Annotated in this window: 93 protein-coding genes, 11 tRNA genes and 4 pseudogenes (2 of these 108 cut by a window edge); 35 read left to right on the top strand and 73 right to left on the bottom strand. The window is 58.6% G+C overall.

The genetic code is table 11. From position 1 onward, the window contains the following. From ACZ889_RS24005 to ACZ889_RS24015, 3 genes are all read right to left on the bottom strand, one after another. Positions 1–116, bottom strand: the 5' end (the start) of a protein-coding gene (locus ACZ889_RS24005; RefSeq protein ID WP_476257874.1) for a lactonase family protein. Its footprint begins 937 nt before the window's first position; the window shows 116 of its 1,053 coding nt (coding positions 1–116); its start codon is at positions 114–116; the stop codon falls past the left edge of the window. Positions 117–237: 121 nt separating this feature from the next. Continuing rightward, on the bottom strand, positions 238–2,910 hold the full coding sequence (gene acnA / locus ACZ889_RS24010) for an aconitate hydratase AcnA (protein ID WP_476258032.1): 2,673 nt from the start codon (positions 2,908–2,910) through the stop codon (positions 238–240). 189 nt (positions 2,911–3,099) lie between these two features. Further along, a complete protein-coding gene (locus tag ACZ889_RS24015; protein ID WP_476257875.1) occupies positions 3,100–3,990 on the bottom strand; it encodes a LysR substrate-binding domain-containing protein in 891 nt (296 codons plus the stop codon). Between the two features lie 223 nt (positions 3,991–4,213). On the opposite strand from ACZ889_RS24015, the gene ACZ889_RS24020 reads away from it, so the two are divergent. Further along, positions 4,214–5,452 carry a lactonase family protein gene (locus ACZ889_RS24020; protein WP_476257876.1) on the top strand — a complete coding sequence of 413 codons (1,239 nt, stop codon included), beginning with the start codon at positions 4,214–4,216 and terminating at the stop codon, positions 5,450–5,452. Between the two features lie 37 nt (positions 5,453–5,489). Here ACZ889_RS24020 and ACZ889_RS24025 read toward each other — a convergent pair whose 3' ends face one another. The 4 genes from ACZ889_RS24025 to ACZ889_RS24040 form a co-directional block, all read right to left on the bottom strand. Next, a complete protein-coding gene (locus tag ACZ889_RS24025) occupies positions 5,490–6,713 on the bottom strand; it encodes a c-type cytochrome (protein WP_476257877.1) in 1,224 nt (407 codons plus the stop codon). Further along, positions 6,710–8,473, bottom strand: a complete 1,764-nt coding sequence (locus ACZ889_RS24030) for a GMC family oxidoreductase (protein WP_259139479.1) — start codon at positions 8,471–8,473, stop codon at positions 6,710–6,712. Before ACZ889_RS24030 ends, ACZ889_RS24025 begins: the two co-directional genes overlap by 4 nt. Before the next feature lie 7 nt (positions 8,474–8,480). Further along, positions 8,481–9,224 carry a gluconate 2-dehydrogenase subunit 3 family protein gene (locus tag ACZ889_RS24035; protein WP_476257878.1) on the bottom strand — a complete coding sequence of 248 codons (744 nt, stop codon included), beginning with the start codon at positions 9,222–9,224 and terminating at the stop codon, positions 8,481–8,483. Positions 9,225–9,367: 143 nt separating this feature from the next. After that, a complete protein-coding gene (locus tag ACZ889_RS24040; RefSeq protein WP_476258033.1) occupies positions 9,368–10,756 on the bottom strand; it encodes an MFS transporter in 1,389 nt (462 codons plus the stop codon). Between the two features lie 112 nt (positions 10,757–10,868). On the opposite strand from ACZ889_RS24040, the pseudogene ACZ889_RS24045 reads away from it, so the two are divergent. Then, positions 10,869–11,039 (top strand): annotated as a pseudogene (locus ACZ889_RS24045) (LysR family transcriptional regulator); the annotation flags it as partial. A gap of 39 nt (positions 11,040–11,078) precedes the next feature. Next, positions 11,079–11,759, top strand: coding sequence for a LysR family transcriptional regulator substrate-binding protein (locus ACZ889_RS24050; RefSeq protein ID WP_476258034.1), 681 nt, complete (start codon positions 11,079–11,081; stop codon positions 11,757–11,759). Here ACZ889_RS24050 and ACZ889_RS24055 read toward each other — a convergent pair. The 5 genes from ACZ889_RS24055 to rraA all read right to left on the bottom strand — a co-directional run bounded on the left by ACZ889_RS24055 (position 11,756) and on the right by rraA (position 16,355). Beyond that, positions 11,756–12,811 (bottom strand): lactonase family protein, encoded by a 1,056-nt coding sequence (locus ACZ889_RS24055; RefSeq protein ID WP_476257879.1) that lies wholly within the window; start codon positions 12,809–12,811, stop codon positions 11,756–11,758. The two genes, ACZ889_RS24050 and ACZ889_RS24055, sit on opposite strands and share 4 nt — an antisense overlap. Before the next feature lie 70 nt (positions 12,812–12,881). After that, positions 12,882–14,213, bottom strand: coding sequence for a CitMHS family transporter (locus ACZ889_RS24060; protein ID WP_476257880.1), 1,332 nt, complete (start codon positions 14,211–14,213; stop codon positions 12,882–12,884). Between the two features lie 116 nt (positions 14,214–14,329). Further along, complete coding sequence (phbB, locus tag ACZ889_RS24065) at positions 14,330–15,073, bottom strand: acetoacetyl-CoA reductase (protein WP_110744477.1); 744 nt, start codon at positions 15,071–15,073, stop codon at positions 14,330–14,332. 131 nt (positions 15,074–15,204) lie between these two features. Further along, positions 15,205–15,864 carry an aspartate/glutamate racemase family protein gene (locus ACZ889_RS24070; RefSeq protein ID WP_476257881.1) on the bottom strand — a complete coding sequence of 220 codons (660 nt, stop codon included), beginning with the start codon at positions 15,862–15,864 and terminating at the stop codon, positions 15,205–15,207. Next, positions 15,864–16,355 (bottom strand): ribonuclease E activity regulator RraA, encoded by a 492-nt coding sequence (gene rraA, locus ACZ889_RS24075; protein ID WP_401082714.1) that lies wholly within the window; start codon positions 16,353–16,355, stop codon positions 15,864–15,866. The genes ACZ889_RS24070 and rraA overlap by 1 nt, the downstream gene beginning before the upstream one ends. A 223-nt stretch (positions 16,356–16,578) precedes the next feature. On the opposite strand from rraA, the gene ACZ889_RS24080 reads away from it, so the two are divergent. From ACZ889_RS24080 to ACZ889_RS24095, 4 genes are all read left to right on the top strand, one after another. Continuing rightward, a complete protein-coding gene (locus ACZ889_RS24080) occupies positions 16,579–17,649 on the top strand; it encodes an isocitrate/isopropylmalate dehydrogenase family protein (RefSeq protein ID WP_110744480.1) in 1,071 nt (356 codons plus the stop codon). Positions 17,650–17,778: 129 nt separating this feature from the next. Continuing rightward, on the top strand, positions 17,779–19,050 hold the full coding sequence (gene otnK, locus ACZ889_RS24085; protein ID WP_476257882.1) for a 3-oxo-tetronate kinase: 1,272 nt from the start codon (positions 17,779–17,781) through the stop codon (positions 19,048–19,050). Continuing rightward, positions 19,047–19,682, top strand: coding sequence for a 3-oxo-tetronate 4-phosphate decarboxylase (otnC, locus tag ACZ889_RS24090; protein ID WP_110744482.1), 636 nt, complete (start codon positions 19,047–19,049; stop codon positions 19,680–19,682). The genes otnK and otnC overlap by 4 nt, the downstream gene beginning before the upstream one ends. Before the next feature lie 7 nt (positions 19,683–19,689). Next, on the top strand, positions 19,690–20,751 hold the full coding sequence (locus ACZ889_RS24095; protein WP_476257883.1) for an AbrB family transcriptional regulator: 1,062 nt from the start codon (positions 19,690–19,692) through the stop codon (positions 20,749–20,751). A gap of 5 nt (positions 20,752–20,756) precedes the next feature. Here ACZ889_RS24095 and ACZ889_RS24100 read toward each other — a convergent pair whose 3' ends face one another. From ACZ889_RS24100 to ACZ889_RS24115, 4 genes and pseudogenes are all read right to left on the bottom strand, one after another. Next, positions 20,757–21,695, bottom strand: a complete 939-nt coding sequence (locus ACZ889_RS24100) for a GntR family transcriptional regulator (protein WP_476257884.1) — start codon at positions 21,693–21,695, stop codon at positions 20,757–20,759. A 111-nt stretch (positions 21,696–21,806) separates the two neighbouring features. Continuing rightward, positions 21,807–22,697, bottom strand: a complete 891-nt coding sequence (locus ACZ889_RS24105; protein WP_476258035.1) for a methyl-accepting chemotaxis protein — start codon at positions 22,695–22,697, stop codon at positions 21,807–21,809. Then, positions 22,674–23,438, bottom strand: a pseudogene (locus ACZ889_RS24110) (MCP four helix bundle domain-containing protein); the annotation flags it as partial. The pseudogene ACZ889_RS24110 and the gene ACZ889_RS24105, both read right to left, overlap by 24 nt. A 106-nt stretch (positions 23,439–23,544) precedes the next feature. After that, the gene (locus ACZ889_RS24115; RefSeq protein ID WP_259139467.1) at positions 23,545–24,843 is read right to left on the bottom strand and encodes an OprD family porin; all 1,299 of its coding nucleotides are present in this window, start codon (positions 24,841–24,843) and stop codon (positions 23,545–23,547) included. Positions 24,844–25,228: 385 nt separating this feature from the next. Between ACZ889_RS24115 and pyk the strand changes: the two genes are divergently transcribed. The 6 genes from pyk to ACZ889_RS24145 all read left to right on the top strand — a co-directional run bounded on the left by pyk (position 25,229) and on the right by ACZ889_RS24145 (position 33,066). Further along, entirely contained in the window at positions 25,229–26,677 is a 1,449-nt protein-coding gene (pyk, locus tag ACZ889_RS24120) for a pyruvate kinase (RefSeq protein WP_110744487.1), read from the top strand. A gap of 155 nt (positions 26,678–26,832) precedes the next feature. After that, positions 26,833–28,134 (top strand): phosphopyruvate hydratase, encoded by a 1,302-nt coding sequence (gene eno / locus ACZ889_RS24125; RefSeq protein ID WP_476258036.1) that lies wholly within the window; start codon positions 26,833–26,835, stop codon positions 28,132–28,134. 15 nt (positions 28,135–28,149) lie between these two features. Continuing rightward, complete coding sequence (gene tpiA / locus ACZ889_RS24130) at positions 28,150–28,905, top strand: triose-phosphate isomerase (RefSeq protein WP_476257885.1); 756 nt, start codon at positions 28,150–28,152, stop codon at positions 28,903–28,905. 53 nt (positions 28,906–28,958) lie between these two features. Further along, positions 28,959–30,584 carry an NADP-dependent glyceraldehyde-3-phosphate dehydrogenase gene (locus ACZ889_RS24135; RefSeq protein ID WP_476257886.1) on the top strand — a complete coding sequence of 542 codons (1,626 nt, stop codon included), beginning with the start codon at positions 28,959–28,961 and terminating at the stop codon, positions 30,582–30,584. A 10-nt stretch (positions 30,585–30,594) separates the two neighbouring features. After that, entirely contained in the window at positions 30,595–32,118 is a 1,524-nt protein-coding gene (gene gpmI / locus ACZ889_RS24140) for a 2,3-bisphosphoglycerate-independent phosphoglycerate mutase (protein WP_476257887.1), read from the top strand. Between the two features lie 189 nt (positions 32,119–32,307). Next, positions 32,308–33,066 carry a TerC family protein gene (locus tag ACZ889_RS24145; protein WP_110744491.1) on the top strand — a complete coding sequence of 253 codons (759 nt, stop codon included), beginning with the start codon at positions 32,308–32,310 and terminating at the stop codon, positions 33,064–33,066. 409 nt (positions 33,067–33,475) lie between these two features. Here ACZ889_RS24145 and ACZ889_RS24150 read toward each other — a convergent pair whose 3' ends face one another. After that, complete coding sequence (locus tag ACZ889_RS24150) at positions 33,476–34,807, bottom strand: CitMHS family transporter (protein ID WP_476257888.1); 1,332 nt, start codon at positions 34,805–34,807, stop codon at positions 33,476–33,478. Positions 34,808–34,888: 81 nt separating this feature from the next. Beyond that, positions 34,889–35,632 (bottom strand): acetoacetyl-CoA reductase, encoded by a 744-nt coding sequence (gene phbB, locus ACZ889_RS24155; protein WP_476257889.1) that lies wholly within the window; start codon positions 35,630–35,632, stop codon positions 34,889–34,891. 315 nt (positions 35,633–35,947) lie between these two features. Here phbB (ACZ889_RS24155) and ACZ889_RS24160 point away from each other — a divergent pair, with 315 nt between their 5' ends. After that, complete coding sequence (locus ACZ889_RS24160; protein WP_476258037.1) at positions 35,948–36,850, top strand: GntR family transcriptional regulator; 903 nt, start codon at positions 35,948–35,950, stop codon at positions 36,848–36,850. Positions 36,851–36,904: 54 nt separating this feature from the next. Here the strand turns inward: ACZ889_RS24160 and ACZ889_RS24165 are convergent, their stop codons facing one another. Then, positions 36,905–37,363, bottom strand: coding sequence for an Lrp/AsnC family transcriptional regulator (locus ACZ889_RS24165; protein WP_476257890.1), 459 nt, complete (start codon positions 37,361–37,363; stop codon positions 36,905–36,907). Between the two features lie 134 nt (positions 37,364–37,497). Here ACZ889_RS24165 and ACZ889_RS24170 point away from each other — a divergent pair, with 134 nt between their 5' ends. From ACZ889_RS24170 to ACZ889_RS24180, 3 genes are read left to right on the top strand one after another with little or no spacing between them, the layout of a single operon-like run. Continuing rightward, complete coding sequence (locus ACZ889_RS24170) at positions 37,498–38,121, top strand: LysE family translocator (protein WP_476257891.1); 624 nt, start codon at positions 37,498–37,500, stop codon at positions 38,119–38,121. Positions 38,122–38,129: 8 nt separating this feature from the next. Beyond that, positions 38,130–38,963, top strand: coding sequence for a 3-methyl-2-oxobutanoate hydroxymethyltransferase (gene panB, locus ACZ889_RS24175; protein ID WP_476257892.1), 834 nt, complete (start codon positions 38,130–38,132; stop codon positions 38,961–38,963). A gap of 14 nt (positions 38,964–38,977) precedes the next feature. Next, positions 38,978–39,472 (top strand): MaoC family dehydratase, encoded by a 495-nt coding sequence (locus ACZ889_RS24180; protein WP_476257893.1) that lies wholly within the window; start codon positions 38,978–38,980, stop codon positions 39,470–39,472. Positions 39,473–39,686: 214 nt separating this feature from the next. On the opposite strand, the gene ACZ889_RS24185 is transcribed toward ACZ889_RS24180, so the two are convergent. The 16 genes from ACZ889_RS24185 to ACZ889_RS24260 form a co-directional block, all read right to left on the bottom strand. Further along, positions 39,687–40,511: a DUF2242 domain-containing protein gene (locus ACZ889_RS24185; protein WP_004574902.1), complete on the bottom strand. Its 825-nt coding sequence runs from the start codon at positions 40,509–40,511 to the stop codon at positions 39,687–39,689. 200 nt (positions 40,512–40,711) lie between these two features. Next, positions 40,712–40,788 (bottom strand) — tRNA-Asp (locus tag ACZ889_RS24190). Positions 40,789–40,929: 141 nt separating this feature from the next. Next, a tRNA-Asp gene (locus tag ACZ889_RS24195) sits at positions 40,930–41,006 on the bottom strand. A gap of 99 nt (positions 41,007–41,105) precedes the next feature. Next, positions 41,106–41,182, bottom strand: a tRNA-Asp gene (locus tag ACZ889_RS24200). Between the two features lie 65 nt (positions 41,183–41,247). Further along, positions 41,248–41,323: transfer RNA gene (locus tag ACZ889_RS24205), tRNA-Val, on the bottom strand. Positions 41,324–41,542: 219 nt separating this feature from the next. Further along, positions 41,543–42,316, bottom strand: a complete 774-nt coding sequence (locus tag ACZ889_RS24210) for an SDR family oxidoreductase (RefSeq protein WP_180689476.1) — start codon at positions 42,314–42,316, stop codon at positions 41,543–41,545. Further along, positions 42,313–43,524, bottom strand: coding sequence for an O-succinylhomoserine sulfhydrylase (locus ACZ889_RS24215; RefSeq protein ID WP_003247208.1), 1,212 nt, complete (start codon positions 43,522–43,524; stop codon positions 42,313–42,315). The genes ACZ889_RS24210 and ACZ889_RS24215 overlap by 4 nt, the downstream gene beginning before the upstream one ends. A 16-nt stretch (positions 43,525–43,540) precedes the next feature. Beyond that, positions 43,541–45,046 (bottom strand): amidophosphoribosyltransferase, encoded by a 1,506-nt coding sequence (gene purF / locus ACZ889_RS24220; protein WP_004574897.1) that lies wholly within the window; start codon positions 45,044–45,046, stop codon positions 43,541–43,543. A 42-nt stretch (positions 45,047–45,088) separates the two neighbouring features. Next, complete coding sequence (locus tag ACZ889_RS24225) at positions 45,089–45,646, bottom strand: CvpA family protein (RefSeq protein WP_047604527.1); 558 nt, start codon at positions 45,644–45,646, stop codon at positions 45,089–45,091. Between the two features lie 197 nt (positions 45,647–45,843). Further along, a complete protein-coding gene (locus ACZ889_RS24230) occupies positions 45,844–46,488 on the bottom strand; it encodes an SPOR domain-containing protein (protein WP_003247204.1) in 645 nt (214 codons plus the stop codon). Beyond that, positions 46,472–47,779: a bifunctional tetrahydrofolate synthase/dihydrofolate synthase gene (gene folC, locus ACZ889_RS24235; RefSeq protein WP_476257894.1), complete on the bottom strand. Its 1,308-nt coding sequence runs from the start codon at positions 47,777–47,779 to the stop codon at positions 46,472–46,474. The genes ACZ889_RS24230 and folC overlap by 17 nt, the downstream gene beginning before the upstream one ends. Then, positions 47,779–48,672: an acetyl-CoA carboxylase, carboxyltransferase subunit beta gene (gene accD, locus ACZ889_RS24240; protein ID WP_003247202.1), complete on the bottom strand. Its 894-nt coding sequence runs from the start codon at positions 48,670–48,672 to the stop codon at positions 47,779–47,781. Before accD ends, folC begins: the two co-directional genes overlap by 1 nt. A gap of 220 nt (positions 48,673–48,892) precedes the next feature. Beyond that, positions 48,893–49,513 (bottom strand): phosphoribosylanthranilate isomerase, encoded by a 621-nt coding sequence (locus tag ACZ889_RS24245; RefSeq protein WP_003247201.1) that lies wholly within the window; start codon positions 49,511–49,513, stop codon positions 48,893–48,895. 61 nt (positions 49,514–49,574) lie between these two features. Next, on the bottom strand, positions 49,575–50,435 hold the full coding sequence (truA, locus tag ACZ889_RS24250; protein ID WP_121783853.1) for a tRNA pseudouridine(38-40) synthase TruA: 861 nt from the start codon (positions 50,433–50,435) through the stop codon (positions 49,575–49,577). 193 nt (positions 50,436–50,628) lie between these two features. After that, on the bottom strand, positions 50,629–53,358 hold the full coding sequence (locus ACZ889_RS24255) for a motility hub landmark protein FimV (RefSeq protein ID WP_476257895.1): 2,730 nt from the start codon (positions 53,356–53,358) through the stop codon (positions 50,629–50,631). A 71-nt stretch (positions 53,359–53,429) separates the two neighbouring features. After that, positions 53,430–54,434: an aspartate-semialdehyde dehydrogenase gene (locus tag ACZ889_RS24260; protein WP_010953006.1), complete on the bottom strand. Its 1,005-nt coding sequence runs from the start codon at positions 54,432–54,434 to the stop codon at positions 53,430–53,432. A 456-nt stretch (positions 54,435–54,890) separates the two neighbouring features. Here ACZ889_RS24260 and ACZ889_RS24265 point away from each other — a divergent pair. Next, a pseudogene (locus ACZ889_RS24265) lies at positions 54,891–54,996 on the top strand (3-deoxy-7-phosphoheptulonate synthase); the annotation flags it as partial. An 847-nt stretch (positions 54,997–55,843) separates the two neighbouring features. Here ACZ889_RS24265 and asd read toward each other — a convergent pair. The 5 genes from asd to leuC all read right to left on the bottom strand — a co-directional run bounded on the left by asd (position 55,844) and on the right by leuC (position 61,112). After that, entirely contained in the window at positions 55,844–56,956 is a 1,113-nt protein-coding gene (asd, locus tag ACZ889_RS24270) for an aspartate-semialdehyde dehydrogenase (RefSeq protein WP_003247195.1), read from the bottom strand. A gap of 63 nt (positions 56,957–57,019) precedes the next feature. Further along, entirely contained in the window at positions 57,020–58,102 is a 1,083-nt protein-coding gene (gene leuB, locus ACZ889_RS24275; protein WP_003247194.1) for a 3-isopropylmalate dehydrogenase, read from the bottom strand. A gap of 54 nt (positions 58,103–58,156) precedes the next feature. Continuing rightward, positions 58,157–58,921, bottom strand: a complete 765-nt coding sequence (locus tag ACZ889_RS24280) for a class I SAM-dependent methyltransferase (RefSeq protein ID WP_476257896.1) — start codon at positions 58,919–58,921, stop codon at positions 58,157–58,159. Positions 58,922–59,037: 116 nt separating this feature from the next. Further along, positions 59,038–59,682: a 3-isopropylmalate dehydratase small subunit gene (gene leuD / locus ACZ889_RS24285; RefSeq protein ID WP_004576935.1), complete on the bottom strand. Its 645-nt coding sequence runs from the start codon at positions 59,680–59,682 to the stop codon at positions 59,038–59,040. Beyond that, entirely contained in the window at positions 59,679–61,112 is a 1,434-nt protein-coding gene (gene leuC, locus ACZ889_RS24290; protein ID WP_003247191.1) for a 3-isopropylmalate dehydratase large subunit, read from the bottom strand. The genes leuD and leuC overlap by 4 nt, the downstream gene beginning before the upstream one ends. A gap of 131 nt (positions 61,113–61,243) precedes the next feature. On the opposite strand from leuC, the gene ACZ889_RS24295 reads away from it, so the two are divergent. Beyond that, on the top strand, positions 61,244–62,122 hold the full coding sequence (locus ACZ889_RS24295) for a LysR family transcriptional regulator (RefSeq protein ID WP_017147833.1): 879 nt from the start codon (positions 61,244–61,246) through the stop codon (positions 62,120–62,122). Positions 62,123–62,183: 61 nt separating this feature from the next. Then, positions 62,184–65,480, top strand: a complete 3,297-nt coding sequence (locus tag ACZ889_RS24300; protein ID WP_060539031.1) for a bifunctional diguanylate cyclase/phosphodiesterase — start codon at positions 62,184–62,186, stop codon at positions 65,478–65,480. Positions 65,481–65,568: 88 nt separating this feature from the next. On the opposite strand, the gene ACZ889_RS24305 is transcribed toward ACZ889_RS24300, so the two are convergent. From ACZ889_RS24305 to ACZ889_RS24315, 3 genes are all read right to left on the bottom strand, one after another. Continuing rightward, positions 65,569–66,012 carry an Hsp20 family protein gene (locus ACZ889_RS24305; protein WP_019437397.1) on the bottom strand — a complete coding sequence of 148 codons (444 nt, stop codon included), beginning with the start codon at positions 66,010–66,012 and terminating at the stop codon, positions 65,569–65,571. 470 nt (positions 66,013–66,482) lie between these two features. Then, the gene (locus ACZ889_RS24310) at positions 66,483–67,454 is read right to left on the bottom strand and encodes a tRNA dihydrouridine synthase (RefSeq protein WP_003247187.1); all 972 of its coding nucleotides are present in this window, start codon (positions 67,452–67,454) and stop codon (positions 66,483–66,485) included. A 51-nt stretch (positions 67,455–67,505) separates the two neighbouring features. Beyond that, positions 67,506–67,940 carry an acyl-CoA thioesterase gene (locus tag ACZ889_RS24315; RefSeq protein ID WP_003247186.1) on the bottom strand — a complete coding sequence of 145 codons (435 nt, stop codon included), beginning with the start codon at positions 67,938–67,940 and terminating at the stop codon, positions 67,506–67,508. A 126-nt stretch (positions 67,941–68,066) separates the two neighbouring features. Here ACZ889_RS24315 and ACZ889_RS24320 point away from each other — a divergent pair. Then, positions 68,067–69,436 (top strand): IS3 family transposase gene (locus tag ACZ889_RS24320; protein WP_372340364.1). Its coding sequence is split into 2 segments (ribosomal slippage): positions 68,067–68,564 and positions 68,567–69,436, totalling 1,368 coding nucleotides; the frame shifts between segments, so codons are not numbered across the junction. Between the two features lie 62 nt (positions 69,437–69,498). Here the strand turns inward: ACZ889_RS24320 and ACZ889_RS24325 are convergent. The 9 genes from ACZ889_RS24325 to gltX all read right to left on the bottom strand — a co-directional run bounded on the left by ACZ889_RS24325 (position 69,499) and on the right by gltX (position 73,653). Beyond that, complete coding sequence (locus ACZ889_RS24325) at positions 69,499–70,377, bottom strand: alpha/beta fold hydrolase (protein ID WP_004577677.1); 879 nt, start codon at positions 70,375–70,377, stop codon at positions 69,499–69,501. A 15-nt stretch (positions 70,378–70,392) separates the two neighbouring features. After that, entirely contained in the window at positions 70,393–70,932 is a 540-nt protein-coding gene (locus tag ACZ889_RS24330) for a TetR/AcrR family transcriptional regulator (RefSeq protein ID WP_180689473.1), read from the bottom strand. A 170-nt stretch (positions 70,933–71,102) separates the two neighbouring features. Then, positions 71,103–71,178, bottom strand: a tRNA-Glu gene (locus tag ACZ889_RS24335). A 42-nt stretch (positions 71,179–71,220) separates the two neighbouring features. Further along, positions 71,221–71,296, bottom strand: a tRNA-Ala gene (locus ACZ889_RS24340). Positions 71,297–71,357: 61 nt separating this feature from the next. Then, a tRNA-Glu gene (locus ACZ889_RS24345) sits at positions 71,358–71,433 on the bottom strand. 42 nt (positions 71,434–71,475) lie between these two features. Next, positions 71,476–71,551: transfer RNA gene (locus ACZ889_RS24350), tRNA-Ala, on the bottom strand. Between the two features lie 51 nt (positions 71,552–71,602). Continuing rightward, a tRNA-Glu gene (locus tag ACZ889_RS24355) sits at positions 71,603–71,678 on the bottom strand. A gap of 72 nt (positions 71,679–71,750) precedes the next feature. Next, a tRNA-Ala gene (locus tag ACZ889_RS24360) sits at positions 71,751–71,826 on the bottom strand. 345 nt (positions 71,827–72,171) lie between these two features. Beyond that, positions 72,172–73,653 carry a glutamate--tRNA ligase gene (gene gltX, locus ACZ889_RS24365; RefSeq protein WP_161775407.1) on the bottom strand — a complete coding sequence of 494 codons (1,482 nt, stop codon included), beginning with the start codon at positions 73,651–73,653 and terminating at the stop codon, positions 72,172–72,174. Positions 73,654–73,796: 143 nt separating this feature from the next. On the opposite strand from gltX, the gene ACZ889_RS24370 reads away from it, so the two are divergent. Both ACZ889_RS24370 and ACZ889_RS24375 read left to right on the top strand, forming a co-directional pair. Next, on the top strand, positions 73,797–74,852 hold the full coding sequence (locus ACZ889_RS24370; RefSeq protein ID WP_180689472.1) for an HlyD family secretion protein: 1,056 nt from the start codon (positions 73,797–73,799) through the stop codon (positions 74,850–74,852). Next, complete coding sequence (locus tag ACZ889_RS24375; RefSeq protein WP_010952993.1) at positions 74,842–76,392, top strand: MDR family MFS transporter; 1,551 nt, start codon at positions 74,842–74,844, stop codon at positions 76,390–76,392. Before ACZ889_RS24370 ends, ACZ889_RS24375 begins: the two co-directional genes overlap by 11 nt. 94 nt (positions 76,393–76,486) lie before the next feature. Here ACZ889_RS24375 and uvrB read toward each other — a convergent pair whose 3' ends face one another. Continuing rightward, positions 76,487–78,502: an excinuclease ABC subunit UvrB gene (gene uvrB / locus ACZ889_RS24380; protein WP_180689471.1), complete on the bottom strand. Its 2,016-nt coding sequence runs from the start codon at positions 78,500–78,502 to the stop codon at positions 76,487–76,489. Positions 78,503–78,786: 284 nt separating this feature from the next. On the opposite strand from uvrB, the gene ACZ889_RS24385 reads away from it, so the two are divergent. Then, positions 78,787–79,983 carry an amino acid aminotransferase gene (locus ACZ889_RS24385; RefSeq protein WP_003247178.1) on the top strand — a complete coding sequence of 399 codons (1,197 nt, stop codon included), beginning with the start codon at positions 78,787–78,789 and terminating at the stop codon, positions 79,981–79,983. Between the two features lie 62 nt (positions 79,984–80,045). Then, positions 80,046–80,121 (top strand) — tRNA-Asn (locus tag ACZ889_RS24390). Between the two features lie 364 nt (positions 80,122–80,485). Here the strand turns inward: ACZ889_RS24390 and ACZ889_RS24395 are convergent. From ACZ889_RS24395 to ACZ889_RS24425, 7 genes and pseudogenes are all read right to left on the bottom strand, one after another. Next, on the bottom strand, positions 80,486–81,046 hold the full coding sequence (locus tag ACZ889_RS24395; protein WP_180689470.1) for a DUF1285 domain-containing protein: 561 nt from the start codon (positions 81,044–81,046) through the stop codon (positions 80,486–80,488). Positions 81,047–81,056: 10 nt separating this feature from the next. Beyond that, complete coding sequence (locus tag ACZ889_RS24400) at positions 81,057–81,662, bottom strand: DUF4823 domain-containing protein (protein WP_010952988.1); 606 nt, start codon at positions 81,660–81,662, stop codon at positions 81,057–81,059. Between the two features lie 66 nt (positions 81,663–81,728). Beyond that, entirely contained in the window at positions 81,729–82,697 is a 969-nt protein-coding gene (locus tag ACZ889_RS24405; protein WP_180689469.1) for a GTP 3',8-cyclase MoaA, read from the bottom strand. 156 nt (positions 82,698–82,853) lie between these two features. Beyond that, positions 82,854–83,489 (bottom strand): TetR/AcrR family transcriptional regulator, encoded by a 636-nt coding sequence (locus ACZ889_RS24410; RefSeq protein ID WP_003247170.1) that lies wholly within the window; start codon positions 83,487–83,489, stop codon positions 82,854–82,856. Between the two features lie 1,147 nt (positions 83,490–84,636). Continuing rightward, on the bottom strand, positions 84,637–85,419 hold the full coding sequence (locus ACZ889_RS24415) for a TatD family hydrolase (protein ID WP_064491346.1): 783 nt from the start codon (positions 85,417–85,419) through the stop codon (positions 84,637–84,639). Positions 85,420–85,449: 30 nt separating this feature from the next. Next, positions 85,450–86,436 carry a DNA polymerase III subunit delta' gene (locus ACZ889_RS24420; RefSeq protein WP_003247167.1) on the bottom strand — a complete coding sequence of 329 codons (987 nt, stop codon included), beginning with the start codon at positions 86,434–86,436 and terminating at the stop codon, positions 85,450–85,452. Then, a pseudogene (locus ACZ889_RS24425) lies at positions 86,429–86,779 on the bottom strand (dTMP kinase); the annotation flags it as partial. The pseudogene ACZ889_RS24425 and the gene ACZ889_RS24420, both read right to left, overlap by 8 nt. A 104-nt stretch (positions 86,780–86,883) precedes the next feature. On the opposite strand from ACZ889_RS24425, the gene ACZ889_RS24430 reads away from it, so the two are divergent. From ACZ889_RS24430 to ACZ889_RS24455, 6 genes are all read left to right on the top strand, one after another. Then, positions 86,884–87,729, top strand: coding sequence for a deoxynucleotide monophosphate kinase family protein (locus ACZ889_RS24430; RefSeq protein ID WP_338443855.1), 846 nt, complete (start codon positions 86,884–86,886; stop codon positions 87,727–87,729). An 18-nt stretch (positions 87,730–87,747) separates the two neighbouring features. Further along, positions 87,748–90,021: a hypothetical protein gene (locus tag ACZ889_RS24435; protein ID WP_338443857.1), complete on the top strand. Its 2,274-nt coding sequence runs from the start codon at positions 87,748–87,750 to the stop codon at positions 90,019–90,021. Further along, on the top strand, positions 90,014–92,227 hold the full coding sequence (locus tag ACZ889_RS24440) for a tyrosine-type recombinase/integrase (protein ID WP_338443861.1): 2,214 nt from the start codon (positions 90,014–90,016) through the stop codon (positions 92,225–92,227). The genes ACZ889_RS24435 and ACZ889_RS24440 overlap by 8 nt, the downstream gene beginning before the upstream one ends. Next, positions 92,220–93,275, top strand: a complete 1,056-nt coding sequence (locus ACZ889_RS24445; RefSeq protein ID WP_338443863.1) for a hypothetical protein — start codon at positions 92,220–92,222, stop codon at positions 93,273–93,275. Before ACZ889_RS24440 ends, ACZ889_RS24445 begins: the two co-directional genes overlap by 8 nt. A 27-nt stretch (positions 93,276–93,302) precedes the next feature. Continuing rightward, positions 93,303–94,640, top strand: a complete 1,338-nt coding sequence (locus ACZ889_RS24450) for a site-specific integrase (RefSeq protein ID WP_338443864.1) — start codon at positions 93,303–93,305, stop codon at positions 94,638–94,640. 841 nt (positions 94,641–95,481) lie between these two features. Beyond that, positions 95,482–99,558 carry a KAP family P-loop NTPase fold protein gene (locus ACZ889_RS24455; RefSeq protein WP_476257897.1) on the top strand — a complete coding sequence of 1,359 codons (4,077 nt, stop codon included), beginning with the start codon at positions 95,482–95,484 and terminating at the stop codon, positions 99,556–99,558. 69 nt (positions 99,559–99,627) lie between these two features. Here the strand turns inward: ACZ889_RS24455 and ACZ889_RS24460 are convergent, their stop codons facing one another. The 4 genes from ACZ889_RS24460 to ACZ889_RS24475 form a co-directional block, all read right to left on the bottom strand. Continuing rightward, positions 99,628–100,887 carry an RES family NAD+ phosphorylase gene (locus ACZ889_RS24460; RefSeq protein ID WP_338443870.1) on the bottom strand — a complete coding sequence of 420 codons (1,260 nt, stop codon included), beginning with the start codon at positions 100,885–100,887 and terminating at the stop codon, positions 99,628–99,630. A 645-nt stretch (positions 100,888–101,532) separates the two neighbouring features. Further along, positions 101,533–102,162, bottom strand: coding sequence for a hypothetical protein (locus ACZ889_RS24465; protein ID WP_338443872.1), 630 nt, complete (start codon positions 102,160–102,162; stop codon positions 101,533–101,535). Positions 102,163–102,202: 40 nt separating this feature from the next. After that, entirely contained in the window at positions 102,203–103,534 is a 1,332-nt protein-coding gene (locus tag ACZ889_RS24470; protein ID WP_338443874.1) for a class III lanthionine synthetase LanKC N-terminal domain-containing protein, read from the bottom strand. A 14-nt stretch (positions 103,535–103,548) separates the two neighbouring features. Continuing rightward, entirely contained in the window at positions 103,549–103,830 is a 282-nt protein-coding gene (locus ACZ889_RS24475; RefSeq protein WP_338443876.1) for a hypothetical protein, read from the bottom strand. A gap of 684 nt (positions 103,831–104,514) precedes the next feature. Between ACZ889_RS24475 and ACZ889_RS24480 the strand changes: the two genes are divergently transcribed. Then, a complete protein-coding gene (locus tag ACZ889_RS24480; protein ID WP_338443878.1) occupies positions 104,515–104,838 on the top strand; it encodes a helix-turn-helix domain-containing protein in 324 nt (107 codons plus the stop codon). A 291-nt stretch (positions 104,839–105,129) separates the two neighbouring features. Here the strand turns inward: ACZ889_RS24480 and ACZ889_RS24485 are convergent, their stop codons facing one another. The 3 genes from ACZ889_RS24485 to ACZ889_RS24495 all read right to left on the bottom strand — a co-directional run bounded on the left by ACZ889_RS24485 (position 105,130) and on the right by ACZ889_RS24495 (position 107,077). Continuing rightward, a complete protein-coding gene (locus tag ACZ889_RS24485; protein WP_338443880.1) occupies positions 105,130–105,858 on the bottom strand; it encodes a metallophosphoesterase family protein in 729 nt (242 codons plus the stop codon). 14 nt (positions 105,859–105,872) lie between these two features. Beyond that, complete coding sequence (locus ACZ889_RS24490) at positions 105,873–106,310, bottom strand: DUF6957 family protein (protein ID WP_338443881.1); 438 nt, start codon at positions 106,308–106,310, stop codon at positions 105,873–105,875. Between the two features lie 431 nt (positions 106,311–106,741). Beyond that, positions 106,742–107,077 (bottom strand): hypothetical protein, encoded by a 336-nt coding sequence (locus tag ACZ889_RS24495; RefSeq protein ID WP_338443883.1) that lies wholly within the window; start codon positions 107,075–107,077, stop codon positions 106,742–106,744. 303 nt (positions 107,078–107,380) lie between these two features. Between ACZ889_RS24495 and ACZ889_RS24500 the strand changes: the two genes are divergently transcribed. Continuing rightward, positions 107,381–107,830, top strand: coding sequence for a hypothetical protein (locus ACZ889_RS24500; protein WP_338443885.1), 450 nt, complete (start codon positions 107,381–107,383; stop codon positions 107,828–107,830). A gap of 228 nt (positions 107,831–108,058) precedes the next feature. Here ACZ889_RS24500 and ACZ889_RS24505 read toward each other — a convergent pair whose 3' ends face one another. The 4 genes from ACZ889_RS24505 to ACZ889_RS24520 all read right to left on the bottom strand — a co-directional run bounded on the left by ACZ889_RS24505 (position 108,059) and on the right by ACZ889_RS24520 (position 111,471). Then, positions 108,059–109,201: a hypothetical protein gene (locus ACZ889_RS24505; protein WP_476257898.1), complete on the bottom strand. Its 1,143-nt coding sequence runs from the start codon at positions 109,199–109,201 to the stop codon at positions 108,059–108,061. A 118-nt stretch (positions 109,202–109,319) separates the two neighbouring features. After that, positions 109,320–110,420, bottom strand: coding sequence for an XRE family transcriptional regulator (locus tag ACZ889_RS24510; RefSeq protein WP_338443888.1), 1,101 nt, complete (start codon positions 110,418–110,420; stop codon positions 109,320–109,322). Beyond that, on the bottom strand, positions 110,413–111,030 hold the full coding sequence (locus ACZ889_RS24515; RefSeq protein WP_338443889.1) for a hypothetical protein: 618 nt from the start codon (positions 111,028–111,030) through the stop codon (positions 110,413–110,415). The genes ACZ889_RS24510 and ACZ889_RS24515 overlap by 8 nt, the downstream gene beginning before the upstream one ends. Before the next feature lie 105 nt (positions 111,031–111,135). After that, positions 111,136–111,471, bottom strand: a complete 336-nt coding sequence (locus ACZ889_RS24520; RefSeq protein ID WP_338443890.1) for a hypothetical protein — start codon at positions 111,469–111,471, stop codon at positions 111,136–111,138. A 72-nt stretch (positions 111,472–111,543) separates the two neighbouring features. On the opposite strand from ACZ889_RS24520, the gene ACZ889_RS24525 reads away from it, so the two are divergent. Together ACZ889_RS24525 and ACZ889_RS24530 are read left to right on the top strand one after the other, a co-directional pair. Continuing rightward, a complete protein-coding gene (locus ACZ889_RS24525; protein ID WP_338443891.1) occupies positions 111,544–112,464 on the top strand; it encodes a hypothetical protein in 921 nt (306 codons plus the stop codon). Then, positions 112,454–113,086 carry a hypothetical protein gene (locus ACZ889_RS24530; protein ID WP_338443892.1) on the top strand — a complete coding sequence of 211 codons (633 nt, stop codon included), beginning with the start codon at positions 112,454–112,456 and terminating at the stop codon, positions 113,084–113,086. The genes ACZ889_RS24525 and ACZ889_RS24530 overlap by 11 nt, the downstream gene beginning before the upstream one ends. A 122-nt stretch (positions 113,087–113,208) precedes the next feature. Here ACZ889_RS24530 and ACZ889_RS24535 read toward each other — a convergent pair whose 3' ends face one another. Both ACZ889_RS24535 and ACZ889_RS24540 read right to left on the bottom strand, forming a co-directional pair. Continuing rightward, positions 113,209–114,561 (bottom strand): hypothetical protein, encoded by a 1,353-nt coding sequence (locus ACZ889_RS24535; protein ID WP_338443893.1) that lies wholly within the window; start codon positions 114,559–114,561, stop codon positions 113,209–113,211. An 11-nt stretch (positions 114,562–114,572) separates the two neighbouring features. Then, positions 114,573–115,343, bottom strand: the 3' portion of a protein-coding gene (locus tag ACZ889_RS24540; protein WP_338443895.1) for a hypothetical protein. The gene runs 222 nt beyond the window's last position; the window shows 771 of its 993 coding nt (coding positions 223–993); its start codon lies beyond the right edge, outside the window; the stop codon is at positions 114,573–114,575.

The raw sequence follows: 115,343 nt of genomic DNA on the forward strand, positions 1-115,343 counted from the left end.
GTGACGACCTGTACCTGCTCCAACGTACCGGCCTGCTGATCCAGGCGATAGACCGTGATGCCATCACCCCGGGCGTTACGCTCGCGGGTGGTCCGCGAGCCGACATAGGCGTACATAGGGTTGTTCTCCCGTTTGCAAATGCGTTTTCAAGCGGGCACCAGCCTTTTGGCAGGCAGCAGTACCCTGTGCGGCAGCATTGCTGCCGCCGCCGGAGTCGTTACACCAGTGCTTGGCGGGTTAGCCGCGAGTCCGTTTGACCACTTTTCGGATCACGTACGGCAGCACCCCGCCGTTAGTCAGGTAGCGCAGTTCCTGCAGCGAATCCAGGCGAGCAATCAGCTCGATCTGATCGCGAACGCCACCCTCACGGACTATCTCCAGGCGAACACGGTTATCGCCAACGACCAGCTCATCCAGACCCACCAAATCGAATTGCTCAGTGCCGATCAGTTGTAGATCGTCTGCGCCCTGCCCGTCCTGGAACAACAGGGGCAACACGCCCATGCCGATCAGATTACTGCGGTGGATGCGCTCGATACTGCGGGCTACCACAGCTTTCACCCCAAGCAGGGCCTGCGCCTTGGCTGCCCAGTCGCGGCTGGAACCGGCGCCGTAGTTGATGCCTGCGAAGACAATCATCGGCGTACCCGCGTAACTCTGGGCGGCTTCGTACAGGGGCAAGCACTTGCTGTGGTCCGCATTCCAGGCCCAAGCGCCGACGCCAGGCTGCTGCTCACCGACCAGACGGTTTTTCACCGACTTGTTGGTGAAAGCTCCACGCAGCATGACTTCGTGGTTACTGCGGCGAGTGGAATATTGGTTCAGGTCTTGTGGATCCTCACCGCGCTCCAGCAGCCACTGGCCTGCAAGGCTATCGGCAGGGATGGCACCGGCGGGCGAAATATGGTCGGTGGTAACGTTGTCCCCAAGCACCATGAGGGCACGAGCGCCCTGAATCGCCAGGCTAGAATTTGGTTCAGCCTGGATGTCAGCCAGGTATTGCGGACGGCGAAGATAAGTCGAGCGAGGGTCCCAAGGGAACTGGACACTGCCCTCTGCGGACAGCGCCTGCCAGTGATGAGTACCTTCCCACACCGTAGCCAGCCGCTGTTGGAAGAACTCCGGCTTCACCACTTTCGCGGCCAGCACAGCCACTTCTTCATCGCTGGGCAGCAAGTCGTGCAGATAGACCGGATTCTCTGCTGAGTCATAACCTAAAGGTTCACGCGTCAGGTCGATCTCGATGGTACCGGCGATCGCAAAGGCCACGCACAACGCGGGCGAGGCAAGGTAACCCGCGGGGACCTTAGGGTTCACCCGACCTTCGAAATTACGATTACCGGACAGTACGACCACGCCCTTCAGGCCTTGATCGGCGAACACCTCGACATGCTCTTCCAGCTTGCCCGAGTTGCCGATACAGGTCATGCAGCCAAAGCCGGCAAGATCGAAGCCTAGAGCAGAAAAATCCTGCAGCAGGTCAGCTTCAGCCAGATAGTCGGAGACGACCTGGGAGCCTGGCGACAAGGAAGTCTTGACCCAGGGCTTGCGTTGCAGGCCCAGGCGACGTGCCTTTCGGGCCAGTAAGCCGGCTTGGATCATCTGCGCCGGGTTGGCCGTATTGGTGCAACTGGTAATTGCCGAGATAACCACGGCGCCATGCGTGATCGGTTCTGCGAATGTGGGCTCGAAGTACTGCTCAGAGGATGGCCCGGCGATAAGGTTGCCGCCGCCCAGGACTTCCTTACGGAATGAGTCGCCCGAGCACGACAGCGGTTGACGCTGATGCGGCTGGTAAGGTCCTGCAACGCTTGGCTCGATGCTGGCCAGGTCCAGTTCGATCAGTTCATCGAACTCCGGCTCCGGCAGTTCATCACTGCGATACAGGTTTTGCGCACTCATGTATGTGGCCGCCTGCTGACAGAGCGCTGAAGAGCGGCCGGTAAGCTGCATGTAGTCGAGCGTCTGGGTGTCGAAGGGGAAGAACACTACCGTAGCGCCATACTCCGGGGCCATGTTCGACACCGTGCCACGCGCGGCCCACCCAACGTTCGACAGGCCTGGACCGGTGAATTCTACGAACTTGCCGACCACCGAACGCTTGCGCAGGATCTCAGCGACATGCAATGACAAATCCGTCGCGGTAACACCTGGGCGCAGCGCGTTGGTCACACGCAGGCCAATCACCTTGGGAAAGCTGATAGGTACCGGCTCACCAACCATCGCCGCCTGCCCTTCGAGGCCGCCAACACCCCACCCCAGAACACCGATGGCGTTGATCATAGGTGTATGGCTGTCCGTCGCGACCATGTCATCGGGGTGCAACAAGCGCTGGCCATCTTCGGTGCGGCTTTCCCACACGACCGTAGCCAAGGCTTCCATGTTCATCTGATGGATGATACCGGTGCCTGGGGGAATCACACCGAAGTTGTCCAGGCTCTTTTGCGCCCACTTGATGAAACGATAACGTTCACTGTTACGGCGGAAATCGATATCAAGGTTCTGCTCGACCGCATTGGCGTCGGCATAGCTTTCGACAATTACTGAGTGGTCAATGGTCAGCACGGCGGGAATCAGCGGGTTCATAGCGCTGGGGTCACCACCGAGCTCGGCAACTACATCGCGCATACCTGCAAAGTCAGCCAAAGCCGGCAGACAGGTGGTGTCATGGAACATCAGCCGGTTCGGCTGGAACGGCACTTCGCAATCTGGTCCCTGCCCCGTGGCTCTAGCCAGTACTGATGCGAGCGCTTCGGGCGTGCAACGGGCCACGTTCTCCAGAAGAATACGGATTGAGTAGGGCAGGCGCTGCAATTGGGCTGGGCTCAGCAACTTCTTCAAATCAACATAGGCGAATCGGGCCTGGTCGATCTCCAGGTTGCTCATCAGGTCGCGGGCAGTCTTGGTCATGCTCGTATCGCTCTGCGTCTTATCGTTGTGACAGCATCGGCTGACCGATGCTGGTGATGGGGCGATGCTAGTGGTTGGCCCACCGGATGAAAATTGATGAATTGCCATGGCAGCGTTCTCCATTGGAGAACGCTGCTCAAGTGGATTGATCGGGTGATGGGGTCAGCAGTACCAGGGTGCGGGCTAAAGCTAGCCTGCCTCACTGCGAATGTTGTCGACGAACGTGCGTAAGGTTGGCGCAGCGGCATCGTAACTCTGCAAGACCAGCAACAATGCGCGTACGGCCCAGGCTTCGTCCAGGCGCAGGACCTTCAGTTTGAGGCTTCGCTGATAGGGCTTCACTACGGACCGCGGCAGCACCGCGATGCCCATGCCAGCGGCCACCATTCGACAGATGCAATCAAAACTGCTGATTCGGATTCGCAGCTTGAGCGGCATATTCAAAGCCTCTGCCTGCTGAGTCAGCAGGCCATACATGGAACTTTCACGGTGCGGGCCGACCATCTCGTACTGCAAGACTTCAGCGAACCTTATGCTTGCAGAGGACGCCAGGGCATGCGCGCCCGGCACTACCACGACCAATTCATCGGTGCGATAAGGCACCGTTTGCAAACCTCTGGAAGCGGTTTGCGATGCGATAACCCCAATGTCAGCGCGGCCCTCCGCCACTGCGCTCACCACGTCGGCCCCCACTCGCTCCTGAATGTCGAAACGAATCAAAGGATAGAGCGCGGCGAATGCTGTGATATCCGTGGGTAGAAATTGAGATAACGCAGAAGTGATAGCGTGAATACGTATGTGCCCCTTGACCCCTTCGGAAAACTCCCCCAGCTCGGCATCAAGGTTTTGCAGCGTTTGCCGAACCTGTCGGGCGTAAAAAAGCAATGACTGCCCGGCCGGGGTCAGCTCTACGCCACGTGCATGACGGATAAGCAATGGCGCCCCGGTAAGGTCCTCCAGTTCGCTGATGCGCTTGCTGACCGCAGAAACAGCCAGGTGCCGAAGGTTCGCGGCATGAGTGAGGTTTTGCGTTTCTGCAACAGCAATAAAAACATCAAGGCTTGTCAAATCGTATCGCATTTCGTCTCCGAGCTGGCTGGGCGCTCCAATCGCCGATTTCGTATCACATCCTCCCCGAAATGGCGGACCTACGCACGAGAAACACTTCATGCTGCAGACCTGACGCCGGTCACGCGTCAGATGATTGCTCGAATCTTCATTATTGCTTTTTAATAACTTTAAATACAATGTTAAGCACCGTTCAATGGAACGGCCAATCACAATAACGAAAGCCGAGCAGACCATGAAAAAAACCCTTTTCGCACTGGTGCTGACAGCGTCACTGCCTGTGGTATCAACCGCCGCATCTTCTTCACAGCAACAATCAGAGCTGCTCTATGCAAGCCTAGGAGAGAGAGTGCTGGGATACCGTGTCGATCCCAGTGCGGGCGAGTTGCAGTTGATCAGTGAAACCAAGGTTCCGGCAAACCTGCAATTTGGCGTGAAGAATGCCAAAGGCAGCATGCTGTATGTGGTTTCCAGCAACGCCGGGAACGGCACCTTGGGCGCCAAGGGTGATACCCATGTCTTGCAGGCATTCAGCATCAACAAAGCATCCGGGGAACTGACAGCGGTCGGGGACGTCATCGCCCTACCGGAACGGCCGATCAACCTGGGACTGGATCGGCAAGACCGATTTGCGGTGGTTGCCTATAACCAATCCTCTACCCTCAGCGTGCATCCGATCAAAGCGGACGGCAGCGTCAGCCCAGCAGTCCCACAGGGGCAGGTGCCCCAGGCAGGCATTTTCACACATCAGGTGACCTTCACCCCCAATGACCGCTTCGTGATAGCCCTGGCTCGCGGCAATGACGCGGTCAAGCAGGTACCAGACCAGCCAGGCAGCGTGAACACATTTGCGCTGGATGAACAGGGTTTGCTGCACAAGGTTTCAGTTGCGGCGGTCGACCCAGGGATTGGCCCGAGGCACCTGGCCTACCACCCTAGCCAACCATGGGCTTACGTGGCCATGGAACGCGGCAGTAAACTCTATATGTACAAGCTCAAGGCTGACGGAGCGTTGCAGCAAGCGCCTAGCTTCAAAAAGGATACCCTTGAGCACCTGAGCAATCTCGAAACGCCTCGTCAAAGAGGCGGTGTGATCCAACTCTCGCCGAATGGACGCTTCCTTTACGTGAGCAACCGTGCGGATGCCGCCACCGAGCATGAGGGTAAACGAGTGAACAATGGCGGAGAGAACAACATCGCGGTGTTTGCCATCGACCAGCGCACGGGTGAACCTCATCGCATTCAGGTCATCGATGGTCAAGGCATCGAAGCACGCACCATGAAGGTCGATCCCTCTGGCAAATTGCTGATCGTGGCCAACCAGATGACGCAATGGGTGAAGGATCACGGCGAGCTACGCAAGCGCCGCTCGAACCTGGCGGTTTTCCGTATCGAGAATAGTGGCAAGCTCCAGTTCGTGCGCAAGTACGAAATGGATGATGAACGCAAATCGCTGCTGTGGATGGATATCTGAAAATGACCGAGCCCCGCTGCTGCGGGGCTCAGTTCATTCATCGCTCGTTAGCCAGCTGTTCGCGAACTGCCCGCGCCTGTTGAGTGGTAACAGCAGGGGCGGCGTTATCCCAGGTATTGCGGATGTAGGTCGCCACAGCAGCCACTTGGCTGTCATCAAGACGCCATGCGAACGACGGCATGGATGGGCCCGTCGGTGCCGCATCGGTAGCAACCGCCTGCGCCCCGTCCAGCACTACACGCAGCACTGTGGCCGGGTCCTGTGCGAGTACCGCGCCTGCATTACGTAAAGAGGGGAACAACTTCGGTACACCTTCACCATTGGCCATGTGACATGCCGAGCAGTTGTCGGCATAAAGCGCCTTGCCCACCACCATCGACGATGTCTTCTGATCCACTTGCTTGGGCGCCTCCAGCCCAGCATCCAGGCTCTTGATGTAGGTGGCGATCGCGGCCAGGTCTTCATGCCGCATGAACTGGGTGGAATGCATCACAACCTCCCCCATAGGTCCAGAAGCCGCCGAGTAACGATTGCGACCGGTCTTGAGGTACTCGACCAGCTCTGCGTTGGTCCAGGCGCCAACCCCGCGGTAGGCATCTCCGGTAATGGTCGGCGCGACCCAGCCCTGCAGCGTGTAACCCTGCAGGTGTCCACCCGAGGTATCACCGCCCAGCAGATTCTTGGAGTTGTGGCAGGTACCGCAGTGTGCAAGGCCCTCGGCCAGGTATGCGCCGCGGTTCCACTGTTCGCTCTTGTTCGGGTCAGGTTTGTACTCACCTTCCTTGAAGAACATCATGTTCCAACCGTAGAGGCTGGTCCTCACATTGAACGGGAACGGCAGCTGATTGGCCTCGACCTTGTTGCGCACCGGCGGCAAAGTTGCCAGGTAGGCACGAATGGCCAGCAGGTCTTCACGCTTGACCTTGGTGTACGCCGTGTAGGGGAACGCGCCGTACAACAATTCGCCTCTGTGCCCGATACCCTTCTGCAGAGCCTGTATGAACTGCTCATCGGTCCAGGCACCAATGCCTGTCTCACGATCAGGCGTAAGGTTGGGGGCGACCAGTTTGCCAAAAGGCGTTTCGATTGCTTTGCCTCCCGCCATCACAGCGCCGTGTTCGGCAGTATGGCAGGCGGTGCAGTCACCCACGGTTGTCAGGTAGCGGCCTTTCTCGATGGTCGGGAACAACGCGCTTTGGGCAGGGCCAGCAGGCACCCACATCAGGGACACAGCTAGCGCTGCAGTAGCTGACCTGTTCATGCGTGCACCAACGGGCCAGGGTTCTTCAGATACTGTGTCCGGATAGCATTCGCAGCCCAGTAAGCCAGCGCGCCAACCGTGGCGGTAGGGTTATAACCCGCATTTTGCGGGAAGGCTGATCCGCCGATCACGAACAGGTTTGGAACGTCCCAGCATTGCAAGTACTTGTTGACCACACTTTCGCGTGGGTTGTCGCCCATGATCGCGCCACCGGTATTGTGGGTGCTCTGGAACGGTACAATGTTGTAAGGCCCCTTGGCCGGCTTTGCGACTATCTGCCGAGCACCCATCGCACGCGCCACATCGGCGGCCTTGTCGGTGACGAAGCTCGACATTTTCAAGTCGTTGTCCGGGAAGTCGAACGTCAGTTGCATCATTGGCCGACCGTGGCGGTCCTTGTAGGTCGGGTCTATGCCGAGGTAGTTCGAGCGGGTCGGGTACGAACTGCCCTGGGTGCGAACCACGGTGGTGCTGAGGTAATGCTTCTGGGTCGCTACCTTCCACTTACTGCCCCAGCGGGGCGTGCCTGGAGGAGTCATCCGGTTGCTGATCGGCCAACCGCTTGTGACGTTGGACATGATGCAGGCACCACCAAAGAACCCCAACCCGGAGTGATCGAAGTTGTCGCCGTTGTATTCGTCGCATGCCTGACCTACTCCGCCTCCCGCGATGAAGGGATTGAAGTTTTTGTCATCGAAGAATGCCTGGACCGCAGAGTTGGTCTGGTAGGCGTAATTCTTTCCGATGAGGCCTCTCTCGCTGATAGGGTCATACGGCGTGCCAATGCCGGATGCGAAGAGCAGGCGCACGTTGGGTACCGAGAACGCCGTCAGAATGACCAGGTCCGCCGGTTGCTCATAATGCTGGCCACTGGCATCGACGTAGATGACCCCCACCGCGCGTTTGCCCGAGGCATCCAGCTTGATCTGCAACACCTCTGACTGAACCTGGGCGGTGAAATTGCGCCGACGCATCAGCGCGGGAATGATGTTGGTCTGCGGGGTGGATTTGGAATAGTTGGCGCAACCGCAACGCGAACAGTAGCCACAGTAAGTACATGGCGCCATGGTCACGCCATAGGGGTTGGTGTACACCTGCGATGCGTTGCCGCTGGGCGTCGGAAACGGACGCAGTCCCATCTTCGCAGCTGCTTCGGCGAACAGCGTCGGCGCGTAGGTCATTGCCATCGGCGGCAACGGAAACTCACTCGAGCGGTTGCCTTCGAACGGGTTGCCGCCGGGTTGATAGTGGCCGTTGAGCATACCGGCCTTGCCACCAATACCTGCCATTTTTTCGAACTTGTCATAGAACGGTTCAAGTTCGTCGTAAGTGATACCCCAGTCGCGGATCAGCAAGTCCTTGGGGATGGCTTTGGCACCATAGCGCTCGGTCAGATGCGAACGCAGCACAAAGTCGCTGGGGTTGTAGCGCCACGTCAGCCCGCTCCAGTGGGCGCCGGAGCCGCCCAGGCCGGTGCCCAGCAAGAACGAGCCATATTCGCGCATCGGCAAGGCAGTCTGGTCATACGCGTTACGGAAGGTATAGGTGTCTTCGGCAGCAGTGATCATCAACTCCTGCTGGATCACATAACGCAGTTCATCCTGTACATATCCCGGATTGAAGTCGGTACCGGTGTCGCGCCACGGGCCACGCTCGAAGGCAATGACTTCAAGGCCTGCTTCGGCCATCTCGATCGCCATGATCGAACCGCACCAGCCCAGACCAACGATTGCCACGTCTTTTTTGGGTAACTTGATCATTTGACTCTTACACCTTCCAGTCTGGGCGGCCGGAAATACTTACGGGAGGGTTCGGATACGTCTGGCCATGCTTGTCGATCCAGTCCAGGTAGTCGTAACGAGCACCGGGATAACCAATCATTTTCCAGCTGACCATGTCGCGGTTTCCGCCATAGATGGGATCGGCGAAAAAGCCTTCCATAGTGCGCGACAGCAGCACCTCGAAAAACGCCGCGCCTTGCACACCATCGGGCAGTTCCACATGGCCGCTTTCCAGGCCGCTGAGCAGCGCCTCTCGATCGTGCCCCGACAACTGGGCGAACGTCTTACCGAAGGCTCCCTGACAGTGTTTTTCGAGCGACGTCAACCCAGCCCGCATCTGCTCCGCAGGCGTCAACGGTGATTGCGGACCTTGGGTTGGCAGCCCTTTGGCAAAGGGCCCCTGCAAGTACATGCGCGCCCCTTGCCCCTGAGGGCCAGACATCTGGCGGTCAATGTAGATGGCACAGCCGGCCTCTTTACCGCTCATGCTCATTTCATCGGCCGGGATGAGTGTCTCAACAATGGCTTCAACCAACTGCTGTTCGTGCCCGGTGAAGAACGTCCAATTATGCGGATCGATGTCCGCAGGCGGGTCTGAAGCGTTTGGCGCCCAAGGCAATGGTTGACCACCGACGATGGTGGCGGCATGGGTGAAAGATGAGCTCACCGCAATCAGCGTGCCGGCCCCCAGGAGCTGACGGCGGGTGATACCAGGAGATGTAGGATTCATTCAGGCCTCTCAGGACGAATCACGAGCGGCCGGCATGGTAATGTTTTTTGTAACACCAAAATACAAAAATAAGATGAAAATTGCTTTTTACGATGAACCGCTTCGCAGTGGCGGTCATTACTGCTTCATCCCGCCATCCACTATCACCCCTGTATTACGGAAGCTCCAGCATCTCGACGAAGTGTCCAGCTGGCACCCGTTGCAACCGCTGCCAGCAGCGCAACCAACAGAAATGCAAACTGGAAGTCCGCAGCCGTTTCCACTCCGACGTTTTCATGGAGCAGCATGGCGAACCGCAAAATCAGCGCTCCAACCGCGATCCCCAGACCCATGCTGAGCTGGAAAGCCATACTGAAGAGTGTGGAAGCATCCCGCATCCCAGTCGTGGATATCTCGGAGAATCCAACATTGTTGTAGGCCGTAAACTGTAGCGAACGAGACAGGCCGCCGATGAAAAGCCATGCAACTACCAGCTCATGGCTGGTAGACGGCTCGAGCAGCGCACAACCACCGATACAGAGAACGCCCAGCCAACCATTCAATAGCAATACCTGCCGGAAACCCCATCGCTTGAGCACCGCAGTAGTGACAGCTTTCATTGCCAGGTTGCCAGCAAAGACCGCGATCATCAGGCTGCCGGCGGTTAGCGCCGACAGACCGAAGGCGAGCTGGAACATCAAGGGCAACAGGAACGGCAAACTGCTGATGCAGACCCGGTACAAAGAGCCGCTGAAAAAGGTCAGCCGAAAGGTCTGCACGCCCAGCGCATCGAGTTTAAGCAGCGGAAACGGGGCCTTGCGCAGATGCCACACACTCAGCGCCGCAAGCAGCATTGCAGCGACAATGATCCATGCGCCAGACCACGACAGTCCGGCCGCGTGACCTAACATTTCAAACCCTGCCAACAAGGCAACACAAGTGCCTGACAACAGAATGAAGCCAGTCCAGTCGAATGGCATGCGGCGCTCGGAGCGATGATTGTCGATCAGGTAGCATGCGAAGATGAACGCGATGATGCCGAAGGGAATATTCAAATAGAAGATCCAGGGCCAGGTGGCATGTGTGACCATCAAAGCGCCAACCGGGGGCCCCAGCACTGGCGCTACCAAGCCCGGTACGGTGATGTAGCCTATGGTTCTTACCAGGTCCTTCTTGTCAGTGGCGCGCAGCACGGCCAAACGGCCGACTGGAACCATCAACGCTCCACTAATACCCTGCATGACACGCGCAACAACAAATGTTTCTAGGCTGTAGCTCAGCCCGCACAACAACGACGCCAAGGTAAATGCGGCAATAGCGGCAGCGAAGGTCGTACGCGCCCCCAGTCGATCGGCAACCCACCCGCTAAGTGGAATGAACGCTGCCATCGCCAGGAGATAGCTGCTCATCCCGATGCTCAGGTCTACCGGGCGGATGGCAAAGCTACGAGCCATTTCCGGTAGCGCAGTGACGATCACCGTCGCATCCAGGTTCTCCATGAAGAACGTAGCGGCTACCAGAAAAGCGATTTGGGTTGATCGAGTCATGCTCAGGGCGTCCAGTACTCACGTCGAATTGACCGAGATTAGCCACCACTAATTGGAATGGAAAATTCTTTTATGTAAGGTTAGCCATCTATTTTTGTTGTGAACACCCGCTAATACAATGAACCTGAAAGCCCTCAAATACGCAGTCGAAGTCGCTCGCACCGGCAGTTTCACTCGTGCCGCACAGCATTCGCACGTTGCACAATCGGCCCTCAGCATGGCAGTCGCTCGGCTTGAGCATGAGCTAGGGGTGCCACTGTTTGACCGCAGTGTTCGCGGGGTGACAGCCACAGCAGAGGGCGCAAGGTTTCTCGAGCGGGTCGACCTCATGCTTCAGGAATTGGCAGCAGCCCGCCAGGAACTGACCTCACTGGCCAATTTGCAAAGCGGCGAGGTGAGACTGGGATTTGCGCCCATGTTCGGTATGGGCCGCCTGCCGATGTGGCTCGAGCAGTTTCACGCCCAGTATCCGGGCGTGCGTTTCAAGGCGTTTGAAGGAGGCGGCCAAGAGGTGGACTGGCGGCTTGAGTCACGCGACATCGACGTCGCGTTGATGAATGCCCGCAGGGTCAAGCCGCACTGGCAATCGGCCGTGGTCGATGCCGACGAGCTTGTGCTATGCGTACTGCCTGATCACCCACTGGCCAAGCTGGATGCTGTCTCTGCCGAACACTTGCAGGGCCTGCCCATGGCGGTGCTCGATGGACGTTTCGCGCAACGCCTGATGCTCGATGAATACTGCAAACAGCACAGGGTTGCGTTTTGCACCGTGTTGCAGAGCAATGACGCCCCATTGGTGCTACAGGCCGCACTGCGGGGTCTAGGTGCGACAACGGTGTTCAAATCCAACCTTCACGCCGTTGGCAACCTGATTAGCGTGCCGTTCGAAACGCCCCAGCATTTGCAGTTCAGTTTATGTTGGCGAGCAGATGAGCACCTTTCCTTGGCCAACAGGCGCTTCATCGAGTTCGTTACTGGCAAGCCTATGCCGGTCCAACCGCGCCGCTAGTCGCCGACGAACACCATACAAACGGGGCTACCGGTGTGGGTCACATGCCCGGTGGCGGACAGGCGGCCACTCTCTTGGCAGACCTCGAAAGCCTCGAGGGTGTCACTGTCCTCGTTAAGCGCGAACAGGAAACGACCATTCGGCGTCAACGAAAAGAACCGCGGAGTAGCACCGCCACTTGGGACCCAGTCGATAAGCTTCAGCCAGCCGGTAACCTGATCGATGGCGAACATCACAATGCTGTCATACCCACGGTTCGATGCATAAAGGAAACGGCCAGTACGGTCAACTTCGACCTCCGAGGCACGGCTGTTCCCAGTGAAGTATTCCGGCAACAGGCTGAGTATCTGCCTGGCCTGTAATCCGCCTGTTTGCGCATCGTAATCATAAGTGGTGACGCTGGAGTCGAGTTCATTTACGGCATATGCACAAGGCAGATTCGGATGCAGTGCAATATGCCGAGGGCCCGCATTTTCGCGAGTGATCACAAACGGCTGCTCGGCCGGGGTCAGGCGTCCTTGTTCGAATCGGAAGCTGAAGATTCGATCAAGCCCCTTGTCTGGCACCAGCACAAACTGGCCGGTGGGGTCGAAGAGATTGAAATGCGGCTTGGGAAAAGGTTGTTCCGTACGATGTGGGCCTGGGGGCCCGTCCAAGGCGACGAGTTGTACCACCGACCCAAGCGCGCCCTGATCGTCAACCTCCATCACAGCCAAAGTTCCTGTGATGTGGTTGGAAACCACCAGATGCCGCTCATCCGCAGACAGCGCGAGGTGGACGGGGTTCTTGCCTTCGCAACACTGGGAATTGAGCAGTTTCAGGTAACCGCTAGCATTGTCGATTTTGAAAGCGCTGACGTCACTACGGTCCCCATGCACGGTGTACAAACGGTCACCCGCTCGATTTACAGCCAGGAACGAGGGATTAACCAGATCCTCTACTTGCTGAATCAGCTCCAACACACCTCGCTCCTGATCCAGCCGGTAAACGCTGATACCGATGCCGCGCGCGTTGCGTTCTTCAGTGGTGCGGGATCCTACATAGGCAAACATAAGCGCCCCTGTTCAGTTAATCAGAGCCTAAAGAAACGGCGATCCAGGATCGCCGTTTGCTCGCCTGCTGTCAGGCAGCACGCCAAGGGAACAAGCCAAAGGCCATGCTGACCAGCATGATCACCAGGCACAGGGCAAAGGCCCACTTCAGGGTGTACTTCTGATGGTCACTGAACTCGACCCCGGCCAACCCACACAGCAGGTAAGTCGATGCCACCAACGGGCTGAGCAAGTGCACCGGTTGCCCGACCAACGAAGCCCGACCGATCTCGGCGTGGGTGATGCCATAGACCTCGGCGGCCTTGGCCAGCACGGGCAACACGCCGTAGTAGAAGGCATCGTTAGACATGAAGAACGTGCCTGGAATGCTCGCCAATGCAGTGATAGGTGCCATATAAGGGCCCCATTCCGCCGGCAGCATGCTCAGGAAGCTCTTGGACATTGCATCGACCATGCCGGTCCCCGACAGAATGCCCGCCAGGATACCGGCAGCCAGGAAGATCGCGATCTGGTTCAAGGCCGTAGGCGCATGCGCGGAGATACGCCGGCGCTGATCCTGCATGTGCGGGTAGTTGATTACCAGCGCAATCGAGAACGCCACCATGAACAGGATCGCCAGCGGCAACAGTTCCATGACCAGGCCAGCCATCAAGGCAATGGTCAGTGCAGCGTTGAGCCAAAATAGCTTGGGCCGACGCAGTTCGGCGTTTTCCTCCGACAATGCCGGGGTGCCATCACCGTCGCCATCATCAAAGGTAGTGGCCGCCGAGCCCAGCGATTGTGGGAGCCTGCCCAGCCGTTGCCGCTCACGGGTACCAATGAACCATGCAAGCAGCAGCACACCCAGGAAACTGATGATGAGTGTCGGAATCAACGGCAAGAACAGGTCTGCTGTATCGACTTGCAAGGAAGCAGCGGCACGAGCGAGCGGCCCACCCCATGGCAGCAGGTTGGTCACACTGGCAGCCAGAATTACCACGCAGGTCAGTGCCAGAGGGTCAAGCCTCATCCGCTTGAACAACGGCAGCATCGCAGTGACCGTGATCATGTAGGTGGTCGAGCCGTCACCGTCCAGCGACACCAGACCTGCCAGCAGCGCGGCGAACACCACCGCTTTCATCGGGTCCCCGCCAATCAGCTTGATGAACTTCTTGATGATTGGGTCGAACAGCCCAGTGTCGAACATCAGGCCGAAGTAGAGGATGGCGAACATCACCATGATCGCAGTCGGCGCGACCTTGCGCAGGCCCTCGATCATCATGTCGCCCATGTCCGGCCCGAAGCCGGCAATCAACGCGAAGACGATCGGTACGGTGGTCATGGCCACCAGGGGCGAAAGGCGCTTGGTCATGATCAGGGCCATGAAGGTCACGATCATGCCGTATCCGAGAAATGACAGCATTTGTATCACCTTGACTTAAAATACAATTATTGTTGTGAGTCAGCGCGGTGAGGCGCATCAAGGGCAGCAGCGATAGCGTGTGAACGGCAGCTGTAGATTAATCGCTGCAAAGTGGATCAGCTCATATGCAGGCCACCATTGATCGAGAAGTCCGCTCCATTGGCATAGGCCGATTCGTCAGATGCAAGCCAGGAGCAGATCGCGGCAATTTCTTCTGGAGCGCCCAGCCGGCGCGCTGGGATCTCATGGACGATGCGATCCATATGCGTCGTGCTGGTGATCGCTTTGAGCTTGGGAGTGGCAATGTAACCGGGAGAAACCGTGTTTACCGTGACGCCCCTCGCCCCGACCTCACGGGCAAGCGCCCGGGTAAATCCACGAATGGCGGACTTTGCCGTCGAGTAATTGACCTGGCCTACTTGGCCAATCTGGGCGTTGACTGAGGAGATATTGATCACCCGCCCCCATCCATTGGCAACCATGTCCTCAATCACCTGCTTGGTGACGTTGAACAGTGAGTTGAGGTTGGTGTCGATGACTGTCGCCCAATCCCCGGGCTGCATGTCACGAAAAACTACGTTACAAGCGGTGCCTGCATTATTGACCAGCACATCGACGGGCCCAATCTCGCGCTTGATGCGATCAAAGGCCGCCTCACATGACTGCCAGTCGGCCACATTGCCCTCCGAGGGAATGAAATCGAAGCCCCTTCGGTGCTGCTCCGCAAGCCAGTCTGCCTTGTGTGGGGAGTCCGGGCCACAGCCTACGATTACCGTAAAACCGTCGCGGTACAGCCGTTGGCAGATAGCGGTACCCAATCCGCCCATACCGGCTGTTACGTAAGCTACGCGTTTAGTCATGAATCACCCCTCTATTCTCATATCGCGGAGGGCCTGAGGGCATGCGCGCATGAACGCGCGGATGCCCCTGGCAAGCACGACCCACACTTTGCATCTGCATTTCAGTAAATACAAGTGCAATATGTCGCTATTTAGGATTGCAACAGCCGCTTGAGCTTCAAAACCGCACTGTCCGGAGTGGTCAACACAGGCGTCTCGGTTAAGGCCGCACAAGCCGAGGCGGCCGATGTCATGGAAAACTGAGCAAAACAGATCACATCGACGTCAGCGAGCGGCGGGACCATTTCACTGATCAACTGATCATGGCGCGCCGCATCTCCTTGATGAAGTGCTTCTATGGCCCGAGGCGAGACGGCGTGTTGCAAGGTCAATTTTTTGCCTCGTGCCGCGGCTGCCTCGTGCAGTTCCTCGGATATCGAGTCGATAGCCGGGGCGAAGGTCGCCAGCAGCGCCACCCGATCACCGTATTGCAAGGCGTCCTCGAGCATTGCCTCGTTGGGTTTCAGGACAGGAATATCCAAGCTGGCTTTGCACGCATTGATCGCTTCACCGAACGCCGAGCAGGTGAACAGGATCCCGTCCGCGCCCGCCTCGCGCGCATAGCGTGCAAGCGCCATAAAGCGCTGCTTCAGTGCATCCGTGACGGAACCTGCGCTTCGCAAATCGCGCGACAGCGAATCTTCGAGCAAATTGCACAGCTCGGCCTCAGGCCACAAACGTGCAAAAGCTTCGTTGATAGGCGCAACCGCCACTGGCGTGGCGTGAATAAGGAAAACACGCTTGGTCGCCATTATGCGGCTCCCTGGACGCGCGATGCATCAAGCACCAGCACGCCGTCGTCATCTGCAAAGAGCTGATCGCCATCGGCAATGGTTTGGCCGGCAATCGTCACGCTCAGCCCAACCTGGCCTTCATTGCGCTTGGTCGACTTGGCCGGGGTCACCCCCAGCGCCTTGATAGCGATCGGCAAAGTGCGCAGGACCGCCTTGTCGCGCACATAGCCGTACACCAGCACGCCCGCCCAGCCATTGCGTACCAGGTCCTCGGCGATGTGATCGCCAAACAGTGCACAACGGTCGCTACCGCCGCCATCCACTACCAACACCCTCCCCGCGCCGGCCTGGCAGCTCAGCTCCTTGATGCGCGAGTTGTCTTCGAAGCACTTGACCGTGACTGCCGGGCCCTGAAAGTCAGGTTTGCCGCCCAGGTCCTGGAAAATCGGCAGAAGCACTCTGGCACTCGCGCCAAACTCATCGCACAGATCGGTGGTCTTGATGCTCATTGCAGCCCCTTCGCTAGGTTTAGACAAAACAAATGTTGCATATATTGGTTTTACATGCAATAAAATGCAAAGGCCGGGGCGGCAGCGGGTTGCTCCAGTGGACAGCATCGATCGGGGCGGCAACGAATCGCTTCGATGATTGTACTTCGTCGCCGCAACGTACACCCTAACGAAGTAGCGACGAGCCGCTTTATCTACGAACAAAAATGCTTAGGAGAGTGTGATGCGTATTCTGGTTCTTCCCTGCGATGGTATCGGTCCTGAAATCGTCGAATCTTCGATGTCGGCCCTGCATGCTGCCAACAAGAAATTTGATCTTGGCCTGAGCTTTGACTACGACGATGTCGGCTTCGTCAGCCTGGAAAAGTACGGCACTACCCTGCGTGACGAGACTCTGGAAAAAGCCAAGACCTACGACGGCATCATCCTGGGCACGCAGTCCCATGCTGACTACCCAGCGCCGGAGAAAGGCGGCCGCAACGTTTCCGCTGGCTTCCGTATCGGTCTTGACCTGTACGCCAACGTGCGCCCGGCGCGCACCCGCTCGTTCCTCGAGTCGAACATGAAGCCTGGCAAGACCATGGACCTGGTGATCATGCGTGAAGCCACCGAAGGCTTCTATCCGGACCGCAACATGTCCCGCGGCTGGGGTGAAGTCATGCCATCGCCGGACATGGCTCTGTCGACTCGCAAAATCACTCGACACTGCAGCGAACGTATCGCCCGTCGCGCCTTCGAGCTGGCCATGAAGCGTAACCGCAAGGTCACAGCGATCCACAAGGCCAACAGCTTCCACATGACCGATGGTCTGTTCCTAGAGTGCGTGCGCAACGTGGCCAAAGACTTCCCGGAAGTCAAGGTCGACGACCTGCTGGTCGACGCCTCTACCGCTCACCTGGTGCGCAGCCCTGAGCGTTTCGACGTGCTGGTTGCAACCAACTTCTACGGCGACATCATCAGCGACCTGGCCAGCGAACTGTCCGGCAGCCTCGGCCTCGCCGGCTCGATGATGGCCAGCGACATTCACTGCTGCGCTCAGGCCCAGCACGGTTCGGCGCCTGACATCGCCGGCCAGGACAAGGCCAACCCTGTCTCGATGATTCTCTCGGTTGCGATGCTGCTGCAGTGGATGGGCGAGCAGCACGGCAAGCCTGCGCTGGGCGAAGCGGGCAAGGCCATGGAGCAGGCAGTGGACGTCGTACTGGAAGATCCAGCCAAGCGCACTGCCGACCTCGGCGGCAAGCTGGGTTGCGCCGCCTTCGGTGAAGCCGTTGCAGCAGTGATTGCCGGCTGATCGACCGCACGCCGTAAACCCTGCTGGAACCTACCAAGCTGGCGATGCGCTGTCGTCGCCGGCTTTTCCCGCTCCTGCGGGGTTGAACCCGTTTTACGCCGCCCAACAATTGCACAGGAGAAACTGCCCGTGACCCAACCCTTACTCGGCTGCATCGCCGACGACTTTACCGGCGGCACCGACCTCGCCAGCATGTTGGTGCGCGGAGGCATGCGCACGCTGCAGGTGATAGGCGTTCCCGACGGCCCGATCGACGCTGATGTCGATGCCGTAGTCATTGCGTTGAAGTCCCGCACCCTCCCCGCCGCCGAAGCCATTGAAGAATCAGTTGCAGCACTTGACTGGCTCAAACAGGCCGGCTGCCGTCAGTTCTTCTTCAAGTATTGCTCGACGTTCGATTCCACTGCGCAAGGCAATATCGGCCCAGTCGCAGACGCCCTGCTCGAAGCCCTCAACGCGCCATTTGCACTGGCATGCCCGGCATTCCCGGAAAACCAGCGCACGCTCTTCAACGGCTACCTCTTCGTTGGTAACGAACTGCTCAGTGAGTCCGGCATGCGCCATCACCCGTTGACGCCGATGACTGACGCCAATCTCGTGCGCGTCCTACAACAGCAAACCAAGCGCAAGGTCAGCCTGGTTCCCCACAACATCGTCAATCAAGGCGCTAGCGCGGTACGCCAAGCGTTCGCCGAGGCCCAGGCAGATGGCAGCGGATACGCTATCGTCGATGCTGTGAGCAACCTGGACCTCAAGGTTATCGGCGAAGCTGCCGCAGACCATGTTTTGATCACCGGCGGTTCTGGCGTCGCAATCGGCCTACCCGATAATTTCAAACGCGCAGGGCTGCTGCCTGGCGCTTCTTGTGCCGCCAAGCTACCCCATATCGAAGGTCATTCTGCGGTACTGTCCGGTAGCTGTTCGGTAGCGACCAACGGCCAGGTCGAATTCTGGCAGCAGAGTGGTCGTCCGAGCTTCGCGCTCGACCCGCTACGCCTCGCCGACGGGCATGACCAGGTTACTGAGGCGCTGAACTGGGCTAAACCACTGCTGGGCGAAGGACCGGTACTGATCTACGGCAGCGCTCGCCCCGAAGCAGTCAAAGCAGTTCAGGAGCGACTTGGCATTGCCGCTGCCGGCGAAATTGTCGAACGTGCGCTGTCGCAGATTGCTCTGGGTCTACGAAAATTGGGCGTAAACATCTTCGTTGTCGCGGGCGGCGAAACCTCCGGGGCAGTAGTGAAGGCGTTGGGTGTCGATGCACTGAGAATCGGTGCACCTATCGACCCGGGCGTGCCATGGACGCTTGGCCTGGGTGAGCACCCGACAGCGCTGGCACTTAAATCCGGTAATTTCGGTACCCGCAACTTCTTCATCAAAGCCCTGGAGCTGGCGCCATGAACGAGAACAAGGAACGGGAACAGATTGTCCTGCTCGGCAAGTCCATGTACGACCGTGGTCTGACCCATGGGGGCACAGGTAATATCAGCGTGCGTCTGGATGACGGCTGGCTGCTTACGCCAACCGGCTCTTCACTGGGCCGACTCGATCCTGCACGACTGACCAAGCTCGACTGGGAAGGCCGGCATATCAGCGGCGACAAGCCCTCCAAGGAATTGATGCTGCACCTTGCCATGTATCAAGAGCGCCCCACGAGTGGCGCCGTCGTTCACCTGCATTCCACTCACTCGGTAGCCGTCTCGGTACTGGATGGCTTGGACCCGGACGACCTGCTGCCGGCGATTACTGCCTACTACGCCATGCGCGTCGGCAAACTTCCGCTGGTGCCCTATTACGCCCCGGGGGATCCGGCCCTGGCAGAAGCAGTCCGCTCGTTTTCCAGCAAGCATCACGCCATGCTGTTGGCCCATCATGGCCCCGTGGTGGCGGGCAGTGACCTGAACGCCGCTGTAGATGCAACCGAGGAACTCGAGGCTACCGCCCAGTTGTTCCTGCTGATCTTCCAGCACAAGTTCAAGACCCTGACCCCCGAGCAAATTGCCGAACTGCGGCGCCTCTATCCTCTGAAGTGAATGGCACATGTTTGCGAGCCTGAAAACCTGGTGGGCAACACCTCTGGTAGGCATCATCGGCGCCCTTCTGGCCAGTGCGGCGCACTGGCCCCTGCCATGGATCATAGGCTCGATGCTAGCGGTGATTTTCGTCCGCTGCAGCGGCTGGTTGATTGCCGAGATTCCAAACGGACGTAAATCAGGCCAGTGGATGATTGCCACCTCCATCGGCCTGCATTTCACCCAACCTGTAGTCCATGAAATTGTCGGCCATTTCCCGATGATGCTGGCGGCAGCCTTTCTTACCCTGTTACTCGCCCTTGCCGGGATCGCCTTCATGCGGCGCCAGGGCATGGACCTGAAGACCGCTTACTTCGCCTTCATGCCGGCAAACTTTGCCGAAATGATCCAACTGGGGATGCGCCACCGCGCTGACGTCAGTCAGATCGCTGCGGCTCATAGCATCCGCCTGGTGCTGATCGTGCTCAGCGTGCCTGCCGCCATGTTCCTGTTGATGCAAGTTACCCCAGGCGTAACCGAACCGTTGCGCCCTGCAGCCCAGTGGCAGTGGCTCGGCCCCATGCTGGTAGGGGGTGCGTTGGTGGCAGTGTTGTGGCGACGGATGGGCCTGCCGAACCCGTGGATGTTCGGCCCGATGGCCCTGTGCGCTGGCCTGACGGCAACGTTCGACCTGCGAACAGCACTCCCGGTAGAGATGAGCCACTATGGCCAATTGATGATTGGTTGTGCCCTGGGCAGCTTCTTCGATCGAGGCTTCTTCCGTCGTTCGCCGCTATACCTGATGAAGGTGGTGATTTTTACCCTGTCGATGATCGTTGGCACTTTCCTGTTCGCCTGGGGCTTCGGCTGGCTGACAGGTATGCCAGTGCTGTCATTGGCGCTGGGCATGATGCCGGGCAGCAGCACTGAGATGTACCTTACCGCTGAAGCCCTTCACCTGGGAGCAGGGATGGTGACCGCTATGCAGATCATGCGCCTGGTGGTGGTCATGTTATGCGCAGAACCTGTGCTCAAGCTATGGCTGGCACGCCAGGGTGACGTCGTGAACGAGCAACAAGAGCAGGACTAGCGCCTTCACGAAACAGGAACGCCCGCCTCGACCGTATCCGCGGGCGTCTCCGTTGGCCTGCTGCGCTCCAGAATCGGCGACTTGCGGGCGAGCGACCCACTGAGATGGCGTTTCATCAGATGCGCTGCTTCCAGATTGTTTCCTTCCTCGACCAACTCGATCATCCGAAGGTGCTCGGCACACTGCGTGTAGAGGCGCTTGCGGTCGATCATGGAGCGGTACTCCAGCAAGCGACGCATGTTGTTCAGCTGCTTGAGGATCATGTGGTACAGCGGGTTGCCGGACAACTTGATCAAATCCTCGTGGAAGCGGATACCGGACTTCATCAGGACATCGGCCGGCAGTGTGTCGATGCCGCCGGACAGCAGGTCCTTCTGCTCCTTTTTAAGACGCCTGAGCACATCGAGGTCGTACGCAAAATCATTCTCGAGCAAAGCTGCGGGCTCGATCAGAGACCGGACCTTGTAAATCTGCTGGAGCGTCTCTGGGGTTTTCGCCACATCCAGGAACCGCCAGCCGTAACCTGGCTTGGGCTCGGCCCAGCCAACTTTCGCCGCTCGGTTTAGAATATCGATGACCTGAAACTTGGTCAGGTCGTAGCGCTCTCGCAGGTACTTCTCGGTGACTTCCGATGGAATTGCATCGTTGAGCCAATCCTCTGAAAGCTGATAGTACTCTGGGGGTTCTTCAGTCGCCGTGATCTCATCCAGTGCTTCAGTCAAGCCGTCAGCAATGCCAATTACAAAAAAGCCCCGGTTGGGAATCTGCTCCAGGACGCCCTGCTCGGCCAACAGCGTCAACGCCTCCCGAGCAGGTGAGCGCGACACATGAAAGTCATCAGCGACTTTCTGCGCACTCAAATGCGCTCCAGTGGTAATTTCGCCAAGCTGGATCTTGTGTTTTATGTCAAAAACAATGCGCTGGACTAGGGTGCTTGATGCCATATGCCTGAACCGATACGTTGTAAAACCGGAGAGATCAGCAGCCAATCCTTTGATTATCGGCGCCGGTAAATGCAAGTATACGCTAGAACCTGCTCAAGGCGGCAGACACCACTAGCGGGGCGCCATGCGGAATTGTCGCACCAGTTCATTGAGTTCCAACGCCAAGTGGGCCAGCGACTGGCTTGCCGCTGCGGTCTGAGCGGCACCCGCCGACGTCTGTATCGACAGCTCACGGATTGCCAGCAGGTTACGGTCCGTGCTCCTGGCCACCTGCGCCTGCTCGGTCGCCGCACAACTGATGACCTGATTACGCTCATTGATTTGCTCGCTGCTAGAAAGCAGCGCCTGCAGCGCGACGCTGGCTGCCTCGGCCAGGGCCAAGGTTTCCTGGGTTCGGCTGGTACTGTTGTGCATGGTCTGCACTGCGGCCCCGGTTTCCCGCTGCATCGCCGTGATCATGGCTTCGATCTCACGGGTAGATTCTGCCGTACGGTGAGCCAAGCCCCGCACTTCATCTGCGACCACTGCAAAACCCCGCCCCGCTTCGCCTGCACGGGCAGCCTCGATCGCGGCGTTGAGTGCGAGCAGGTTAGTCTGCTCGGCAATCGTACGGATAACATCCAGTACCCGGCCGATCCCCTGCGCTGCCCCTGAAAGCCCTTCAACCTGGCTGGCACTGGCCAGCACATCGCGTATCAGACCATTGAGCGAAGCCAGTGCCTCCTCCATCTTTTGCCTGCCTTGGAGCGCCGTTTCACGTGCCTCGTGTGCCAACTGCGAGGCCATGGCCGCACTCTGAGCGACTTCCTCGGTTGCGCTGGTCATCTGGGTGACCGCGGTAGCCGCCTGCTCGATCTCACTGTGCTGCATGTGACTGTCCCGTCGCCCCTCTTCGGTAACGGCATTAAGTTGCTCGGCGGCTGTTGCCAGCTGCGTAGACGAGCCATCGATCTGTCGCAGTGTCTGCAACAGGTTCGACTGCATACGCTTCAGGGCCTGCATCAACCGCGTCGCTTCATCGTTACCCGTTGGCGTGATCACCTGGCTCAGATCCGCTTCGGCAACCCGTTCGGCAATTTGTACTGCCGACCGCAAGGGTGCAGTGATGCTGGTGATAAGGAGCCACGCGATCAACCCGGTGCAGACGAAGACCAACAGTACCACCAGCACGACTCCCTTGATCGCATTGGAATACGCGGTTTCCGATCGCAGGTTGGCGCGCTGAGCGCCCTCATCAGCCTGTTCGATCAACGCGTCGAACTGGCGTGTCATCTCATCGTATGCATCACGCACCGACATGAGGTAAGCACGTGCCCCTGCCTTGTCGCCTGTACGCGAAACGGCCAGTAATGCCTGATGATGCTTTGCATAGGTTTCAAGGCTACGCACAAAGTCCTCGAGGCCGGTACGCTCTTGGTCGGTTTGCAACAGCCCGGCGTATCGCTGCATTTGTTCGCGCACTTGCTGAAGGCGACCTGCTGTACGTTCTTCGTACGTCTGCATCTGCTCTTGGCTAACTGAAAGGATGTGCTGCATCGACCCCATTCGATAGCGATTCAAGGCGGCATTGGCCGTACCCAGGGCGCGAACGCGCTGCAGCCAGTTATCCTTGATATCCAGAGCCTCAGCCTGTACCACACGGATTTGTTGGAGCGCAAACGCGCCCAACAGCACGCTCAACAGCGCCAGGCACGCGAAGCCGATAGCAGCTCGCGGTCCTACACCGATCATTCTGACGTTCATCTAATCAAGGTTTCCTTTGTTCCCGGACGGGAATCGCAACAATGACTTGCGCCGATACGAGGCCCGCGAACAGGCCCGGCATCGACGAACAAGTCGCAGTGACGGCTCAGAGCAGTTCGAGCGGGTACTCGACGATTACGCGCACTTCGTCCACGTCGCCTTCTGCCTGAGCTTCGTTGGCACGGTGAGTGGTGTGTCGCAAACGCAGGGAAAGGTCCTTGGCAGCGCCCGATTGCACGACGTAGCGCAGGTCCAGGTTACGCTCCCAGTGCTTGCCATCCTCACCTTGCAGCCCTGCGTATCCACCCAGGGGATCGGCCTTGGTGCCATCGATATGATCACCCTTGAGGTAGCGTGCAGAAAACTTCAGGCCCGGCACGCCGTAGCCTGCAAAGTCCAGGTCGTAGCGCACCTGATAGGAGCGCTCGTTTGCCCCGTTGAAGTCCGAGTAGTTGACGGAGTTGGCGAGAAAAATAGAGTCGCCGCCAACAAAATCGAAAGGCGTGTTGCCATCTACGTCCTGGTACGCAACGGTCAGCTTGTGATCGCCGAACGCATAGCCCAGCGCCAGGCTATAGGTGGTGTTATCGATCTCGCCCTGCAACGCCTTGCCGGCATCCCGGGTTTTGTAGAGGTTGGCGTCCATGTCCAGGGACTGGGTATCGGAGAGCGGCAACACATAGTTCAGGTTGCCGTAATACTGATGCCAGGTTTCATCGAAATCCGAGGCATAAAGGCTAGCACTGAGCTGCTTGCTCAAGGCATAGGTGCCGCCGACGAAATCGATCGACTTGCCAATGCGGTTTTCACCGTAATTGAGATAAAGATCGTCATCCTGGTTGCTGGAGTCCCGCAGCTTGTAGGCGGTGAAATGCCCCGCCTGCAGATCAAGGCCATCGATTTCTTTGCTTTGCAGCAACAGACCGGTTGCGGTCTCTGGCAACAGTCGCGAATCCCCGGTTGCGAACACTGGCGCCTCGGTGCGCATGTTGCCGTAGCGGAGCTCGGTGTTGGATAAACGCACTTTCACAGCGGCGCCGGCGCTGGAGTAGTCATCTTCCGGGCGATCATCACTATCGACCGGCAACAGGTCAGCGCCGGAACGCCCTCGCCCACTGTCAAGTTTCAAGCCAAGCAAACCAAAGGCATCCACACCAAAACCCAAGGTGCCTTGTGTGAAGCCAGACTCATAGAACGCCATGATCCCGTGCGCCCACTCCTCGCGGTAGCTCTGATCACCAGGCTCGGCATCACGATAATCGCGATTGAAGTAAAAATTGCGGTTGAGCAGACGAAGGCTGCTGCCTTCGATAAAACCCGCTGATTCCGACTGATCCGAAGCCTGCGCCGCAGCACAGGCGAGCGAAACGGCCAACGCGGTAAACCCCTGAGTCACTGCATGCATCGTCAAGTATTCCTGGTTTAGAAGTTAGTGCCCTGGCCTGCCATTGCCGGGCTTTCTTGTTGTGGATCTAAACAAGCTATGCGCACTGCGGCGCAGCAGCCCCCTGATGAGGTCCTGGCAGGCAATGCCAGAAACGAACGCCCACCAGCAGCGCTGCCCTCCAAAAATAACATTGCATTTGTAAGTGTCAATATGCGAATCTTCTTTCGCTCGCCAGGCAGTCCTCCCCATCCTCAAAAACCGCCTGATGAAGCCATGAATTTTGCTCAATGGCAGCCTTCAGATTGAGTTCAAGCCAAAACCTTATTTGGATGTATGGACCCAAATATCCAATTGATCTGACTGCCTTTTCTTACCAGACGTCCGCTTTGAAGGAAGCTGAGCCATGCAGCGAAGAACAAAAATAGTTGCCACACTGGGACCCGCCACTGAATCACCGGAGGCGATCGAGGGCCTCGTGCGCGCCGGCGTTGATGTGGTGCGCCTCAACTTTTCCCATGGCTCGGCCAACGAGCACATTGCTCGAGCAGCGCTGGTGCGTGAGATGGCCCGCAAGCACAATCGCTTTGTCGCTATCCTGGCCGACCTGCAGGGCCCGAAAATTCGGATTGCCCGGTTTGCAGAAGGCAAGGTGACGATCAACAAAGGGCAGCGCTTCATCCTCGACGCTAAAATGGATAAGCAGGCGGGTACTGCCGAAGCAGTGGGTATCGACTATGAGGCCCTGATCAGCGACAGCCGCGCAGGGGACATCCTGTTGCTCGACGATGGACGCGTCGAGCTGCAGGTACTCGAGGCTCATGCGCACCACCTGGTCTGCGAAGTGCTGGTCGGCGGTCCGCTCTCCAACAACAAGGGCATCAACCGCAAGGGCGGGGGCCTATCTGCCGCTGCTTTGACCGATAAGGACCGCGAGGACATTCGTACCGCAGCGAAGATGCAGGTGGATTACCTGGCTGTGTCGTTCCCGCGCGATGCCGAGGACATGCACCTGGCGCGTCGTTTGTTGCATGAAGCAGGCGCTGAAGCAGGCCTGATCGCCAAGATCGAACGTGCTGAGACAGTCGCTGATCGGCATATCCTCGATGCGATCATCGAAGCCTCCGAAGGGGTCATGGTCGCTCGTGGCGATCTGGGTGTGGAAATCGGCGATGCCGAATTGGTAGCGGTGCAGAAACTGATCATCGATCGTGCGCGCTCTTTGAATCGAGTGGTGATCACGGCAACCCAGATGATGGAGTCGATGATCACGCAGTCCATGCCAACCCGCGCCGAAGTGTTCGATGTCGCCAATGCCGTGCTCGATGGCACAGATGCCGTGATGCTGTCCGCCGAAACCGCTGCCGGTGCCTACCCAGTGCAGACAGTGGAAGCAATGGTACGCATCATTGCCGGCGCTGAACGTCATCCGCAGGCGCAACGTTCAAAACACCGCATGGATGAAGTCTTCCAGCGAATCGACGAAACCATCGCCCTCTCCGCCATGTACGCCGCCAATCACCTGCATGGCGTAAAGGCGATCATCAGCCTGACCGAAAGTGGCGATACACCCCGTCTGATGTCGCGCATCCGCTCGCACCTGCCGATTTACGCATGCTCGGACAACCCGCGTACACAAACGCGCGTGGCCTTGTTCCGTGGCGTCCAGACCCTGCCTTTGAACAGCGATGACATGCTCCCCGAGGAAGTCAATCACCGTGCAGTGCAAGCCCTGGTCCTGCGGGGTGTGGTCAGTGCCGGTGATCATGTGCTGATTACCCGAGGCGACCATGCCCACAACCAAGGCGGTACCAATACCCTGCGCGTAGTGCGCGTGGGCGATGAAATCCGCTGAGAAGCAGGAGGTTGCCAGTGAGCCAGTCCACACACAACGTCTCATCTGATCATCCGGCACCTGGCAGTTGGCCGCGTGACTTCGATTTCCGCCAGGAACATGCAGAGCAGCAGGAGCTGCTGGATCCGACCTTCGAAACAGGGGCACCAGACACCATGATCAACGCCACCCTCATCACCCAAATCACCGCACGTGAAATCCTCGACTCGCGTGGCAATCCCACGGTGGAAGCACAAGTCACTTTGGCGGGTGGCCAGCAAGGTATCGCCAGCGTACCGTCGGGAGCATCAACGGGCAGCCGCGAGGCCTTGGAGCTTCGAGATGGTGGCAACCGCTACCATGGCAAGGGCGTGCTGCGCGCGGTAGAACATGTCAATCAGGCAATTGCTGCCCACCTGAAAGGATTGGACGCACTTGATCAGCGGGCAATCGATCAAGCTCTGATTGAGCTGGACGGCACAGACAACAAGGGCACGCTTGGGGCCAATGCAATCCTGGCGGTTTCTCTGGCCACGGCTAAGGCTGCTGCCGAAGCCAAGGGCCTGGCATTGTACGAGTACTTCGCCGAGCTGCATGGCACACCCGGCCAGTTCAGCATGCCGGTACCCATGATGAACATCATCAATGGCGGCGAGCATGCCGACAACAACGTCGACATTCAGGAGTTCATGATCCAGCCGATCGGCGCGCAGAACTTCAGCGAAGCCCTGCGCATGGGGGCTGAAGTGTTTCATACCCTGAAGAAAGTGCTAGCAGAGCGCGGCCTGAGCACCGCTGTGGGTGACGAAGGCGGATTTGCCCCGTCCCTGGACTCCAACGAACAAGCATTGGTGGTGATTCAGGAAGCCATCGAACGTGCAGGCTACCGAGTCGGCGTCGATATCAGCATGGCGCTGGATTGCGCAGCCTCAGAGTTCTACCACGACGGTGAGTACGTGCTTGCTGGCGAGAACAAGCGATTTTCCAGCGCCGCATTCACCGACTACCTCGGTCAGCTGCGTCACCGCTATCCCATCCTGTCCATCGAAGATGGCATGGATGAAAGCGACTGGCACGGCTGGGCCCTGCTGACCCAGGCACTGGGCAAAGGCACCCAGCTGGTCGGTGACGATTTGTTTGTCACCAATCCGGCCATCTTGCGCGAGGGGATCAGCCAAGGCGTGGGCAATGCCATCCTGATCAAATACAACCAGATCGGAACCCTCAGCGAAACGCTCGACGCCATCCGCCTGGCTCAGCAATCGGGCTACAACGCCGTGATTTCCCACCGTTCAGGCGAAACCGAAGACACCACTATCGCAGATCTGGCGGTAGGCACACGTGCCGGGCAGATCAAGACCGGCTCACTGTGTCGCTCTGACCGGGTGGGCAAGTACAACCGCCTGCTGCGCATCGAAGAAGCCCTGTTGGAACAGGCGCCCTACTGCACTGATGCACTGCGCGCGCAACGCGGCTGATAGAGAGAACCGCACATGAACGAAAAGCTTGTAATCGCGAACTGGAAAATGCATGGCACTCGTGCTGCCAATGAGCAACTGATCAACAACCTGCTGCCGACACTCAGCGAATTGCAAGGCGTACGGATCGCCATCTGCCCGCCATTGCCATACCTGTCCCAAGTTGCTGATCTGCTGGGCAATTCCAGTGTATCGCTGGGCGCACAGAATTTCAGCGAACGCCCACAAGGAGCTTTCACTGGCGAGGTCAGCGGCGAAATGCTTGCCGACATAGGCTGCAATTACGTGCTCGTCGGCCATTCCGAGCGCCGTAGCCTGTATGGCGAAACTGACGCGCTGGTGGCGATGAAATTCGAGGCGGCATTACGCGCAAACCTGGTGCCAGTCCTGTGCCTTGGCGAAACCATCCATCAGCGCCGGGCGGACAACACCAATGCAGTGATCGGCGCACAACTGCGAGCGGTTCTGCAGCAAGTCGGGATAAAGCAACTTGCCCGTGGCGTCATTGCCTATGAACCGGTCTGGGCAATTGGCACTGGCGAGACAGCCTCGCCAGCCCAGGCCCAAGCAGTCCATCAGCACATTCGTGCGCTTCTGGCCGAGCAGGATCCGGATGCTGCCGCCAGCATTCCCCTGCTTTACGGCGGCAGTGTCAAAGCAGATAACGCAGCGCAGCTGTTCGAGCAGGCCGATATTGACGGTGGCCTGATCGGTGGCGCATCGCTGGACCCGGCAGCCTTTGGTGCGATCTGCAAAGCCGCTCGCGCCTGACTCAATCGCGCAACCGTGCGCCTTCAGACAAGAAACACAAGAAAGGTAAAAGCATGAATTCGATTGCCCCCCTCAGCACCCTCTTCCCCACCGCCGAGCAAGTCCCGGAGGCCTACCGTCTGGGCGACCCGATCGAACAGCGTGAGTACCTGGTAGACGGCCAGTTACGCCACTGGGACGGTCCAGTGGCCACAGTGCGCAGCCCGGTCTACCTGGCCAGCGCAACGGGCGAGCAGCAAGTCATCCTGGGCAGTGCGCCGCTGCTCGATGCCACCACCGCGCTGGTCGCCCTCGATGCAGCGGTCAAGGCTTATGACAATGGCCAAGGTACCTGGCCGACGATGCGCGTGGCTGAACGCATCCAGCATGTCGAAACTTTCCTGGCCAGCATGCGCAAGCAGCGCGAGGCCGTCGTCAAGTTGCTGATGTGGGAGATCGGCAAGAACCTGAAGGATTCTGAAAAAGAATTCGACCGCACCTGCGATTACATAGTCGACACCATCAACGCTCTGAAAGACCTCGATCGTCGCTCAAGCCGATTCGAGCTTGAACAAGGCACACTTGGCCAAATCCGCCGAGTACCGCTGGGCGTGACGCTGTGCATGGGCCCCTACAACTATCCGCTCAACGAGACTTTTACCACCCTGATCCCCGCGCTGATCATGGGTAACACTGTGGTATTCAAACCGGCCAAGTTCGGTGTGCTGCTGATTCGCCCTCTGCTCGAAGCCTTCCGCGACAGCTTCCCGGCTGGTGTCATCAACGTGATCTACGGCAGCGGCCGCGAGACCGTGAGCGCACTGATGGCCAGCGGCAAGATCGATGTGTTTGCCTTCATTGGCACCCACAAGGCTGCCAGCGATTTGAAGAAACTGCACCCACGCCCGCACCGCCTGCGCGCTGCGCTCGGCCTGGACGCCAAGAACCCTGGCATCGTGCTGCCCCAGGTAGATCTGGACAATGCCGTGGAAGAGGCGGTTACCGGCGCACTGTCCTTCAATGGCCAGCGCTGCACCGCACTGAAGATCCTCTTCGTACATGAGGATGTGGTAGAGGCATTCCTTGATAAATTCAATCGCAAGGTTGCCGCGCTCAAGCCGGGCATGCCTTGGGAGCCGGGTGTTTCGCTCACGCCACTGCCCGAACCGGGCAAGACCGACTACCTCGCCACCCTTGTCGCTGATGCTAAAGCCAAGGGCGCCCAAGTGGTCAACGAAGGGGGGGGCGATGTCCGCGGCTCGTTCTTCTTCCCGGCAGTACTCTTCCCAGTCAGCCGCGAGATGCGCGTCTATCACGAAGAGCAGTTTGGCCCCGTGGTGCCGGTAGTGCCGTATCGCGATCTGAAAACGGTTATCGACTATGTTCTGGACTCTGACTACGGCCAGCAATTGAGCATCTTCGGTAATGACAGTGCAGAGGTGGGTCGTCTGGTCGATGCCTTCGCCAACCAGGTGGGTCGCATCAACATCAATGCCCAGTGCCAGCGCGGCCCGGACAACTATCCATTCAACGGCCGTAAAAACAGCGCTGAAGGTACCTTGTCGGTTCACGATGCGCTGCGTGTGTTCTCCATCCGCACCCTGGTTGCCACCAAGTTCCAAGGCAGCAACAAAGAACTGATCAGCAAGATCATTCGTAATCGTGAGTCGAGCTTCCTCACGACCGACTATATCTTCTGAGGGCCCGGCGATGAGCACCCGTGCATTGATCATCCTGGACGGCATCGGCCTGCGTGAGGCCAGCGAGTCCAATGCCTTGGCAGCGGCCCGCACGCCGAACCTGGACTCACTACTGGCGCACTACCCAAATAGTCAGATCGCGACCTCGGGCTTGGCCGTTGGCCTGCCCGAAGGCCAGATGGGCAACTCTGAGGTGGGGCACATGAACCTGGGCGCCGGACGGGTCGTGTATCAAAGCCTTACCCGCATCGACAAGGCTATTGCCGACGGGGACTTCGCTCGCAATGCTGCCCTGAGGTCACTGGTCGACCAGGCGGTAGAGCGTGACGGCGCGGTCCATGTCATGGGGCTGCTGTCGCCCGGCGGTGTCCACAGCCACATCGAGCAGATCACTGCAGCCTGCAAGACTTTGGCGGAGTTGGGCGTCAAGCGGTTTTATGTGCATGCCTACCTCGATGGCCGAGATACGCCGCCGAAAAGCGCTAGTGAATCGATCGAGGCACTGGAGGCAGCGCTTGCACAGTCAGGCCGTGGGCGTATCGCTACGCTGGTCGGACGCTATTTTGCGCTGGACCGCGACAATCGTTGGCCGAGGATCGAGAGTGCCTACCGCGCTATGGTTCAGGGTCAGGCCGAGTTTCAGGCCAGCTCTGCCAGCGAGGCATTGTCACAGGCGTATGAACGTGGCGAAAGCGACGAGTTCGTTGCCGCAACGATCATCGGTGAGCCGGTTCCGCTGCAGCCGCAGGATGCACTTCTGTTCATGAACTTCCGCCCGGATCGTGCACGGCAATTGTGCCAGGCGCTGGTCATGCCAGATTTCGTTGGCTTCGAGCGGCCGTTTGTAGTGCCAGCGTCGCAGTTGTTGACACTGACCAGGTACGCCGAAGACCTGCCCTGCCCCTTCGCGTTTGGGCCAGAAAGCATCGTCAACAGCCTGGGCGAATACCTGGCGGGTCTGGGCAAGCGACAATTGCGTATCGCCGAGACGGAGAAGTATGCCCATGTAACATTCTTCTTCAATGGCGGGCGCGAACAGCCTTTTCCCGGCGAAGAGCGCATCCTGATCCCCTCGCCCGCCGTGGCCTCGTATGACCTCCAACCGCAGATGAGTGCGCCAGAACTGACCGAGCGCCTGGTCGAAGCGATCGAAAGCGAACGTTTTGACTTGGTAGTGTGCAATTACGCCAATGGCGACATGGTCGGACACACCGGATCATTCGACGCGGCAGTAAAGGCCGTCGAGGCCCTCGACAACTGCCTTGCTAACGTAGTCGAAGCGATTTTGAAGATCGATGGACAGTGCCTGATCACCGCCGACCACGGCAATGTTGAACAGATGACAGATCCCGACTCCGGGCAGTCCCACACATCTCACACATTGAACCCGGTGCCGCTAATTCTGGTGGGCCGTCACGTGGCTAATACAGGCTTGCGCGACGGCAGGCTGTGCGACATAGCCCCCACGCTTTTGCAATTGATGAATCTCCCACTGCCGGCACAGATGGAAGGTCATTCGTTGCTTACCAACTGATCGGTCTTCAGGGGACCATCAGGTCATGGATGGGCTGGGAGTGGTCTGGTCACCCTGCCTTGCCATCGATGACGTGCTCCACGGTGACGCTACTGCGCGTCTTTGAGGCGGTCCCCAACGGGACCGCCTCCTTTTTATTCCCGCCTGCGCATCCTGACTGCAGGGCTTAGACACTGATAGGTAATTGATATGGAATGGCTTACCAGCCCAGAAATCTGGGTCGCCTTCTTCACCCTGACCGCCCTGGAAATCGTCCTTGGCATTGACAATATCATCATGATCGCCATTCTCGTCGGCCGCATGCCGCCGCATATGCGTGCGCGCACCCGCTTTTTCGGGCTGGCGCTGGCGATGGTCACGCGCATCTTGCTGCTGCTTTCGATCACCTGGATCATGGGGCTCACCCGCGACCTGTTCGAAGTCTTTGGCCAAGGCATTTCCGGGCGAGACCTGATTCTGTTTTTCGGCGGGTTGTTCCTGCTGTACAAGAGCAGTACTGAAATGTTCCAAAGCCTGGAAGGTGAAGAAGAACAAGCCTCCGACGCCCCAGGTGTCGGACGCGGATTCATCGCCACGATCATTCAGATTGCCATCATCGATATCGTCTTCTCGCTCGACTCGGTCATCACTGCCGTGGGCATGGTTTCGAATGTGCCCGTGATGGTTGCCGCGATCATCGTCGCGGTGATGGTGATGATGATGGCCGCCGGCACTATCAGCGCGTTCATCGAGCGCCATCCAAGCCTGAAGATGCTGGCGCTGTCCTTCCTGGTCGTGGTCGGTACCGTGCTGATCGCAGAGTCTTTCGACGTGCATGTACCCAAGGGCTATGTCTACTTCGCAATGGCGTTCTCGCTGGCAGTGGAAGCTTTGAACATCCGTATGCGAACCCGCCGTGAAAAAGCTCAGGATGAGGCAGGTGAAGGTAACCTGGCAAAAGCCGACTGAGCACCTTCCTCGTACTACAGATTGGGGCCGCTTATGCGGCCCCAATGCGTTTGAATCAAGCTGAAAGCCTGTCCCACGACGGCGAAGTACCGAGTAGTGGCACACGTTATCCGATGTCGACTGCTGTTGCTTACGCTTGCACCTGCCCCCGCACGCTGGGTCAGGATTTCAAATGGGTGCAATTGCATTGCCCACAGCTTCGCTAGTAAGGAGGGCCAACCACGGGCTTGAGATTGACCGGATGTGTTAGTCACGGCGGTGGCGCCCCGGCCCGCAAGATCTGCCTGAGGTCGCCACGCATTGAAGGGTATGAGGGATCTAACGCTAGGGCTTTTGCGATGTACGCAGAACTGCAGAGAGACAAGTAGCCGGTGCGGTTCCTGACCGCACCGGCATTCCACAATGAACGTCAGCCTGCACTCCAAGGGAACAAGCCAAACGCCATGGCCACGACCATGATCAGCATGCACAGGGCAAAGGCCCACTTCAGGGTGTACTTCTGATGGTCACTGAACTCGACCCCGGCCAACCCACACAGCAGGTAAGTCGATGCCACCAACGGGCTGAGCAAGTGCACCGGTTGCCCGACCAACGAAGCCCGACCGATCTCGGCGTGGGTGATGCCATAGACCTCGGCGGCCTTGGCCAGCACAGGCAATACACCGTAGTAGAAGGCATCGTTAGACATGAAGAACGTGCCTGGAATGCTCGCCAATGCAGTGATAGGTGCCATATAAGGGCCCCATTCCGCCGGCAGCATGTTCAGGAAGCTCTTGGACATTGCATCGACCATCCCGGTCCCCGACAGAATGCCCGCCAAAATACCGGCCGCCAGGAAGATCGCGATCTGGTTCAAGGCCGTGGGCGCATGCGCGGAGATGCGCCGGCGCTGGTCTTGCATGTGCGGGTAGTTGATTACCAGCGCAATCGAGAACGCCACCATGAACAGGATCGCCAGCGGCAGAATCTCCAGCACTAGGCCAGTCATCAGCGCGATAGTCAGGCCCGCATTGAGCCAGAACAATTTGGGTCGACGCAGTTCGGCGTTTTCTTCCGACAGTGAAGGCGTAGCCTCGTTATCAGCGTCATCGAATACCGTGGCCGCTGCTCCCAGCGATTGCGGCAAGCGTCCCAGGCGCTGACGTTCGCGGGTACCAATGAACCAGGCCAGCAGCATGACACCCAGGAAACTGATGATCAGCGTCGGGATCAATGGCAGGAAGAGCTCGGAAGTCTCCACTTGCAGCGAGGCCGCTGCCCGTGCCAATGGCCCACCCCATGGCAGCAGATTGGTCACACTGGCAGCCAGAATTACCACGCAGGTCAGCGCCAGAGGGTCCAGCCGCATGCGCTTGAACAGCGGCAGCATCGCGGTGACCGTGATCATGTAGGTGGTCGAGCCGTCACCGTCCAGCGACACCAGCCCTGCCAGCAGCGCGGCGAACACCACCGCTTTCATCGGGTCCCCGCCAATCAGCTTGATGAACTTCTTGATGATTGGGTCGAACAGCCCAGTGTCGAACATCAGGCCGAAGTAGAGGATGGCGAACATCACCATGATCGCAGTCGGCGCGACCTTGCGCAGGCCCTCGATCATCATGTCGCCCATGTCCGGCCCGAAGCCGGCAATCAACGCGAAGACGATCGGTACGGTGGTCATGGCCACCAGGGGTGACAGCCGTTTGGTCATGATCAGGGCCATGAAGGTCACGATCATGCCGTATCCAAGAAATGACAGCATTTGTATCACCTTGACTTGAAATACAATTATTGTTGTGGGTCAGCGCTCTTTCGGCGCATCAAGGTCACAGACGGCGAACCGTCAGCTCATGTGCAAGCCGCCATTGACCGAGAAGTCAGCTCCGTTTGCGTACCCTGACTCTTCGGATGCCAGCCAGCCACAAATGGCTGCAATTTCTTCGGGAGTGCCAAGCCGCCGTGCAGGAATGTCGTGGATCAAGCGATCCATCATGGCGGTACTGGTCACGGATTTGAGCTTGGGAGTGGAAATAAAGCCTGGCGATACCGTATTCACGGTCACGCCCCGCGACCCTACTTCACGGGCCAAGGCGCGGGTAAAGCCGCGGATGGCTGATTTGGCGGTGGAATAATTGACTTGGCCGACCTGGCCGATCTGCGCGTTCACCGATGAAATGTTGATCACTCGGCCCCATCCCCGGGAGGCCATGTCATCGATAACCTGCTTGGTCACGTTGAACAGCGAATTGAGGTTGGTATCAATGACAGTTGCCCAATCCCCGGGCTGCATGTCGCGAAATACCACATTGCAGGCTGTGCCGGCATTGTTGACCAGCACATCGATAGGACCGACTTCTTTCTTGATACGGTCAAAGGTGGCATTGCAAGAGTCCCAGTCAGCGACGTTGCCTTCAGAGGCAATGAAGTCGAACCCCTTCCGGTGCTGCTCGGCAAGCCAATCAGCTTTGTGCGGCGAAGAGGGTCCACAGCCGACCACTACGGTAAAACCGTCACGATAAAGACGCTGGCAAATAGCAGTACCTAAGCCGCCCATGCCGGCCGTGACGTAAGCGATGCGTTTGGACATAAACCTTACTCCTTTTGTGTTTTTTGTAGGGAGCAGCTAGCGAGCAAAACTCGCCTGATATTGGACTTCATTGAGCAGGAATACAATCCTGAGCAATTGTACAGGCAACCCACGTGATTAGAGCCCCTGAACGGCGAACCTGCGGACAGGCCTCTGCCACTCTGCTACTGCATTTTGGAAATTGCAAGTGCAATATCACATCCGGGTTGCCTGCATCGAATGACCGTTACGCTCCGCAACCTTCAGCTATACGATATAGTGAGCATCGACCTCACCCAGCCGGGCAGCTATCGCTGGATACACACCTTGACCACCTTGACCTCTCCGATCCGTAAAGACCTTGCCAACCAGTTGGCACCCAAGATCCTGGATATGGCTCGCGCGCGCTCAATGCGAGCCGGCGATCCGCTTAGAGAAGAAGCTTTCGCAAAGGAATTGGGCGTTTCACGATCCCCCATCCGTCGTGGCTTTGCGCTTCTTGAAGAGCTGGGACTGGCCGTCAAAGAGCCTAACCGAGGGTTTTTCCTGACCTGCGATGCACGCAGTGTCGATACCGGGAAACTGCCATTGGAGGTTGATTCTTTCGAAGACTTCTACCTGCGGGTAGTCGACGACGTGTTGGCGGGGGATATCGGAGCATCCTTCTTCGAAGCTGAGCTGATGCGCAAGTACGCTGTACCGCGGGGTCAGATCATTAAAGTTCTCAACCGGCTGGCCAGGGAGGGCATGATCGAACGGAACCCTGGCCAGGGCTGGAGCATCAATGCCTTTCTCCACGACTCCGAAGCGCACATACAGAGCTACCGATTTCGCATGGCTGTTGAACCAGCCGCCCTCCTCGAACCTGGCTATGTGGTAGACAAAGCCGCTTTCGCTAAAGCACGCAAAACACAGCAAACGCTGCTGGAAGGCGAGATCTTTACGCTGTCTCGTTCGCAGCTGTTCCATATCGGCGCGCAGTTGCATGAACTGATCGTGCGGTGTTCGGGCAATCCGTTCTTCCTGGAATCCATCCGTCGGCAAAACCAGCTGCGCCGCTTCATGGCTTATAAGTCCAACGTCGACAGACCGCGGTTGATTCAACAATGCCGCGAGCACATCGAATTGCTAGACCTGATTGAGTCTGGCCAACGCGAACAGGCTGCCGAATTCCTTCGCTCGCACTTGGATCATGTGAGCCGCTTGAAAGCTGCCCATGAGGCCAAAAGCGTAAAGTAGCGTACGCCCCCTTCGTACGATCGAGGCCCTGGGGAGACAGGCGACGCCCTCCCCTCACCTTCCCAAAGGCAGGGGGCGGTCGGTGATCACATGCTTCATCACCAACGTTGACGTCAGCCTCTGAACATTCGGCAGCCTGGAGAGTTCTTCATCATAGAGCTCTCGAAAAGCAGGCAGATCAGCTGTTACTACCATCAGCAGGTAGTCGGGATCACCGAATAAGCGTTGTGCCTGAATGATGGATGGAATACCTGGCAACGCCCTTTCAAAGTCAGCCACTGCCTGGTGGTGCCCCTCTCGCAATGTCACAAATACAAGTGAGGAGAAATTCAGGCCGAGGGCAGTCGCGCACAGATGAGCCCGGTATCCGGTGATGACACCTCCCTCCTCTAGCGCGCGGACACGACGATGGCACGGCGAGAGGCTCAATCCTACTCTCTCGGCCAGCTCAGTCAGCGACTGGCGCCCATCGCGCTGTAGCTCAGCAAGAATCTTCTTGTCTATCCGGTCCATTCAGAAAAACCTTCCACGCTTAATCCAGTATTCGACTCACTTTGAAAGATAATACCACCCGATTTTACTTATCCTTCTATCGCAGCAGACCCAGCCTGTGGCCTGCTCATTTTCACTCTGAAGGAAAATTGATCGTGAGTTTGTCCGTTCTGGCAGCGTTTTGGGCTGTTTCATTTCTCTTCGTCATCACACCAGGAGTTGATTGGGCTTATGCAATATCTGCAGGCTTGCGCGGCCGAGTTGTTATACCGGCGGTAGCCGGCATGTTGTCAGGGCACCTCCTGGCGACCGTCATCGTGGCCGCAGGTGTCGGTGGATTGCTTGTTCAAGTGCCATTCGCACTGTCGGCGCTTACACTGATGGGCGCCGGCTATCTGCTGTGGCTTGGCTTGAATATGTTGCTTAAACCCGCTGCTCGAGTTCAAGAAGCAGAATCCAATGAAGGCAACTGGATGGCTTGGGCACTCAAGGGACTGTGCGTGAGTGGCATGAACCCCAAAGTCGTTCTGCTCTTTCTCGCGCTGCTACCCCAGTTCACCAATCCTCTGGGCAACTGGCCCGTTTCGATCCAGATTCTGGCACTGGGGATGGTCCATGCCCTCAGTTGCGGCGTCGTGTACCTCACTGTGGGTTACGGCGCTCGTGCCGTGCTTGGAACGCGTCCAAGCGCTGCCATCATGGTCAGTCGCTTTTCGGGAGCCGCAATGATTGTGATCGCCGTGGTGCTTGCAGCCGAACGAATCATCACCCTATCGTGAGCAATAAAATGCCTGATCAATCCAATGCACCCTACGCTACCCGTCCATCACGACGGGTCCGAATTCCTCATCTCCGTGAAATGAAGGAACGGGGGGAGAAATGGGCGATGTTGACCGCCTACGATATGTTAACCGCGTCGATTTTTGAGGCGGCAGGCATCCCGGTGCTTCTGGTCGGCGACTCTGCAGCCAATAATGTGTACGGCTATGACTCCACTCTTTCAGTGACCATTGATGAGTTGTTGCCATTGGTGCGAGCCGTCTCAAGGAGCTGCGAGCGAGCATTGATCATTGCTGATTTGCCATTTGGCTCATACCAAGGCACCCCAGAGCAGTGCTTCAACACAGCCGTTCGCTTCATGAAGGAAGGTGGCGCCCATGCCGTGAAACTGGAGGGCGGCATCGAGATGCTGCCTCAGGTGCAGAAGCTGGTCAGTTCGGGAATCCCCGTGATGGCTCACATCGGCTTCACCCCTCAGGCCGAACATCACCTTGGCGGCTATCGCGTACAAGGCAAAGGTCAGGACGCTCTAAGGCTCCTTGAAGCGGCCAAAGCATTCGAGCAAGCAGGTGCTTTCGCCTTACTGATCGAGATGGTGCCTGGTGCCTTGGCGACTGAAATTAGTCAGGCTGTCTCTATTCCCACAGTGGGAATTGGAGCAGGCAATGGTTGCGATGCACAGGTTTTGGTCTGGCAGGATATGGCAGGCCTGCGGAGCACCCCACTACCTCGGTTCGTCAAGCAATACGCCAACATGCGTCAGGTTTTGATCGATGCTGCGCAGGCGTTTGCCGAAGATGTAGCGGGGGGGAATTTCCCTGGCCCAGCGCACACTTTCTGAAAAAGGGGTGAGTCATGAGCGAAATACGTCGCAAGGCGGTTGAAGGCCTTCAGGTAGGGGATACCTTCAGCATAAAACGCACCTTCACCCATGCCGAAGTTGCAAGCTTCGAACAAATATCAAGGGATCAAAACCCCATACATTCCCATCCTGACTATGCCAAAGCCAAAGGCTTTAAAGGAACGATCGCTCACGGTTTATTGACAGCCAGTTTAGTAACCGAGATTGGAGGTCAGCTCGGCTGGCTAGCCGCGTCAATGAGCTTTGGATTCAAGCGCCCTGTTTATCCAGGAGAAGCGTTGACCTGCGAGTGGAGGATCCTCAGCATTGATGAAAGCGGTCGGGCTGAGGCAGATATAAAGGTGCAGAACCAAGGTGGAGAACTCGTTATGACTGCACGAACAACTGGGGTCGTGCCAAACGAGGTCGAACGGGCGATGCTCCGATCAATGCTTGGCGAGCAGATTTCGGTTACACCTGCCGCCACACCAATGGATGCCGATCCTTGATCGTGACAGGTGGCCGATCGTCGTTTGGATGCTAAAAGGCAGAAAAAAGTTAGTTTTCGCAACCATCTGATTAGCCTGATTATTTTATGCGTTAACCGTTAGTAACGCTCAGATGTTCAGAAAGTTATCGCGGGGCGTCTGTAACAGGGGATGTTTACAGCCTGAACCGGCCCTTTCGCGGGCTGCCGGCGAAAAGGCCGGTTCAGGCGACCCATCAAAGGGAGGGGGCGGCGGCTTCGACCGGCTGGGCATCCTGCTGCACCTGAATGGGTGCAGCTTCCGCCGGCGGGGCCACAGGCTGCGAACCCTGGCTATCATCCAGCACCGGCGCCGCTGCCGCCTCGCTGGCCGGGGCTACCCCCGCAGGTGCAGGCGTCGCCTCAACCAACGGTGCAGCTGCCGGGGCCGGCGCCACCGGGTTTGCCGCCGCTTGCTCCGGAAGCCCAAGGTCAGCCGCCGGTTTTTCAACCTTCGGCGCTGGCTCTTCGACCTTGGCCTTGCTCACTTTTTTCGGCTTGGGCAGGTAGCTCTCCACCAAGGCGAAATAGCGGTCATAGAACTGCGCCGCGGTCACCGTCTCACTGGCCACCTTGACCATCGAGTCGTCACTGGAGCCGATCGGCATCGACACCGAACCCAGCACCCCCACGCCCAGGCTGGCGGAGGTGTTGGACTTTTTCAGCGCATAGCGGTCCTGGAGGGCGTTGGCGAACATGGTCGAGCGCTGATCGTCGCTCACGTCCGGCGCACAGGTGACATTGAAGCTGATCTGCAGGTGGTTCTCGCTGTTTTGCTGAAAGCTCTTGTTACCCACCACCTGGTTGGCGCCGCTGCTGGTGATGATGTATCCCTGGCTAAGCAAAGCACGCCGGGCGGCCTCGCAAGAGCCGGCATCGCTCACCGGAAAGCTGCGCGAGAAGGTACCCGAGTCATCGAAGTTCTCGTGCTCGTAGACGGCCGCTTTTTTCGAGGAACAACCGGTCACGCCCGCCAGCACCAGGGCCAGCCCGAGCGCACCAAAGACGGAAGATCTGGTCATTGCGAATTCCGGGTATGTCGGGAAAGTGCCTATTGTGCAACACAGCAGGCAGGCACAGGAACCGCTGGTCGGTGAAGAATCTGTCAGGTTGGTGTAAATCTGGGTAAAGGCAGGCACTTACCAGGCGCACCAACGAAAAAAGCGACCCGAAGGTCGCTTTAACGTTGCTTCAAGGCGTTCATGGGGCCTTGAAGCGAAGATGGCGCAGCGGACGGGACTCGAACCCGCGACCCCCGGCGTGACAGGCCGGTATTCTAACCGACTGAACTACCGCTGCGTATCATTCAGGCTTGCGCCCGATTGAAACCTGGGTCTACCCTTCCGGCGCGATGGCCTCAGGGCAGACACAAAAAAAGCGATAACGCGATCGCTTCTCTTGTGTTTGCTTCAAGGTGTTCTAGGGACCTTGAAACGAAGATGGCGCAGCGGACGGGACTCGAACCCGCGACCCCCGGCGTGACAGGCCGGTATTCTAACCGACTGAACTACCGCTGCGTATCGTTCAGGCTTGCGCCTGATTGAAACTGGGATCAGCCCAAGGCATGTGCCTTATGGCTTCAGACCGGTGCCAGGCACCCATCTGTTACTGAAAAATGGCGCAGCGGACGGGACTCGAACCCGCGACCCCCGGCGTGACAGGCCGGTATTCTAACCGACTGAACTACCGCTGCGCAGTGCGTTCCTCTCTGGCTATCGGCTTCTTGCGAACCCGATGCTCCAGGAACATCTCAGGAAGTGGTGGGTGATGACGGGATCGAACCGCCGACCCTCTGCTTGTAAGGCAGATGCTCTCCCGGCTGAGCTAATCACCCTCGCGATGTTGCTTGTTGCGTTTGCTTCGCTGAGGCCGCGAAATTTACGCAGGTGGCGAAGCTAAGTCAATAGCCCCATTGAATTTTTTTCAAAAAGGCAACGTGAGGTTATTGCCTGTGCCGGCCTCTTCGTGGGTAAACCCGCTCCTACAGTCGGACATTAACCGTTGTAGGAGCGGGTTTACCCGCGAAGAGGCAGGCGCAGTTTAAAAAAGGTGCTCAGGTATAGATCATCTTGCGGGTCATGCCGCCATCGACCACAAACTCCTGGCCGGTGACAAATGCCGCCTGGCGTGACAGCAACCAGGCAACCATGGCCGCGACATCTTCCACGGTCCCTACCCTGCCCGTTGGATGCTGGGCATGGTCAGCTTCGCTCAACGGCTCGGCACGGCGCTGCGACGGATCACGGGCATCGATCCAGCCCGGGCTCACCGCATTGACGCGAATCTCCGGGCCCAGGCTCATGGCCAGGGCATGGGTCAAAGCCACCAGGCCGCCCTTGCTTGCCGCGTAAGCCTCGGTGTCGGGTTCGGACTGCCGAGCACGGGTAGAGGTCAGGTTGACGATCGCCCCATTGTGCGCACGCAGGTACGGCGCACAATGCTTGGCCAGCAGCATGGGGCCACTGAGGTTGACCCCCAGCACCCGGTTCCATTGGGCCAGGCTCAGGCTTTCCAGCGTCTGGTTGTGCGGGTTGGCAATGGCCGCATTGCACACCAGCGCGTCCAGCCGGCCGAACTGCCCGAGCACTTCGGACACGCCGGCACTGACCTGGGCCTCGTCGGCAACGTCCATGGTGATGAACCAGGCGTTGTCGCCCAACGCCTTGGCCGCTTTGGTACCACGCTGGCGGTCCAGATCACTCAGCACCACTTGCCAGCCTTCGCAGATCAGCCATGCGGCAATGCCAAGACCGATGCCGCGGGCGGCGCCCGTGACCAAGGCTACCCGGCCATTGTGGCCCGGGGTGCTGCCGCTGATTTCGATCACAATGCCGCCAGCCCGCGCGCCAGGTCAGCCTGCAGGTCGGCCACGTCTTCCAGGCCCACGGCAACGCGGATCAGGCTGTCGCGGATACCCGCCGCTTCACGCTCCTGCGGCGACAGACGACCGTGTGAGGTGGTCGCCGGATGAGCGATGGTGGTTTTGCTGTCACCCAGGTTGGTAGTGATGGAAATCACTCGGGTAGCGTCGATGAAACGCCACGCGCCCTCTTTGCCACCCTTGACCTCAAAACTGACCACTGCACCAAAACCGCTCATCTGGCGCTTGGCCAGTTCGTGCTGCGGGTGGCTGGGCAGGCCGGCGTAATGCACCTTCTCCACGCCGTCCTGCTGCTCCAGCCATTCGGCCAGGGCCTGAGCGCTTTCGCAGTGTGCACGCATACGCAGGCGCAGCGTTTCCAGGCCCTTGGTGAAGATCCAGGCGTTGAACGGGCTGAGGGTTGGACCTGCGGTTCGCAGGAAACCCACCACTTCTTTCATTTGCTCGGTACGGCCGGCAACCACACCGCCCATGCAGCGGCCCTGGCCATCGATGAACTTGGTGGCCGAGTGGAACACAATGTCGGCACCCAGCTTCAGCGGCTGCTGCAACGCCGGGGTACTGAAACAGTTGTCCACCACCAGCATGGCACCCTGAGCATGGGCGATTTCGCTGAGCGCAGTGATATCGACCAACTCGGCCAGCGGGTTGGAAGGCGATTCGACGATCAGCAGCTTGGTGTTGGCCTTGATGGCCTTTTCCCAGCCGGTGAGGTCGACCAGTGGCACGTAGTCCACCTGTAGGCCAAAGCGCTTGAAGTACTTCTCGAACAGGCTGATGGTGGAGCCGAATACGCTCTGCGACACCAGCACATGGTCACCGGCGCTGCACAGCGACATGACCACGGCCAGGATCGCCGCCATGCCGGTGGACGTACCCACGGCCTGTTCGGCACCTTCCATGGCCGCCAGGCGCTCCTCGAAGGCACGCACCGATGGGTTGGTGTAGCGCGAATAGACGTTGCCCGGCGTTTCGCCGGCAAAGCGCGCAGCAGCATCGGCTGCCGTGCGGAACACATAGCTGGAGGTCAGGAACAGCGCTTCGCTGTGCTCGCCTTCCGGGGTACGGTTTTGACCAGCGCGAACCGCCAGGGTGTCGAAACCGACACCCTCGAGGTCACTGTCCAGTCGCCCGGCATCCCATTGATCCGTCATGCCGTCGCTCCCAAAATCAGTTGTTGTAAAGGTCGATGATCGCGCTGACGGCCTGGTTCTTGACCTTGGCCAGGTCATTACGGGCCTGCTCGATGCGGTCGAGGTAGGCTTCGTCGATATCGCCAGTGACGTATTCGCCGTTGAACACCGCGCAATCGAACTGCTCGATCTTGATCTTGCCGCCGCCGACCGAATCGATCAGGTCTGGCAGGTCCTGATAGACCAGCCAATCGGCGCCAATCAACTCACCCACCTGTTCGGTGGTGCGGTTGTGGGCGATCAGTTCGTGAACACTCGGCATGTCGATGCCGTAGACGTTGGGGTAGCGTACTGCAGGGGCCGCGGAGCAGAAGTAGACATTCTTGGCGCCGGCTTCGCGGGCCATCTGGATGATCTGCTTGCAGGTGGTGCCGCGCACGATCGAGTCGTCCACCAGCATCACATTCTTGCCGCGGAACTCCAGCTCGATGGCGTTGAGCTTCTGACGCACCGACTTCTTGCGCGCGGCCTGGCCGGGCATGATGAAGGTACGACCGATGTAACGGTTCTTGACGAAACCTTCGCGGAACTTGACGCCCAGCCGGTTGGCCAGTTCCAGCGCGGCAGTGCGACTGGTATCCGGGATCGGGATGACCACGTCGATATCATGATCGGGGCGCTCGCGCATGATCTTGTCGGCCAGCTTTTCACCCATGCGCAGACGCGCCTTGTACACCGAGACCCCATCGATGATCGAGTCCGGGCGCGCCAGGTAGACGTGCTCGAAGATGCACGGCTGCAGCTTCGGCGCTTCGGCGCACTGCTTGGTGAACAACTGGCCTTCTTCGGTGATGTACACCGCTTCGCCCGGTGCCAGGTCGCGGATCAGGGTGAAGCCGAGCACGTCCAGGGCGACGCTTTCCGACGCGATCATGTATTCCACACCTTCGTCGGTGTGACGCTGACCGAACACCACCGGGCGAATGCCGTGGGGGTCGCGGAAACCGACGATGCCGTAGCCGGTGATCATGGCCACCACGGCGTAACCGCCAACGCAGCGGCTGTGCACATGGGAGACCGCAGCGAACACGTCTTCTTCGGTCGGCTGCAACTTGCCGCGCACCGCCAGTTCATGGGCGAACACGTTCAGCAGCACTTCCGAATCGGAGTTGGTGTTGACGTGGCGCAGGTCGGACTCGTAGATCTCCTTGGCCAACTGCTCGACGTTGGTCAGGTTGCCGTTGTGAGCCAGGGTGATGCCGTAAGGCGAGTTGACGTAGAACGGCTGGGCCTCGGCCGAGGTCGAGCTGCCCGCAGTGGGGTAGCGCACGTGGCCGATGCCGATGTTGCCTACCAGGCGCTGCATGTGGCGCTGCTGGAACACGTCGCGCACCAGGCCATTATCCTTGCGCAGGAACAACCGGCCGTCATGGCTGGTCACGATACCGGCAGCGTCCTGGCCGCGGTGCTGGAGGACCGTAAGCGCGTCATACAGCGCCTGATTGACGTTCGACTTACCGACGATACCGACGATGCCACACATGCGACGCAACCCCTACTTTGATGAAACTTGAGTGAATAGCGCTCAGGGCTTGGACGGCCCGAGCAACTGTTCCTTGAACGGAAGATCAGCCGGAGTGCTGATCAGCCCACTGGGCGTCCATTGGCCGGTGAAACCCAGAATCAGGTTTTTCGACCAGTCGGCGACCAAGAGAAATTGTGGTATCAGGCGTGATTCCTGCCACCAGTTGTCTTGTTGAACCGGCCCCAAGCTGATCAGGCCTATGGCCACCACTACCAGCAAGGCCCCGCGCGCAGCACCGAAGGCCATGCCCAGGAAACGATCGGTGCCGGACAGCCCGGTCACGCGGATCAGCTCACCGACAAGGAAGTTGACCATGGCCCCCACCAGCAAGGTGGCGACGAAAAGAATGGCGCAGCCAGCGATGACGCGCATCGATGGCGTCTGGATATAGCTCTCAAGATACACCGAGAGCGAACCGCCGAACATCCAGGCAACCGCACCGGCAATGATCCAGATGAGCAAGGACAAGGCCTCCTTGACGAAGCCGCGCTTGAGACTGATCAGTGTGGAGACGGCGATGATCGCAATGATCGCCCAATCAACCAAGGTAAATGCCACGGTGCTGCCTGCAGACGTTTGAGGCGGCGCATTTTACCAGAGCGGCGGGCCGGGAGTAAGCGGAATGTCAGCTGGATTGGTGTTGGGCCATTGGCAGGCAAACCCGCCCCCAACTGGTTCTGGCTGAGCCTTGCAGCGGCGCAGTACCTGCAGGCGCGGGCTCACCCGCGAATGGGCGGCATGGCCGCCCCGGGGAATCAGCTGCGCTCAGGCTGGAAGCGCACCACAAAGCCCTTGAGGCTGTTCTGACGGTTGATGGCGTCACGCACGCGCTCGGCTTCGGCGCGCTCGATCAACGGCCCCACGTACACGCGGTTCATGCCCCCCGCCGTACGGATATAGGCGTTGTAACCCTGGCTACGCAGGGTTTGCTGCAGCTTTTCGGCACCGGCGCGGTTGGACAGGCTGGCCAGCTGGATCGACCAACTGACGGGCAGGCCATTGGCGTCGATCTTCGATGGCGCGGCAGGCGCTGGTGTTGCAGCAGCCTTGGCCTCCACCTTGGGCGCGGGCGCCTGCGGCTTGGGCGGCTGAACCTGCGCCTGGGTCTGCGGCGACGGGGTGATTGGCTGGCTGGGCGTACTCGCCGGCGCAGTGGCCTCGTCGATCACCACCGGCGCCGGCTGCGCCTCCTGCGCAATAACCTGTGGCTCCGGCACGGCAACCGGCTCCACCTTCACTTCCGGTAGGCTGGGCATGGCCGGTGCCTGCGGGGCTTCGACGTGCACCTGGCGCATCTCGTCCTCGCGGGTAAACAGCATCGGCAGGAAGATAACCGCCAGCGCCACCAGCACCAGCGCACCCACCATGCGCTGTTTCATCCCTTTATCCAGCACAGCCATCTATTCCACCCTCCTGGGCGTGCCGCTCCAGCCATTCCAGCGCCTGGGCGACACAGAAAAACGAACCGAACAGCAGGATCTGATCATCCGCCGTCGCCTGCGCACATTGCCCTTCAAGGGCGGCGTCGACGCTGGCATAAGACTTCACCGTGGCACCGAGGTTCGCCAAGGACGTGGCCAGTTCGGCAGCCGGGCGACTGCGCGGGGTATCCAGCGGCGCCACCGCCCAGTCGTCGATGAGGCCCTGCAGCGGCGCGATAACGCCCTCCAGATCCTTGTCGGCGAGCAGGCCAAACACCGCGAGGCGGCGCCCCTTCAGCGGCCGGGCCGCCAGGCGCCTGGCCAGGTACTGCGCCGCATGCGGGTTGTGCCCGACATCCAGCAGCAACGCTACCGGTTTGCCGTGCCAGTTCAAGTTACGGAGGTCGAGACGCCCAGTGATACGGGTATCCAGCAGCGCCTGGCGAACTTGCGCCGCGTCCCACGGCAGCCCCATCAGCAGGTAAGCCTGCAAGGCCAGCGTGGCGTTTTCCATGGGCAGGTCAAGCAAAGGCAGGTCACGCAGCTCGACCTGCGCGCCATCGGCGGCAGTACCACGCCAGCTCCAGCAGCCATCGGCGCTGGCCAGGTCGAATTCCCGACCGCGCAGGAACAGTGGCGCGGCCAGTTCGGCGGCCTTGTCCAGCAACGGCCCGGGCGGATCCAGATCACCGCACAGGGCCGGCTTGCCCGGGCGGAAGATGCCAGCCTTCTCGAAGGCCACCAGCTCGCGGGTATCACCCAGGTAGTCAACATGGTCGACACCGATGCTGGTCACTAGGGCGAAGTCGGCATCCACTACGTTGACGGTATCCAGGCGGCCACCCAGGCCCACCTCCAGCACCACTGCATCCAGCTGCGACTGGTAGAACAACCAGAACGCGGCCAACGTCCCCATCTCGAAGTAGGTCAGGGAAATATCGCCCCGCGCCGCCTCGACGGCGGCGAAGGCTTCGCACAGGCGCTCATCGCTGGCCTCTTGACCATTGATCACCACCCGCTCGTTGTAACGTAGCAGGTGCGGCGAACTATACACACCGACCTTGAGCCCCTGAGCACGCAGCAACGACGCCACGAAGGCGCAGGTCGAACCCTTGCCGTTGGTGCCGGTTACTGTCACCACGCACGGCGCCAGATTGCCCAGCGCCAAGCGGGCAAGCACCTTCTGCGACCGCTCCAGGCCCATGTCGATGGCCGAGGGGTGCAACTGCTCGAGGTAGGCGAGCCATTCGCCCAGGGATCGTTGTTTCATCACGCGACGGCAGCCGCCTCACGCGCTTCTTCCGGCGTTTGCTGACCGGTCATCTGCGCCAGCAGGCGGGCCAGACGCGGACGCAATTCGCCACGGGAGATGATCAGGTCGATGGCACCGTGCTCCAGCAGGAACTCGCTGCGCTGGAAGCCTTCAGGCAGCTTCTCGCGTACGGTCTGCTCGATCACGCGTGGGCCGGCGAAACCGATCAGGGCCTTCGGCTCACCGACGATGACGTCGCCGAGCATCGCCAGGCTGGCGGAAACACCGCCATACACCGGGTCGGTCAGGACCGAGATGAACGGGATGCCTTCTTCGCGCAGGCGCGCCAGCACGGCAGAGGTCTTGGCCATCTGCATCAGCGAGATCAGCGCTTCCTGCATGCGCGCACCGCCCGAAGCGGAGAAGCAAACCATTGGGCAGCGGTTTTCCAGGGCATAGTTGGCCGCGCGGACGAAGCGCTCGCCGACGATGGCACCCATGGAGCCGCCCATGAACGAGAACTCGAAGGCGCTAACCACGATCGGCATGCCCATCAGGGTGCCGCTCATGGAGATCAGCGCGTCCTTTTCGCCAGTCTGCTTCTGCGCGCCGGTCAGGCGGTCCTTGTACTTCTTGCCATCACGGAACTTCAGGCGGTCGACCGGTTCCAGGTCAGCACCCAGTTCCGCCCGGCCTTCGGCGTCAAGGAAGATGTCGATGCGCGCACGTGCGCCGATGCGCATGTGGTGATTGCACTTGGGGCAGACATCCAGGGTCTTTTCCAGCTCCGGACGATACAGCACGGCCTCGCAGGACGGGCACTTGTGCCACAGGCCCTCAGGCACCGAGCTCTTTTTCACCTCGGAACGCATGATCGAAGGGATCAGTTTGTCGACTAACCAGTTGCTCATGCTTTCTTTCTCCAGTATTGGCAGGCGGGGGACGGCGTCACCGGCCCTACCCTGCCCTTGAGCTCAAAATCTTTTATGAAACGATGGTGGACCGGCCGCCGGGGTTTCCAGCGCGCCACTCCACCGCTAATGTGTTGTTTGCCACCACAGGTGCTGGCAGCGGCCCGCAGGGCTGCGAAAGCTATGGACGATGGCGCGCAGCCAGCCGTCACATCTGCCATCAAGCCTGTTTCACCGCACGCATGAAGGCCTCGATCTTCGCCGCATCCTTGATGCCCTTGGCCTGTTCGACGCCGCCACTGACATCCACCGCATAAGGCTTTACCCGGGCAATGGCCTGGCCAACGTTATCGGCCGACAGCCCACCCGCGAGAATGATCGGCTTGCCAAGACGCGCCGGTACCAATGACCAGTCGAACGCCTCGCCGGTTCCCCCTGGTACGCCTGGCACATAGGTGTCCAGCAAAATGCCGCGGGCCCCCGCGTAACGCTGACAGGCCGCCTCCAGGTCATCGCCAGGGCGCACACGCAGGGCCTTGATCCAGGGGCGGTGGTAGCCTTCACAGTCCTGCGGGGTTTCATCGCCGTGAAACTGTAGCAGGTCCAGCGGAACCACTTCGAGGATCTCGTTCAGCTCACAGCGCGAGGCATTGACGAAAAGCCCGACCGTGGTCACGAACGGCGGCAACTCGGCAATGATCGCCCGCGCCTGGCGCACGTCCACCGCCCGCGGGCTCTTGGCATAGAAGACGAAGCCGATGGCATCGGCCCCCGCTTCGGCAGCGGCCAGTGCGTCTTCGATGCGGGTAATCCCGCAGATCTTGCTGCGAACATTGCTCATGGAACAAGAACCCTGATTGTTGCGGCGAAAGGGCGGATGTTAGCAAATGGCTTTTCGCTCGTCAGTCTGCCAACGCCTCGTAACCACTCAAAAAGTGTGGGCCGATGTAACGCTTGGGCAACGCAAACGCTTCGGGGTACTCCACCTGCACCAGGTAAAGCCCGTATGGGTGTGCCGTTACCCCACCTTCACGGCGGTTGCGCCCTTCCAGCACCTCGCGCGCCCAGGCAACCGGACGCTCGCCGGCGCCGATGGCCATCAGCACACCGGCAATGTTACGCACCATGTGGTGCAGGAAGGCGGTGGCACGCACGTCCAGCACGATCATCTGGCCATGGCGGGTAACACGCAGGTGGTAGACGTGCTTGATCGGTGACTTGGCCTGACACTGGCTGGCACGGAAGGCGCTGAAGTCGTGGGTACCCAGCAGGAACTGCGCCGCCTCGGCCATGCGATCGACGTCCAGCGGACGGTGGTTCCAGGTCACCTCTTCGGCCAGGTGCGCCGGGCGAATCGGGTCGTTGTAGATGACGTAGCGGTAGCGCCGGGCGCAGGCCTTGAAGCGGGCATGAAAGTCGGCCGGCATTGGCCGCGACCAGACCACACTGATGTCGTGCGGCAGGTTGAAGTTGGTGCCCATGGTCCAGGCGCGCTCGTCACGCACGGCACGGGTATCGAAGTGCACGACCTGCCCGCAGCCGTGAACGCCGGCGTCGGTACGCCCGGCGCAGACCACCGAAATCGGCTCGTTGGCGACCTTGGACAGCGCTTGCTCCAGGGCTTGCTGGACACTCGGCACGCCGCTGGCCTGACGTTGCCAGCCGCGGTAGCGCGCGCCTTTGTATTCCACGCCCAGGGCGATGCGGGAGTAGCCTTCGGCCGCGGATTCGGCGGTAGCGGTGTCGATGATGTCCAAGAGCATGAAACCTGTGGGGTGTACGGAATGGCGGGGATTATAACGACAACGGCAGCCTCGTAGGGCTGCCGATGGATGCGCACTGTATTTGCGGGACTCTTCGCGGGCACGCCCGCCCCCACAGGTCACTCACAAGGTCGAACATTTGTGGAGATCCTGTGGGCGCGGCCAGCCCGGCAAGAGGCCTGACCTGCTTGCATCAGACCAGCCGGGAGAGCATGTCCTCGGCTTCCTGACGCTGGCTGTCGTCGCCATCCTTGACCACTTCATCGAGGATGTCGCGCGCGCCCTGGCTGTCACCCATGTCGATATAGGCACGGGCCAGGTCGAGCTTGGTGGCGACTTCGTCACTGCCGGAGAAGAAGTCGAAGTCCAGGTCGTCCAAAGGCTCGGGCTCTGGCTGCGCCACCGCGTCTTCGCTGGTGAAGTGCGGCTCCAGCGATGGCGTTTCGAGGCTCTGCGACAGCTTGTCCAACTCGGCGTTGACGTCATTGAGCTCCGAGGCAAAGCTCTTGGCGGCCGGCGAATCGTCTTCCAGCGACAGGGACAAGTCGAAGTCCGATGGCAGGTCGAACTCGGAGACCGGGTCAAACTCCGGCTCGCTGTCGAAGGCAGCCAGTTCGGACGCGACATCCAGCGGATCTTGCTCCAGCGCCTCCGGGGCAGCCGGGGCAACCGGCTCACTGACGTCGAGGTCGAAATCAGACAGGTCCACGGCAGGCTGAGGCTCGGCCTGAGCCAGCATGGCCTCGAAATCAGCGTCGGCGTCGGCTTGCAGCTCGGCATCCACGGCAAAGGGCTGTTCTTCTGGCTGAGCTTCTTCCTGTACGGGCTCATCCAGCACAGGCTCAGCGATTACCAGCTCGTCGGGTACGCCCCCCTGTGCGATCGGCTCGTCCAGCACGGACGCGGCCAGCGGGTCTTGATCGGCCAGGTCTTCACCCAGGCTCAGGTCGAAGGCGCTGTCCAGATCCTGCTCGGCCAGGTCCGTTGCATCGAGCGTTGGCACTTCATCGAAGGCGTCCAGCTCAGCGTCAGGCTCTGCTTGCGCGACAGCCTCTGGCTCAGCCTCCACGTGCGACTCGAACCCAGACAACTCGTCAGGCACCACATCGGCAACCACCGGCGCTTCGGGCTCATCGTGCAGCAGCTCTTGCACGTACTGCTCATCCATTTCGGCAGCCAGCGCCGCCGCACCCAGGCCGGCAGCAGCCAGGCCGAGCATGGCGGGGTAACGCTCTTTCAGGCTGGCGACTTCAGCAACGTTCTGCTCGCTGGCCGGCAACTGACGCTCCTGTTCAGCGAACGCGCTCTGGTCACCCTGACGGGCGTACACGTCCATCAGCTTCAGGCGCAGGTCGTCACGCTCCGGCGCGGCGGCCACGGCGGGCTCCAACAGCTCGGTAGCACGATTAAGGCGGCCTTCGGCCAGGCATTGGTCAACTTGCGCCAGCAGCGCGGCGTGCGGGTCTGCTTGCGGCTCAGGCTCGGGTTCTGCCTCAGCGACCGGTTCTGCCACTTTTTCCGCAGCGACGGCAGCTGCAGCCGAAGCGGCAACCACCGCCGGCGACAGGGTTACGCCAGGCTCCCGGGCTTCGACGCCGTCGAAGCTCTCGGTATCGCTGTCGAAACCTGCGCCCTGCTCTTCTTCCAGCGCCCGCGCCATGCGCAGGTGCTTCTCGGCTTCTTGCTGGGCTTTGCGCTTGCGCGCCAGCAGCCACAGCAGCAGTGCCAGCACCAGAATGCTGGAACCGGCAATCACCCCCAAAAGCCACGGGTTGCCCAGGACCGAATCGAGCGTACCCTTCGGCTGGCTGGCGGATGCTGGCTGGGCGTCCGGCACAGGCTTGGGTGCGGTATCGGCAGCAGCAGGTGCCGGATCGACCACGGGCTGCTCCGGGATAGCGGCAGCCGACGCGGCTGCGCCCTGGCCTTCCAGGCGTGCCAACTGGTTGTTCTTCAGCTCGATCAGGCGCTGCAGCTTGTCCAGCTGGCTCTGCAGGTCGGCCATGCGGCTTTTCAGTTCTTCGTTGTCGCGACGGCTGGTGTCCAGGCTTTCCTGGGCCATGGCCAGCTCGTCATTCAACGCCTTGGCCTGGCCTGCACCGGCCTGCTTGCCCGGGCTGACCAGGCGCAGGTTGTCGCCCTGGGCGATACGCGACGGCGCAGCTTCGGCGGCGCCACGGCGGGTGGCATCCAGCTGGCGGGCACGCGGCCCCAGGCGACGGCCTTCACGCCAGGCCGCATACTGCTCGGCCACCTCGCGGTTCGCTTCGCCCTGGGCGATGCTCTGGATCTGCTGCTGGTCGGGCAGGCGCAGTACCTGGCCAACCTTCAGCTGGTTGATGTTGTTGCCGATGAAGGCGTCCGGGTTCAATGCCTGGATCGCGATCATGGTCTGCTGGATCGACCCTCCCTGGGCGTTACGCGCGGCAATCTGCCACAAGGTGTCGCGACGCTGGGTGGTGTAGTTGCTGGCACCGGTCATGGCCGGTGTGACATTGCCTGCCGCCGGCTTGTCGCCCTGCGCCTTGGCCTGGTCGAGCAGCACACTATAGTCACGCAGCAGACGGCCCTGCGGCCACATCACCTGCACCAGGAACTTGACCACCGGACCTGGCAGCGGCTGACTGGACGTCACGCGCAGCACACTTTTGCCGTTGGGGTTGATTACCGGTGTGAAGGTCAGGTCTTCGAGGTAGGTCGGAAACGCCACCCCGGCCTTGCTGAACTCTTCCGGTGGCGCCAGGCTCGGCGCCACCTCGGCGGCTTTGAGGTCGCGCACGTCGAGCAATTCGATCTCGGCGTCCAGCGGCTGATTCTGTGCCGACTTCAGGGTCAGCTCCCCCAGGCCCAGCGCATTCGCCATGCCAGACGACAGCGCGGATGCTGCAGCCATGGCCAGAACCAGTTTGCGAATTCGAAGCATGACCTCTTCCCTTGTATGAATCGTCCCGAAACCTGCATGCGGAGCAGGACAAAAGTGCTCGCCAGTATCTTTTACGGCATGTGTTTAATCAACAATTGCGCCACTTGCACGGCATTGAGCGCGGCGCCTTTGCGCACGTTGTCAGTGGTTAGCCAGAGGTTGAGTTGCTGGTCTTCATCAACACCGTGACGTACACGTCCAACATAGACCACGTCTTGGCCCACTGCGTCACCTACCGGGGTCGGATAATCATCGTTTTCCACCCGCTCGATGCTGTCGGCTGCCTCCAGGGCCTGGTTGACCGCTGCCAGGTCTACCGGGCGACGGCTTTGCACGGCCACACTGAAGCTATCGCCGAAAAACACCGGGACTTGAACACAGCTCACGGAAATCTTCAGTTCAGGCAGGCCCAGCAGCACGCGCAGTTCGCTGACCAGGCGGCGCTCCAGCGCGGTATGGCCCTGCTCGTCGGCAGCACCGACCTGGGCCAGCAGGTTGAATGCCACCTGGCGGTCGAAGAAGCGCGGCTCCAGCGGGCGGGCATTGAGCAGTTCGGCGGTTTGCCGGGCCAGCTCGCTGACCGCTTCACGGCCTTGCGCCGACACCGCCAACGCGGCCATCACTTGTACCCGCTCGATGTCCAGCAGGCCTTTGAGCGGCGCCAGCGCGACGGCCAGGGCTACTGCGGCCGAGCATGGGCTGACAATGCGCGCTGGCAACGACAGGCTGGCCAGGCGTTCGGCGTTGGCTTCCGGCACCAGGGCCAGGGCGTCGTCCAGGCCGCCGGACAGGTCGATGACCGTGCAGCCCGCCTGCAGCGCCTTGCCGGCAAAGCTGCGGCTGACGGCGGCGCCGGTGGCGAAGAAGGCCAGCTTGACCTGGGCGAAGTCGAAGCTGTCGACTTCGCGCACCTTCAGTTTCTTGCCAGCGAACATCACGCTGCTGCCCGCCGATTCCATGCTGGCCAGCAGGTGCAGGGTGGCAACCGGGAATGCCAGTTCCTCGAGGATCTGCACCAAGGCTTCACCGACGCTGCCGGTGGCGCCGACGACGGCGATATCCAAAGGGTGTGTCATGGAAGGGATCCTTTTGCTGTAAACGGCGGGGGCGGCACTTTACTCGGATTGTAGGGTTTTGTCTGTGCCCACCCGGCGCTGCTGTTGCTGTTGCTCGATTGCGTCTTGCTTCTTGGATGTGCGCACTCACTCCGAGTAGGTATTCCTTCGCGCAGGTGGCGCATCGTCACCTTTCCGCCCTTCCGGCGGGTTACTTTGGTCGTGGCCAAAGTAACCAAAACCGTCGGCTCCCATCATCCGGCCCCTACGCTACGCTCCGGGGTCCCCTCGCTCCGGGCTTGCTCCCGGGAGGACCGCGCTGCAGGCCCCATCCTGGGGCCCAGCGCTTGACGGGCATCCATGCCCGTCACCTCCCTCCGCAAGCCCTGCGCTCGGCCTCCTGAAGTCGCAATCTGCGTCGCCTGAACTACCGCGCGCTTAGAAGCAAAAGCCAAAGCAAGAGCAAGAGCAACGGCGTTCTTCCAGGTACACCAGGCCGAGGGCAGCCATGCCGACGTATCCTTATCCAGATGACTGGGCAGAACCTCACCGAATGCATCGGCGGTGCCGGCCAATCACCGAATTCGCTTCTCGCTTTTGATCTTGCTTCTAAGCGCGCGGTAGTCCAGGCGACGCAGATTGCGACTTCAGGAGGCCGAGTGGAGGCATTGCGGAGGGAGATGACGGGCATGGATGCCCGTCAAGCGCTGAGGCCCCATGGATGGGGCCTGCAGCGCGTGCTCCCGGGAGCAAGGCCGGAGCGAGGGGACCCCGGAGCGCAGCGTAGGGGCCGGATGATGGGAGCCGACGGTTTTTGGTCCCTTTTTGCCACGACAAAAAGGGACCCGCCGTAAGGGCGGAAAGGTGAGTCGGCGTCGCCATCGCAAACGGACTGTACGCCCGATCAAAACCGGCGCTTAAGCTTTTGAGCTTTTGGGTTGTACGCTTACACATCAAGCAGACATTCATTCACGATGTTGGCGCCTATTCACCTTTCCGCCCTTCCGGCGGGTTACTTTGGTCGTGGCCAAAGTAACCAAAGCCGTCGGCTCCCATCATCCGGCCCCTGCGCTGCGCTCCGGGGTCCCCTCGCTCCGGCCTTGCTCCCGGGAGGACCGCGCTGCAGGCCCCATCCTGGGGCCCAGCGCTTGACGGGCATCCATGCCCGTCACCTCCCTCCGCAAGCCCTGCGCTCGGCCTCCTGAAGTCGCAATCTGCGTCGCCTGAACTACCGCGCACTTAGAAGCAAAAGCAACGGCAACGGCAACGGCAACGGCAAGAGCAAGGGGTCTGTCAGAGCAGACATTTCGCCATCAAACAGCGGCATGAATTATCCGGCGATTAGGCCCGCGAGCCAAAAGCATACTTTCAGGCATAAAAAAATACCGCACTGTCACCAGTGCGGTATTTTTCAGGTAAAGCCTGAACGATCAACGCTCCAGCAGAATCCGCAACATGCGGCGCAGCGGTTCGGCGGCGCCCCACAGCAGCTGGTCACCTACAGTGAACGCGCCCAGGTACTGCGAACCCATGTTCAGCTTGCGCAGGCGACCAACCGGGATGTTCAGGGTGCCGGTGACCTTGGTCGGGGTCAGCTCCTGCATGCTGATTTCACGCTGGTTCGGCACCAGCTTCACCCAAGGGTTGTGCTGGCTGATCATGCCTTCGATGTCGGCGATCGGCACGTCCTTGTTCAGCTTGATGGTCAGCGCCTGGCTGTGGCAGCGCATGGCGCCAATGCGCACGCAGATGCCGTCGACCGGGATCGGGCTCTTGAAGCGACCGAGGATCTTGTTGGTTTCGGCCTGGGCCTTCCACTCTTCACGGCTCTGACCGTTCGGCAGTTCCTTGTCGATCCACGGGATCAGGCTGCCCGCCAGCGGCACGCCGAAGTTCTCGGTCGGGAACGCTTCGCTGCGCATGGTCTCGGCAACCTTGCGGTCGATATCGAGGATGGCGCTGGCCGGGTTGGCCAGGTCATCGGCCACTGCCGCGTGGGTAGCGCCCATCTGTTTGATCAGCTCGCGCATGTTCTGCGCACCGGCACCCGAAGCCGCCTGGTAGGTCATGGCGCTCATCCACTCGACCAGACCGGCCTCGAACAGGCCACCCAAGCCCATCAGCATCAGGCTGACAGTGCAGTTGCCACCGATGTAGTTCTTGGTACCGGCGTCCAGCTGCTGGTCGATGACCTTGCGGTTGACCGGGTCAAGGATGATCACCGCGTCATCCTGCATGCGCAGGGACGAAGCGGCGTCGATCCAGTAACCCTGCCAGCCGGCTTCACGCAGCTTGGGGAAGACCTCGTTGGTGTAGTCGCCGCCCTGGCAGGTCAGGATCACGTCGAGGGTCTTGAGTTCTTCAATCGAATAAGCGTCCTTGAGGGGCGCTGTATCCTTGCCCACGTTCGGACCCTGGCCACCAACATTGGAGGTAGTGAAGAACACCGGCTCGATAAGGTCGAAATCCTGCTCCTCCAGCATCCGCTGCATGAGCACGGAACCGACCATACCGCGCCAACCGATCAGACCTACACGTTTCATCGCAACTACACCTTTGCTAAAAGTGGGCCGCCACCGGGAATTTTGGGGGGCGGGCCAGAGAGATTACAGATTCCGCAGCGCTGCGACTACTGCGTCGCCCATTTCCTGCGTACCAACTTTGCGGCAGCCTTCCGAGAAGATGTCGCCGGTACGCAGCCCCTGGTCCAGAACCAGGCTCACGGCCTTCTCGATCGCCTCGGCGGCAGCCGACTGATTGAAGCTGTAACGCAACATCATCGACACCGACAGAATGGTCGCCAGTGGGTTGGCGATACCAAGGCCCGCGATGTCCGGTGCCGAGCCGTGGCAAGGCTCGTACATGCCTTTGTTGTCGGCATCCAGAGACGCCGAAGGCAGCATGCCGATGGAACCGGTCAACATGGAAGCTTCATCCGACAGAATGTCACCGAACATGTTGTCGGTCACCATCACGTCGAACTGTTTGGGTGCACGCACCAGCTGCATGGCAGCGTTGTCGACGTACATGTGGCTCAGTTCCACGTCCGGGTAGTCCTTGGCCACGTCTTCGACCACTTCACGCCACAGCTGGCTGGAGGCCAGAACGTTGGCCTTGTCCACCGAGCACAACTTCTTGCCGCGCACACGGGCCATGTCGAAACCGACACGGGCAATGCGGCGCACTTCGCTTTCGCTGTACGGCAGGGTGTCGTAGGCCTGGCGTTCGCCACCTTCCAGCTCGCGCTGACCACGCGGGGCACCGAAGTAGATGCCGCCGGTCAGCTCACGGACGATGAGGATGTCCAGGCCCGATACGATTTCCGGCTTCAGCGACGAGGCATCGGCCAGTTGCGGGTAAAGGATGGCTGGGCGCAGGTTGGCGAACAGGCCCAGTTGCGAACGGATCTTCAGCAGGCCGCGCTCCGGGCGAATGTCTCGCTCGATCTTGTCCCACTTCGGCCCGCCCACAGCCCCCAGCAGCACCGCATCGGCCTTGCGCGCACGCTCCAGGGTTTCGTCGGCCAGCGGCACACCGTGCTTGTCGATGGCGGCACCGCCAATCACGTCGTGCGCCAGGCTGAAGCCGAGCTGGAACTTGTCGTTGGCCAGCTCCAGTACCTTGACTGCCTCGGCCATGATTTCCGGGCCGATACCGTCACCTGGGAGAATCAGAATCTGCTTGCTCATGCTTTCCTCTATCCATTCACGCGGCGTGGCCAGGCGGGCCCCACCGAAAAGTGCTTAACGCTCGGCCCACAACACCAGCACATCGGTGCTGAACGAGCCGTCGGCCTCGATCTGGTAATACTGCCGTACTTCTTCGCCCATGGCTTGCTGCAATTGGCGGATGGCCACGCGCATCGGCTCGGGGGTGCGCATGCGTTCAACCCAGGTGCTCCACTCCAGGCGCAACGGTTGGCGGGTGTGGCTGCGCATGTGCAGGCCGGCTTCGCTGACCTGGCGTTGCCACTCGGCGGCGGAGTAGTCGCGCACATGGCTGGTGTCGCGCAGCACTTCGACCGTTTGCAGGTAAGTGTCGAGCAGCGGGCTGCCCGGCGACATCACGTCGATGAACGCCGCCACACCACCGGGCTTGAGCACCCGGCGCACCTCGCGCAGGGCCAGGCCCAGGTCACTCCAGTGGTGGGCCGAATAACGGCTGAAGACGAACTCGAACGACGCATCGGCGAACGGCAGGCGTTCGGCAGCGCCGCGTTCGGTCGTGATATTGGCCAGGCCGCGTTCGGCGGCGGCGCTGGCGACCACGTCGAGCATGGACTGCGAGAGGTCGTAGGCGACCACTTCGGCAACCAGCGGGGCGACGTGGAAGCTGACATGACCGGCACCGCAGCCCAGGTCCAGCACGCGGGCATGGGCCTGCCCTGCCAGCTCAGCCTGCAGCAGGGCGAATTCACTGCCTTGGGCGTGCACGGCGCTGCTGAGGTAGGCGCTGGCCTGCTCGCCGAACTGGCGTTGGACCACATCGATGTGCTGGGTGCTGGTCATGTCTCGTTCCTTTAGATTTTTGTTGCCTGTGCCGGCCTCTTCGCGGGTAAACCCGCGCCTACAACGACCGCGTAACCCTCTGCCCGCGAAGAGGCCCGTCCAGTCACCTACGAACTTCAGGCATCACGGAACAGCCAAGGCTGGCTGGCGCGGTGCTTGCTTTCGAAGGCCTTGATCGCGTCGCTGTCCTGCAGGGTCAGGCCGATATCGTCCAGACCGTTGAGCAGGCAGTGCTTGCGGAATGCATCGATTTCGAAGTGCAGCACCTTGCCATCCGGGCGGGTCACCGCCTGCGCCTGCAGGTCGATGGTCAGCTGGTAGCCCGGGTTGGCTTCGACCTGCTTGAACAGCTCGTCGACTTCCTCATCGCTGAGAATGATCGGCAGCAAGCCGTTCTTGAAGCTGTTGTTGAAGAAAATGTCGGCAAAGCTTGGCGCAATGATGCTGCGGAAGCCGTACTCGTCCAGCGCCCAAGGGGCATGTTCACGGCTGGAGCCGCAACCAAAGTTCTCCCGCGCCAGCAACACGCTGGCGCCCTGGTAGCGCGCGTGGTTGAGCACGAACTCCTCGTTGACCGGGCGCTTGCTGTTGTCCTGGTAGGGCTGCCCCACGTCCAGGTAACGCCACTCGTCGAACAGGTTCGGGCCAAAGCCGGTGCGCTTGATCGATTTCAAGAACTGCTTTGGGATGATCTGGTCGGTGTCGACGTTGGCACGGTCCAACGGTGCGACGAGGCCAGTGTGCTGGGTAAAGGCTTTCATGCTGCGCTCCCTTGGATCAACTCGCGGACATCGATGAAGTGGCCGGCTACCGCGGCAGCGGCGGCCATGGCCGGACTGACCAGGTGGGTACGGCCACCGGCGCCCTGACGGCCTTCGAAGTTGCGGTTGGAGGTGGACGCGCAATGCTCGCCGCTTTCCAGGCGGTCCGGGTTCATCGCCAGGCACATCGAGCAGCCTGGTTCACGCCATTCGAAACCGGCTTCGAGGAAGATCTTGTCCAGGCCTTCACGCTCGGCCTGGGCCTTGACCAGACCCGAACCCGGCACGACGATGGCTTGCTTGACGCTGGCGGCCACCTTGCGACCCTTGGCGATTTCCGCCGCAGCGCGCAGGTCCTCGATTCGCGAGTTGGTGCACGAGCCGATGAACACACGGTCCAACTTGATGTCGGTGATCGCCTGGTTGGCGGTCAGCCCCATGTACTTCAAGGCACGCTCGATCGAACCACGCTTGACCAAGTCGGCTTCGGCCGCCGGATCCGGTACGCGCTGGTCGACGGCCAGAACCATCTCGGGCGAAGTGCCCCAGCTGACCTGTGGCTTGATCTGGCTGGCATCCAGCTCGACCACGGTGTCGAATACGGCATCGTCATCCGACACCAGGTCTTTCCACGATTCGACCGCTTGCTTCCACTGCTCGCCCTTCGGCGCGTACGGGCGCCCTTCGACGTAGGCAACGGTAGTGGCATCGGTCGCCACCAGGCCAACGCGGGCACCGGCTTCGATGGACATGTTGCAGATGGTCATGCGGCCTTCCATCGACAATTCGCGAATGGCACTGCCTGCGAATTCCATGGCGTGACCGTTGCCACCGGCAGTGCCGATCTTGCCGATCACGGCCAGGACGATATCCTTGGCGGTGACGCCGGCCGGCAATTGGCCTTCCACGCGCACCAGCATGTTCTTCATCTTCTTGGCGACCAGGCACTGGGTGGCGAGCACGTGCTCGACCTCGGAAGTGCCGATGCCATGGGCCAAGGCACCGAAGGCGCCGTGGGTGGAGGTGTGCGAGTCACCGCAGACCACGGTCATGCCCGGCAAGGTGGCGCCTTGCTCCGGGCTGATGACGTGGACAATGCCCTGGCGCTCGTCGTTCATCTTGAATTCGACGATGCCGTATTCGTCACAGTTCTCGTCGAGGGTCTGCACCTGCAGGCGCGATACCTGGTCGACGATCGCCTCGATACCGCCCTTGCGCTCTGGCGTGGTCGGCACGTTGTGGTCGGGCGTGGCGATGTTGGCGTCGATACGCCATGGCTTGCGGTTGGCCAGGCGCAGGCCTTCGAAGGCCTGGGGCGACGTCACTTCGTGGATGATGTGGCGGTCGATGTAGATCAAGGACGAGCCGTCATCACGGCGCTTGACCTCATGGGCTTCCCAGAGTTTGTCGTAGAGCGTTTTGCCAGCCATCAGACTGTTCCTCATCAGCGTCTTTCTATGCCAAAGACCCCTTGGCTTGTACGGACGATGCTAGGGGGTTAGATTGAATAACTCAAATTCATAATTTTTATGCTTTGGATAACCCAAAGGAATACGACACCATGGACCTGGCCAACCTCAGTGCCTTCATCGCTATTGCCGAAACCGGCAGCTTTTCCGGCGCAGCCGAACGCCTGTTCCTGACCCAGCCGGCCATCAGCAAACGCATCGCCGGCCTGGAGCAGCAACTGGACGTGCGCCTGTTCGACCGCCTGGGCCGCGAAGTAACCCTGACTGAAGCCGGGCGCGCACTGCTGCCGCGGGCCTACCAGATCCTCAACGTCCTTGATGATACCCGACGGGCGCTGACCAATCTGACCGGGGCCGTGAGCGGTCGCCTGACCCTGGCCACCAGCCACCACATCGGCCTGCACCGCCTGCCCCCGCTACTACGGGTTTTCACCCGCCAGTACCCGGCAGTGGCACTGGATATTCAGTTCATGGATTCGGAACAGGCCTACGACGAGATTCTGCATGGCCGCGCCGAAATCGCCGTGATCACCCTGGCGCCCGAGCCACACCATTTGGTCAAGGCCGTGCCGGTGTGGGATGACGCCCTGGACTTTGTCGCCGCCCCCGAGCACCCGCTGGCCAACAACCAGGCGGTCAGCCTGGCTGACGTTGCCCGCCACCCGGCGGTATTTCCCGGCGGCAATACCTTTACCCACCATATTGTCCAGCGTCTGTTCGAAAGCCAGGGCCTGACGCCGAACATCGCCATGAGCACCAACTACCTGGAAACTATCAAGATGATGGTATCGATCGGCCTGGCCTGGAGCGTGCTGCCACGCACCATGCTCGACGAACAGGTTTCACCCATCGCTTTGCCCGGCATACAGCTGTCGCGCCAGCTAGGCTACATTCTGCACACGGAGCGTACGCTATCGAATGCGGCCAGGGCATTCATGGCCCTGCTCGACAGTCACTCAGGGCCCGCATGACTGGCTGTCAGCCAGCTATTCCGATTCCAAGGACACGTCATACGCCAAAGGTCTGGTACCGATGCCCAAATCAGCAAACCGCTTTTTGCGCCTGCCGCGCATACCTGCCGCTGATCCCCAGGAGTCCGAGCAGGCCTGGCAGAACGCCCCGCAACTGCTGGCAGCGCTCAACGGTGCGCGCCTGGGTGCCTGGCTATGGGATATCGAAAGCGGCAGGGTCAGTTGGTCGCGGGGCACCCAGGCCCTGTTCGGTTTCGATCCACAGCGGCCACTGCCCGCCGATATCGATTACCTCGACCTGCTGCCCGAGGAGGACCGCGCCCGCACGCGTCAGGTGTTCCAGGCGGTGGTCAATGGCGAGCCGGTGGAGCAAGCCATGCGCCACCGTATCCGCTGGCCGGACGGCAGCCTGCACTGGCTGGAGATCAACGGCAGCCTGACCCACGACCCGCACGGCCGACCGCAGATGATCGGCGTGATCCGCGAGATCACCCGCCAGCGCGAACGGGAAACAGCACTGATCAATTCGGAAAAGCGCTTCGCCACGCTGTTCCACCTGAGCCCCAACGCCATTTTGCTGACCCGTCGCCACGATGGCATGATCTTCGAGGTCAACCAGCACTTCGAAAACATGTTCGGCTGGCCCGGCAGCCAGGTGATCGGCAAGACCAGCCTGGAACTGGGCCTGTGGGTCAACCCCGAACAGCGCCACCAGATCATGGAGTCGACCCGCGCCAACGGCGGCCCGTTGATCATGGAGGTGCAATTTCGCGCGACCAGCGGCAAGGTGCATGACGGCATCCTGTGCACCCAGGGCATCGAGCTGGAAGGCGTGACCTTCCTGATCAGTACATTCGTCGACACCACCGAACGCAAGCGTGCCGAGCAGGCCCTGAAGGACAGCCAGGAGCGGCTGGACCTGGCCCTGGACTCCGCGCAACTGGGCACCTGGGACTGGCACATCCCAAGCGGCATGCTCTACGGCTCAGCCCGCGCGGCGCAGCTGCATGGCTTGCCGCCCATCCCTTTTCATGAATCGTTCGATGCGTTCTTCGAAGGTGTGCCGGAGCAAGAGCGCAACTCGATGCGACAGGCCTACCGCAGCCTGCGCGAAGGGCCTGCCGGCAACTATCAGATCACTTACCGGGTGCAGTTGGAAAACGGCACTTCACGCTACATCGAAAGCCGCGCGCGGCTGTACCGCGACGACCAGGGCATCCCCCTGCGCATGGCGGGCACCTTGCTCGACATCACCGATCAGGTGGAGCGCGAACAGCGCCTGAGCGCCTCGGAAGAGAAGTTTGCCAGCCTGTTCCAGGTCAGCCCCGACCCGATCTGCGTCACCCGCCAGGACACTGGCCAGTTCATCGAGATCAATCCGGCGTTCACCCAGACCTTCGGCTGGAGCAGCGAGCAGGTGCTTGGGCGTACCGCAGAGCAAATCGGCCTGTGGGCCGAGTCCGTCGAGCGCGCCAAACGTATCGAGCAGGTGATCCGCGAACAGGCCTTGAGCAACGTCGCCGTGGTACTCAACCACCGCAATGGCGCCCCGATGACCTGTGTGATTTCCAGCCGCCTGATCACCGTCGACGACCAGCCCTGCAGCGTGACCACCCTGCGCGACATCACCCAGCAACAACGCGCCGAAGCCGCACTGAAGTCCAGCGAGGAGAAGTTCGCCAAGGCCTTCCACTCCAGCCCCGACGCTATCACCATCACCGAACGCCACAGCGGCCGCTACCTGGAGATCAACGACGGCTTCTGCCGCCTGACCGGCTACAGCACTGCCGACGTGATCGGCCACACGGTGTATGAGATCGGCATCTGGGCCGACGACAAGCAGCGCAGCGCGCTGCTGGCCGAATTGCACGAGCGCGGCCGGGTACACCACCGCGAGATGCTCGGGCGCAACAAGCGTGGCGATATCCTCACGGTCGAGGTTTCGGTGGAACCGATCACCCTCAACGAAGTGGATTGCCTGCTGCTGACCGCCCGCGACGTCAGCCAGCTGAAGAACGCCCAGGCGCAGATACGCCACCTGGCCTATCACGACCCGCTGACCAACCTGCCCAACCGCGCCTTGCTGATGGACCGCCTGAGCCAGCAGATCGCCCTGCTCAAGCGCCATAACCTGCGTGGCGCCCTGCTGTTCCTTGACCTCGACCACTTCAAGCACATCAACGACTCGCTGGGCCACCCGGTGGGCGACACCGTGCTGAAGATCATCACTGCCCGCCTTGAGGCCAGCGTGCGCCTGGAGGACACCGTGGCGCGCCTGGGTGGCGACGAATTCGTGGTGCTGCTCAGCGGCCTGGAAGGGAGCCGCGAACACGTGGAAGAGAAAGTGCGCGAGCTGGCCGACACCCTTCGCGAACTGCTGGCCGAGCCAATGTCACTGGATGGCCAGCGCCTGCAGGTAACGCCCAGCATCGGCGTGGCGCTGATCCCCGACCACGGCACCACACCGGCCGACCTGCTTAAACGTGCCGATATCGCCCTGTACCGGGCCAAGGACTCCGGTCGCAACACCACACAGCTGTTCCACACCACCATGCAGAAGGCCGCCAGCGAGCGCCTGCGCATGGAAAACGACCTGCGCCTGGCCCTGGCCCGTGGCGAACTGGCGCTGCACTTCCAGCCGCAGGTGGATGCCCGCGACAACCGCATCGTCGGTGCTGAAGTATTGCTGCGCTGGCACCACCCGCTACTGGGCCAGCAACCGCCCTCGCAGTTCATTCAGGTACTGGAAGAAAGCGGCCTGATCCTTGAAGTTGGCAGCTGGATTCTCGACGAAGCCTGCGACGCCTGCGCCCGCATGCTCACCGACGGGTTGATCGATGCTGATGATTTCAGCCTGTGCGTGAACATAAGCCCGCGACAGTTCCGCCAGAACGACTTTGTCGGGCGGGTGCTGCGCAGCCTGGACGATTACCGCCTGCCGCGGCAGATGCTGACGCTGGAAATCACGGAAGGCATCGTCATCCAGAACCTGGAGGACACCATCAGCAAGATGCGCGAGCTGAAGCGCTACGGGGTAAGTTTTGCCATGGATGACTTCGGCACCGGCTATTCCTCGCTGACTTACCTGAAGCGCCTGCCGGTCGATGCGCTGAAAATCGACCAGAGCTTCGTGCGCGATGCACCGGTCGACCCCAACGACGCAGAAATTGTCCGCGCCATTGTCGCCATGGCGCGCAGTCTGGACCTGGCGGTGATTGCCGAAGGGGTAGAGCTGACCGAACAGCTGGCGTTTCTCGAGCGGCTGGGGTGCCATCTGTACCAGGGTTATCTGCACAGCCGGCCATTGCCGTTGCTGGAGTTTCGGCAGATGTTGCTGGAGGCGCCGGCAGATTACTGATCGCATGACGGCTGCGCGCCTACACGGGACCGCGTGAGAAGCACGAAAAAGGGCACCTCTGGAGGTGCCCTTTTTCATTGCTGCGCGGTCAGTTCAGCGCTGGTTTTTCGCCATTGATCGGAATGCGCTTGGCCTTGGCTTCTTCAGGCACGATGCGCAGCAGGTCGATGCTGAGCAGGCCATTGGCCAGGCCGGCGGCCTTCACTTCGATGTGATCTGCCAGGCGGAACGACAGCTTGAAGGCGCGTTGTGCGATACCCTGGTGCAGGTAGGTCACTTCAGCGGCGCTATTGTCGCGCTTGCCACCGGTCACGGTCAGGACACCTTTTTCGACCTGCAGGTCGAGGTCCTCTTCCTGGAAACCAGCTGCAGCAACCACGATGCGGTAGTGGTCATCGCCATGCTTTTCCACGTTATAGGGCGGGTAGCTGCTACCGGCCTCGTTACGTGCCGCGGATTCGAACAGGTCGTTGAAACGGTCGAAACCAACGGAATGACGGAACAGTGGAGCAAGAGAGAAAGCAGTAGTCATGGTCATAAACTCCTGAGATTCAGCAAGTAAGTCATTACGCGACCCGGCTTCGGCATCGCGTACTCAAAAGATATGGCCGAGGGAAACGCTTTCAAGGGGCAAACAGAAAAAATTTGATTTTTTTGCACGGGGCCTGATGGCCTATTTGCCGGTAAACCCGCCCCTACGACGACCTGCGCCGAACCACCGATGCGTGTGTGTAGGAGCGGGTTTACCCGCGAATACGGTGGCAGCGGCAACGGTGAACGGAAGGTGGAGATTGGCCAGCTGGGCCGGCCTCTTCGCGGGTAAACCCGCCCCTACGACGACCTGTGCCGAACCACCGATGCGTGTGTGTGTGTAGGAGCGGGTTTACCCGCGAATACGGTAGCGGCGGCAACGGTGAACGGCCGGTGGAAATTGGCCAGCAGGGCCGGCCCTTTCCCGGGTGACCCCGCGCCTACAGGTGCAGTACCCGCGTAGCGCCCTGCTCAGGCGACGCAAGCCTCCAACGCTTGCGCCTCAACCCCTAGCAACCGGCTGATCCGCGCGCAGTCATCTTCCCGACGCAACTCGGCAAACAACACCACCGCTTCGGGGTAACTGCGAGTCAGCATCGCCAGCCACTGCTTCATCCGCCCCGGCGCATAACGCGGCGACAATTTGGCCTGGGCCTGGCGCCAGAACTCACGCAACAGTGGCAACAAATCATGCCAGCTCATCGGCTGATAGTCGCGCCCATCCCGCGCCGCTGCAATCTGCAGGCCCAGGTCCGGGCGCGATACCAGCCCACGCCCGAGCATGATGTCTTCAGCGCCACTGACCTCGCGGCAACGCCGCCAGTCATCGACCGTCCAGATCTCGCCATTGGCAAATACCGGGACCTTGACCACATCCTGCACCCGCGCCACCCACTCCCAGTGCGCTGGCGGCTTGTAGCCCTCAACCTTGGTCCGTGCGTGCACCACAAGGTGTGCCGAACCGCCCTCGGCCAGCGCCGTGGCGCACTCCAGTGCCCCATCGGGGCTGTCGAAGCCCAGACGCATCTTCGAGGTCACCGGAATGTTCGCCGGCACCGCACGCCGCACTTCACGCACAATGGCGTGCAGCAACTCCGGCTCTTTGAGCAGTACCGCGCCACCGCGCGACTTGTTCACCGTCTTTGCCGGGCAACCGAAGTTCAGGTCGATCACCGGCGCCCCAAGCTCGCAAGCCAGTGCGGCGTTTTCCGCCAGGCATACCGGGTCCGAACCCAGCAATTGCACGCGCATGGGCACACCGGAAGCCGTGCGCGCGCCCTGACGCAGTTCAGGCGCCAGCTTGTCGAACGAGGACGCCGGCAGCAGGCGGTCGCACACGCGAATGAACTCGGTGACGCACCAGTCGATACCGCCCACACGGGTCAATACGTCGCGCAGGATGTTGTCGACCAGCCCCTCCATCGGGGCCAGAGCAATTTGCATGTCGGGGTCTCAGCGGAAAAAGCCGGCAGTTTAACAAAAAATGCCGGCGACTCAGGCGCCGATCAGCGCCGGACCGTAACCTTCGACGAATTCCGCCGGCATGCGCCTGGGCTTGCCGCTGGACAGCTCGATGCAGGCAAAGGTGGTTTGCGCACGCAGCAGCGTCACACCATCGCGCGGGCGCTTGAGCTGAAACCGCCGCGTCATGCGCAGGCGTTGGTCCCAGTCAATGATCCAGGTGGCCAGCTGCAGCTCATCGTCTTCATAGGCGGCGGCCAGGTAGTCGATTTCGTGGCGCACCACAGCCATCGCCCGGTCAAGGCGCCGGTACTCGGCCAGGTCCAGCCCCAGACGCTGGGAGTGGCGCCAGGCGCAGCGCTCAAGCCAGGTGACGTAGACGGCATTGTTGGCGTGGCCAAGGCCGTCGATGTCCTCGCTGCCGACGCGCAGGTCGATGACGAAGGGTGTTGCCAGGTCCCAGCTCATTTTCGCTTCCTTGGCGCAAAAGGCGATTTAGCAGCGATCTGCGGGGCAATGTCCAGCCCCAGCGAGCCTGAAGCGGTTGAGCTGCGCCCCAGATGTTGGACATCTGTCCATCATCTGGGGGTTTTCATGAGCAAGTACTCAACACAATTCAAGCAGTCAGCCATCCAGGCTTTCCTCAAGCGTGGCCGAGGCTTTCGCCACATCGCGGCGCTGTTTCAAATCGATCCGACTTTGCTGCGCCGTTGGGTCATGTCCTATCAGTTACATGGTGAGGCCAGCTTCGAGAAGCCTGGCGGTCATTACAGCAGCGAGTTCAAGCTTTCTGTGCTCTACCGTATGTGGCGCGAGAAGCTGTCGCTCCGGGCCACCGCAGCGTTGTTCAACCTGGGTAACTCATCTCAGGTGCGGCACTGGGAGGAACAGTATTACAGTGGCGGCTTCCAAGCCCTGTCCTCAAGCAAAAAGATATTGGTTAACCCTATGCCTAAAGCCCCGCGCAAGCCCGAAGAGACCGCTCCCAAACCTATCGAGGAGCTTACCCATGCGGAGCTGCTCAAGAGACTTCGCCAGCTTGAAGCGGAGAACGCCTACCTAAAAAAGCTCGAGGAGCTCGACGAGGAGAAGGCGAGGCTGAAGAAAGCCAGGAAAAAACCCGGCTAGTAAGGGCTTTGCGCGAACACTACCCGTTTGCCGATCTGCTCAAGGCTGCCGGCCTGCCACGCAGTACTTACTATTACCAGCTAGGGCTGCTTGAGGCCGGGGATAAGTGTGCCTCTCTCAAAATCTCGATCCAGGAGATCTGCGACCGACATCGCGGTCGTTATGGTTATCGGCGGGTTACCTCTGCGCTGCGCAGTTCTGGGCAGTTGGTTAACAGTAAAAAGGTGCGCCGGCTGATGGCTGCTCTAGACCTCAAGTGCACGGTCCGTCCGAAGAAGTACAAGGCGTATCGGGGCCTGATGGGAGAAGCCGCGCCTAATATTCTCAAGCGTAATTTCCAGGCTGATCAGCCTAACCAGAAGTGGGTTACCGATGTCACTGAGTTCAAAGTGGCGGGTGAAAAGCTGTACCTCTCGCCTGTAATGGATCTGTACAACGGCGAAATCGTGACGTATCGCACCGACACCAGACCGCGCTTCACCTTGGTCGGCGAAATGCTGGAGCGCGCGATTCAACTGCTTCCGGCGGGCAACAAACCACTGCTGCACTCGGACCAAGGATGGCACTACCGATACCCTGATTACTGTGCACGTGTGAAGGAAGCAGGGCTTGAGCAAAGCATGTCACGCAAAGGTAACTGCCTGGACAACGCCGCGATGGAGAGTTTTTTCGGCACGCTGAAATCGGAATACTTCTACCGTGAGCGCTTCAAAAGCGTCGCAGAGCTACAGGCGGGACTGGATGAGTACATCCACTATTACAACCATGACCGCATTAAAATGAAACTCAACGGCCTGAGTCCTGTGGCTTACAGAACTCAAGCTGAGGTAGCCTAGCACCGACCGTCCAACATCTGGGGCGCAGCTCAGGTCGTTGTAGGAGCGGGCTTGCCCGCGAATCAGACACCGCGGTGGGTGGCACCGGCGATGCCGATGTTCGCGGCTGAAGCCGCCCCGACACTGACCGCTTCAGCCCGAGCCAGCAATTCGAGCACGGCGTCACTCAGCCGCGGGTCGGCGAGCACTCGCTGGTGCCCCCCCCCTTCCAGCAGCATCAGCCGGCTGTCGAACCAGGCCTTGTGGATCACATGTGCCTCATCTGCGGGCACGAGAGCATCATCGGCGGCATGCACCACCAGCCCCGGCAGTTCCAGCTGGTAACCCGTGACATCCAGCCGCGCAATCTGCATGCCCACATCGCGCTCGATCTGGCGAATGAACGCTGCCCGTGCCCGGGCTGGCAGCCCCAGGCGATGGGCAAAACCACGCAACACACCGAGCAACCGCGCCGGCGCTGCAATGCTGACAGCCGCCTCTGTACGCAGCCCCATCTGCAAAGCCAGCAGCACGCTCGCCCCACCCATGGAATGGCCAATGACTGCACGCAAGGGCGGCAACTCAGCCGCAGCCTCAAGCAGCGCCCGGGCAAACAGCACCACATTCGCTTGCTCGCCAGGCGAACGACCATGCCCAGGCCCTTCCAGCGACACCACCGTATGCCCCGCCTGAACCAAGGTCTCGATCAAGGCGGCAAACTGCGTCGGGCGCCCTTCCCAACCGTGCATCAGCAGCACGGTCGGCCCTTGCCCCCAGCGCAAGGCAGACAGCCCGAAGCGCAGTGTAATGCGCTCGGCGCTGGCCAGCACAGGCAGCTCCCAATCCCGCGGCGGCAGGTTGCGCGGGGTCATGAAGGCACGGCGCATCTTGCCCGCGACATGCTCGGGGGCCAGGCGGCCCAGGGTGCCATTGACACCGCGAATCCAGCTCAGGGTGGTCATCGCCATGCTCCAGGGTTAAAGCACCGCCGATTTGGCGGCGCGCAGAATACGGTCAGACAGGTCACTGGTCCCCAGGGCCCGGGCCAACGCCAGCCCTCCCACCATCAGGGCCAGGTCGGCCAGCGCTTTGTCGGCATCTTCAGGGCAGTCGACCATCGCGGCAGTCATCAACTCGATATGCTCGGCCAGCACCTCGCGGAAGACCTCCGGCAGGCGCTGCATTTCACCCAACGCGTTAGGCAGCGGGCAAGCATGTACTTCGCAGTCCCGGTGCTTGCGCGAGAGGTAGAAGGCCCCGGCCAATGCCCGCCGCGCGGTGCCATCGAGATTGGGATCGATCTGGGCGAGCAAGGCACGGCGCTCACCCAACAACTGGCGGAACGCCTCGAGCATCAGCTCGTCCTTGCTGTCGAAGTGCGCATAGAAACCGCCGACGGTCAGGCCTGCCGCACCCATCACCTGGCTGACGCTGGGCTCGGCCGGGCCGTGCTGGATCAGCGCACTGCGCGCAGCCTCCAGAATGCGTTCGCGGGTTCTGCTCTTCTTGTCGCTCATCTGGCACACACCACACAAAATATGATGATCGAAATATTATTCTCATCATATTTTTTGGCAAGCAAAATGTGCGGCCGCTTGTCGGGGGAAAATTATTGAGAAGGGAAAAAACAAAAGGCCCATTCAATAAGCGAATGAGCCTTTAAAGTCCCGCAAAACGCGGGTAAACGTGGCGTCCCCTAGGGGACTCGAACCCCTGTTACCGCCGTGAAAGGGCGGTGTCCTAGGCCACTAGACGAAGGGGACGTAACCTTCGCGAAGATCCACTTGCGTGAACCCTGGCAGAAATGGTGGAGCTAAGCGGGATCGAACCGCTGACCTCCTGCATGCCATGCAGGCGCTCTCCCAGCTGAGCTATAGCCCCGAAACAAAAGGCTCATCAATAATCGACGAGCCTTTTTAAGCCCTGCAAAACGCAGGAAAAGTGGCGTCCCCTAGGGGACTCGAACCCCTGTTACCGCCGTGAAAGGGCGGTGTCCTAGGCCACTAGACGAAGGGGACGTAACCTTCGTGCCGATCCGCTAACGCGAACCGCGGCAAAATTGGTGGAGCTAAGCGGGATCGAACCGCTGACCTCCTGCATGCCATGCAGGCGCTCTCCCAGCTGAGCTATAGCCCCGGATTTCTAGCCTCGCGGCCCAGCGACATAAAAACATCGCTTGTGTAAAACTGGCGTCCCCTAGGGGACTCGAACCCCTGTTACCGCCGTGAAAGGGCGGTGTCCTAGGCCACTAGACGAAGGGGACGAACCTTCTTACCTTCAAGACCCGGTTGCTGGACCCGGTCTTGCTTATCAGCCTTGGCTGCTAAGCGGAATTTGGTGGAGCTAAGCGGGATCGAACCGCTGACCTCCTGCATGCCATGCAGGCGCTCTCCCAGCTGAGCTATAGCCCCACAATGTCGCTTTGAACTGAACCGCTGGCTGGGTGCCTGGCGTTTCGTTTTCGTTCATCGCTGTGGACGGGGCGCATATTAAGTTCGGATTGCAAGGCTGTCAAACGAATTTTCAAAAATATTCAAAAAATTTTTCACAGATAACAATCACTTACCGCCCTGCTCCACTCAATCCGGCCACTTGGCCCTCAGGAAAATGCCTGTGGGAGCGGCCTTGTGTCGCGAAAGGGCCGCAAAGCGGCCCCGGCGGTTTTGCGTCGAATCAAAGATTGTGGGACCGCGTTGCGGTCCTTTCGCGACACAAGGCCGCTCCCACAGTGCTCAACAGCGGTGTTCGGAACGCAGTCAGGCGATGGAAGCCAACAGCTTTTCCCACTCTTTGTTTTCTTTCTTCGACACACCACCCAACAGGTCCAGGGCCTGGCGCAGGCGGTAGCGCGTCAGGTCGGGGCCGAGGATTTCCATGGCGTCCAGCACCGAAACCGAGCTGGCCTGGCCCGTGATGGCGGCGAACATCAGCGGCATGGCGTCACGCAGCTTCAGCTCCAGCGCTTCGACCACGGCCTGGATGCAACCGGTGATGCGCTCTTTTTCCCACTGACGCAGGCTTTCAAGCTTCCACAGGATCAGCTGGATCACCTGGCGCACCTGGTCGGCCGACAGTTTCTTGCTTTCGAACAGTTTGGCGTCCAGCTTGAGCGCGCCTTCGAAGAAGAACCCGCCCAACGGGGCAACCTGGCTGAAGGTTTCTACCCGGCCCTGCACGTGCGGGGCAATCTTCATCATGTAGTCGCTGTTGAACGCCCATTTCTGCAGGCGTGCGGCGAATTCCTCTACCGGCAGCTCACGCAGCCACTGGCCGTTGAGCCAGGACAGCTTCTCGATATCAAAGATCGGGCCGCCCAGCGAGATACGCGACAGGTCAAAGTGCTCGACCATTTCGGCCAGCGAGAACTTCTCGCGCTCGTCAGGCATCGACCAGCCCATGCGGCCAAGGTAGTTGAGCATCGCTTCAGGCATGAAGCCCATGCGCTCGTAGAAGGTGACCGAGGTCGGGTTCTTGCGCTTGGACAGTTTGGATTTGTCCGGGTTGCGCAGCAGCGGCATGTAGCACAGCTTGGGCTGCTCCCAGCCGAAGTACTCATACAGCTTGATCAGCTTGGGCGCCGATGGCAGCCACTCTTCACCACGCAGCACGTGGGTGATGCCCATCAGGTGGTCGTCGACCACGTTGGCCAGGAAGTACGTCGGCAGGCCGTCGTTCTTCATCAGTACCTGCATGTCCATGCGGTCCCACGGGATCTCGACATCGCCGCGCAGCATGTCCGGCACCACGCAGATACCCTCGCTCGGCACCTTCATGCGGATCACGTGCGGCTCGCCAGCGTCCAGGCGGCGCTGCACTTCTTCGGCGCTCAGCAGCAATGCACGGCCATCGTAACGCGGGGTTTCGCCGCGAGCCTGCTGCTCGGCACGCATCTGCTCCAGCTCTTCGGCGGTGCAGAAGCAGTAGAAGGCGTGGCCGGCGTCTACCAGCTCTTTAGCGTATTTGGCGTAGATTTCGCCACGCTCGCTCTGCCGGTAAGGGCCGTGCGGGCCGCCGACATCCGGGCCTTCGTTCCATTCGATGCCAAGCCAGCGCAGGGCGTCGAAGATCTGTTGCTCCGACTCACGCGTGGAGCGCAGCTGATCGGTGTCTTCGATGCGCAGGATGAACTCACCGCCGTGCTGCTTGGCAAAGCAGTAGTTGAACAGGGCGATGTAGGCAGTGCCGACATGGGGGTCGCCGGTAGGCGATGGCGCAATACGCGTGCGTACGGTGGTCATGGAGAGTCTCGAACGAAAGATGAAACAAAGGCGGGATGTTAGCAGGAGGCGGGCACCGGGCTCCAGCAATGGCGCGAACGTCACTTGTCGACAGGCCCGGTGCCGCTGTTAAATTTGTTTACATTTCTGGAACGATAGTCCCCATGCCTGCCCAACTCAAACGCCGCCTGACGATCTTCTTCGCCCTGGTGGCCATCATCGCCCTCGCCTTCCTGGGCCACTGGTACTTCAAGGGCCGCTTCTACGAGAGCACCGACAACGCTTACGTGCAGGGTGAGATCACCCGTATCTCCAGCCAGCTTGGCGCACGTATCGAAACGGTGCCGGTCGAGGACAACCAGCACGTCAGCAAGGGCGACCTGCTGGTGCGCCTGGAAGCCGCCGACTTCGAGCTGGCGGTCGAACGCGCCCGTGCCGCCCTGGCCACCCGCGAAGCCGAGTACGCACAAGCGCAAAGCCGCCTCACCCAACAAGGCAGCCTGATTGCCGCCGGCCAGGCCCAGTTGGCGGCCACCCAGGCCACGTTCGACCGTTCACGGCTGGACCTGAGCCGTGCCGAGAAGCTGCGCAAGCCGGGTTTTGTCTCTGAGGAGCGGGTCACTACCCTGTCGGCGGACAGCCATGTCGCCGGCTCCCAGGTCGACAAGGCCCGCGCCGACCTGCAAAGCCAGCGCCAGCAGGTCACCGCCCTGAACGCCGAACTCAAGCGCCTCGATGCGCAAATCGCCAATGCCCGCACCGACCTGGCCCAGGCCGAACTGAACCTGACCCGCTGCGAAATCCATGCACCGATCAGCGGCACCATCGGCCAGCGCAATGCGCGCAATGGCCAGGTGGTGCAGGCCGGCGCCTACCTGCTGTCGATCGTGCCGGATGAAGACATCTGGGTGCAGGCCAACTTCAAGGAAACCCAGATCGGCCGCATGCACCCCGGCCAGCGCGCGGAGCTGTTGTTCGACAGCTACCCCGACACACCGATCGAAGGCCGGGTGGACAGCCTGTTCGCCGCGTCCGGTGCGCAGTTCAGCCTGCTGCCACCGGACAACGCCACCGGCAACTTCACCAAAGTTGTGCAGCGCATCCCGATAAAACTCACGTTCAGCGCCGACAACCCGTTGCATGGGCGTATTCGCCCCGGCATGTCGGTGACCGCCACCGTCGACCTGCGCAGCGCAGACGAAGGCCACAATGGCCGGTGACCAGTTGCTGCGCCCCACTGCGGAGCCAACCCGACGCGACTGGATCGCGGTGATGAGCGTGATGCTCGGTGCCTTCATGGCAGTGCTGGATATCCAGATCACCAATTCCTCATTGAAGGACATCCAGGGCGCTCTGTCGGCGACCCTGGAAGAAGGCTCATGGATTTCAACCTCCTACCTGGTGGCGGAAATCATCATGATCCCGCTGACGGCATGGCTGGTGCAGCTGTTGTCGGCGCGGCGCCTGGCGGTATGGGTATCCGGCGGTTTCCTGCTGTCGTCGCTGCTATGCTCGATGGCCTGGAACCTGGAGAGCATGATCCTGTTCCGCGCCTTGCAGGGTTTCACCGGTGGCGCGCTGATCCCGCTGGCCTTCACCCTGACGCTGATCAAGCTGCCCGAGCACCACCGCGCCAAAGGCATGGCGATGTTCGCCATGACCGCCACTTTTGCCCCCTCCATCGGCCCCACGCTGGGCGGCTGGCTGACCGAGAACTGGGGCTGGGAATACATCTTCTACATCAATATCCCACCGGGCCTGCTAATGATCGCCGGCTTGTTATACGGGCTTGAGAAGAAGGAGGCGCACTGGGAGCTGCTGAAAAGTACCGATTACGCCGGCATCGTCACGCTCGGCCTTGGGTTGGGCTGCCTGCAGGTGTTTCTCGAGGAAGGCCATCGCAAGGACTGGCTGGAGTCACACCTGATCGTCGGCCTGGGCAGTGTTGCCCTGGTCAGCCTGATCACCTTCGTCATCCTGCAGTTTTCCAAGCCTCACCCGCTAATCAACCTGCGCATCCTCGGCAACCGCAACTTTGGCCTGTCGAGCATCGCCAGCCTGGGCATGGGCGTGGGCCTGTACGGCTCGATCTATCTGCTACCGCTGTACCTGGCGCAGGTACAGGGTTACAACGCCTTGCAGATTGGCGAGGTGATCATGTGGATGGGTATTCCGCAGTTGTTCCTGATCCCGCTGGTACCGCAACTGATGAAGGTGATATCGCCCAAGGTACTATGCGCGCTGGGTTTTTGCCTGTTCGGCGCTGCCAGTTTCGGTTCGGGGGTGCTCAACCCGGACTTTGCCGGGCCGCAGTTCAACCATATCCAGATCATCCGCGCCCTGGGCCAACCGATGATCATGGTGACCATCTCGCTGATTGCCACCGCGTATATCCAACAACAGGATGCAGGGTCCGCGTCGAGCCTGTTCAATATTCTGCGTAACCTCGGTGGCGCGATTGGTATTGCCTTGCTGGCCACCCTGCTGGATGCGCGCACCAAGGTGTACTTCGACTACCTGCGCGAATCGGTGGTGCCGAGCAACCCACAGGTGGCTGAGCGGCTGGCGCAATTGGCGGAGCGCTTGGGTAATGACAATGCGGCGCTGGGCAAACTTAGCGAGATTACCCACCAGCAGGCGCTGATCATGGCTTACAACGATGCCTTCCACTTTGTCGGGATCGGGTTGGCGGTGAGCATGGTGGCGGTGTTGCTGACCCGCAAGTTGCCGGAGGGGCTGAAGGCTGGGGAGGCCCACTAAGCCCATTTCAGATCATGTGCGGTGCCCGCGAACACCGGCGCAGCCGGTACCAGCCACCGCGCAGAATGCTTCGCGGACACGCCCGCACACAGGGTCAGCTGCTAATCAACCGCTCCCGCAGCTGCGCAATCTCGTCACGCAACTGCGCCGCAGCTTCGAACTCCAGGTCGCGGGCGAACTGCATCATTTTCTCTTCCAGCTGCTTGATGCGCTTGGTGATCTCGCCCGGCGTACGCAGTTCGGCCTCGTAACGGGCGCTCTCCTCCGCCGCCTTGGCCATGCCCTTGCGCTTCTTGCTGCGCGCACCGGGCACGGTGGCACCTTCCATGATGTCGGTGATGTCCTTGACCACGCCCTTGGGCACGATACCGTTGGCTTCGTTGAAGGCGATCTGCTTCTCGCGGCGACGCTCGGTTTCGTCGATGGCCCGCTGCATCGAGCCTGTTACGTTATCGGCATACAGGATGGCCCGGCCATTGAGGTTACGTGCCGCGCGGCCAATGGTCTGGATCAGGGAGCGCTCGGAACGCAGAAAACCTTCCTTGTCCGCATCGAGGATGGCCACCAGCGACACCTCGGGCATGTCCAGGCCCTCGCGCAGCAGGTTGATGCCCACCAGCACGTCGAAGGTGCCCAGGCGCAGGTCGCGGATAATCTCCACCCGCTCCACCGTATCGATGTCCGAGTGCAGGTAGCGTACCCGCACGTCGTGATCGGCCAGGTAATCGCTGAGGTCCTCGGCCATGCGTTTGGTCAACGTGGTCGCCAGCACTCGCTCGCCTGCCGCGACACGCTTGCGGATCTCGGACAGCAGGTCGTCGACCTGGGTCAGCGCCGGGCGCACCTCTACCTGCGGGTCGACCAGCCCGGTCGGGCGCACCACTTGCTCCACCACGCGCCCGGCATGCTCAGCCTCGTAGGGGCCCGGAGTGGCCGAAACAAAAATGGTCTGCGGGCTGACATCCTCCCACTCGTCGAAACGCATCGGCCGGTTGTCCAGCGCTGAAGGCATGCGGAAGCCGTACTCGACGAGGGTCTCCTTGCGTGAACGGTCGCCCTTGTACATGGCGCCGACCTGCGGAACGCTGACGTGGGATTCGTCGATCACCAGCAGCGCATCGGGCGGCAGGTAATCGTACAGGGTGGGCGGCGGCGCGCCGGCCGGGCGCCCGGACAGGTAACGCGAGTAGTTTTCGATGCCGTTGCAGTAGCCCAGCTCGAGGATCATCTCCAGATCGAAGCGGGTGCGTTGCTCCAGACGCTGCGCTTCGACCAGCTTGTTGGCCTTGTGCAGGTATTCCAGACGCTCCTTTAGTTCTTCCTTGATGCCCTCCACTGCTTCCAGCAGGGTTTCCCGCGGTGTGACGTAGTGGCTCTTGGGGTAGAAAGTGAAACGTGGCAGCTTGCGGAAAACCTCGCCGGTCAACGGATCGAAGGCGGCGATGTTCTCCACTTCATCGTCGAACAGCTCGATGCGGATGGCTTCCAGATCCGATTCGGCCGGGAAGATGTCGATCACGTCGCCGCGTACCCGGAAGGTGGCGCGGGCAAAGTCCATTTCGTTGCGGGTGTACTGCAGGTCGGCCAGGCGGCGCAGCAGCGCGCGCTGGTCGAGCTTGTCGCCACGGTCCACGTGCAGGACCATTTTCAGGTAGGTCTCGGGGCTGCCCAGGCCGTAGATGCACGACACAGTGGTCACGATGATCGCGTCACGCCGCTCCAGCAGCGCCTTGGTCGCCGACAGGCGCATCTGCTCGATGTGGTCGTTGATCGAGGCGTCCTTCTCGATGAAGGTGTCTGACGAGGGTACGTAGGCTTCCGGCTGGTAGTAGTCGTAATAGGAAACGAAGTACTCCACCGCGTTGTTGGGGAAGAATGCCTTGAACTCCCCGTACAACTGCGCGGCCAGCGTCTTGTTGGGCGCCAGCACCAGCGTCGGGCGCTGCACCTGCTGGATGACGTTGGCAATGCTGAAGGTCTTGCCCGAGCCGGTCACCCCGAGCAACGTCTGGTGCGACAGCCCCGCCTCGATGCCTTCGACCAACTGGCAGATAGCCTCGGGCTGGTCGCCGGCCGGCTGGAAACGTGTGACGAGCTGGAACTCGGACATGAAGGACCTCGCGGTGCAGCAGCTGTAAATTTAGCCAGTAGTCTATACCCAAATGCGCCCGTTCGGGGGCGCTTTCAAGGCACAGGTGTGGGCGCGTGCAACGGTGGACACGGCATTTAGACCAATGGTCGAAAAATATTTGCGCAAATAGCCCCAAAAGCTGCGCCAGAGTGTCGCGGTGACCGGTCGGTATCACTATACTGACTCCCCGTTTGTGCACCGCTTCAGTGCATTCGGCTGGAGCGTGTACGCCCTATCACACTCCAATCAGAGCCAAGGTAACAATGAGCCTGTTTTCCGCTGTCGAGCTGGCACCCCGCGACCCTATTCTGGGCCTCAACGAAGCATTCAACGCCGACCCACGTACCGACAAGGTCAACCTGGGCGTAGGCGTGTATTGCAATGAGGAAGGCCGCATTCCGCTGCTGCGCGCCGTGATCGAAGCCGAAACCCAGCGTGCCGCCCAGCACGCTTCGCGCGGCTACCTGCCGATCGACGGCATCGCCACCTACGACCAGGCTGTGCAGAAGCTGCTGTTCGGCGCCGAGTCGCCACTGCTGGCCGCCGGCCGCGTGGTCACCGTGCAGGCCGTCGGTGGTACCGGCGCGCTGAAGATCGGTGCCGACTTCCTCAAGCGCCTCTCGCCCAACGCCGTGGTTGCCATCAGCGACCCTAGCTGGGAAAACCACCGTGCGCTGTTCGAATCGGCCGGCTTCCCGGTGCAGACCTACCGCTACTACGATGCGCCGACCAACGACGTCAACCGCGCTGGCATGCTCGAAGACCTCAACGCCCTGCCGTCCGGCTCGATCGTGGTCCTGCACGCCTGCTGCCACAACCCGACCGGTGTCGACCTGAACCTGGACGACTGGAAGAACGTCCTGGAAGTGGTCAAGGCCAAAGGCCACGTGCCGTTCCTCGACATGGCCTACCAGGGCTTTGGTGACGGTATCGCCGAAGACGCCTTCGCCGTGCGCCTGTTCGCCGAGTCGGGCCTGGAGTTCTTTGTTTCCAGCTCGTTCTCCAAATCGTTCTCGCTGTACGGCGAGCGCGTCGGCGCACTGTCGATCGTCACCGCCTCCAAGGACGAGAGCACCCGCGTGCTGTCGCAGGTCAAGCGCGTGATCCGCACCACCTACTCCAACCCGCCAACCCACGGCGCAACCATTGTTGCCACCGTGCTGAACAGCGCAGAACTGCGCCAGATGTGGGAAACCGAACTGGCCGAAATGCGCGAGCGCATCCACGGCATGCGCAAGCAGATGGTTTCGCTGCTGGCCGAATACGGTGCCAACCGCGACTTCAGCTTCGTTGGCCGCCAGGTTGGCATGTTCTCCTACTCGGGCCTGACCGTTGAACAGGTCGCCCGCCTGAAGAACGACTTCGGCATCTATGCCCTGGACACCGGCCGTATCGCGGTGGCTGCGCTGAACCAGAGCAACATCCACGTGGTGACCAAAGCGATCGTGGAAGTGCTGTAACTCATTGTTTTGCCTGGGGGTGGGTTGACTTCTCCCGGGCAATCAGTAAGATACGCGCAGATTCCGCGATAGCTCAGTCGGTAGAGCAAATGACTGTTAATCATTGGGTCCCTGGTTCGAGTCCAGGTCGCGGAGCCAGACATTGAAGAAGCCCCCGGATGCGCAAGCAACCGGGGGCTTTTTCGTTGCGCTGGAATTATTGGCCAGCAACGGTGAACGGCGGGCGGAGATTGGCCAGCAGGCCTGGCCCTTTCGCGGGTGAACCCGCTCCTACAACGGCCTGCGCCGAATCACCGATACGTGCGTAGGAGCGGGTTTACCCGCGAATACGGTGGCGGCGGCAACGATAAACGGCAGGTGGAGATTGGCCAGCAGGCCCGGCCCTTTCGCGGGTAAACCCGCTCCTACGACGGCCTGTGTTCAACCACCGATGTGTGTCCACCACCGATCCGGTGTAGGAGCGGGTTTACCCGCGAAGAGGCCGGCATCGCCAACAGAGGCCTCAGCCACTGCGCCCAATCGGGTAAAACGCCCCCCGGCTCCACACCCCAAGCCATTCCTCCCCGTCTATCACATGCGGCACCGCCAGCTCCACCAGTTGGTAAAACACATTGCGATGTATCAGCGCCTCCAGGTTGCTGCGCATCAGCACATACGGTGATGGCTCCTGCGTCACCGGGTCGATCACCACCCGCAGGGGGTTATCCGGCCCCGCCTCGACCTGGTCCTCGACATTGCTGGTAAAGCGCAGCACCTGCTGTTCGCCTTCGCCCTGCACTTCCAGCAACACGGCCACGAACGGCGCATCGTCGACACGAATGCCAACCTTCTCTACCGGGGTAATCAGGAAGTAGTCATCGCCATCGCGGCGAATGATTGTAGAGAACAGCCGCACCATCGGCTTGCGCCCGATCGGCGTGCCCAGGTAATACCAGGTGCCATCGCGGGCAATGCGCATGTCGATGTCACCACAGAAATCCGGGTTCCACAGGTGCACCGGCGGCAGCCCCTTGGCCTTGGGGATCTGCGCCAGAAGGTCATTGGCCTTGCCGGAGTTGCTCATCACGCTTGCCTCATTCACTCATGCCCAGGAGGCTACGAGCGTACTCGCGCATCGGCGCACCAAGCAAATCCTCCGGGGTGTTGTCGTGGAACGTCAACAAACCGCCACGGCTCTTGATGCGTGCGGTGTCGATCAGATAGCGGGTACTGGTTTCGATCAGCATCATCTGCACCACGCCAGTGTCCCAGCCCAAGCGGTCGACGGCCTGCTCGTCATACCACTCGTCACCATTGCCGATGCGATCGTCGGTACGTGCGAAGCGCGTGTACAACACGTAGTCCGCACCTACCGAGCGCGCCTGGGCGATGGCCTCTTCGAGGCCAAGCGGGCCCTGGGCACGACGTACCATCGGGAAGTATTCGACGAAGCTCTTGAAGGCCTGCTGGGCCACTGCATTCTGCCGAGGCACCGGCCCCTCGCCCGGCGGCACGAATGCACCCTGGCCAATGAAGATGAACGAATCAGGCTGCAGGCGGATCGACAAGGTGCGACGGGTTTCGCTGTGGTCCAGCAGACCGGCATCGCTCATGTGATAGCGGACGCCTTCGCCCATATCGCTGACATTCATGCAGCCGCCCAGCGCCATCAGCGCCAGCAGCAAGACCAGGCTACGCATCTTTCCTCCAGTGGCCGGCGACGAAAAACCGGCGAATAGCCGGCGGATGCAGCTTTTGCGCCAGCTTCAGCCACCGATCACTTTCATGACGGTCACGCCGCCGGAAAAGGCCACGTCCTGCTTGTCAGCCAAAGCCTTGACCAACAACCGTTGCAAGGCCGGCAGCGCCTGATGACGCGGTTTTTCCAGCAGGTCGCCGACGAAGTGCCGGTTACCTGACGACAGGCAGCCATGCAGCCAGCCCGTAGAAGACAGGCGCAGCCGCGAGCAGGTACGGCAAAACGGCACGCTTTCGTTGGCAATGACGCCGAAGTGGCCTCTGCCGGGGATGTGATAACGCATGGCAGTGGCGTCCAGCGGCGCATTCACCTGGGCGTAGGTATGCTGGCTGCCGATCAGCGCAAGCAGCTGGTCGAGGCCCACAAACTGCTGGAGGAAGGCGTTGCGATCGTGAGAGAGGTGGCCCATGCGCATCAGTTCGATGAAGCGCAGCTCGAAGCCGCGCGCGAGGCAGTAATCCAGCAGCGGCAGTACCTGATCAAGGTTTTTCCCGCGCATCGGCACCATGTTGACCTTGATTCGCATACCCAGGGCGCTGGCCTGCTCCATTGCGTCCAGCACAGTGCCCAGGTCGCCGCCACGGGCAATCTGGCGGAAAGCCAGAGGGTCGAGGGTGTCGAGGGAAACGTTCAGCCGACGAATCCCAGCCGCCTGCAGTTGCGGCAACTTGCGCGCCAGCAACTGGCCGTTGGTGGTCAGCGAGACGTCATCAAGGTCGAGTTTGGCCACGGCAGCCAGAAAGCCATCCAGGCGCGGGCTGACCAGTGGCTCACCGCCAGTAATCCGCAGGCGCTCAATGCCGGCGGCTTCGATCAGGTAGGCCACGCCACGGGCCAAGGCATCCGCCGACAGCTCGTCCTGCGCCGCCACCAGCCGCTTTCCGTCAGGTACGCAGTAGGTACAGGCGTAGTTGCAGGCAGCCGTCAGGCTGACGCGCAGGTTGCGAAAGCGCCTGCCTTGACGATCGACAATCATGAATGACTCCGGCATGGATGAAGGGGCCGGCAAAACCTGACTCATAAATCAGGTTTTTGCAAGCCCCAATGCGCAATGCCGAATTTCCAAACGATAGCCAAACGCTTCGGGCTGCACTGCCGCGCAGCGGACGCACGAAGCAGTTTCGCTAAATGCTCAGTTCGAGGGTTCCGGGTCGCGCTTGCGCTTGTTGCCCATACGCACGCCAATGTCCATCAGGAACTGGAAGAAGCCTTCCTGGTCTTCCAGCACGTTGCTCCAGAACGGCGAGTGGTACAGCGCCACAGCGCCGTGCACCAACGCCCAGGCAGCGCAGTAGTGGAAATACGGCGGCACGTCTTCGAGCTTGCCTTCGCTGATACGGCCCTTGATCAGCTGGGTCAGGCGGTCGAAATTGGAGGCACGGATGCTGTGCAGCTGCTCGACCATTTCCGGCACCTGATTGCCCTTGACCACCTTTTCTTCAAGGCGGTCGAACAGCCGGTAGCGTTGCGGGTCGCGCATGCGGAACTCGAAGTAGGCGCGCGACAGCGCTTCCTTGTCACGGTCGACGTCGGCCGAGTGCAACAGCTCGTTCAGGTCACGCTCGTAATCGAGCATCAGGCGCAGGTAGATCTCCGCCTTGGACTTGAAGTGCTTGTAGATCGTGCCTTTGCCGATGCCCACAGCGTCGGCGATCATCTCGACGGTGACGCTGTCTTCACCTTGCTCGAGAAACAGCTTGAGCGCGGTATCGAGGATTTCCTGTTCGCGACGGCGAAACTCACGGACCTTACGAGGTTCTTTCTGCATGGGAAGGACTGGATGACAATCGAAGCGGTTTATTATGCCTAACTTGCGGGAAATTGCACGGATCATCCACGCATGTCTGTGTTTCACGATGCATACGGCCATGCGCTGCGGGAGGAATGAAACGTTGGCGTATTCCAAATCTGTTTAAAAAACGTCCAATATGCACTGGCACTGCGCCAAACCTGACCAATACTTGAAGTGTTGGCGCGGCGCATCCCCCCCAGTGGCGCGCCGATAAAGGTGCTCAGGGACCGCGTACCTTTGTTTTACTCCTAATGGTCTTAACCCGGATTCCTCCCCCAGAACCCGGGTTTTTTTTGTGTTTTTGTGGGGAGGATGGTGTGACGGCTGTCAGGTGCGTGACGCAAGATTTTCAGCGCCTGTGAGATCGAGCGCCGCCCGCGCGGCGCTTCGCGGGTAAACCCGCTCCTACGTTTGTTTCGGGCCAATTAGGCCTGTGGGATTTGCGCGCGAACGCCTTGGCGCACGCCTCGATATCGCGTCGTACAAACAAGGCGGTCGCGCGCGCCTGGCACAGAAGGGAGATCGGGCGCCGCCCGCGCGGCGCTTCGCGGGCAAACCCGCTCCTACGTTTGTTTCGGGCCAATTAGGCCTGTGGGATTTGCGCGCGAACGCCTTGGCGCACGCCTCGATATCGCGCCGTACAAACAAGGCGGTCGCGCGCGCCTGGCACAGAAGGGAGATCGGGCGCCGCCCGCGCGGCGCTTCGCGGGCAAACCCGCTCCTACGTTTGTTTCGGGCCAATTAGGCCTGTGGGATTTGCGCGCGAACGCCTTGGCGTACGCCTCGATATCGCGTCGTACAAACAAGGCGGTCGCGCGCGCCTGGCACAGAAGGGAGATCGGGCGCCGCCCGCGCGGCGCTTCGCGGGTAAACCCGCTCCTACGTTTGTTTCGGGCCAATTAGGCCTGTGGGATTTGCGCGCGAACGCCTTGGCGCACGCCTCGATATCGCGTCGTACAAACAAGGCGGTCGCGCCCGCCTGGCACAGGACGGACTGGCCCGAAACAAACGTAGGAGCGGGTTTACCCGCGAAGCGCCGCGCGGGCGGCGCTCGATCTCACAGGCGCTGCAAGGGTTGTGGCAGGCACCTTGTGCCCCTCACACAATCTTTAACCCCGGTAAATCAAGCCACCCGCGCCAACGGGAACAGCCGCTTGAAGTTGGCGGTAGTCTGCTCGGCCAACTGCTCATAACTGGCCCCACGCAACGAAGCCACATACTCCGCCACCTCCCGCACGTACTGCGGCAGGTTCGGCTTGCCCCGGTGCGGAATCGGCGCCAGGTAGGGCGAATCGGTCTCCACCAGCAAGCGATCGACCGGCACCTGCCGCGCCACTTCACGCAACGCCTCGGCATTGCGGAAGGTCACGATGCCCGACAGCGAGATGTAATAACCCAGGTCCAGCGCAGCCTTGGCCATGTCCCAGTCCTCGGTAAAGCAGTGCAGCACGCCAGCCTGCGGCAGGTTGGCCTCGCGCAGGAGCGCCAGGGTATCGGCGCGCGCCGCCCGGGTATGCACGATCACCGGCTTGCCGGTCTGCCTGGAGGCCTCCAGGTGCAGACGGAACGAGGCCTGCTGCAGCTCTGCCGCCTCCGGCTCGTAGTGGTAATCCAGCCCGGTTTCACCAATCGCCACCACATGCGGGTGGGCCAATTCGCGCAACAGCCATTCCAACGCCGGGGTTTCGCCAGGGGCCAGGTCCAGCGGGTGCACGCCCACTGAGCAGTCGACGTCAGCGTACTGCTCGCTCAGCGCCTTCACTGCACCCGCATTCTCGGCACTGACGCCAATGCACAAGAAATGCCCGACCCCACGCTCACGCGCCGCCTGCAGGGCAGCGTCGAGGGAGCCCTGGTGGGCAGTGAGGTCAAGACGGTCGAGGTGGCAATGGGAATCTACGAGCATGGGATAACGGCACACATGAAAAATGGAAAATCAGCGGGCACCCGGCAGTTGCAGCCAGTGAGCCAGCAGCGATTCAAGCAACAAGGCGCGGTTGAGGTTGGCCTTGCCCAGTACCTTCTGGCGCTGTTCGAGGATCCAGGCCTGCACTTCCAGCACCTTGGCCTGGCGGCTCTTCTGCGCCAGGTATTGCACGACCTTGCGCATATCGGCCAAGCCTAACCCTTCTTCGTCCTGGGTCAACTGATAGCGCAGGATCAGGTGCGACCAATCGCAGAACCAGTCGAACAGCAACAACAACGGCACTCCGCTCCAGGCATCGGCCAGCTGGCTGGGTGATTGCTGCTGCTTGAGCAGCTTCTTCACCCCGTCGGCCACCAGCGCGCGTTGCTCGCGCACGCCCTGCGCCTGCAGGCTGACCGCCATCAATGGCGAGCCCGCTGCCAGCGTCAGCAGCTCATCGCGCTCGACCTCGTCGCAGTCGGGTAACGCGCCAGCCAGCCATGCCTGGCTCTGGGCCAGGCTGGGCTGCGGACAGGCCACCTGCTGGCAGCGGCTCTTGATCGTCGGCAACAGACGGCTGGGCTGGTGCGTCACCAGCAACAACACGGTGTCACCGGAAGGTTCTTCAAGGCTTTTGAGCAGGGCGTTGGAGGCGTTGACATTCATCGCCTCCACCGGCTCGATCAACACCACCTTGCGCCCGCCCAGCTGCGCGGTCTGCACCACAAAGGCCACTAGCTCACGTACCTGGTCGACCTTGATCGGCTTGTCAGCCTCCTCCGGCTCGAGGACGAAGTTGTCCGGGTGGCTGCCGGCCTTGAGCAACAGGCACGACTTACACGCCCCACAAGCGTCCAGGCCCTGCGGCTGCTGGCACAACAGGCGCGCCATCAGACGCTCGGCCATGGCCCGCTTGCCAATACCCTGCGGCCCATGCAGCAGATAAGCATGGGCGTGGCGGCTGCGACCGGCCAGTTGCTGCCACAGCGCCTGCTGCCAAGGGTAGGCCTCAGCCACGGCAACGCTCCAGAATGCCTGGCAGCAGAGCGTCGATGTCACGCTGCACAGCCTCCAGGGATTGCGCGGCATCGAGCAAGCTGTAGCGCTGTGGCGCGCTTTGGGCGCGCTGCAGGTACGCCTGGCGCACCGCCTCGAAGAAGGCCTGCCCTTCCTGCTCGAATCGGTCCAGGCGGCCACGGGCGGCGGCGCGGGCAAGGCCCACTTCTACCGGCAGGTCGAAGACCAGGGTCAGGTCCGGGCGCAGGTCGCCCTGGACGAATTGTTCCAGAACCGCGATACGCTCGACCGACAAACCACGACCGCCGCCCTGATAGGCATAGGTGGCGTCTTGTTTTCGGTTTTCACCAAATGTAAACACAGTAGGGTTATAATCCTTTTTTGGAAACGTAAACGCCCTGCAAGCCATGAAATCCGGGGCCTAGGCGCCGAAAACAAGGAGTACTAATGAGAACGATCATCGGCCTAGCTGCCCTGGCGCGGTCAGGAAAAGACACCGTGGCGTCGATGCTGCTGAGCTACCCGGGTGTAGCCGCCTATGCTCTCGCTGATCCGTTGAAGCTCGGCTGTCAGGCTCTGTTCGGCCTAACCGAAGACGAAACCTGGTGCGACGACATCAAGGAACAAACGATCGAGCTGTGGGGCCGCTCGCCTAGAGAGTTCTTCCAAACGGTGGGTACCGAATGGATGCGCAATCATAACCCAGACCACTGGTTGATCCGAGCAGAACGCGAAATCAATCCACCTGCAGCTTCGTTGACCGGTGCGGCCACGGCCAGTGGTTCAGAGGCAGAGGACACCCCGTTCACCCTAGCCGCCCGTGCCATTTTTGATTTCACGCACGAGCAACTGACTAACCCGGCACTCCTGAGTACCCTCGACACCACCTGGGGGCTCTCACCCGGAGAAGCAATCGACCTGCTCAAAAGCCACGCTTATGCCCTGTACCCTGACTACGACACCCGGCGAGCCCAACGTCCTATTGAACCTCTAAAGCCGAGAAGCAAGATCCCTGCGGACGCCACGACGGTGATTTTCAAGGACATCCGCTTCGAAAACGAAGCTGCCTTTCTCCGTGCGCACAATGGCCAGATCTGGCACATCGTTCGCCCAAATCTCCAGAAGGTGAATGCACACTCATCCGAGCATGGCATCGCCAGAGCCCTAGACGACCTGCTGATTACTAATGACGGCTCCCTCGGCGATCTGCAGACAGCTGTTCAAAACGCATGGCAACAATGCAGCACCACCCAACACCGCAACACAACCAATAAAAACAAGAAAAAACAATAAGAATAAGAAGACAGACCGATGACAGCCATTGAAAACAAGCCAGTCGCAGACGACGAAGCCTTTGCAACTAGAGAGGATGACCTAGGCCCGATCAACCCGCCGGAAAGCATTATTGATGACGGCGATTCGATCATCCGAGTAATCTCGTTAGATGACACTGAGATTCCGTGCCGCTACATGCTCAGCCCGCATTACAATCCGCAATCTGACTTATGTCAAAAGCTTCACTTTGTATTTATTAATTATGCGCCCGATCGTGCGAGCTCTAACGGCTACCTTCTGCGCACCAGCATTGAGCATATGCTCGACTATGTAAAGAAGCACAACGATCGAAATCCAGTTCCGCTACACGTCAAAAAGTTTGTAGATATTTCGGGTGAGGTGTTCCAAGGCTACATTGACTACCTACTGGACAACAATCTCCCCATCGCTAACGCCGAAAAATTCAAAACGGCCTGCAAACTAGTAGCTGACGACACGGGGCTGATTCCCAGGCTGCTACTCCCAATCGTTCCCATCACTAAAGGTAAAGGGAGCCCTCCCCTATCCGATGAAGGCTTTGAGACATTTGAGAGGGCCTTCCGCATGCACATGCTGAAGCTCAAAGCAAAATTCAGTTTCCGAGAGGAGGTCGAAGCTGCCCAACCATATACCGCTGCCGAAATCTTGGAGACAGTGCGGCCTGCGTGCACCAAGCGCAGAATATTTGAATGGCATTACTACTTGCTCAAAAATAAGCAAAGAACAAGACTTTCAGCCTTCACATCTCGTCTAGCCAGATGCGACGATGTTGAAATTCGATCTTTAGCCACCGATGAGAACGCCAGAGAAAAATTTCATCTCATTTATGAGCGTGACAGGGGTAACTATACACTCAGTGGCGAGGCCGACCCGCTCAACACTGGTGGATTTGCTCATTGGCAAATGGATTATGCACGTGCGGTGCGGACGCTTATAAACCACGGCTTCCCCTTCAGCTACGACAGGGAATTACTCTTCACTAAATATGCCCACGCTGAGACGACAGTTATCGAGGAAGGCTGCGACGATGTAATCAAAATTATCATTCATCGTCTAACCACGGCAAACCGCACTAACGGTAAGGCAATCCAAATTTTAAGCATGGATGAGATGCTGAACCTTTACTACCCCAACGTCGTCGACATGGCTGCAATTCTCATGTTCATGATGTTCCAAAGCGGCTGGAACAAGGAAACAGCTCTGGCGATTGACCAAGACGATTTTGAACACCTTCTGACTGGCACCATTGAGGAAGCAATCAAAGTCGTGTGGTCTGAGAAAAATCGTTCTCAGGGCGCAGGTAAACCGTTCGAGTCACCAAAGCGCATGAGCTTGCCGACGCGCAAGGGTGATCCGCTTAGCTTCTATACCCTCATCGAGATGGCTAAAGAGCTTTCGGCACCGTTCGCTGGTATTCCATGGGAAGTCATCTCAGCCAAAACAAGCGAAGACAACATGAACCCGATGTTCGCTTGCATCAGACCTTGGGGTGAGTGGCGCAAGGGCGGTCGCCACACCTCGATAGCACACCCTAAGACGTTCAGGATCGGCGTTCAGCAGTTCTTGCGGCAGTACGAGGTCATCGACAGTGGTAAAAGGCTGACAACAGCCTCTGAGCTGACCCGCCGCTTCCGGCCAACCTGGCTGCTGTATAAGAAGAAATACAACCCCGTCGCCCTGCTCTCCCAGACCCTGGGCCATGCCGACCGGGAAACCACCGACATCTTCTACGACAACTCCAGTGCAGCGCACATGGAGCGACTCAAGCGCCTTCGCTCAGAGCTGGAAGAAGTGATCAACCTGCTACGAACGCGGCAGTTTAAAGGTCTGCTGGGTAAGCAGGCGCAGGCTGACGCGAAGACCAACCTCAAGGTCTTTCACATTCCTGGCAAGACCCAGCCGCTGTGGAGCTGCGCCGACCAGATGAGGCCCGATTGGGCGGGGTCTGAGATCATTGTTAGCACGGGCCGCAAGTGCTTCGCCATTCATGAGTGCATCTTCTGCAGCCGACTGCGCCTGTTTGCTGACTCGCTGCCGTACCTGATGGAACGCGAGGCCCATCTGTCAGAGCTCTTGAACGAGGAAAGCGAAGACGGCTTCCGCTCGCGCCTTGCCAAAGAAAGGGAGGTCATCCAGTACATCATTGATGAATGGGGGGACGAGGACGATGTTGAGGCCGCTGAGCGGTATCGCCGTTACCACTCCCCGCTGCTCCCACGCGACCTGAAAATGCTGGAAATCATCTTTGAGAGCGAGGCCGAAAATGTCTAATAACACCGAGCAATTCGACCTGCATTACACCGAAGATGGCCACCAGCCTGCTGATGCCAGCGAAGCTCAAGCGACCGCTCAACAACCTGACGTCAACCAAGCCATCGTTGACTTGGAAGAAGCTAAGCAGACGAAAAACAAGGCCAAACAAAAAGCCAGGAACGAAGACCAACCAGATGACGAACCAGAAGACGATGGGGAGCTAAGCGAGGAAGAGCGCCTGCTTCAAGAGGCTGAGGAGGACTCTGCCGAATCGGAGCTCGAAGAAGTTGAAGGGCTGAGTGAGGAGCTCGACACTGCCGTTGCAGAGCCATCCATCACGCTGGTCAAAAAGCTGGAGCTTACGGATGGAAATTTCCCTGTTTGCGAGGCCTCCGACTATAAGGCCGCTATCTGGCGCTTTCCACACGGCAAGCATGCATTTCCTAACAACGTTCGTTTCGACCGAAAGTTGCCTGGCTCCAACGATCTCAAGCGGGCGCTGATCTATCACGTCATTCCTGAGTTTTCCCCATTCAGCTACATTCGCTCAGCAGTCACCACAAAACAGTGGGGTGGTGAGTACAAGAACCTTGAACAGTACCTGTTCGAGCCGAACAAGATCACAGCACGCCCCGAGCACATCCGGCTAGTTTCAACCCCCATGGTGCTGAAAGCGTTCGAAGCGGCCAAGAATAGCGGGTTTAAGCACAACTACTTCGCGCTTTTCAAAACAGTCCGACTCTGGATCAACCTATCTCAACACAAGCTGATTCCTGAAGAACTGCGCCTCGACATCAAGCTCGACGAAATCGACACCCCGGAACGCCGGAAAGAAGTGATCAAAAGCCGCTTCCAAGGCACCATGGACGGCTGGGTCAGCTACTCGGAAGAAGATCTTGAGATCCTGATGGATTACTCGATGTTCTGGCTCGAAGGTGTCATGCCCAAGCTCAAACTGCTCAAGGATTACCTGGTTGACACCAAAACGGCCTATCTTTCTGATCGTGTATTGACGCGTTCCACGCGTCAGACAAGGCTAGAAGAGCTAATGACAATCGAGTCTGGCGATAAGACCGTGATGTCACCGCAGATCCGCAATCACATCAAAGATGGTATCCAGCAGTTCTCGTACACCTGGTTTGACGGCTACAGCCGCGCGCTGGACGGCATCCGGAACGCCATCTTCATTTTGACTGCGCTGATCACTGGCGCCCGAAAATCAGAGCTTGCGATCATGCGCTTTGATGACCTTACCCAGGACGCAAACGGCGATTACTGGATGCGCATCGTGCGCTTCAAGACCGCCAAGAATCCGAAGCACGGGGAAGAAGATCAGCTCCCAATCCCAAAATTTCTGGGTGATATGATCCAGCAGTACGAAGACGTCCGCAGCATCGAGCCATTCAAAAAAGAAGGCTGGCTGTTCCAGGCTCAGCGCTCGGTTCGCAAGGTCAAAAAAGCGACCCCTGGCCTCATCAACTTCATCATTCTCCAACTCAAGCAAGAGTTGCCCATCGAGCGCCTGCACTGCCACCGCTTCCGCAAGTCCATCGCCGAGATCCTGATCAACCGGGACGAACGCAACATCGACATCATCCGCGCACTGTTCGGGCATCACAGCTACGCCATGACGCTGCGCTACATCGCCCGCAACCCGTTGATGGTGCGCACGGTGGCGATCGCGATCGAGCAGAGCTATACGCGGGAGTTCCACGAGATCGTTGCCGGCATTCGCTTGGGTGCGCACTCAGGCGACGCAGCCAAACGCATCTACAGCCAGATCTTCAAGCGCCCGGACGAGTTCGCCGGTAAGCAGTTCAAGCTGTCACTGCTGAGCTACATCTCCCACATCCTGGCCAGCGGCGAGCCGCTGTTTGTGCGACGGACAGCAGTTGGGACTTATTGCCTGACGGGCGAGCATTTCACCAATGAGACGCTGCCGCCCTGCCTGCACGGACGCAAGATCGAGGGTGACTTGATCATGCCGGATCCGAGCAACTGCCAACTGGACTGCAAGAAGATCATCGTGCTCGAAACGGCCAAGCAAGCGCTGGTCGACAACGAGACCTTCTACAACCAGGTGCTCCAGGCCGGCAATGGCAAGCTCGCCCACCACGTGGAATACGAGCTGCAGCGCCGGATTGCTTCCATCCAAGTGCACCTGGCCAACCTGAAAGCGACCGGCCATTCGTCCTCGCAGTTGATCGGAGTGACGCATGTCTAACATCAAGGACACACCGCTCCAATCAAACGAAGCGACCCCAGCCGCATCAGGTGAACCAGGGGTCGCCGATCGGCGGGCCCTGCTCGTCCAGCTGATCGTTGACCATCACTTGGCGGGCAATAAAACCAAGCTGAAGCTAGTTGAGCTCGCCAAAGGTGCCGGCATCAGCCGGCAGGCCCTAGATCGTTACTATGGCGACCTCAAGCCCTACATAACTGGCAAGCGTGATGTGGTGGAGCTGGTTGAAGGCTCCCCACTGCGCGAGCAAATGGAAACGCAAACGGCAATTAACGAGATTGAAACCAAGTACGAGAAAAAGCTGGAAAAGCTGCAGGTCGCCCACGAAAAGGCCTTGGAAAAGGCTTTGAGCTCGCATATCACCTCGCTCATGAATGGCGATATCGTGCTTCTTGAAAGCAACAAGATGCGCAGCGCCCTAGAGAAGCAGACGCTCCACAACGCCGAATTGCTGAAGCAGATCAGCCGTCTGGAGCTCAAATTGATGCAGTCGCATGGCCTGGCAGCGGGAGCGACCAGCCCTGGAAAATCGCTGCCAGCCCAAAATAAACTGGTGTTCAACGTAGATATCGAAACCTTGAGCATGTCACACCAGCGCGGCTCAACGCTTGAAGAGTTTGAAACGTCCAAGTCCAGCGAAATTCGCATTATTCGCGACAAGCTAGCAAAGTACCAAGGCACAAGCGACGTGCACGTGGTGATGTTTGCCGACCGCTACATATCACGATTTAGTACTTTTGCCGATAGCTACACAAGCCTGCGCAACGAGCTGAGCCTCATCATTCGGCTTCCACTTTTTGGTCGAAGCGAATTTCAAAACTTCTTAAAGCAAATACCCAGTGAGTTCAAACGAAGCATCCACATCCCCTACACCGCCTCTGAAAGTGAGAAAAAGGCTCAGCGCACCTTTATTTTTCAAAAAATTCAGCCACCCCTAATGGAGATCAAGGGGGCCGATACGGCCACTAATCCCAGCATCGAGTGGGGCGTCGATGAAGTTGTATTTTTTAAAATAAAGCAAGGCGATTGACTTGCGCCTAACAGAGGATGCTCGCAGATGCTGAAAATCACCACAAAAGATATCACTTACAACAGCTTGGAAACCTCCCAACAGGTTACTCATACCATCTTGATTGCCGAGCAGCGTGGTCAAAAAATCCTCCTTAGCCACCCAAACATTTTTCTTTATCAAAAAACGCGCAACTCGCTTAGAACCTCAAACCGGTACGCGTCGATCATTTCGATGTTTTACCGATTTCTCTCAACTCAGCCAAAATTCAAGGGTCAGGAACTTGGCGCATATCATATGCTTGCGGACAATCGCGACATCATGCGCTGGCAGGTTCAGCGACAGGTGGAGCGACTTCAAAAACAATCGCTGAGCCCCACTCTGGAAACAACATTTGAAGACGCCAAGATTCTCTTGAATTTTTTTGACTGGCTGAACACCAGAGGCTTTCTGACCAACGTCGATGTCGTATTCAAGACCTGGCGCGCGAATTTTCGCAGCACAAGGATGCTCAACTATATTCAGACCCGCAGCCGCATGAAGATCGACAGTGACAACATTAGGGTTCTGGAGAAGAAAAGTCGTCAACGACAATCCGACTTTCTTATCACCGACCAAGAAATAGAGTTACTGCTCGAAGCGTACACTGACCCCGTCTATGCGGTTCTATTCAATTTGGGACTAGGCACAGCCATGCGCCCCATGGATCTTGTAAAGTTCCCGCTATATGGGAACGGCAAAAATATCCACATCATGCCGTATTCTGAAATGGATCATACGGGGCCAAGCATGAAATATGAGGTCATTGGGAGCAAAGGGAATAAAGACCGAGAGATCGTCATCAACATGGACGACCTGAAAGCTCTCGAAGACAACTACATTATCCCTTACTATTCCATTCGGAAAAAGCTCTATAAAAAGAAGTACAGACATGATTGCCCACCGGGCATCCTTTTCCTCAATAAAAAGGGCGAGCCTGTCACTGAATCAATGATTGCCTCACGTACTAATGACGCAAAAGCAAAACTACTTAAACAAGGCAAACCATTCCGAGACCACATCACGTTCTATCAGAACAGACACTGGTGGCCGACACAGCACATTATCGCAACCTTTGGCGACCGACTGCTCACTGAGCCCATGGAAGTGCTTTACGCCGCCACCTCACAGGCCATCATCCAGCAGCTTGGACATGAGGACATTGAGACGACCTACAAATACTACATCGATATGGCACGGGTGATCATGATGGTGCACAAAGGCAAAACGTTCGACCTCATTGAGTCGCCCGTTCAGACTATTCGAGGCTTTGTCAAAGACCTAGACCTGCCGAAGGACATTGCGGTAGGTGAGCCTTCTGATGAAGGAGCCGAAGAAGCCGCGTGATGCTTAGAAACGGCTCCAACCACACGGCCAGCCCATCGCCTCGACGACGGGGCGCTTGGGAATGAGCGCGCGTGGGCATGGATACCAGACAGCGCCTCTGCAGTATGAGCGATAAGCTCATAGGGCTGTCGTCCCAGCACCTATGAGCTTTCTCATCAAGCGTTACCTCGCTACAGGCTTAACTGCTTCTGCTGGTCAACCAGGTTGGCAGGGGTGGATGCTATCGAAGCCACTTATAAAGGCGATAACCACCGTAGCCAGCCACAGCCACTGCAGCGGCTGGCCATGCAGCCGCTGTAGCTACAGCCATGACACCAGCCGCCATCCCGCCGCCACCCGCCGCAACGGCACCACCGCCCAATGCTGCGAGCGCAGAACTGGTCGCCGCTGCACCGCTCAGGCCGGCAGCGTTGGCTACTGCAACCGCGCCACCGTAAACCAAAGAGGCATTGGCTACGCCTGCCGCTGCCCCAGTAGCTATTGCCGAACTCGCTGCTGCTTTGTCACCAAATGCCATGTGCTCACCACTTCCTGATTGTGTGGATCAGTAAATATCATTTTGATATCACGCAGTAAAGGCCTGCTTATCCGAACGGTATACGTATCAGCCGCCAGGCAGCAGGCTGTTCTGTAGGCGACTGATGCCAAGAAACGTGAAGAATACATCTGTACTCCTCACCCTGAATGCTGCCCACTCCGCCCCCTCTTCAGTCCACTTGCGCCTGACATCAGCAGGCCTGCGCGCTTTAGAGGAGTAGTTGAGTAGCGCTAGCGACTGGTTGGCAGGGCAAGTAAGCTTCCCCAGGGTAGCCAAATGCCATATGCCACTAGGGAAGACGGGATGCTAGATACACGCCGCTCCATGCCTGCTGTGCTGGATCGCCACATCGAGAAAGAAGAGGATGATGCATTCGGGCACCGGCACTATGCTCAGGCGCTCCGGAGCCTGATTGAAAATGAAGGTCATCAGCCGCCATTCAGCATCGGATTGCTTGGCGGTTGGGGAACCGGCAAGAGTTCCATCAAAGAGATGTATACGCACGCCTTGGCTGATGACACCTCGACAGCGGGAGGACGCCGCCCGCGCAGTCAGCGCTTCAAAAGCATCACGTTCAACGCCTGGCGGTTCGGCGGCAAGGAGCAAGATATCAAACGTGCACTCCTGCGCCACGTGTTCCTGGAATTAGGTGGTGATGAGAGCAAGCTTCATGATGACCTCTATCGCAATGTCACCCACACAGAAACAGTCAACAAGGGTGTAGGTGAACTTACCAAGCAACACTTGATGAGCTGGGTCGCCCCGGTGCCGGCGTTCCTTATCGCAGTGGTCACCTACCTGCTATTCGTGGCTGCTGGCTTGAAATGGCTGCCGCTGGAAAATGCCGTCGTCCAGGCGCTCTTCGTTGCAGCGGTCACTGGGATCTATGCGTATCTGATCAAGGTGATGAAACCGTCGGCGGTCAGCCCATTCAACACCATCACTCGCGTCCACCTGCCGAGCGCCAGCGCAGAGCAGTACGAAGAGATGCTGCTGCAGCAGTTGCGCATATTCAAAGCGTCGAAAAGTAATGTGGTGCCCTACGAGCGACTCGTCATCTTCGTGGACGACCTCGATCGGCTGTCGGCGGAGGAAATGGTGCTAGGCCTGGACGCCGTACGTACGTTCATGGAGATTCCGGTCAACAAGCTTCCGGATAACCTCGGCCTGGTGTTCGTGATTTCTTGCGATGAGGGCAAAGTCGCGGATGCGCTATCGCGTCGACGTGGCAACCCTGAGCAACCAGGCTCGGTGTTCAACCCCACTGATGCCCGGCGTTACCTTGATCGCATCTTCCAATTCAGGCTGGAGATTCCACCTCCGCCGCGAAGCGACATGCGTCAGTTCGCGCTTTCCAAGCTCAAGAGCTTCCCCGATCTGGTGAAAGACATTTCGGATAAAGGTGCCTCGGTTGAACAGGTGGTGGATCGGATGATTCACATCAATGTCACCGATCCGCGTAATGCCCTTCAGATCGTGAACGCGTTCACCCAGACCTGGTGGCTGGCCAAGGCTCGTGAGCTTGATGCCATTGGCAGCCAGCGGCCCGGTGGGCTGCATGAAGGTGCCGTCACGAACCACCCTGTTGCCCTTGGAGCACTGAGCGCAGCGCGGGTGAGCTTTCCCGGGTTTTATCAGGATCTTCAAAGCGACCCTCAGCTTCTGCAACGCCTGACAAATTTGATGGTGAGGCAGACACCATTCAAGGATGAACCCGTTCAAACGCGCCATGTTCTAAAGCGCTATGTGATTCAAATAGATGATGGGGACAAAACCAGCATCATTGATGAACATCGTGATCTGCGCCAGTTTTTGGCCAGCTTGGTAGGCATCCAGTGGCCGGACTCACTTCAGAGCTTGCTGTTGCTATCTGAGGATTTTGCGACCCGACAGTACGGCCCCCATGCTTCGCGGATTTATGGGTATCTGGTTTCTGGTGACACGCAAGGTTTTCTGGAAGCTCTTTCTCCTCGTGCCAATGAAAGCTTGAGCGATCAAGAGATGCAGCTGCTACACGGCATGCTGAGCGAGCTGCACCGAACCGAAGATGCACTCAAGTTCAATGCGATGCGCGTCGTGGCCGAGCTCATTGATCGCTTGCCACTGCGCACCCGCGATTTAGTCCTGGGCATCCTCAACAACGACATCGTGACGTCACCCGCCCTGCGCTCACTACTAGGCATAGAGAAGATCGGTCGCATCGCTGCGGTATCTAATACGGCGGATCAGAGGCAGATTGCGTCGGTGCTTATCGACTCGCTGCTGACGACAGACAAAGCCTGCACCATGCGCCTTGAGTCTGGGCAGATGCCCAACCTGGGCGAAACCATCAGCATGGTTGAGCGTGCAGCGCAAATTACACTCACCGTGTTCGCCAACCATGGTCTTCCATCGTTCTCCAAAGACCATCTCATGGCATGGCTCAAAGCACGTACGGTCAAAACCCCCTCAGGTTCTGTCACGCTTCCCTTTGCCCGCCTGCAAGGCTGGATGGACGCGTTCGAGACTTCGCTTTTGCCAGAGATAGGCATGGCCTATGTGGAGCAATTGACAACGGCGCTGCACGGCCATGAAGACCCTCACGATGAAGATGATCTGATTGACGGTTTGGATATGCAGCAGACGGTTGGCCGGATCAACAGCGTCTGGGATCGCATGTCGACCGAGGGTGATGAGAGCCGTGATGCGCTTTGGGAGCAGGTCACCAACCTGTCGACCATGACCTCACCACTGATAATCGGCTGTGTGATCCGGGCGCTGGAGAAACACGCCGTTTATTCGGATGAAGAACAGCTACTGAAATGCCTGGCCAGGTTCAGCATCCGTGTAGCCGACCTCGACAACCAGCCGATTGATTACCGTCGCGCGTATCGCTTGATTGTCGATCTTGGCGCAGAGCGCAAGGCGTACTTCAACGATGAGTGGCGAGAAAGCTACACCGATTTTGCCATCGCACTGAGCACAACCGCCGGGCATGCCGAAGATGCGGCAGAGGTTCTTCGAGAGTTTGTGGTGGAGCATCCGCGCAGTCTTGCAAGAGTGCTCGATCACTGGATCAGTCGCTCCCTCAGCGCCATCCCAAGCGTGTGCCGCAATCTGGTCTTTGAAGTATTCGGATCACTCTACGAGCACGACCAAAGCTCGCTGGCCAACCAACTGACCGCGCTCGTGAGCAGCCAGGAGCTGGACGACCAACAAGGGGCGCTCTACACCGACGCAGCCTCGCATATTCCCTTGCAACACTGGGGCGACAAGCAGCTACGCCCTCATGTGGATGCACTGATGTTGGCCGCCCCAGCGAAATTGGTCTCGTGGGACAATTTCCTGCGACAGCTTGTACCGGGCATCTCACTGGTGTTCATGCAGGCCACTCCGACAGTGCTTGGGCCAGCGCTACAGAAATTGTTCAGCGCCGCCAAGGGGCACAAGAATGCCTTCGAGAGTCTGCATAAGCACTTCTGTGGACGCTGGCCAACGATCGAGCAGCTTCCCCACGGCTACTCACCCCAAGCGCTCTTTAACGAAGCAAGGCAACAGGCTTTTTCATCAACTGGGACTGTCGGCAAGTACACGCTAGCGTCCATGGAAAGCATGATCACCAGCGGTATCGTACCGTCGGCACAAGGTGCCCAGTTGGTCGAGACAGCCTGTGCCGTGTGGCAACAAAATTCCGCACAAGCCATCGACTCTCTGACATCCGGACATGTACGACTGAGCAGCACTCAGCTAACGACACTGACTGATGGCGTCGACTTCAACGACGAAGCACAGGTTGAGATGCTTGAACGCGCCTGGACGGCGTTGATTCCTGAGTTGCCAGGGAACGAATACGTGGACGCCGGCAAAGCAGTGCTGCTCAAAGGCCCACGTGGCAACGTGAATGACCCTGATCTGGCCTTCTCCGTCTGGTGCCGAGCTCTAGGAATCGAAGCGTTCAACAATCTCGAATCAATGCTGTTGAACAGCGAGATCACTGACGAGCAGCGCAAACGGGTCTACGGCCACATCTTGCGAGCAAACAAGGATGAGAAGGAATCGAAAAAGCTGCCATCGCTGGCTCTTCAGCTATTGAAGATTCCGGAGAGCCCTCTCACCTGGGCAGCTGTCGATGAACTGCGCGCTGAAATCAAGAATCAGCTGGCTACCCATGAACAGCGCTTGGAATATGCACGCCTTCTACTCCGTGAGATTCCGCAAGCGGCTTCAGGTACAGCCAAGGGGTATATGGCTGCCTGGGCAAAATCGTTCGGAACCGAAGCGTTGCTCAAGGAGCTCGATCCCAAACGGTTATCAGAAGGCGACCTGCAAATCATCAACACTGCTTTTGGCACAAGCAAGCCTATGGCTGGTCTGATGAAACGCTGGTTCAACAGAAACTGAACAAGTCGACAGTTCCAGGAAGGCGGGCACCTTGCCCGCCTTACCCATGACTCGCGCCCTGCCTTGACCTCATGGGTTGTAGCCAACGCGTTCCTCATCCGTGCCGAAATCGATCCAATGGATACGATGAACTCGGATTTCCTCACGGTCTAAAATCAGTGCAGGTTCGTATCGAGGCACAGGAGGTTGCTCATCCCACCAGCTCGGCTGATCCTCGCCCTTCTTCCTGGCCGCCCAGATCTGCGGAAAGTAGTGCTCACCGTCATCGACCGTTACCCAAAGAGAGGCGTACTCGGCTTTGTGCGTTGACTCGGTATGGTGCACACCGGATGCTTTATTGAAGAGGATCACGTTGTGTCCAGGAGCCTCATCATCACGCTTACCCAGCTGGATTGACGGGAAATAAATGCCGTCCAAGTTGAGGGTGGGATGCATCGACAGGTAGTCGGCTATCGCCTGCGTGATCAAGTAGCCGTGATCCGCCATATCTGGCATTACTGGCTTCAGCAACTGGTTTTGCAGGCTTGCTAGAAACGCGGATCGCTTCGCCTGCTCGACGCGTTGGGGGTCGAAGTAACTGAGGCGACTATCAGGACAGGTTTCGTTCAAAGCTCCCAGATTGAGCAACCGCAGCGGGCGAGTTACCTGAAATGCAGCGGTTACCACGTAGCTTCCAACGGGTGGTCGAACCTCGGCAATGGCCGTCCTGTCGTTTGTAGCACCATAAAACACGGAGACGCCTTTAGCATTCATTCGTCCTGCAGACCCTACCCCCGACGGAGGTGGGCCCAAAGAACGCTCGGGATGGAGCAATGCTTCCTCAACACTGGTATCAGAGGAGAACACTCTCGCCCGCTTAAAGGTATGCAGGGGCTGACCAGGCCCGATCATGAAGATGGCTGACTCTGAGCCTCGAAGGCGTAACTGATCGACCTTGCCAAAGACCTGCTCCAAGACACGCGTGACGACTGGATTCACGAACCGTGCTTGATCCCTAAGGCTACGCTCCATCTCCCTCCAGTCATGGGTCATGTCGATGCTCGCTGAAGCGCCCTCTTTGAAGTACGGGTCGTCATCATTCCAGCCGTCCCAAAGGACTTCACCAAGATCGTTTATCAGATCATCTGAACAGCCCAGAACACGGCGGAGAACGTCCGTCCAGTGCTCCCCGATCGGCGCCTGATTGTAGAGATAAACCGAACGCGGCTGTTCAACGAACTCAAACGAAGAAAGCGCGGCCTCCCGACACAGGTCGACGAGCCTTTCAAGCGGCACGACACCACTTTCCTTATGACAGTAACTGCACTCGTCGGCATCATCGAAATCCAAGCAGTCCTGGAGATAGCGTTCAGTAAGGCATTCTAAGCACACAACTTTCGACACACAGCCTCCCTTGGCCGTAAGCCCACATGGGGCGCCAAGCCTGCGATACTACTGGATCACGAGTTTTAAGGCTGCCCCTCATGCTACGCCGGTTGCCGACCCCGGACTTGGCGGAATCCAGTAGCACAACCTTAAGGGCAATCAGCTGACATGGCTAGACACCTCTGGCCATTTGGCCACCCTTGAAAGAAATCTTCTATCACTGCTTCAAGGGCATTCGCTTAACCATCTTGCTATTCATAGTCAGACAGGCGCCCGACTCGAAAGGCCATGTATACAAATCTGAGTACTCAAGGTATTTCGGCCAAGCCGATTACAGCAGCTCTGAGCTCTTGGCCAGATAGTTTCCTGGCATCACACCTTCAGTTCGCCCCTGAATTATAGGCCCGCGCAAAATATTGGTTAGCCAGGTGGTATTCCACAACATATGTATACCCACATATCTCGCTACCACTAATCATAGTAGGTCCTTACAATAACCATAACTTCGTATTTAACTAATAGTTATCGGAGATCCATATGGATCTGACCGGGCGCTCTGACCCGGCTTGGTAAGGCCATGGTTAAACCAACAAAACAACATTGACAACACTATTCCGTGCAACCCCTTTTACCGAATTGTAAATGACAACTTTCAGACGCCCCACCAACTCCCATTGCGCCGCCAAGCCGATATGGTATTGACCCTGCGTTACAATAAGGGGCGCTAGTAAAAGGTTGCTGCTCAAGCGGCACCCACTCAACTGGCTTCGCCCCAGAAAAAATGTCAGCGTCCGCCTTCAAAACCTTCAGTGTCGTAGCAACAGTTGAAAGTGCTTCAACTGCATTTTTTGCTCCCGAAGCTACATCCACCCCTAGCGAAATTATGTTTCCAGAATCGCCAAACTCAACACTAAACTTAGAATCCTCGAACAGACCTGGCTTATAATATATTAAGCTTGGCGTCAACTCCGGCACCTGTTTCAACTCCTCAACAAGAACAGGGATGCATGCTTCGCCATTTTGACCTCCAGCAAATCTAACTACCCCTCCATCCTTATTCAAAACCTTATCCTGAATATATTTCACAGGAACAATTTTCATCCGATAATAGAAAACACCATTACAAACACCTTCTTTACAGGCAGTTTCGCCATCCGTAATGTTTACAATTTTTCCAGAACAGGCGCTCATCATCAAGGCAAGCGGCAAAAGCGATGCACACTTAAAAGCGACAATCATAATACACCTCTCATAAGTCTTTTTAGCGAGCACTAACCATTCAAGGCCATGCAAGCAAAGCACTCACCAGGCATTTAATATTGGAGCTAGAAGGAGATAGTAAAAATTCTGCAAAGTAATTTTTCAGCACATCATCGATATTGGAACCATTCACTCCGCCCAATATTTTTTCTCCAGCAACACCAGAAAAATCCGAAGCAATCAACTGAGCACATGTAATCAAGCCCGCGTATTCATCCTGCAAATCCCTGGGTACAATCTTGAAATCAGGTATATAACCTGGAGACCCCCAGCGACTTTTGCCCGCCACTTCAACTTTACACGCGCCCTCCATATCAATTAATCTTACAGAGCTTCCGCAGACCATAATATTTGAAAACTTACAGTCGCGCCAAACCCAGCCCGTACGATTTAATGTAGAGATCTCTCGCATGAGATTACGGCAAATCAGCAACTTATGCCCAATATCGACGTGATAAAATGTCTCAAGAGTCATACCTTCCAAATATTCTGTAGCCACATAAATATGAGTACCGAGATCAATGACCCTATATACCTGAGGCACATTGCAACCTAAGCAATGCAATTTTTTTAAATTTCTTGCCTCTCGCTTTGCGAGCTTATAACCGTCTAACCCTTCACTATTAATTTCCCCATCAAGCCTGCCCTCCTTGAGAATTATCAATCTCCCAGGAATCACTGAAAGATCTAGCGCTTTGTAAACCCCGCCTTTGGCACGCTGGGACAAGGCTTCAAAGACCAATAGATCGCTTGGCAATAATTTAGTCGCGAGATGACGAGATTTATTGTTACTTTTTATTCTACGCACAAAGCCTGAGCTCTCCAACCAATCCGGAATGGCTTTACCTTTTCCTCGTTCATCGTCGACTGGGATACCCTCTGGACTAATGATTTTACTGTCGGAATCACCGTTGATCACACCATAACGAAAGAATAAATTTTGGCCCCAAACTACTTTCTCATCGAAAGCTACCGAAGGGCAGCGAAAACGATTAGTTTTCTTTCCTAGTTCTTCAGCAGCCTTAAGCATTCTGCTTTCGCTATCACAATAAAAAGTGAAAACCTTACCCGCTTGAGAAAATGCTGAACCAATGCCCGCATTAAGCAACAGCAAACTAGAAATTCGCCTCGGAAATTTCACCAGCAACTTGTACTTTTGGGCAATGCGAACTGAAATTTTAAAGATTTGATATATATTTCTTGGAGTAGCCGAAAGATGCAGCTTCCACCCCTGCGTCGGCAATCTTAAAGGCTTGGGGGAATAGAGGCGCCAAAAGTCTGCCTTCTCACACTTACCGCACATGCCATTGACCAATTCAGACCACCTAGATTCAGCATGAGACACGTCCATTGGCGCCCCCTACATCAAAATGCAGTAGTAAATGTTGTCAAAGTGGTGATCGTCGTAATTGTGAATTGTGGCTGGATCCTCCCATCGCCAGTTTGCACTAACCTGATCAACGCCAAATCATTCGGATCAGAGAAAAATTTCTGCATAAGTGTATCCCACTCCTTGGAACCAACCCCAGCTTGCTGGGCCGCCTGGGCTGCATTTTTTAGCTCCGCAGCAAACGCCGCATCTCGGGTTGCCAAGGAGAGTATTGAGCCTATGCTATCCGCCTGTATGCTCGACAGTTTTAGCTGCATATCGGGTGCTCCTTTATCAAACAAATATGAAGTTTAGCCCTCCTACAGCGCCGTCAGGACAAGAGTAAATCTTAAGCTAGACGCACAAACTAAATTCGTCCACAAAGAATGCGCACCAACAATTTGCTTATAGCAAAAAGCGATAAATATAATTTGTTAACTTCGAAAAGAAATAAATTCATCTCAGAAAATACACAGCCCTCGAGCTCTTCTCAGGATGGAAATAGCGCAACCACAAAGCGTCGCCGCCTCACGTCAAAAATCATCCACTAGTCCCTGCCCCAAGAAAAAAGTGAGCGGTACGACTGAAACGACTGACGGCAAGTTTAATAAGTTTCGAAAGCAATGCTGTCAGAGTACTCTTGGTTCGGTACAAAAGAGAGGTCGCCAAGGTTACCGGGCAGAAATTGAGAGATTGGAATGTAGAGGTACTGGAGAGCGATGAAGGCCCTGACTGAGCCCGCTCCCCCATGCCAGCTAGACGTGTTCAATACCACTCCTCAGCTTATCCAGTGCCTGGCAGAGCTTAGCCGCCCGCCTCAACTGGCTATCCCTACGACAACGGACAGGACTCCCTATGAGCGCTAGCAAGGACTATTTTCTTCAGATGGAAGAAAAACAGTGCATGATGTGGATTCACCAGCAGTATGGGATTGACGTGTACCCTGACGAAAAAACAGAGTTATGGGACGAACTGTATGCCGAGTAGCGCTTCTCGCCTACGCCTCGCGCATCGAGCGAGCAGATTCGCTCGATCAATATCTGGAATACTTAAAGGGCGAGATGCTGCGAATCGCAGAGCTAGGCATTGATGACCAGATCGATCAGCACTACAAAGAGGGTAAGCTGATCACGCATAAGCCAGGCCGGCGCACCGACCCTATGAAGGTCGAGGCAGTGCTCCATGCCAGAGCTGCTGGAAAGACAAAGCAGCAAATCGCCGACGAGCTCGACATGCCCTGGTCGACCGTGAGCAATATTTGGAAGAAAGCCTATCAAGCCTATTAAGCCAGCACCATTTTTCCCTTTCTTCCTCCCGCTAGCTGGACGACGAAACCCTGATACACTCCTTTAACGTTAAATTGGGACGTCAGGAAGGCAGATGCAAAATTACTCGATCCCCCAATATCTGATGTCTTCGATTGCCGACGCTGTATCCTCACTCGAAACCCATGCAAGCCTGGATAGCCTTTTCCTCTACGCCAATGCACCGGGTGATCCTCCTGAGGGTAGCAAGGCCGTCAAAGCATTGGACTGGCTGAGGCGAATCAGCAAGGAGTGCGGTGCAGACGCCGCCGCTCAGAGATCGATGGTGAAGTCCGCTGAGAAGCCAGTGTGCTCCCCTGGGTAACCTCGGGCATTCGAGACTATGCGGCAGCCTGAGACGACTGTATCCACTGCATGGTGTGTGTGGCCAAAAATCCAGACGTCAGCTTGGGCGACCAAGTCGTCCCACTGGTTATAGTACGCCGCGCCAAGATGGCCTTCGTGGCTTTTGCCTGCGACCTCCTGAATTGGACAATGGTGAGTGATGACCACTGTTTTTCCTGGGAAGTCCTTCGCAAGCGCTTCAACCAGGAACGCCCGCGTTGCGATGTTCCGCGCGATCAAGTCGGCAGGACGAAGCTTACGGAAGCCCTCTCCAATCCGAATGCGCTTGAAGTCGCTCATCCATTCCCAACATATGGGCATGGCAACCTTGTAGTTTCCGGTCGAAGTGAAATCCGTCCAGGCCGTTGCGACCAGGAAGCGAGTATTGCCAATGACGATGCACTGGTTGTCGAGGACGTGCACATGCGCTTGCGCTGCCTCCTTCATCTTGACCAATGTCCGGTCGATGTGGCCTCGGTAAAATTCATGATTACCGCACACGTACAGGACAGGAAATTGAAAGATCTGGTTCGCCCAAGTCACCCCTTGGCCACGCACCGAAATGTCACCCGCAAGCACCACCAGATCGACCTCCACCTGAGGTGGCTGAAAGTCCCTGAACTCCAGATGCAAATCTGAGTAGATCAAAATCCTCATCGCTCTCTCACGCTCTAGGTGGACTGTTTGACCATCGACTCCGACGCGACGAAACGTTGCACAGCGCCAAGCGCATCAACCGAGATCCACTTCCTGCCACCCCGACCAACCAGTAAATAGAGCTCATCGTCAGCAGCTTGGAACAGGTAATTCTGAAACGCCCGCTGGTACCCAGAGAGCATCACCTGCGACATGCATGAATCCTTCGCTGCCGCTACCGTATTGCATGCAAAAACAACTCTCGGGCGCAGTCCCTCTTGCACCAATACAGCTCTTTGTTCAGCCGGTAAGAGAACGTCCAAAACCAACCATTGCCGCACAGGTTTACAGGGGTTGCTCATCCGCTGAACGACATCGAGGATGGCTTCATCGTCAGCGATCAGACCATCGACTGGCACTGCGTCCCCATACAGCACGTCAGAGAGCAATTGCTGATCAAACGCAGATTGCATTGCGGTACACCTTTGTGGCGGCCACCCGCAGCGATGAGAGCCACAGATGAAAAAATGAAATCTGAGCAGGAGAACTGACTTAGCTACCCCTGCCCCCAAGCTTTAGCGTTTTGAGGCGTTCGATTGCATCAACCAAACTGATCCCCTGGCGCCTGGATGCCTGCAAGCTTTGTCCTGCAAGCGCTAAAAACGCGACAGTGCCGATCTCGTCGAACGAAGCCCAATCAACAGCTGCACCATGGCCAGTCCTCAGGCATTCGGCAGCTGCTCGCCTGGCTTCGATGTATCCGGGCCGAGCCAACACCTCATCAACCGAGACAGAAACGCGGCCCTCTACACAACTCAGGGATTTGAGTCTGCGCAGGGACTCGGTAACCTCCTGCTCTTCAAAACTGAGTGGCCGAGCACGCCAAGGAAGCAGCCAACGCCACCTACTCATGCAGATGAGTCGCGCAAGCCTGCACCTCCTCATCGCTGTGCCATGAACAAATCACATAGCGGCTTCCGCTATAGGTGCGAACCAGGAGAAAGGAGCCGCAGCTGTGCTCTTCAGCTGCCCTGATCATTGACGTACGCACCAGTTGTCCATAGTCAAAACGGCACTTTGCATCCGCGTAGATTTTTCCCCTCAAGCAAATCCAATCGATGTCGAACACCACATCACAGAGATACCCTGTGATCATGCAGCCGAAATCCAGTTTCATAGCTTCGACTACTTCGCTTGGGAAGCTAGATGCCGAGAGCACTTGGTCATCTGATTCAGACACGACTGCTTCCTTTCCCTACCGTCATAGATCGATCCCCTCCGCTTGACACTTGAATTCGGCAGCACGCCGCACCGCTCCACGCGCCAAGGTCGGGCCACACGTGAATCTCGCGCCTGAATTGATCGCTGCTTTCGATTTAGATCTAAATTGATCGCGAGCGGTGTCGGGCGCACCTGTATGCTCGGGCTGACGGATGTATCCATCCGTCAAACATCCCATAAGGCTCATAATTAACAATATATCGATTTGAGTGAGCTTGCGCAAATCCGGCATACCATCATCTTTGCATCAGGAACGATGTCGATGGCTCTGCGCCAGGCTTTTGCCACGGTATTAAAACGCTTGAGATCGCTACGCGCGCTGCCCCAGCTCGGCTTCAGCAACTTGAGCCAATCACAGGTGAGTAGCCTGGAGTCGGGTAATTCCTCCCCTACATTGGACACCACCCAGCTGGTGGCAGATCAGCTTGAGGTCTCCACTGCAGCCCTGCTCGCTCTGACATGTGCTGCTGAAAACCACCAGACGCCCCGCGAGCTTCTTGAAGCGCTTCAAAAGGAAATCCAAGCCTTGGATTTGCTCGATGCGCGCGTTCACGAGAGTGTCCTGATACCGCATCCCAACGCGCAGCGGGCTGCACAATTGCGCAGGTCAGTACTGGAGCTGAAAGCGCAAGGCCTTGCGCCGACCGAGGTAAGCAGGCGACTGGAGATAAGCGTTTCGACCGTGAAGCGGCACTGGAAAGGGCAGCCATAGCCAAGCGGCCTGATCATTCGTTCGCATGGTCAATCAGCAGATCGAAAGCGGGGTACAAACGAACCATTAGACCCTGCCGCCCTGCCCCCCTGGGCCGAATCAGCTTCAGGGCTCTAACTTGGTGATCGCGTTCGTGGTGCCCACCTGGACATCGACTGCGATGTCCATCGAGCGCAACGCGATCCACAACGCCGCTACCCCTTCCGTATCATCCAAATGATCGACCGGTTACCCGCCTTGACGCAGCTTCGCTACCAAGCCATCGAGCGTGGCCGGCTGCTCAAGCATTTCTTTTTCAGTCGGCAACAAGTCGCTGGGCAGTTCCTGAAGGAATTTGATGACCGGCCAAACTTCAAAGTCATGAAAGGGATTCAGTCCAATGGCGTTACCCAAGGTTTCATCCACGGCAGACTCGTCTTTCGCGATGCGCACGAACGCTTCCCATGCCCGCTTCATGTCCCAACCCGAAACGAAGAGCAGCAGCGACGTAAATGCCAGCATGAAACGGCCACCTTTGGGGGTATGCACCCAGCTGTGCGATTTCACATGTGTGGAGATGGGTAAGTAGCTCGTCCCGATGAAACGCGCGAGCTGCAGAGTTTTGCGAAATTCTGTTTGCAGGATTGAGGGGTCAAACACCGACTGCGATTGAGACTGCTCAACTGACTTCGTGATCCGTTCAACGTCTTGGAAAACGTGGATTCGATTCTCAAAGAGAAGGTCGAGCAACGCTCGGTGCTGGTTGGTCAAGATCACGCGAGCAGCATGCTTGGCATCGAAAACTGGAAGAGCCATGAGCTCGGGTGTGAAATCCAGCGCCTCATCCACCCCATCGTGAATCCACAGTCGCTGCCTCTGAAGGACGGCAATCCACCTAACGATCCGTGGGTCAAGGCTGACGACAAACTGCGACCCGACCTTCTTGTGAAAGAACCACTCCCGCATCGCGCGGATGTCTCTTTGATGAAAAATGCCTAGGCTGATGCCCTTGCAAACAAGGACGCGCACCGCCTTGGAAAGGCCATCTTTCGGATTGGAGAACTGCACCAGGTTTTCGGGCACATGGCCTGCCGGCACGTTGCCGGAGAAATCACAGAACGGATGATGGCCAGGATTACCACCGCCTGTGGTAAAGCGGAAGAACGCTTGTCGCTTGTTCTTCGCTCCAGCTGCAGTGCCCCTCACCACTTCAGCGCCTTGGCAGAAGCACGAGGGACAGGAGATGTCCTGAGCGATCGCAAGCTTCCATGCATCAGGAATGGCAACGTTTGACGGAAGCTGGGGATGCTGCGACTGATGGGCCAGGTGTGTCAGGAGTTGATCGACGTCCAGCTCCATCTCACGCGAAGCAGAGTATGCGGTCAACGGCATAGGGGGTTCCTTTAAGAAGCAGTACCCACTCGCTTCTAAAGGAGAATCTCCTCGGACTCAAGCCTTTTGGCGCACGTCAGCGGGATGATCTGACGTACGCCCTCAATGCCTGAGCTGACTATTTCACCAGGGCCAGCGGCGAGGTGGGAACCTTCAACATGAACCGTTCCCTGACTAACTCATCGGACAGCCCCGAAGCCTTCAGAATCTTCCGCCAACTGGCGTGATCGAGAAGATCCACAGCCCGCTGGACAAGGGTTGGGGTCTCCTGCGCAAGAAGCTCGTCCAGCTCTTCCCGTTTCGTGAAACCGTTGCGGCTCAGGTAGGTGAAGCCCGAGCGAGCCTGATCCTGCGTGATCAGATTCAGCGTCTGAGCGCGATAGATGATGGCCTTGAAACTGACCTTCCAACGAAGCTTCAGCTCGCCCAATGCTGTCCAGTTCAGGTATTGCCCACGCATCGTAGGAAATTCACCACCAAAGCTCGCCCTGGGCATCAATAGCGCACTGGCAAACTGGTTAGCCTGTGCCTCAGTTGTCCTACAGCCCGTCTCGATCCCCTGATGCATGACCAGGTGGCCAAGCTCATGGGCAATATCGAACCGGTGCCGGCAAGGATTGACCTTGGCCGTGTTGCGAACGATCAGAGGACGCTTGTTGAATAATGAAAATGCATCGATACGGTCATCCGCATCCGCCAGGTTTACCACCAGCACACCGGCCTTCTCAGCCAGACGGGTGACATTGGCAATGGGGCCGATGCCGATCGACAGATCCCTCCGAAAGCCCTCTGCCGCCTTTTCGATTACATCGTCACTGACAAGCGGGACTTCAAAGGGATCGAACCCCACCGGTGGGAAATCCACCTCGTGTTCCAACTCGTTGACGAGCAACTCAAAAAGCTCGACCTGAGACGCGATGCTCTTCTTGATAGTCTGGGTCGACGATCGCAGGCTACGGAAATGACACTGTTCAAGTTCCACCGAGCCACGACGCGGGCTCGACAAGAACTCTTCCGTCACTCCTAAGGCCTTGGTGAGCAATTGAATCTGCGACGGGTTTGGCACCGCATTGATTTCGAGCTTGTGCGCGTACTGCCGACTTACGCCCAGCAAATCGCCCAGCTCTGCAAGCGACAAGCCGGCTGCACACCGAGCCAACCTCAGCTTGTCAGGTGAAAATTCAGCCCCAAAAGCGAGCTGTTGTGTTCTGTCATCCATCTACGGGTTCATCATTGTCTGTGGCATTGCTATCAACATCTTTACGCTTACGCTGCACTTCAGCTTCCGGTACGTCCACAGCATCATGCTGCACAGTCGCTCTCACGGAAAGCAGAGACCGCTCCTCGTGCTTCCACAAGCAAATCACGTTGAGGTTGGCATCGAAGCCTACGATCGCAACCTCGACCTTGGGAAACTCCAGATCATTGTTGCTGGAAACATAGACTCGCCAGGTGCAGATCTCAGGCGACCTCTCAAAAAGCGAAAGCTGATGCTGCTCCAGCGGATTCGGCTTGATGCGATAAGCCTTCTTCATTTCATTCGGGTTATCGGTCACGATCTGCAGCAGCACATTGTTAATGGCCACCGTAAAATCCAGGGTGGCGTTGCGCAGCTGCAGCCAAGGCATCGACTTATCAGCCGCCAACACCTTGCACAGGCCTTGCTGTCGACCAAACAGCAGGGTGCCGCGCGTGTAGTTGGTGTCGTAGGCGCTACTGGAGTCCTCCAACGCGCTATAGGCTACGTCAGTAACCTCCTGGCAGAACCGATCCACATACTCAGGCAGCAGCCTAGGCTCGAAATGACTGGGATGTTGTGTCACATGCATCAGGCTGCCTCTCCAAAAGTCTGCAAATATTAAAAAGTGTCAACCCGAATTCTATGCAAATCTGCAGATATGTCAACCGAACCGGTGCGCGGACATTCTGGTACGCTACAGCTGCACGGAGCCGTCGCAGCCTGGCAAGAATCGGTACCATTGCGCATAAGGCGTGTTCTTAACCAACCGCCGGTTGTAATCAGGACTGCCGTCGATCCACCACACCGGGCCCCGCTCACCCAATGCCACCTTGGCAGCATCAACCCGTGCCCTTGCCTTTTTGAGCCGCAAGACTTCTTGCCCTGCCTTGGCCTGTTTCACCTCGCGCCGGGCGCTCATCAGCTCCGAAACCAGCCGCTGCCTGACATCCGGGTCGAGCCCAGGATTGCTGCAGCGCCACAGCCTGCCTTTAACCACAAAGTAGCGACCATCGGGTGTGTGGGGGGACATGTCCGTTTCCACTATTCTGATCCACCGGGGCTTTGAGCTGTAGGTTGCTCGGACTTGCACAGAGTTCAATTGGTGCGCAGAATCCCGGCAAATCTCCTCGGACTCAAACAGACCGTGTCGCTCTCTGGCATTTTCAGCTCCCGCTACCAGCGTCGCCAATTCCTCGGCGCGAGCTTCCTCGCAATCGGGGTTTCGTGTGCCATCATCATGTTGATCGCGTACTTCAAGCATGATCAGCCGATGTGGGAAGCCTTCAACAATTTCTTCATCTCGATCGTGGCCAGCGGCACGTTTGCGATCATCTCGACCTTCTGCCTTTCCTACTTCACTGATCCCAGGGTGGCTAGGTTGGAAACGCTGATCCTGCCGCAGGATGTCACCGAGAATCTGCATCGTCTGGCCAGTGGCGCGCACGACTACCGGATCTATGTCCGCACAGGTCGTCAATTTCGCGCGAAGGCACTACCTACCCTCGTCAACCATGCCCGCGAGAGCCGGCAGCCGATCCGCCTGGAGGTCGTTCTGCTGGATTTCAGGAATATTGAGGTGTGCCAGCGATATGCAGAGTTTCGCAAGTCGGGATCATTTGATGGCAAAGTCTGGAACAGGGAATACGTTGAGCAGGAAATTCTCGCAACCATCGCCACCCTCGCCCAGGCCGTGAATCTCAACCGGCCATTCATAGAGCTGGATTTGCGTTTGAGTTCCCGCCTGTCCGTGTTCCGCATCGAAGGCAATGCCCACGAGCTCATGGTGACTCGCGAAGACCCCAAAGATTACGCCTACTGCTACCACCATAAGCATCGCGATTTTTCAGGGGTATTGACCGAGTTCAACTGGGTCAAAAACGAGGCAGAGCCAATTCCAGTCCCTATAACAGGTGATGCTGCCCCCTCGGAAATCTTGACGGCAATGTTCGGTGATCAGGTGTCATCCGAACTCCGAGCGGAGGCCGTGAAAGCCATGAAATCCCCTGCCCCGTATGCCCGCTGATCTTTCAGAGCTGCTCTGCCGGGAACGTTTCACCTCATGCGATCGCGGTGACCTGCTCCGGGCACTGAAGCAGTGGATTGCAGCTTGCAACCCGACCTGCCTGATGCACCCACACGGCTTTTATGTGCTGCTGTTGAAGCGGGAAAATGGTGAGGAATGGCGGCTGCATTTGTGGCCGAGCGATCGAGGTGACGGGTATGGCATGCCCGCCCGAGTGCATACCCACGACAAGCATGTCGACAGCCGCATCCTGATTGGCACGCTGTCCAACCTGCAATACACCGTGAACGAAGTCGAAAGCGGCGGCGCGCCGCTATACGAAGCGCATTACCAAGGTGACAGGTATCAGCAACACACCAGGAACGTGCTTCGCAAGACCGCTGTCCGGGTCGACCTAACACTTGAGGAGCAATCATTGATGCTGGCCGGCGACAGCTACCGGATCGAGCGTCATACCTATCACGAAGCGGTGCCTTCCCCAGGGCTCACCACTTGCACTTTGGTCTGCATGCACTCCTCCGCGCCTGGTTCGATCAAGGTAGTGGGTTTGGATGGATATCCGGACGAGTTGAGCTTTGAGCGCAGTGAACATGAGGGGCATGTGTTCTTGCGATATTTGTAAAGCAGCTACCGTACTGTGTCGTATAGCTGCCTTTGGTGAGGCCGCCCAAACGCTTCGGAAACCAAGGTTGGTAGCAATTGTGAAAAAAAAGGGGGGGCCGATAGAGCCCCCCTTTTAGTTCATCAATGCACTTGAGTTTGTCGCTCAACAAACTCTTTTAGTGAACCCATTAGTTCCACGGCCCGATCATAGTCAACATGAGCATTCTCTAATGCTGTAACCATCATTTCACCAGCTGCCACAGGCTCGCTGCTTCCTACTTGAAAAATGGTCTGCGGCGGCGTTTGCTCTTCTTTGTTCTGCCACCTGAGCGACAATTGATGATTGTGAAGTTTAAACCAGTAGTCCCGCAAGTGGCCCGCAGAGCCTCTCAAGGCAAGTTCGGAGGAAGAATCTCTGTCTAGCTTCCATTCAACTCTTTCCACTCCTTCTTTATGTAGACCATGGGTGTCGGAAAGCTCATTTTCAGGCTTAGGCCTAAAAATATTACATACATAATCCACCGCAGCAAACCAAGCACTTCGCGGACTTGCCGTATAGGCCATATGTTTTTTGTTTTTGTATTTCGTCAGAGCATGATCAATGCTTTGCAAAGCTGACTTTATATCAGCAGCCGCCTCACTGGTGCGGTGCGCCTCATCTATGAACAGATTTCGATAGTAAGTCTTACACTCGATAAACTTATCAAACGCCTGCATATCAACTCTAATGAATGGTCGCCGCGAAGCTTTGACAGTCTCACCATGAGAAATGAGGGGCAACGTATTCTTTCGATTGTAGAGCTTTGACAGTGAAGTGAGTGGCCCACTCAACTGTACGGCACATGCGGTTCCTTTCAGAGTCTCACTTCCGAAATATTCAATGCCGCTCAAAAACTGTTGAGCTGACGGTGACAGTTTCACATCAACATCGTTGAGATCTACTATATCCGAGCCTGACGCAGCTTTCTGTGATCTCGGCACATTAACGTAACTTCCCCTCACAGTCTCTAACCAAATGTGATGGGAAACTTCCTTGAGCTGAACGTCTGCTTGAGTATGAATAGAGTATTGAACGTGTTCACGCTCTTTAGCTACAGACTCAAGCTCAGCGTTTGTATTTGCAGCTTCAGCGCTAGCGACCCGAGGTTCAGACAATACTGCCACAGGAGCAACAGTCGTTAATGTCACATGAGCTAGCTTAACCTTGTTCGAGGCTGAGTCGATGGACTCGTGCGCTGGAATAAGATCAAGCTCCCCAGGCGCATAAACCCAGTCATAACTTTCTTCAGCCTTGGGCCACCTCTTCACCATCAAACGATAGAGTGCTCTACCAAACTTACCCAGAGGATTATCTGCCAACGATGCCAACTCTTCTCTGAGTTGCTCATCGTCCTCTTTTTTCGCTTGAATGGAGCGAGTTTCATCTGGCTCAGGTGGCAATCCACGAGACTCCCGCAATGCTCTCGCAAGGTCTTCATCTGAAAAATAATTCATTACGAACCTCCTTAAGCGTTTGCGACTGGAGAAAGGTTGCGGGTGCGTGAAGCTCGATAGACATCCATGGCGCTACAGAATTCCGTTGATTTCTCAGACATGAGCTTGAAATAGCCGTCTTTATTCCAGAACCGCGCAGTCGATATGGCTGGATGGTCATCAGGCAGCGGTGACAAGCCAATTCTGGTATAGAAATCCCTCAGACGGTCGCCCCCATCTGGGTCAGAGCGAAGTACCAGATTAGTCTCTTGGTTCACTTCGATACCAGCCTGAACCGTATAATCGACAAGGGCGTGAGCAATATGCTCGATTCTCTTCAATCCCAGCGCCTTGCTATAGAATTCTCTTGGAGCATCTGAAAGGTACCAAGTGAACGCTCGCTCCTTGGTACGATCTAAGATTTTGCAAGTGAAGTCAGGCACCATTGTCAGCATGCCTATAGGAATAACACGCCCACCCTTGTGAACCACCATGCACACTGCTTTCGATTCACCACCCTTGAAATACTTCCGGCGCCACTTGCTATAAGCGGAGTGGAGGAAATAGTTCTGTCTCCACGACCACTTAACATCGGCACGAGTACGAACTTTCGGTTTAGCGCTGCCGACGGCATGAAGCTCTGCTGCTAGTGACGTTGAGGCCGACACAACCCCAGTACCAACTGCGCAGTCTAGCTTTTCGATCAAGCCCGCCGAGGCTATAGCTTCGATCTGCTCGACTGCCTCCTGGATCTCCTCATGCACAGGACTCTGTCCGACGCTGTGCTCGGCCTTATCAGTAAT

This window comes from Pseudomonas sp. TE3895 (genome assembly GCF_056278855.1).

Coding starts and splice junctions, on each gene's coding strand:
- acnA (WP_476258032.1), bottom strand. CDS start 2,910: ATGACCAAGACTGCCCGCGACCTGATGAGCAACCTGGAGATCGACCAG.
- ACZ889_RS24015 (WP_476257875.1), bottom strand. CDS start 3,990: ATGCGATACGATTTGACAAGCCTTGATGTTTTTATTGCTGTTGCAGAA.
- ACZ889_RS24020 (WP_476257876.1), top strand. CDS start 4,214: ATGAAAAAAACCCTTTTCGCACTGGTGCTGACAGCGTCACTGCCTGTG.
- ACZ889_RS24025 (WP_476257877.1), bottom strand. CDS start 6,713: ATGAACAGGTCAGCTACTGCAGCGCTAGCTGTGTCCCTGATGTGGGTG.
- ACZ889_RS24030 (WP_259139479.1), bottom strand. CDS start 8,473: ATGATCAAGTTACCCAAAAAAGACGTGGCAATCGTTGGTCTGGGCTGG.
- ACZ889_RS24035 (WP_476257878.1), bottom strand. CDS start 9,224: ATGAATCCTACATCTCCTGGTATCACCCGCCGTCAGCTCCTGGGGGCC.
- ACZ889_RS24050 (WP_476258034.1), top strand. CDS start 11,079: ATGCTTCAGGAATTGGCAGCAGCCCGCCAGGAACTGACCTCACTGGCC.
- ACZ889_RS24055 (WP_476257879.1), bottom strand. CDS start 12,811: ATGTTTGCCTATGTAGGATCCCGCACCACTGAAGAACGCAACGCGCGC.
- ACZ889_RS24060 (WP_476257880.1), bottom strand. CDS start 14,213: ATGCTGTCATTTCTCGGATACGGCATGATCGTGACCTTCATGGCCCTG.
- phbB (WP_110744477.1), bottom strand. CDS start 15,073: ATGACTAAACGCGTAGCTTACGTAACAGCCGGTATGGGCGGATTGGGT.
- ACZ889_RS24070 (WP_476257881.1), bottom strand. CDS start 15,864: ATGGCGACCAAGCGTGTTTTCCTTATTCACGCCACGCCAGTGGCGGTT.
- rraA (WP_401082714.1), bottom strand. CDS start 16,355: ATGAGCATCAAGACCACCGATCTGTGCGATGAGTTTGGCGCGAGTGCC.
- ACZ889_RS24080 (WP_110744480.1), top strand. CDS start 16,579: ATGCGTATTCTGGTTCTTCCCTGCGATGGTATCGGTCCTGAAATCGTC.
- otnC (WP_110744482.1), top strand. CDS start 19,047: ATGAACGAGAACAAGGAACGGGAACAGATTGTCCTGCTCGGCAAGTCC.
- ACZ889_RS24095 (WP_476257883.1), top strand. CDS start 19,690: ATGTTTGCGAGCCTGAAAACCTGGTGGGCAACACCTCTGGTAGGCATC.
- ACZ889_RS24100 (WP_476257884.1), bottom strand. CDS start 21,695: ATGGCATCAAGCACCCTAGTCCAGCGCATTGTTTTTGACATAAAACAC.
- ACZ889_RS24105 (WP_476258035.1), bottom strand. CDS start 22,697: ATGCAGGCCCTGAAGCGTATGCAGTCGAACCTGTTGCAGACACTGCGA.
- ACZ889_RS24115 (WP_259139467.1), bottom strand. CDS start 24,843: ATGCATGCAGTGACTCAGGGGTTTACCGCGTTGGCCGTTTCGCTCGCC.
- pyk (WP_110744487.1), top strand. CDS start 25,229: ATGCAGCGAAGAACAAAAATAGTTGCCACACTGGGACCCGCCACTGAA.
- eno (WP_476258036.1), top strand. CDS start 26,833: ATGATCAACGCCACCCTCATCACCCAAATCACCGCACGTGAAATCCTC.
- tpiA (WP_476257885.1), top strand. CDS start 28,150: ATGAACGAAAAGCTTGTAATCGCGAACTGGAAAATGCATGGCACTCGT.
- ACZ889_RS24135 (WP_476257886.1), top strand. CDS start 28,959: ATGAATTCGATTGCCCCCCTCAGCACCCTCTTCCCCACCGCCGAGCAA.
- gpmI (WP_476257887.1), top strand. CDS start 30,595: ATGAGCACCCGTGCATTGATCATCCTGGACGGCATCGGCCTGCGTGAG.
- ACZ889_RS24145 (WP_110744491.1), top strand. CDS start 32,308: ATGGAATGGCTTACCAGCCCAGAAATCTGGGTCGCCTTCTTCACCCTG.
- ACZ889_RS24150 (WP_476257888.1), bottom strand. CDS start 34,807: ATGCTGTCATTTCTTGGATACGGCATGATCGTGACCTTCATGGCCCTG.
- phbB (WP_476257889.1), bottom strand. CDS start 35,632: ATGTCCAAACGCATCGCTTACGTCACGGCCGGCATGGGCGGCTTAGGT.
- ACZ889_RS24165 (WP_476257890.1), bottom strand. CDS start 37,363: ATGGACCGGATAGACAAGAAGATTCTTGCTGAGCTACAGCGCGATGGG.
- panB (WP_476257892.1), top strand. CDS start 38,130: ATGCCTGATCAATCCAATGCACCCTACGCTACCCGTCCATCACGACGG.
- ACZ889_RS24180 (WP_476257893.1), top strand. CDS start 38,978: ATGAGCGAAATACGTCGCAAGGCGGTTGAAGGCCTTCAGGTAGGGGAT.
- ACZ889_RS24185 (WP_004574902.1), bottom strand. CDS start 40,511: ATGACCAGATCTTCCGTCTTTGGTGCGCTCGGGCTGGCCCTGGTGCTG.
- ACZ889_RS24215 (WP_003247208.1), bottom strand. CDS start 43,524: ATGACGGATCAATGGGATGCCGGGCGACTGGACAGTGACCTCGAGGGT.
- purF (WP_004574897.1), bottom strand. CDS start 45,046: ATGTGTGGCATCGTCGGTATCGTCGGTAAGTCGAACGTCAATCAGGCG.
- ACZ889_RS24230 (WP_003247204.1), bottom strand. CDS start 46,488: ATGGCTGTGCTGGATAAAGGGATGAAACAGCGCATGGTGGGTGCGCTG.
- folC (WP_476257894.1), bottom strand. CDS start 47,779: ATGAAACAACGATCCCTGGGCGAATGGCTCGCCTACCTCGAGCAGTTG.
- accD (WP_003247202.1), bottom strand. CDS start 48,672: ATGAGCAACTGGTTAGTCGACAAACTGATCCCTTCGATCATGCGTTCC.
- ACZ889_RS24245 (WP_003247201.1), bottom strand. CDS start 49,513: ATGAGCAATGTTCGCAGCAAGATCTGCGGGATTACCCGCATCGAAGAC.
- truA (WP_121783853.1), bottom strand. CDS start 50,435: ATGCTCTTGGACATCATCGACACCGCTACCGCCGAATCCGCGGCCGAA.
- ACZ889_RS24255 (WP_476257895.1), bottom strand. CDS start 53,358: ATGCTTCGAATTCGCAAACTGGTTCTGGCCATGGCTGCAGCATCCGCG.
- ACZ889_RS24260 (WP_010953006.1), bottom strand. CDS start 54,434: ATGACACACCCTTTGGATATCGCCGTCGTCGGCGCCACCGGCAGCGTC.
- asd (WP_003247195.1), bottom strand. CDS start 56,956: ATGAAACGTGTAGGTCTGATCGGTTGGCGCGGTATGGTCGGTTCCGTG.
- leuB (WP_003247194.1), bottom strand. CDS start 58,102: ATGAGCAAGCAGATTCTGATTCTCCCAGGTGACGGTATCGGCCCGGAA.
- ACZ889_RS24280 (WP_476257896.1), bottom strand. CDS start 58,921: ATGACCAGCACCCAGCACATCGATGTGGTCCAACGCCAGTTCGGCGAG.
- leuD (WP_004576935.1), bottom strand. CDS start 59,682: ATGAAAGCCTTTACCCAGCACACTGGCCTCGTCGCACCGTTGGACCGT.
- leuC (WP_003247191.1), bottom strand. CDS start 61,112: ATGGCTGGCAAAACGCTCTACGACAAACTCTGGGAAGCCCATGAGGTC.
- ACZ889_RS24295 (WP_017147833.1), top strand. CDS start 61,244: ATGGACCTGGCCAACCTCAGTGCCTTCATCGCTATTGCCGAAACCGGC.
- ACZ889_RS24300 (WP_060539031.1), top strand. CDS start 62,184: ATGCCCAAATCAGCAAACCGCTTTTTGCGCCTGCCGCGCATACCTGCC.
- ACZ889_RS24305 (WP_019437397.1), bottom strand. CDS start 66,012: ATGACTACTGCTTTCTCTCTTGCTCCACTGTTCCGTCATTCCGTTGGT.
- ACZ889_RS24310 (WP_003247187.1), bottom strand. CDS start 67,454: ATGCAAATTGCTCTGGCCCCGATGGAGGGGCTGGTCGACAACATCCTG.
- ACZ889_RS24315 (WP_003247186.1), bottom strand. CDS start 67,940: ATGAGCTGGGACCTGGCAACACCCTTCGTCATCGACCTGCGCGTCGGC.
- ACZ889_RS24325 (WP_004577677.1), bottom strand. CDS start 70,377: ATGACCACCCTGAGCTGGATTCGCGGTGTCAATGGCACCCTGGGCCGC.
- ACZ889_RS24330 (WP_180689473.1), bottom strand. CDS start 70,932: ATGAGCGACAAGAAGAGCAGAACCCGCGAACGCATTCTGGAGGCTGCG.
- gltX (WP_161775407.1), bottom strand. CDS start 73,653: ATGACCACCGTACGCACGCGTATTGCGCCATCGCCTACCGGCGACCCC.
- ACZ889_RS24370 (WP_180689472.1), top strand. CDS start 73,797: ATGCCTGCCCAACTCAAACGCCGCCTGACGATCTTCTTCGCCCTGGTG.
- ACZ889_RS24375 (WP_010952993.1), top strand. CDS start 74,842: ATGGCCGGTGACCAGTTGCTGCGCCCCACTGCGGAGCCAACCCGACGC.
- uvrB (WP_180689471.1), bottom strand. CDS start 78,502: ATGTCCGAGTTCCAGCTCGTCACACGTTTCCAGCCGGCCGGCGACCAG.
- ACZ889_RS24385 (WP_003247178.1), top strand. CDS start 78,787: ATGAGCCTGTTTTCCGCTGTCGAGCTGGCACCCCGCGACCCTATTCTG.
- ACZ889_RS24395 (WP_180689470.1), bottom strand. CDS start 81,046: ATGAGCAACTCCGGCAAGGCCAATGACCTTCTGGCGCAGATCCCCAAG.
- ACZ889_RS24400 (WP_010952988.1), bottom strand. CDS start 81,662: ATGCGTAGCCTGGTCTTGCTGCTGGCGCTGATGGCGCTGGGCGGCTGC.
- ACZ889_RS24405 (WP_180689469.1), bottom strand. CDS start 82,697: ATGATTGTCGATCGTCAAGGCAGGCGCTTTCGCAACCTGCGCGTCAGC.
- ACZ889_RS24410 (WP_003247170.1), bottom strand. CDS start 83,489: ATGCAGAAAGAACCTCGTAAGGTCCGTGAGTTTCGCCGTCGCGAACAG.
- ACZ889_RS24415 (WP_064491346.1), bottom strand. CDS start 85,419: ATGCTCGTAGATTCCCATTGCCACCTCGACCGTCTTGACCTCACTGCC.
- ACZ889_RS24430 (WP_338443855.1), top strand. CDS start 86,884: ATGAGAACGATCATCGGCCTAGCTGCCCTGGCGCGGTCAGGAAAAGAC.
- ACZ889_RS24435 (WP_338443857.1), top strand. CDS start 87,748: ATGACAGCCATTGAAAACAAGCCAGTCGCAGACGACGAAGCCTTTGCA.
- ACZ889_RS24440 (WP_338443861.1), top strand. CDS start 90,014: ATGTCTAATAACACCGAGCAATTCGACCTGCATTACACCGAAGATGGC.
- ACZ889_RS24445 (WP_338443863.1), top strand. CDS start 92,220: ATGTCTAACATCAAGGACACACCGCTCCAATCAAACGAAGCGACCCCA.
- ACZ889_RS24450 (WP_338443864.1), top strand. CDS start 93,303: ATGCTGAAAATCACCACAAAAGATATCACTTACAACAGCTTGGAAACC.
- ACZ889_RS24455 (WP_476257897.1), top strand. CDS start 95,482: ATGCTAGATACACGCCGCTCCATGCCTGCTGTGCTGGATCGCCACATC.
- ACZ889_RS24465 (WP_338443872.1), bottom strand. CDS start 102,162: ATGATTGTCGCTTTTAAGTGTGCATCGCTTTTGCCGCTTGCCTTGATG.
- ACZ889_RS24470 (WP_338443874.1), bottom strand. CDS start 103,534: ATGGACGTGTCTCATGCTGAATCTAGGTGGTCTGAATTGGTCAATGGC.
- ACZ889_RS24475 (WP_338443876.1), bottom strand. CDS start 103,830: ATGCAGCTAAAACTGTCGAGCATACAGGCGGATAGCATAGGCTCAATA.
- ACZ889_RS24480 (WP_338443878.1), top strand. CDS start 104,515: ATGGGACGAACTGTATGCCGAGTAGCGCTTCTCGCCTACGCCTCGCGC.
- ACZ889_RS24485 (WP_338443880.1), bottom strand. CDS start 105,858: ATGAGGATTTTGATCTACTCAGATTTGCATCTGGAGTTCAGGGACTTT.
- ACZ889_RS24490 (WP_338443881.1), bottom strand. CDS start 106,310: ATGCAATCTGCGTTTGATCAGCAATTGCTCTCTGACGTGCTGTATGGG.
- ACZ889_RS24500 (WP_338443885.1), top strand. CDS start 107,381: ATGGCTCTGCGCCAGGCTTTTGCCACGGTATTAAAACGCTTGAGATCG.
- ACZ889_RS24505 (WP_476257898.1), bottom strand. CDS start 109,201: ATGCCGTTGACCGCATACTCTGCTTCGCGTGAGATGGAGCTGGACGTC.
- ACZ889_RS24510 (WP_338443888.1), bottom strand. CDS start 110,420: ATGGATGACAGAACACAACAGCTCGCTTTTGGGGCTGAATTTTCACCT.
- ACZ889_RS24515 (WP_338443889.1), bottom strand. CDS start 111,030: ATGCATGTGACACAACATCCCAGTCATTTCGAGCCTAGGCTGCTGCCT.
- ACZ889_RS24520 (WP_338443890.1), bottom strand. CDS start 111,471: ATGTCCCCCCACACACCCGATGGTCGCTACTTTGTGGTTAAAGGCAGG.
- ACZ889_RS24530 (WP_338443892.1), top strand. CDS start 112,454: ATGCCCGCTGATCTTTCAGAGCTGCTCTGCCGGGAACGTTTCACCTCA.
- ACZ889_RS24535 (WP_338443893.1), bottom strand. CDS start 114,561: ATGAATTATTTTTCAGATGAAGACCTTGCGAGAGCATTGCGGGAGTCT.